This window comes from Marinobacterium zhoushanense (assembly GCF_014641945.1).
In the GTDB taxonomy this organism is placed as follows: Bacteria; Pseudomonadota; Gammaproteobacteria; order Pseudomonadales; family Balneatricaceae; genus Marinobacterium_D; species Marinobacterium_D zhoushanense.
On sequence record NZ_BMIJ01000002.1, the window covers coordinates 397,762 to 513,104 of the forward strand.

The following is a 115,343-nucleotide window of genomic DNA, read 5'->3' on the forward strand; positions in this document are numbered from 1 at the left end:
CACCTGCTCGGTGTCTTTGGGATCGATCTCACCGTGGAACTGTTTCAGACGCGGAATCAGCTGGTTGATCGCCTTGTATGTTGCCGAACTGTCTTCTGCCGGACCGGAGATGATCAGCGGTGTGCGCGCCTCGTCGATCAGGATGGAGTCGACCTCGTCGACGACCGCGTAGTTGAAATCACGCTGAACCTTGTCGCTGACGCTAAACGCCATATTGTCACGCAGGTAATCGAAACCGAATTCGTTGTTAGTGCCGTACGTGATGTCACACCCGTAAGCGGCACGTTTCTCCTCTGAACTCTGCCCGGACAGGATTACGCCGACCGTCAGACCCAATGCCTCATACAGTGGACGCATCCACTCGGCGTCGCGGCTGGCCAGGTAGTCGTTGACGGTCACCACATGAACGCCCTTGCTCTCCAACGCATTCAGGTAAACCGCCAGCGTTGCCACCAGGGTTTTACCCTCACCGGTGCGCATCTCCGCAACCTTGCCATCATGCAGTGCCATACCGCCGATCAGCTGCACGTCGAAATGACGCATGCCCATCACACGCTTGGACACTTCGCGCGTATTGGCGAACGCCTCCGGCAACAGGTGGTCGAGCGACTCACCCTCCTCAAGCCGTTTACGGAAACTGGCGGTCAGCGCCCTGAGCTCCTCGTCGGAGAGTTTTTCAAACTCCGGCTCCAGTGCGTTGATCTGCTTGACGATCCGTCCCATCCGTTTGAGTTCGCGATCGTTTTTACTTCCGAAAACTTTCTTGAGTAGTGATGTCAGCATAATTCGACTTTTAACCGGTTGAATGCAAAGCGGATCGGGCTCATCCCGAGCATGTCTGCATGACTGGATTAACGGCACATTCTACCTATATTGGGCCGGATAGTAGAATGCCAAGGTGTGAATAAAAAGTATGAGGGTACCGTACATCCTGTACATAAACGCAACGGGGCCGAACCTGAGTTCGACCCCGCTGGCTAATTACCGTTTCCACAGGCTAGTTACAGCCCGTCAAACCGCTGCGGCCGGGCGTTGATAGGAGATCGGCGACATCTCTTCGCTATCCTCGAAGGTGACAACCTCGTAGGCATCCTCCGTTTCGAGCAGTTGGCGCAACAGCATGTTGTTCAGGTAGTGGCCGGACTTGTAGCCATAAAACTCCCCGATCAGGCTCTTACCCAAAAGGTAGAGATCGCCGACCGCGTCAAGAATCTTGTGTTTGACAAACTCATCGCTGTAACGAAGACCTTCGTCATTGAGCACGCGGTAGTCGTCGACCACGATAGCATTGTCGAAGCTGCCGCCCAACGCCAGATTCTGCGAACGCAGATACTCCATATCCCGCATGAAGCCGAAGGTGCGCGCCCGGCTTACCTCTTTGACATAGGAGGAGCTGGAGAAGTCCAACGCCGCTTCCTGGTTACCGGTATTGAATGCCGGATGCGGATGGTTGAAATCGATCTTGAAGCCAACCTTGAAGCCGTTAAACGGCTTGAAGCAGGCCAGCTTGTCGTCGTTACTGACACGCACTTCGCGCTTGATCCGGATGAACTCTTTCGGCGCATCCAGCTCCTCGATCCCGGCGGACTGTATCAGGAAGACGAAGGGCGCAGCACTGCCGTCCATCACCGGCACCTCTTCCGAGCTCAGCTCCACCACCAGGTTGTCGATACCCAAGCCGGCTAGAGCGGACATCAGATGCTCGATTGTCGCTACCCGGACACCCTCTTTGGAGATATTGGTCGACAGCATGGTATCGACCACGTTCAGGGCGTACGCGGGAATCTCCACCACCGGATCCAGGTCGACGCGACGGAAACGGATGCCCGAATTGGCCGGCGCAGGTTTAAGGGTCATGAAAACCTTCTGCCCGGAGTGCAGGCCGATACCGGTCGCTTTAATGCTGTTTTTCAGGGTGCGTTGCTTGATCATCCGTCCTGCCGTGAAGTTGTCGGTCAAAATAACGGCCTATCCTATCAAAAATGTGATAGGCCAACCACAAGATAACCACCTGGAATGGACACCGCCGATCGACGGATAGCCTCATTCACTCGCACTCCCTCAACCTCTTATCCGCGATCAGTCGGCCTGGCGGCGCAGAAAGGTCGGGATATCCAGCAAACCGTAGTCGCTATCCTGACGTCCACCCTCTGTGCTTCGCTTCTCACCAGGCTTGTCCAACAGCGCCTCTTCGCGCTGACGGCGAAGAATTGTCGGCAGTTCGATCTGATCGAGATCCAGAGACCCGTCAGCTTTTCGGCCGCTGGGCGCTTTGGAGTGCACCACACGGAGTTCCTGCTCATGGTCCCGGTCCAACCCTGTGGCCACTACAGTGACCTTGATATCCTCGCCCAGTTCCGGGTCGATAACGGTACCGATGACGATAGTGGCATCTTCGGACGCATACTCCTCGACGATATTACCCACCTCGGTGAATTCGCCCAGGCTGAGATCCTCTCCGGCCGCGATATTGACCAGCACACCGCTGGCGCCCTTGAGGTCGATATCCTCGAGCAGCGGGCTGCGAATAGCCGCTTCGGCTGCTTCCTGAGCACGATTATCGCCACGCGCGATCGCCGTACCCATCATCGCCATACCCATCTCGGACATCACCGTGCGCACGTCGGCGAAGTCGACGTTGATCATGCCGGGACGGGTAATCAGGTCCGCAATGCCCTGTACCGCGCCCTTGAGCACATTGTTGGCGGCGCTGAACGCGTTGATCAGCGAGCAGTTCTTGCCCAGCACCTGCATCAGCTTCTCGTTCGGGATGATGATCAGCGAGTCCACGTGTTCGCGCAGCTCGCGGATCCCCTCTTCGGCGATCTTCATCCGCTTCTTACCTTCGAACGGGAACGGCTTGGTCACCACCGCCACGGTCAGAATGCCCAACTCGCGCGCAACCTCCGCCACTATCGGCGCCGCACCGGTACCGGTACCACCGCCCATGCCGGCAGTAATGAACACCATATCGGCACCGTTGAGCGTTTCCGCGATCCGCTCACGATCCTCCAGCGCGGCGGTGCGGCCCACCTCCGGATTGGCACCCGCGCCCAAGCCTTTGGTCAGGTCACCACCGATATGCAGCGAGGTTTGCGCCGACATGCGGTGCAACGCCTGGGCATCGGTGTTGGCACAGATGAACTCAACCCCTTCCACCAGGTTATTGACCATGTGCTGCACGGCGTTACCACCGCCGCCACCGACACCTACCACTTTGATCACAGCGTTCTGATGTACGTTTTCGATCAGTTCAAATTCCATGGTTATCCCCCTCAGCGCCTACGACTACCTTCCGGCGCATGACATCTGTTGCAAAATTTTAGAAATTGCCCTGTAACCAGGTCTTGATGCGGTGCAAAAAGCCCGGTCCTGTTGGTACTGTTCTCTTCACATCCGCCTCCCGTTGAATCAGTTCTGGCGCTGCCGGACCGTGATCTGCCCGGGCATAGTGCAGTAGCCCTATCCCCGTGGCGTAGATCGGGTTACCCAGCAGATCCTCCATTCCCCGCACCCCTTGAGGGCGGGCAAGTCGTACCGGCATATGGAAGATCTCCTCCGCCAGCTCGACCGCCCCCTCCATTTTCGAAGTACCGCCGGTCAACACGACACCCGCAGCCACCAGATCTTCAAAACCGGAGCGACGCAGTTCCGCCTGTACCAGGGTAAACAGCTCCTCGTAACGCGGCTCGACCACCTCGGCCAACGCCTGGCGTGACAGGTCGCGAGAGGGGCGATCACCTACGCTCGGCACCTTGATCGTCTCTTCAGCACGCGCCAGCTGGGCCAGTGCACAGGCGTATTTGATCTTCAACTGCTCAGCGTTGATCGTCGGTGTACGCAATGCCATGGCAATGTCGTTGGTGACCTGATCGCCTGCGACCGGTATTACCGCCGTATGTCGAATGGCGCCGCCGGTGAATACGGCGATATCGGTGGTGCCGCCACCGATATCGACCAGGCAGACCCCCAGATCTTTCTCGTCGTCGGTCAACACCGAGTAGCTCGACGCCAACTGCTCGAGCACCACAGCATCCACCTCCAGGCCGCAACGCCGGATGCACTTTTCGATGTTCTGCACCGCATTGATTGCGCAGCAGACCAGGTGCACCTTGGCCTCAAGACGGACCCCTGACATTCCCAAGGGTTCCCGAATCCCCTCCTGATGGTCGATCAAATACTCCTGCGGCAGGATGTGCAGGATCTTCTGATCCGCCGGGATCGCCACGGCGCGTGCCGCGTCGATCACCCGCTCCAGATCGTACTCCGACACCTCACGATCCTTGACCGCGACGATGCCGTGGGAGTTGTGGCTGCTGATATGGCTGCCGGCGATCCCAACGGTCACCGAATGGATCTTGCAGCCGGCCATCAACTCCGCCTCTTCGACCGCCCGTTGAATCGAGTGCACGGTCGACTCGATATTGACTACCACCCCGCGCTTGAGTCCGCGTGACGGATGGGATCCAACACCGACAATCTCGATCGCCCCGCTGTCGGTAATCTCACCAACCAGGCACACCACCTTCGATGTCCCGATATCCAGCGCGACAATCATGTTACTCTGGCCCATTAGCCCTCTATCCTGCATTTTCACTCTTCTCTACGGCGCGCCAACGTACGGCGACACCATTGGGATAACGTATATCAATCTGCTCTATCTCGGCCGCACGCGACGCCAGCGTCAGCCGGTAAACCGCGAGAAAACGCTTCAGTCGCGGTATCAACTGCTCCCGCCCTGCCACCACCCGAATACCGTTGTCCAGATCGATGGTCCAGGCACCGCGCGGTTCCAGTGTCAGTCCTGATAGTTTCAAACCATTGGCCGCGAACATTGGGGTCAGATCATGAAACTGCTCCATGATCCTCACCGTTTCATGCGCAGGTCCGCTCAGTTTCGGCAGGCTGACGTACTCGGGCTTGAGTTCAGGCCAGAAGATATCCCCCTGGTGGTTCAACAGCCCCTTATCGCCCCAGCGCGCCACCGGCACCTCCTCCACGACGTCGACCTGCAACGCGGGCGGCCACTGCCGACTTATCGTGGCATCATGCACCCAGGGCTCCCGGATGATCTGGTCACGCAAGCGTTGCAGATCCAGATCCAGCAGCGTGCTATCGATGCTGGCAGCCAGTCCCTGGGCAATCACCTGTTTATCCAGGTGTCGCACCGCACCGGCAATCCGGATCTCCGCTACCGGCTTATCCAGCCAGCGCCACAGATCACGGCCTGCCGAAGTCACGATACCGGCGAACACCACCAGCAATGTGAGCAGCACCAGCGGGCGCCAATACCAGTCGCCATCCTGCTGGTTGGGCTCCATCGCCGCTGCCCGTGCAGCACCGCGCACCGGCTCGACTTCGGCGAGCTCGGGTGTGCGGTTTCTCCACGGCAGCGTCATCAGCATTAGGTCTAACCTCCGCCTTGCTGTTCACTGCTATCGAGAGCAGCGTTATCGAGCCCGGCAGTGCGCAGAATCTCGACCACCAACTGCTCGAAGGAGATACCTGCCTCCCGTGCCGCCATCGGCACCAGGCTGTGATCGGTCATGCCGGGCGCGGTATTAACCTCCAGCAGTTGGAAGCAACCCCGATCATCCAGCATCACGTCCACCCGCCCCCAACCGCGGCAACCAACCATGGCAAACGCCTGCTCGATCAGGATTTTCAGCTCTGCCTCTTCGGCGCTGCTGAGCTGGGTATCGAACAGATAGCGGGTATCGTTCGCCTCGTACTTGGCATTGAAGTCGTAAAAATCATGCGGAGTTTCCAGTCGAATGATCGGTAACGCCCGGCCATCCAACACCCCTACGGTATATTCGGGACCGCTGATCCAACGCTCCGCCAACACCGCAGAATCGAAACGGCGCGCCTCCTCGACAGCGGCTTCGAGCTGGCTGCGATCGGTCACCTTTGCCATACCGATACTAGAGCCTTCATGGATCGGCTTGATCATGATCGGGAAGCCGAGTTGTTCACTGACCGCATCGAGGTCGACCTGCTCACCGATAACGGCAAACGCCGGGGTGGACAACCCACCGCCACACCAGAGTTGTTTGGTGCGCAGCTTGTCCATGCCCAGCGCGGAAGCGGCAACGCCGCTACCGGTATAGGGCTTGCCCATCATCTCGAGCACACCCTGAATGGTACCGTCCTCGCCACCGCGTCCATGCAGGATAAGAAAGGCACGATCAAACTGTACTGTCATCAGCTGTGTCAGCGGGTCCTGCCCCTCAGCGCCGAGGTCGATGCCGAAAGCGTCGACACCGGCGGCCAAAAGGCCTTTGAGCACCTCGGCACCACTCTTAAGTGACACCGAGCGCTCAGCCGACAGCCCGCCGTAGATCACGGCGACACGCCCCAAAGCCCGAGCCTCTGCCGCTTCTATTCTGTACTCAGACATTCTGGCCTCCACTACTGGTCAGATCCTGTTGCGCCAGATCGTGTGAGATCGCCGTCACGTTCCCGGCCCCCTGCGTCAGCAGCAGGTCGCCCGGCTTCAGCAGGTTGCGCAACGCATCGGCCAGCTCAGACGGGTTTTCGATAAACACCGGCTCCTTTCCACGCTGCCGGATACTGCGACAGAGGCTGCGGCTATCCGCGCCGGGGATCGCCGTTTCACCGGCTGAGTACACCTCCAGCATGACCAGCTGATCCACGCCCTGCAGCACCTGCACGAAATCCTCGTACAGATCGCGGGTACGGGTGTAGCGATGCGGCTGGTACACCATCACCAACCGGCGCCCCGGCCAGCCCTCACGCACCGCACGGATCACCGCCTGCACCTCACGGGGGTGGTGGCCGTAGTCATCCACCAGTGTCGCGCTGCCACCATCGACCGGCACTTCACCGAGCACCTGGAAACGACGCCCGACACCCTGAAAGCTCTCCAGTGCGCGGCAGATCGAGTGATCGTCGACCCCTTCGTCGGTGGCCACAGCTATCGCCGCCAGCGCGTTCAATATGTTGTGCCGACCCGGCATGTTCAGCGCCACCTGAAGATCGGCATGACCATCTGGACGGATGACACGGAAGCTGCTGCGGAACCCCTCCTGCTTGATATCGACGGCGCGAAAATCCGCCGATTCGTCAAAGCCGTAGGTCAGTACCGGCCGACTCAGCTCGGGCAACAGTTCGCACACCACCGGATCGTCGGTACACATCACGGCCAGTCCATAAAACGGCAGGTGGTGCAGGAAGCTGACGAAGGTCTGCTTCAGCTTGTTGAAATCGCCGTCATAGGTATCCATATGGTCGGCATCGATATTGGTCACGATGGCGACCATCGGCTGCAGGTGCAGGAAGGAGGCATCACTCTCGTCCGCCTCGGCCACCAGATAGCGACTGCCGCCGAGCTGGGCGTTGGTCCCGGCGCTGGTGAGGCGCCCACCGATAACGAAGGTGGGATCCTTGCCCGCCTCAGCCAGGATCGAGGCCACCAGACTGGTGGTGGTGGTCTTGCCATGCGTACCGGCAACGGCGATACCGTGGCGGTAGCGCATCAACTCCGCCAGCATCTCGGCACGCCGTACGACCGGCATACGCTGCTCGCGAGCGGACAGCACCTCGGGGTTGTCCTCTTTCACCGCAGTGGAGGTCACCACCACATCGGCCCCCTTGATGTTGTCCTCGGAGTGGCCGATAAACACCTGTGCGCCGAGGCTTTCCAGATGCGCCGTCACCGTCGATGCACGCATATCGGAACCGCTGATGCGATACCCCTGATTGAGCAGCACTTCGGCAATACCGCACATACCCACACCGCCGATACCAACAAAATGGATCTGGCGGATGCGTCGCATCTCCGGCACTTCATATACTTTGATCGCTGCGCTATCAGCTTTCACTTCATAACCTCCACACACACCCGCGCCACGCGTTCGCTGGCATCGGGTTGAGCCAGTGCACGTGCGGCCCTGGCCATAGTCAACAGTTTCTCGCGGTCGCCTAATTCCTTCAGCAGTTGCACCAGTTTGTCAGCATCCAGCTCAGACTGAGCGATACGCACCCCGGCCCCGGCTTCACTGAGGAATCCGGCGTTAGCCGTTTGATGGTCATCGATGGCGTGGGGAAGCGGCACCAGAACCGAAGCGACCCCGGCGATGGCTAATTCGCTCACCGTCAGCGCACCTGCACGACAGATCACCAGATCCGCCCAGCCATAGGCCTCATCCATATGTTCGATAAACGGCACGAGCCGACCTTCGACGCCAAGTGCGGCGTAATCCTTGACCACCTCATCGATATTGCGTTTCCCCGTTTGATGCCACACCTCGGGGCGCGCCGCGGCCGGCAACTTGGCGAGCGCTCTGGGCACCAGTTCGTTGATCGCTTTTGCCCCCAGGCTGCCGCCGACCACCAGCAGACGCAACGCCCCATCACGACCGGCAATACGTTGCTCGAGCGGCATCAACTGCAGAATCGGTCCACGCACCGGATTACCGACCACCTCGCCCCTGTCCTGCCCCTGGTACGCGCGCGGAAACGCCTGCAATACACGGCTGGCGAAACGCGCCAGAATACGATTCGTCGTACCGGCCACGGCATTTTGCTCATGAATGACCAGAGGGCAGCGCAGCATCCAGGCGACCAGACCGCCGGGACCCGAGGCAAAGCCGCCCATCCCCAATACGGCATCCGGCTTGACCCGACGCAGCACACCGAACGCCTGCCAGATTGCCAGCAGCAACCCGAACGGGGCCAGCAACTGCTTCATCAGCCCCTTGCCACGCACCCCCCGCACATCGATGCAGTGCAGACTGATACCGGCCCTGGGCACTACATCCGCTTCGATACCGGCGGCGGTACCCAGCCACTCCACCTCGACACCTTGAGCGCGCAGCGCGTCGGCGGTCGCCAATGCCGGGAACACATGCCCCCCGGTACCGCCAGCCATGATCAGTACACGACGAGGATCAGCCACTCTTCACCTCCCCGTTTTGTCCCGCTTTAGAACCCTTGCGGGTAGGCTTCGCCACCGGCAGCCCCAGACGCATCCGCTTAAGTTCGTAGTCGATACGCTGCACGATCGCGATCATGCCGCAGCACACCAGTAAACTACTGCCGCCGTAACTGAGCAGCGGCAACGTCAGCCCCTTGGTCGGCAGTGCCCCCACGTTGACGCCGATATTGATCATCGCCTGGCCGGCGATAATGAAGGCGAAGCCATAGCTGATGTAGGCCATAAAGAACTGTTTCTGCTTCTCCGCCTGCCGGCCGATCAGGAAGATCCGCGCCACCAGCAATGCATAGAGGGCACAGACGATCAACGCACCGAAGATGCCGAACTCCTCGGCCAGCACCGAATATACGAAGTCGGTATGCGCTTCAGGCAGATAAAATAGCTTCTGCACACTGTTGCCCAGCCCGGTGCCAAACCACTCGCCACGGCCAAAGGCGATCTGCGCCTGCGACAACTGGTAACCACTGCCGAACGGATCGGCCCAAGGGTCGGTGAAGCTCTTCAGACGCTCCATGCGATAAGACTGGGAGCCCGCCAATGCTCCAACCAGAGAACCCGCTACACCGACAAGGATGAAAAACTGCAGCGGCCGCATGCCGCCGAGGAAGATCATCCCCATCACTGTGCCCACCAATACCACAGTGGCACCGTAATCCGGCTCCATGATCAGCACGAACATATACAGCGCCAGCGGAAAGGCCGGCTTGATTACCCCCCACCAGCTGCTGCGCACCTCACTGAGCCGGCGTACGAGGTACCCGCCCATGAACAGCACCATGCACACCTTGGCAATCTCGGACGCCTGCAGGTTAACCGGCCCCAAACCGATCCAGCGGCGACTGCCGTTCACCTCACGCCCGATTCCCGGAATCAACACCAGAATCAGCAGCGCCAGGCCGATGAATAGCAGCGGCACGCTATATTTTTCCCACACATGAACCGGCACCCGTACAGCGATCAAGGCGCCAATCAGCGCCAGCAGCATAAAACTGCCATGACGGACGATAAAGAAACCGGCCGACCCAAAATCTTTAGCCGCCACGTCCATTGAGGCGGACGTGATCATGACAAAGCCGATCAGCACTAGAGCAACCGTGGAGAGCAGAAGCCAAGGGTCGAACGGCAGGATCCCTTTGGGTACTGCCGGCACTGTCGATGCGCCGACACGACTGATCAGCTGCTGCGGCAGGGCGGCAGTAAGTTTTACCTGAGGCAGGGATAGGTTCAGTCGCATCTCACCCCCTCCACCGCATCGACGAAGGCCTGCCCCCGTGCCGGGTAACCGGTGAACATATCGAAGCTCGCACAGGCCGGTGACAACAACACGATGTCGCCAGGCTGGCCCAGCTGCACGGCAAGCTCAACCGCCTGCACCATGTCGGCCGCAAAATGATGTTCGACGGTTTTAACCGCCTGAGCGATCTGCGGACCATCTCGGCCGATCAGAATCAGCGCGCGGCCATACTTGGCCAGTGGAGCACTCAGCTCATCGAAGCTCTGCCCCTTGCCTTCACCGCCCGCGATCAGCAGGATGCGCGCCTCGCCCTCCAGCGTCGCGCCAAGACCGTTCAACGCCGCCAGCGTGGCGCCCACGTTGGTGCCCTTGGAATCGTTGAACCAGCTCAATTCGCAACGATCGGCCACCCACTGGCAGCGATGCTCCAGACCACCAAAGCGCTTCAGCGCCTCCAGCATAGCGGGGATCGGCAGACCGACCGCTTCGCCCAGCGCCAGCGCAGCCAGCGCATTGGCCTGATTATGACTGCCACGGATCTTCATCTCGCGCGTATCGATCAGTGGTTCCAGCCCCCGCGCCAGCCAGACTGAACCCTGATGCTCTATCAGGCCAAACTGTTTCAGATCCGGCTTACCCAGCCCGAACTCGAGCTTTTTTACCCCTTGGGGCAGCAGCGGCCGGGTCAGCGCATCGTCACGGTTTTCCACCGCCACGGCACAGCCACGGTAGATGCGGTGCTTGGCCGCGTGGTAGCCCTGCATCGACTCATAACGATCAAGATGGTCGGGGCTGATATTGAGGACGGTCGCTGCGGCCGCGCGCAGATCGTTGGTGGTTTCCAGTTGGAAGCTTGAGAGTTCCAGTACATACAGCTCGGCTTGTTCATCGAGCAGATCCAGGACCGGTGTACCCAGGTTTCCACCCACCTGCACCCGCACACCGGCAGCCTTGGCCATCTCGCCGACCAGCGTGGTGACCGTACTCTTGGCATTGGAGCCGGTGATCGCCACGATCGGCGCCTTGGCCTCGGCGCAAAACAGATCGATATCGCCACTGAGACGCACGCCACTGGCAACCGCCTGCCGTATTGACGGATCCGACTGCGCCACGCCCGGGCTGAGGATGATCTCATTACATCGGCTCAGCAGATCCACATCCAGCGGCCCGCAGTACAGTGGCACATCCGGGAATTCGGCACGAAACGCCTCGGCAGACGGCGGCTCCGCTCGCGTATCGCAGACCACAAAGGGCAACCCGCGACGGGCCAGATAGCGCGCGCAAGCCTGTCCGGTCTTGCCCAGACCGATCACTACCCGGCTTTTGTCTGTCGCGATCAAACCCATCTCGATACTGCCTCTATTAACGAATCTTCAATGTCGCCAGGCCGATCAACACCAGCACCACGGTGATGATCCAGAAGCGCACGATGACACGTGGCTCCGGCCAGCCCTTCAGTTCAAAATGGTGGTGAATCGGCGCCATACGGAAGATACGGCGCCCGGTCAGCTTGAACGACGCCACCTGCAGGATGACCGACACCGTTTCCATGACGAAAACGCCGCCCATGATCACCAACACCAGCTCCTGACGCACGATCACCGCAACCACACCCAATGCTGCTCCCAGCGCCAGTGCACCGACATCACCCATGAACACCTGTGCTGGATAGGTGTTGAACCAGAGGAACCCCAGCCCGGCACCGACGATAGCGCCGCAGAAGATGATCAACTCACCGGCACCGGCCACATAGGGTATATTCAGGTAGTTGGCGAACTGCACGTGACCGCTCAGATAGGCGAATACCGCCAGCGCGCCACCAACCATCACCGTGGGCATGATCGCCAGACCATCCAGACCATCGGTCAGGTTTACCGCGTTCGAGCTGCCGACGATGACGAAATAGGTAAAGACGATGAAGCCCACCCCCAGTTGCAGCGAGAAATCCTTGACGAACGGCAGGATCAGTTCGGTTTCCACCGGGCTCTGAGCGGTAAAATAGAGTAGCGCCGCGGCACCGAAGCCGCCGATCGACTGCCAGAAATATTTCCAGCGCGCCGGCAGCCCACGGGGGTTCTTTTCCACCACCTTACGCCAATCGTCCACCCAGCCCACGGCACCGAAGATCAGCAGAACAGTGAGCGTGATCCAGACATAGCGGTTGCTCAGATCGCTCCAAAGCAGCGTACTGATGGCGATCGACAGGATAATCAACGCCCCGCCCATGGTCGGTGTGCCGGCCTTGCTCAGGTGGCTCTGCGGTCCGTCATCGCGTACCGCCTGGCCGATCTGCTTCGCCTTGAGCTGCGCGATCAGGCGCGGGCCAATAAACAGCGACAGGCCGAGCGCCGTCAATACACCCAAAATGCCGCGCAGTGTGATATAGCCGAACACGGCAAACCCACTGTAGAACTGCGACAGGAGCTCGGTCAGTAAAAGCAGCATGTGTCAGTGTTCCTCATTCTGCGGGGGCTGCCCGCTCTTCAGGGCGTTCACCGCCCTCTCCATACCTGCGCTGCGCGACCCCTTGGCAAGCAGGGTGCCGGCGCACAGATCCAGTTGCTTCAACGCGTCCATAAAGTCGGCAAAATCGACAAAGTGCCGGGCCATGCAGCCGCCATTGGCAGCGGCCAACGCTGTATGTCGCGACAGCGTACCCACAGTCATCAGCTGTTCCACGCCCCGTTCCGCGGCGTAGCGTCCGACCTCGGCATGCAGCTCAGACGCCTCATCCCCCAGCTCAGCCATATCGCCGAGCAGCAGCGTGTGCGGCCCGGGCTGCGAAACCAGTACATCGATGGCGGCCTTCACCGATCCCGGGTTGGCGTTATAGCTGTCGTCGATCAACAGCGCACCTTGTCCCAGCCTGTATGGATTAAGCCGGCCCGACACCGCCTGAAACCGCTCCAAGCCTTCGACCGCCTCGTCAAGGGCAAACCCCGCCGAGACCCAGGCGGCCGCAGCCGCGGCCGCATTGGCAATATTGTGTCGTCCCATGACACCGAGCTGCACCAGGGCTCGCTCTTTCCCATACACCAGTTCACAGCTCCAGGTGCCGGCGCCGGTCAAGGTCAGATTGGTGGCCTGAAGTTCAGCATCTCGCCCCTCGATAGAGAAGCGGCACACATTGCGGCCCAACTCATTCAGTTTTGCGATCCAGCGCTGTACATGTGGATCATCGGCGTTCACCACCCCGACGCCACCCTCGGCCAACCCCTCGAAAATTTCACCCTTCGCGGAAACGATATTTTCCAGGCTGCCGAACCCCTCCAGGTGAGCCCCCAGCGCATTGGTCAGCACCGCCACCTGCGGCATCGCCATTCTCGTGGTCCGCGCGATCTCGCCTACTGCACTCGCGCCCAGCTCTATGACCGCATACTGATGCTCGGGCGCCAGCTCGAGCAACGTCAGCGGCACGCCGATCTCGTTATTGAGATTGCCCCGCGTGGCCAGGGTCGCCCCCCTGGTTGCCAGCATCGAGGCCAGCATCTCTTTTACACTGGTCTTGCCGCTACTGCCGGTAACGGCAAACAACGGCCCGCTGAACCCGCGCCGGTTATGGCAACCCAGCGCGCCCAGTGCCTGTAAGGTGTCGGCGACAACCAACTGCGGCATCGCGTTATCGATCTCGTGATCGACCACAGCAGCCACAGCCCCCTTCCCAATGGCGTCGCCGACATAATCGTGGGCATCGAAACGTACTCCTCGCAGAGCCACGAATAGATCGCCCTTAGTCACATTTCGGGTATCGGTACAGACGCGAACACAGTGCGCGGCTTCATCCAGCGCAATCGCTCGTGCATCCAGCAGGCCGGCCAGCCGCTTCAGGTTGAAGTCAGCAATCATCCACCCGCTCCTTCACCCGAGGCGCGTACGGAGAGCGCACTGCGGACATGCTCCTGATCACTGAACGCCGAGCGCACACCGTTTACCTCTTGATAGGTTTCATGCCCTTTACCGGCTACGAGCACCATATCGCCTGGAGCGGCGTGCGCGACCGCAAACGCAATAGCCTGCGCCCGGTCCGGTTCGACATGAACCGCCCGCCCCTGTGGAATACCCTGCTGGATCATCTGAATAATGCTGTGTGGATTTTCGGAGCGCGGATTATCGCTGGTCAGCACGATTTCGTCAGCACCTGCTGCAGCAATTTGTCCCATAACCGCACGTTTGGCGTTATCCCGATCGCCGCCACAACCGAATACCGCCCATAAACGGCTACTGCCCTCCATGTGCGCCCGCGTCGCCTGAAGCGCCTTATCCAAAGCATCCGGGGTATGGGCGTAATCGACGATAACGGTTGGCATACCCGGAGCGCTCAGACGCTCCATCCGCCCGCACACCGGTTCCAGCTGCGCCAGCGCCGAGGCAATATTGCTCAACTCAAAGCCCAAGCCACCGAGTAGGGCCGCCACCAACAGCAGATTGGAAACATTGAACTCCCCCAGCAGAGGGGCGGTTACCAGCACCTCACCCCAGGGGGTATGCAACTCGAACATCAAGCCCTGCGCTCGCAGCGTCAGGTGCTCGACATACACCTGTACGCCGCTGTCGTGCAGCGAGAACCCGATACGCTCACCGCCCGCCGGACAGGGCTGGGCAAGCAGCACACGCCCCTCGGCATCGTCCGCGTTGAGAACCTGCAGCGGCGCGCCATAGTCGGTGAATAATCGCGCCTTGGCCTTGGCGTATGCCGCCATATCGCCATGGTAATCGAGATGATCGTGGGTAAGATTGGTGTAAGCCGCAGCGTCGAACTGCACACCGGCCACTCGCCCCTGATCCAACGCGTGACTGGACACCTCCATCACCACCGCCTGCGCCCCTTCGGCTCGCAGGCGCGCCAACTCAGCCTGCAGGCTGATCGGATCAGGCGTGGTATGCGTGGCCTCGCGCAAAAGCCCGGGAAAACCGTTACCCACGGTGCCGATCAAAGCAGCGCGCAGACCGCAGCTGTTAAGCGCCTGAGCCAGATAGTGCGCGCATGAGGTCTTGCCATTGGTGCCGGTAATCCCAATCACTCTCATCTCGCGACTTGGCTCGCCATAAAAGCGGCTTGCAGCATAACCTAACTGGGCATCAAGACCGGCGACCCGCAGTACGGGGATCGAAAACTGCTGTACCGCCTCCTCAGCCAATTCATGCTCGTCCACCACAGCGGCTACAGCACCCTGCAGTGCGGCCTGGCCGATATAATCCGCACCGCGATGCTGTACCCCCGAGCGCGCGAAGAACAGATCGCCCGCCTGCACTTTGCGGCTATCGATACAGAGTCCAGAAACGCGCAGAGCCGCAAGACGTTGCGGCACCTGGGGCAGAAGTTGACTGAGCTGCATTCCCGTGGCGGTCGTCATTTCATCACCACCTGTTGTTTATCAGATCCTGGCCAACTATCCGGCGGCACATTCAGCAGACGCAGAGCGTCCGCCGCCACCCGCGAAAACACTGGGGCGGCAACCTCACCGCCGTAATACTCCTGCCCCTTAGGGTTGTCGACCATCACCGCGATAACGATCCGGGGGTGAGAGGCAGGCGCAATCCCGGCAAAAACCGAGGTATAGCGATCCGATGCATAACCACCGCCGCTGGCCTTATGCGCAGTACCGGTCTTTCCCGCAACCCGGTAACCGGTAACCGCGGCCTGACGCCCCGTCCCTTTGGGTGTAATAACCGTTTCCATCATCGCCAACACTTGATTTGCCACCTGTTCCGGCATCACCCGCTTGGTTTCCGGCTTCTGGTCGCTGCCCACGCGAAGCAGAGAGATCGGCCGCTGCACGCCACCGGAGGCCAACGGCAGGTAAGAATGAGCCAGTTGCAAGGGGGTTACCGATAGACCATAACCGTAGGAGAGGGTCGCCCGCTCGACCGTTTGACGCTCGCTCAGGAAAGGCAGGGTGCCACTGCGCTCACCCGGAAAGCCGGTACCACTGACTTCACCCAAACCGATATTGTGCATCAGGTTGCGTATCGCATCCGGCGCCATATCCAGCGCCAGCCGTGTCACACCGACGTTACTGGACTTGGTGATGATGCCGGTCAGATCGAGCACGCCATAATTACGGTGATCGCGAATCGTCGCGTTGCGTACACGAATATACCCTGGGGAGGTATCCAGCTCGGTTTCCGGTGTATAGCGTCCGGTCATCAGTGCGGTCGCCACCGTCAACGGCTTCATCGTTGATCCGGGCTCGAAGATATCGGTCATAGCGCGGTTGCGTAGCGCCGAGGTGAGCAGGTTGCTGCGATCATTGGGGTTATACGAGGGCTGATTAACCATCGCCAGCACTTCACCGGTGCGCACGTCGAGCACCACCACCGACCCGGAATCCGCTTGATGGGTATTCACCGCATCCTTGAGCTCCCGGTAGGCCAGATACTGCAGCCGCAGATCGATGCTCAGCGCCAAGTCCTGACCGGGTTCGGCCGGCGCCAGCGAACGGATGTGCTTGATAGTGCGACCGGTTCTGTCCTTCATCACCAGTTTGCGACCCGGCTCGCCACGCAGCCCTTCGTTAAATGCCAGCTCAAGCCCCTCCTGCCCCTCGCCGTCAACGCTGGTGAAACCCACCAGATGTGTCGTCACCTCGGCTGCGGGGTAGTAGCGCTTGTACTCCTGATCCACATGGATGCCACTGATATCGAGCGCCGCTACACTTTCGGCGAGCTCGGGTGTTACCTGACGTTTCAAGTAAAGAAAGCGACGATCGCGGTCAGCATTCAGCTCACGCAGCAGATCCTCGCGCGACATATCGATCAACTGCGCCAACTGACGCATGCGCGGATTTTGCAGATCGACCAATTTCGGGTCGGCCCAGATCGTTGCAACCGGAGCACTGACCGCCAACGGCTCGCCATTGCGATCGGTGATCAGGCCTCGGTGGGCAGGCAACAGCATAGTGCGCAGTGTTCGGGCATCGCCCTGGCTACGCAGGAACGCCTGATCCTCGGTCGAGAGCGACAGCATCTTGGTTAGAATACCGCCGGCGATCAGCACCAACAGAGCGAACACCAGCCACAGCCGCCAACTGCGTGCTGCCATAGCCTGGACGCTCTGCTCGTCTTTGCTCTTCACTGTTGGGTTATCGCGACTCATTCCGTACGATCTCTATCCCTTCCGCTTCCGGGATCCTCATATCCAGCTTTTTCTCTGCCTGAGTTTCCACACGGTTGTTGGCACTCCAGGCACTCTCCTCTAGCAATAGCTGGCCCCACTCCACCTGCAACTCATCACCTTGCGAACTCAATATTTGATGCCGATTGAACAGATTCCGATATTCGTACGCTGAGTAGATCACCAGCAGCGCGGATACCAGCGCCAAGGCGATCATGATTGCCAGCACGCCAGCCGGCTTGATTAATTCAGCAACACCGAGCAGTTGCTCCGGAGCGGCACGCAGGGCAGTGACCTTATCCGAGGCTCCAGGTTCCTGAGCTGACCGAATAAACAGCGCTTTCACCCTCTCCAGCCGCTGCCGGAAAACCTTCATGCCGTTTTTACCGCCACTCGCATCACGGCACTGCGGGCTCGCGGATTCGCCTGGACCTCTGCCGCCGACGCTTTCACCGCTTTCCCCTCCGCTTTCAGGCGTTGCTGCAGCATCTCCTGGGTCACCGGAATCCCCGGTGGCAGATGCTCATCCCCCTTCACATGCTTGCGGATGAACCTTTTCACCAGGCGATCCTCAAGCGAATGGAAACTGATGACGACCAGGCGCCCACCCACAGCCAACACATTCAGTGATTGCTCAAGTACCTGCTCGATATCTTCCAACTCCCGGTTGATATGGATACGGATACCCTGAAACGCCCGGGTCGCCGGATGCTTCCCCTTCTCCCAGCGCGGATTGGCCTCGGAGATGATCGAGGCCAGTCGAGCTGTGCGAGTGATCGGTGACTCCTGTCTGGCGTTGACGATTGCCTTGGCCATGCGCCGGGAGAAACGCTCCTCGCCATAGGTAAACAGGACATCTGCGATCTCCCCTTCTCCGGCACGGTTTATCCAGTCGGCCGCACTCTCCCCGCGACTTGTATCCATCCGCATATCCAGCGGACCATCATTAAGGAAGCTAAAGCCGCGATCCGGGTCATCCAGCTGGGGAGAACTGACCCCCAGATCGAGCAGGATACCGGCCACCTGCTCGGACATACCGGCAGCCTCGACAAAGTGCTGAAGTTCGGAAAAGGAACCATGGCAAATCTGGAATCGCGGTTCATCGGCAAAGCATGTTTCAGCGTGACGGATCGCCGCCGGATCCTTATCGATCGCCATCAAACGCCCGGTATTGCTTAACCGGCTCAGGATGCGTTCGGAGTGCCCTCCACGACCGAAGGTACCGTCCACATAAAAGCCGTCTGGATCCGCCACAAGAGCGGAGACAGCCTCCTCCAGCAGCACCGTTGTATGGCTGAACTCTTGTGGCATGACGCCAGGCCCCTTCTTGTTTACAGTGAAAGTGTTTGCATATCCTCGGGAAGTACGGCACCCGCTTCGACATCCTGCAGATACTCGTCCCGAGTCGTATTCCAGAGTTCCTCGCTCCAGATTTCGAATTTCCGCCCCTGCCCCAGCAGCACGATACGCTTGTCCAACCCGGCATATTCGCGCAGCGGAGCCGGCATCAACAGGCGCCCGGCGCCATCCATATCGAGATCAGTAGCATGACCGATCAATAAGCGCTGAATGCGTCGTGCCGCCGGATTAAAACTGGGCAAGGCTTCTATCTTGGCCTGGATCTCGTCCCACTCCGGTTGTGGATAGAGCAGTAGACATTTGGATTCGGTATCGATGGTGGCCACCATCTTGCCGTCGCAATGCTCCGCAATCGACTCGCGATAGCGGGCCGGGATCGCCAGGCGCCCCTTGCTATCGAGGTTGATCGGATTGACTCCGCGGAACATGATCCCCATCGGGGCTCTCCAAAATTACCCACTTTTACCCACTTTAAACCACTATGCGACACTATAGGTAGGAAGACCAGCCAAATCAAGGCTGGTCACTTTGCTACGAACTCAGGCAAAGACCGATACTGAATCCATTTCATTTACCCAGACAGCAACATTGATAACGCGCCAAAAACCCACCAACCATCAGAACGAGAATTCAAGCCACTGGTCACCTAACGAGCAGTCGACATAAGGCGAAAAATGGACCAACCCGACAACCAACGAGAGCGACTCATCAGCTGTCCATCGACAACCTGGCTAGAAAAAACTGATACATGCGGAAACTTATAGGCCGCAGAACTCTCGAAAACTTTCATGCGCAACACTCAACCTATATCCGCGCCCATCATACCTGGGCCAAACATACCAACCCGACACGAAAAAGGAGCTGTCGAAACATGAAACCCGCACTTGCCCTGGCATTTGCTACCGCATTAACACTCGGTGGATGCACCCAACTGCAACTACTCAACGCCAACAAACCTACCCAGGACCTGGCACAGAAGGCCGATGCAGGCGACGTCGAATCGCAGTATCAAATGGGGCTGCATTTCACTGCCGGCGCCGACATCCAACAGAACTATGCACAGGGCCTGAGTTATTTCCGCAAAGCCGCAGCGAACGGACACACAGGAGCACAGTACATGCTCGGCATGGGCTATTACCTTGGACGCGGAACCGCACAAGACTATGCAGAAGCTCGCCAATGGCTCGAACTGGCCGCGGCAAAACACCACCGCGAAGCGATGCACTACCTCGGCGAGATTTACCTTAATGGCTATGGAACCCGGGCTGAACCTGCCTGGGGTATCCACTGGATAGGACAGTCCGCGGAGATGGGCTACTCCGAAGCGCAATACCTGCTCGGAACCAGCTATCTGACCGGGATAGGCAACACAAAAAACCGTAATCAAGGGTTGCGCTGGCTCAGCATCGCGGCTAACGGAGGCAGCCTGCGCGCCAAAGAGCTGCTCAAACAGATCGACCAACGACCAGCCACTAGCCGCTTCACCGCGATCACAAGAGAACTAAGCGCTCTGAACAAGCGCTACCGGATCCGCTACGCACAAACGCGACTGAATAGCCTGGGGTTTACCGCAGGACCAGCCGATGGCGTATGGGGAGAACAGACAGAGAACGCTTCCCTCCGGTTCATGAAACGCAGCGCCTCGCTTGACGAGCTGATCGAGACGCTGCGTTTGCAACCCGAGAAGCACTAGACTTCCCAGGACTCTGAAAGCTTAGCTTTCAGAGTCCGAGGTCAGATCCGCAACTTCATCTTGAACCGACGAAGTAATACCCAGCAGATCATTCACTTCGGCGACTACCTCAGGCGAAAGCGACTTGTTCGCCGCTTCTGCCAGCGCCGTTACCTCATTCTGCGCCTGCTCACCCAATGCCCCTTCAACCTCAGCCAGATCGGCAGCAGCTTCGTCGTAAGCGGTCTGAGCCGCAGCGATATCAGCTTCGGCATCGGTAACCGCAGTTTCAGCACCGGCCACTGCAGCCTCCGCGTCCGCTACCGCGGTCTCAGCACTGGCCACGGAGGCCTGGGCGTCATCCACCGCCGACTGCGCGTCATTGACAGCCGTCTGCGCACCCTCAACCTCTTCCGCTGTCGCGGTTTCATCCAGCGCAGCCTGAGCATCGAGCGCAGACTGCAGATCAGCCTCAGCCTGAGTTAGATCATCCTGAGCAGCCGTGAGATCAGCCTGAGCAACAGTGACATCTTCCTGAACAGTCGCCAGGCTCTGCTGAGCAGCGGCCAGCTCATCCTGCGCCAAGGCAAGATCCTCCTCTGCCGCCGCGGCAACTTCAGCCAAGGCATCAATTTCAGCTGCCAGATCGACGCCCGCTTGTACGGTGGCCTCATACGCGGCAATCAAGCCAACGCGTGAGTTGGGTGCGGCATGCGCGCGTGCGTTTGCAGATGCATGGGCGGCATTGAGCGCACCGAGCGAACTCGCCAGCGCCCCCCTGCTGTTACCCAAACCATGCGCACCTCCGGCTATATCGCCATCGCGACCATAGGCATTACCCTTTCCTTTACCTCCAGCGCCGGCACCACCAGCGCCGGCAGTGTCAGGGCCATGGCCACCGCCGTTTCCACCGCCGTTTCCACCGCCGTTTCCGCCGCCGTTTCCGCCGCCGTTTCCGCCGCCATTTCCGCCGCCGTTGCCGCCGCCATCACCGCCTTTAGCATGCGCTTGGCTTCCCAGATCAATCTGTGGCAATTGATCAACCAGCACAGGTGTAACGGCGAGTCCCATTATTGTTAAAACAGATACAGTTAGTTTTTTAATTCCCATCGGACACCTCCAGCTAAACGTCCGTTTGAAACTCTAGCAAAAATTGCTAGAGCTTGCAGTGGACAATCGAATAAACATGACGTTCAACAACTTTCAGACTTTCACCGAAGAAGAGCACGATAGACGCCGAAAATGACTTCAAATAGTTACAAAACAAAAGCCTTGCATACGAATGTTCTCGACATTAGCGGATAAGATACAAAGCGCATAAAAAGAACGCTCAGGTTTTTTACCGCGGCGAGAGCATGCCAATGAGCCTAGCTCTGGAATCCGTCTCCGAATTACATCAGAATCCCCCCTATCCTCCACCGACCGCATTCGGACACATGAAACTCGACATACTGCTCGCTCGCCAACCGATCTTCGATCGCGACCTGAAGGTGGTCGGATACGAACTACTGTACCGCAGCGCGCCCGACTTTACGCGCGCGGTACTCTCCTCAGCCGACACCTGCCGCGCCACCTGCGAGGTACTGCTCAACACCTATACCAGTGTCTTCGATTCCGGCAGCTATCGCCTGCTGCCGGCCTTTGTCAATTTTGGCGAACGCCTGTTACTCGACAACCAGCTCCCGTCACTGCCGCGGGAGCACCTGGTACTCGAGATCCTAGAAGACGTCCCCCCCTCTCCACCGGTGATTGCCCGCCTGAAAGCACTGCGCAAAGCCGGCTTCAAGCTCGCTCTGGATGACTTTGTCCTGAAACCGGGCTATGAACCCTTGTTGGAGCTGGCTCACATCGTCAAGCTGGACGTACGCCAGCTCGGCCCCCAACTGCTGGAGGAGCAGGTAGACAAGATCAAATCCTACCCCGCAACACTGCTGGCCGAAAAAGTGGAAACCACAGAGGAACTGGAGCTGTGCCGTGCACTCGGCTTCAAACTGTTCCAGGGCTTTTTCCTGAGCCGCCCACAATTGGTGTCCGGGCGCCAGCTGTCGTCAAACCGCCTGATACTGCTTGAACTGCTCGCCGCCTTGAATCAGGAAGAGGTCTCGGTAACGGTATTGGAGAAGGTGATCAATCAAGACCCGCAGCTGTGCGTTAAGATTCTGCGTTTGTTGAATTCGGCACAGTTCGCGCTGCGCAGAGAGGTTTCGAGCATAGCCGAAGCGATTACCCTGCTGGGACTGGAGGAGTTGCGCCGCTGGACACTGCTGATCAGCCTGACCACTCCACATAGCCATCAGCCACCGGAACTCTCGCGACAGATTCTGACCCGCGCCGCCATGTGCGAACAGCTCGCCATTGCCAGCGGCCTGGTGCGCCAGGACAGCGCCTTCATGGCAGGCCTGCTGTCCGGCCTGGACGCCCTTTTCGCCATGCCACTGGCCTCAATAGTGGAACATCTGCCACTGAATGATGCCTTGCGTCGATCGGTACTGTTCCGCGAAGGGGATCTGGGACTACTGATCAACGAAAGCCAAGCCTGCCTGGAAGCTCGCTGGGATCAACTATCCGGTAGATTCGACGACACCACGCTCAGCAACGCCGAGCAAGAAGCGCTCAACTGGGTACTGGAAGCCACCCAAGCAATTCGAGATTAATAACGGTAGATTCGCCCCCCTGAATACAATTTCAAGGGGACCAAAATAGCGAACCGAGGGGAGATGGGAGTCTGCCGGTAAGCCGGGTTTTGTCGTGGACAATCATTCATCTAGGACCTGCGTCACCACAGGTCTCAAGCAACCTACCCGGACCCGGCGCGGGCCACGCCTTAAGGGTCCCTATTTGGTCTTGCTCCGGGTGGGGTTTTCCATCGCCGTGGAGTGTTACCACCCACGCGGTGCGCTCTTACCGCACCATTTCAACCTTACCGGCACTCCGAAGAGTGCTTAGGCGGTATACTTTCTGTTGCACTTTCCGTCGGCTCGCGCCGCCCAGACGTTATCTGGCACCCTGCCCTATAGAGCCCGGACTTTCCTCCCCTGCGCGAACGCAGCAGCGATTGTCTGGCAGACTCCCGGCGCGCAGTATAGCGATGACCTCAAGGCAAGGCAATTAACCTCACTACTAGCCCCCCCCTTGACCGATCAGCGCCTGATAGAGCTTGCTCTTCTTCACCCCGGTAATCTTTTCCGCCAGCGCCGCCGCCTTTTTCGGTGGCAGCTCTTCGCCCAATAGCTGGAGAATTCGCCGCACCTCAGGATCGATTTCGACCGCCACCTTTTCGACAGCACCATGCACCAGCACAACGAACTCGCCCTTCTGCTGATTAGGATCGGCACTCATCCATTCGAGCAGTTCTTTCAACTCGCCGCCCCGGATGGTCTCGAATGTTTTGGTCAGCTCACGCGCTACTACCGCATAACGATCATCGCCAAAAACCGCTCCCATATCCTCCAGGCTGGCCAGGATACGGTGCGTCGACTCGTAAAACACCAATGTCGGCAGCTGATCTTTGAGCGCCTCGAGACGCTGCTTCCTAGCCCCGCTCTTCGGCGGCAGAAAGCCCTCGAACAGAAAACGATCTGAGGGCAGTCCCGAAGCGCTCAGCGCCGCGATAAAGGCGCAACTTCCCGGTACCGGCGACACCCGAAACCCCGCATCGCGCACAGCGCGCACCAGGAAAAAGCCCGGATCGGAGATCAGCGGCGTACCCGCGTCGGAAACCAGCGCGATCTGCTCGCCCTGCTGCAGATGCCTGATAACCAGATCCGCGCGTTGACGCTCGTTGTGATCATGCACTGAAATCATCGGGGCTTTAATGTTAAAGTGCGCGAGCAGGCGACCCGTGTGGCGAGTATCTTCCGCCGCGATGAGGTCGGCAACGGCGAGCACCTCCTGCGCTCGAGGTGAGAGATCGCCAAGATTGCCTATAGGGGTCGCCACTATATAAAGAACGGGTTCCGACATCTTTATCCATCCATACATCCGGGTGTCCGAGTATATGATGAATAGAACGAGACTGCCTCTGTGCATCCTGCTGATATCGCTTTTAAGCGCCTGTGCCACGCCGCCGGCCACGACGCGCGCGCCCGAACAGCGCTCTCAGGTAGAGCAACTGCTTGCCAGCGCTGACAGCGCGCCCGCCATCCAGGCCGCCGAGCTCCGCTTTAAGGCCGCACAGTTGCTGTTCCGTGCGGGCAAGGATGCGGAAGCTCGCGCTCTGCTCGACCGAATCGACACCCGCGTACTGCCTCCGGCACTGGCGTTCGACATCGCTCGCCTGAAAGCCACGCAGGCACTGGAACAGAACGAGGGCACCCGAGCTCTGCGCTACCTGGATCGTGCAATACTGCCGCCATCGCTACCCGCCCCTCAGCAAGCCGAACTCGGCGAGCTGCGCGCCCAGGCTTACGCGCAACAGCTGCAGCCAATCGCAGCGGCGCGCGAGCTAATTGCCAGCGCGTTGCTGCAGAGCGATCCTGAGCTGCGCCAGCAGCTCCACAACCAGATCTGGCAGATACTGCAGCAAACCCCGGACGAGGAGATCGCACAGGCAACCCAAGCCGCCGGCAACAACTATTACGAACAGGGCTGGTTCGAATTAGCCGCACAGATGCGGGGCGGGGTCGACATCTCGATGGGCGGCAGCGCACTTGTGCAGTGGCGAACCCTTTGGGAGTCACACCCAGCCTACAGCCAACCGCCCGAAGGCGTGGTGGGCAAAGCCCTTCCCCCTCTTGATGTACGTCGTGTCGGCCTGCTGCTGCCACTCAGCGGCAACCTCGCCGAGCCTGCCAGGGCGATCAGTGAAGGGTTCTTCGCCGCGATGATGGCCGGCAGCTCTCACAACCAGCGCCCAGAGGTAATTTCGATCGACAGTGGCGTCGTCGCCACGCCGGGCCAACTGGCGACAGTGATCACCAGCCAGCAGCTCGATCTGGTGATCGGGCCGTTATCTCGCGACTACGTAGCCCAGATCAGCCAGGCAGCCCCCTTGCCGGCACCGATATTGGCTCTAAACCAGGCCGACCGTGTCAGCTCTGGCGTCTACCATCTGGATCTGGCGTCCGAACAGGAGGCGATACTGGTGGCACAACGTGCCTGGCAGGAGGGCCACCATCGGGTCGCCGTCATTGTGCCCGATGCCCCCTGGGGACAGAGACTGGCGGAAACCTTTACCCAGGCGCTCAACACACTCGGCGGCACCGTATCCGCCCAGCTCAACTACAGGTCGGGCGAGGATCTATCAAGCCAGATCGGTAGCCTGTTGCTGACCGATCGCAGCCAAGCGCGGGCGCGCGAGGTCCGCCGGGTGATTGGAACCCGATTCGAGTTCGACGAAAACCCGCGCGACGATATCGATGCCATCTTGATGACCGCACTACCGCAGGATGCACGCCAGATAAAACCGATGCTGGCATTTCACTTTGCCGGCGACCTGCCGGTCTATGCCACTTCGCATCTCTACGAAGGCTCGGCCGACCCGGTTCGCGACGTGGACCTAAACGGCATCCGTTTTCTCGATCTACCCTGGACACTGCAGCCTGCCAGCCCTGCCCACGAAGTGTTGCGCTCATCCCGCACGGACGTGGATGGCCGGTTCGGCCGCCTCTACGCTCTGGGCGTTGATGCTTTCAACCTCTACCCCTTCCTGCCCGAACTCGGCAACAATCCCGGCGCCTTTATCGAAGGCGAAACCGGCAAGCTGATGCTATCACCTCAGCTTCGGGTCAACCGAGAGCTGCCCTGGGCGATGTTCAACAATGGTGTACCTGAGCTGCTGCCGCCGCTGGAGGCGCCGATGCCAACATTCGGCGATGGCCCGCCAACGCTGGCAGCACCACAAACCCCCTGACTGGAGAATGCGATGGATCGCAAGCAAACCGGCAAGGATGCCGAACAGAATGCAGAACGGTTTCTTAATCAACAGGGCCTGAGAACCCTGATTCGAAACGCCCACTGCCGAATGGGCGAGATCGATCTGGTCATGCTGGAGCAGGACACGATTGTGTTCGTCGAGGTGCGCAAGCGGCGCCATCGTCAGTATGGCGGCGCCGCCCAGTCAGTGGATTACCACAAACAGCGCAAGCTGATTCAGACCGCGCGTTACCTGATGCTGAGCCACCCGCAATGGGGCAGCCAGCCCTGCCGCTTCGACGTCGTCGCCTTCGAGGCAGAACAGGCCGATCAAGCGCCCACCTGGTACCGGGACGCCTTCCGACCATGAGCAACTCAAGTGCCAACGGGGCATCCGCCCCAGGGCACTGATCCGGGCCGCTAGTAACCTGCCGTTTATATCGGCAGGTTAAAATGAATGCGGTCCGGACTCGGCCGACTACACCCCAGTATGGTATAAAGACGCCTTTCGTCCCTGAACACCGGATATAACACTCAATGGAACTTGAAGACCGAATTGTCAGCCAGTTTCACAACTCGATGGAGATCAACGCTCAAACCATCGAGCATTACACGCCGCTGATCGCAGAAGCCGGTGAACTACTGCTGCAGTGCTTGGTCACAGAGAGCAAGATCCTGTGCGTTGGAAACGGCGGTGCCGGCGCCCTGTCGCAGCATTTCGCTGCGTTATTGCTGAGCCGTTTCAGGCACGAGCGACCGGGCCTGCCGGCTCTGGCACTTAATGCCGACAGCGCCGTAATGAGCGCCATCACTGAGGACAGCAGCTTCGCCGAGGTATATGCCAAACAGATTCGGGCCTTGGGCCAACCGGGCGATATCCTATTGGCGATCTCACCCGATGGCCGGGGCACCAGCCTGGTTCAAGCGATCCAGGCCGCTCATGACCGCGAGATGCAGGTGATTGCGCTCACCGGTGGTGATGGCGGCAACATGACCGCATTGCTGGCCAGGGATGAGATCGAGATATGCATCCCCAGCGATGACGAAGCCTTGGTTTACGACGCACAGCTGTTGGTACTGCACTGTTTATGCGATCTGATCGACCACCAACTGTTTGGAGCCTGAACGTGAAATTTTCTGCCATCCCCGTTGCACTCCTGCTCTCCGCCAGTCTGCTCAGCGGCTGTGCACAACTGGTCAGCGCCACCCGCGAAGAACCCATCTATGAGGATAAGGGCAATCGCACCCTGGGCAACTATATCGAAGACGAGATGATCGAAACCAAGGTACTGGTCAACATCAGCAAGGGTTCCACGCCGCTGGCACAGTCCCATGTCAATGTCACCAGTTTCAACGGCCAGGTACTCCTGACCGGCCAGGTACCGGATGAGCGTGTACGCCAGGAAGCGGAAAGGGTCACTCAGACCACCCGCGAGGTGACCAAGATACACAACGAGCTGGAGATCGCCGGCCCCACCTCCACCATCGTGCGCACCAACGATGTCTATCTGACCAGCCGCGTCAAGATTCAGCTGCTGGCCGACAAAAATGTCCCAGGTAGCCGGATCAAGGTAGTCACCGAAAACGGCGTGGTTTACCTGATGGGTCTGGTCAAGCGCAGCGAAGCGGAAACCGCCGTTGCGATCGTGCGCAGCGTCGCCGGCGTGCGCAAGATCGTCAAGGTGTTCGAGTACATCGACTAACCCTACTTCACCACGCGAAGAGAGGGACGACCACCTCCCGGGCCCGGCTCGGGAGGTTCCGGCTCTGGCTGTTCAGCTTTCGCCAGCGCCAGCAGATCGGCTCCCGGCTCCATACCAAAGCCCATGCCCATACCATTTTCCCGCGCATAGATAGCCAGTACGGCGGTTATCGGTACATACACGTTCATCGGCACCCCACCGAAGCGCGCATTGAAACTGACACCGGCATCATTCATATCCAGCTCCCGAACCGCCCCCAGCGCGATATTCAGGGTTATCTGCCCATCCTGAACATAGGCGTCAGGCACATTAACCCCTCTTACGCCGGCATCGACAACGATAAGCGGTGTAAGGTCGTTATCGCAAAGCCACTCATACAGGGCTCGCAACAGATAGGGCCGACTGGGCGTTACAGACATAAAAAAACTCCTATCGCCGCTTCTGCGCATTCATGCACCCGCGGCATGACCGTCATGGATGACAGGAATCCTGTCGTTGCAGGCGCAAACGACAGAGTCCGTACATCCTGCATATGAAAAAGGGACGGGGCAACAGCCCCATCCCTTTAGCAAGTTGCTGATCGCCTAGCGAATCAGTCACGCATTTCGCGCTCCGCCTCGGAGAGACTCTCCTGGAAGGATTCACGTTCGAACAAGCGCTTCATGTAGCCAATCAGGGGCTTGCACTGAGCCTCAGGCAACTCGACCCCCATCACCTGCAGACGCCAAAGCAGCGGCGCGATGCAGCAGTCGACCAGGCTGAACTCCTCGCTCATAAAGAACGGCTTCTCCGCGAAGATCGGCGATACGGCAACCAGGCTGTCGCGCAGCTCTTTGCGAGCATTCTCAATCTGCTCCGCGCTGGCCGTACCTGCAAGAATCAGATCAGCCTGCGCACACCAGTCGCGCTGGATGCGATGCATGAACAGACGACTCTCCGCCCGCGCCACAGGGTAAACCGGAAGCAGTGGCGGATGCGGGAAACGCTCGTCCAGATACTCCATCATCACGTTGGGTTCATACAACACCAGCTCCCGATCCAGCAGAGTCGGCAAGCTGTTGTAAGGATTAAGCGCTGCAACATCCTCAGGCAGCTCGCTCTCCTTGCAGTCAACAATATCGACTGCCACACCTTTCTCAGCCAGTACGATACGTACGCGGTGGCTGTAATGGTCATCACCATTCGAATAAAAGGTCATGGAAGAACGTTTAGCCACAACTCCCATCTACAAATCCCCATAAAAAAGTCAGATGTAGAAACAAAAAATCTACGCGGCCCTCACGGACCGCGTAGTTCTATTATTCACGAACACCCGAGTGTTTAGTGAACGTCTTTCCAGTACTCTTTCTTCAACGCGAAGGCGAATACGAACAGAATCACCAGGAAGATCAGAACATACGTACCAATCTTACCAGAGACCATCTTCGAGGGCTCGCCCATGTACGCCATGAAGTTAACAAGATCGTACACGTACTGATCGAATTCCTCTTCGCTCATTGAACCGCTCTTCGGCTCGATCGACATGCAACCGCCGATCTCCTCACCGGTCAGCGGATCGATCTTGCCATGCTCACTGTGCAACTCTGCAGGTGTACAGTGGTTAATCACAGTCCCCTGCAGATTTTCCAGCACGTTGGGCATACCAACATCCGGGAACACAGCGTTGTTCACACCCCAAGGCCGCGACTCATCCTTGTAAAAGCTGCGCAGGTAGGTGTAGACCCAATCCGGACCACGAAGACGCGCTTCCAGCGTAAGATCCGGCGGCGGGTTGCCGAACCATACCTTGGCTTCGGCAGCCGGCATGGCGTTGGTCATGTGTTCACCGATCTTCTTGTTTTCATCGAAGATCAGATACTGTTCAACCAGCTCATTCGGGATTTCGAGATCCGTTGCAGCACGCTCGAAACGCTGATACTGAGCTGTGTGACAGCCCAAGCAACGGTTAACGAAGTTCGCCATACCCCGCTGCAGGGATGCTTTATTGGTCAGATCCACTTCAAACGAATCCAATGGCACAGCCGCACCACCAGCCGCGCTGGCGGTTACCGGCGCCAGCACCATCATCAGAGCAATGAGATACTTTTTCATTAGCCTGTCACCCTCTCCGGAACCGGTTTTGTCTTTTCCATCCGTGTATAGAACGGCATCAGGATAAAGAATGCGAAGTAAAGAACGGTACAGATCTGAGACACCATGGTACGACCCGGCGTTGCAGGCAACGCACCCAAGACGCCCAGAATCACAAAGCTCACGGCAAACACCAACAGCCAGACCTTGCTCAGCCAACCTTTATAGCGCATGGATTTAACCGGGCTACGGTCGAGCCAGGGCAGTACGAACAGGATGGCAATTGCCGCCCCCATCACCACAACACCCCAGAACTTCGCATCGACACCGAACAGCGGGTAGGTCACGGCGCGCAGCATGGCGTAGAACGGCGTGAAATACCACACAGGCGCAATGTGATCCGGCGTTTTCAGCGCGTTAGCCGGTTCAAAGTTCGGTTTCTCCAGGAAGTAACCACCACCCTCAGGGAAGAAGAACACAACGGTGCAGAATACGAACAGGAAAACAACAACGCCAACGATATCCTTGACGGTGTAGTACGGGTGGAACGGGATACCGTCCAGCGGCACACCATTCTCATCCTTCTTCTCTTTGATTTCGATGCCGTCCGGGTTGTTGGACCCCACTTCGTGCAGCGCGATGATATGCAGCACTACCAGCGCCAGGATAACGATCGGCAGCGCGATAACGTGCAACGCAAAGAAACGGTTCAGGGTGATACCGGAGATCAGGAAGTCACCTCGAATCCACTGCTGCAAGTCCGGACCAATTACAGGAATAGCACCGAACAGGGATACGATTACCTGGGCACCCCAGTACGACATCTGACCCCAGGGCAGAAGGTAGCCCATGAAGGCTTCAGCCATCAGTGCCAGATAGATGGTCATACCGAAGATCCACACCAGCTCGCGTGGCTTACGGTAGGAACCGTACATCATGCCGCGGAACATATGCAGATAGACCACGACGAAGAATGCTGACGCGCCGGTAGAGTGCAGATAGCGCAGCAGCCAGCCGTACTCGACGTCACGCATAATGTATTCGACGGACGCGAACGCACCTTCGGCGCTCGGGTTGTAACTCATGGTGAGCCAGATACCGGTCAGAATCTGGTTAACCAGCACCAGCAACGCCAGCGAACCGAAGAAGTACCAGAAGTTGAAGTTCTTCGGGGCATAGTACTTGGAGAGATGATCTTCCCACATCGCGGTAGCGGGGAAGCGATCGTCGATCCAGCCCATCAAGCCGGGATTTCCTTTATTGCGATAGCCAGCCATTACACAGCCTCCTGATCGACACCAATAACGAGAGTGTTATCGTCTTCGTATTTGTGCGGCGGAATCACCAGGTTGGTCGGCGCAGGAACACCTTTGAATACGCGACCGGAAAGGTCGAATCGCGAGCCATGACAAGGACAGAAGAAGCCACCCAGCCATTCAGCCCCCAAATCCTCCGGAGCAATTTCCGGACGATAGGTCGGCGAGCAGCCCAGGTGAGTACAGATACCGACCATCACCGCGTATTCCGGGCGCAACGCGCGTGCCGGGGTATGCGGGATGTAATCCGGCTGCTGAGGCTTCTCCGAGTTCGGATCCGCTACCTTGTCGTTGAGTTTTTCCAGGTTAGCCAGGGCTTCCGGACCGCGACGAACGATCCACACCGGCTTACCACGCCACTCAGCGATCATCTGCTGCCCAGGCTCAAGCTTGCTGATATCCGCCTTCGCAGGTGCACCGGCGGCTTTTGCCTTGGCGCTCGGATTCCAGGAAGCCACGAACGGGACAGCGGCCCCAACGGCACCCACTGCCCCTACGGCAGACGTGGCACCAATCAGGAGCCGGCGCCGACCCTTATTCACGCCGTCATTGCTCATTAACTTCTTCTCCCCTCAATCGACGACCGCTTTCGCACACACACAAAAGACAAGCCGCCCTTCAGTCATGAAAACCACAAAACCGGATTTTTCAAATGGCGCAAATCTTAAAGAAATTACCCCACAGATACAAGGTAAAACCCCCAGACTAAGACCAATTACCGGTGTTTTAACAGCATGTTTCCAAATACAAAAAAGCCCGCAAACCACAAGGGTCGCGGGCTTTTTCGACAATCTTTTGCGCTGCAGCAAAAAAGCCGCAGGTAAAGATTAACGCTTGGAGAACTGAGGACGCTTACGCGCTTTGCGCAGACCGACCTTCTTACGCTCGACTTCACGCGCGTCACGGGTAACGTAACCCGCCTTGCGCAGAGCCGGACGCAGAGTCTCGTCGTACTCCATCAGTGCACGGGTGATACCGTGACGGATCGCACCAGCCTGACCGAAACCGCCGCCACCAGCGACAGTCACGTATACGTCGAATTTTTCTTTGGTCTCAGTCAGCTCCAGCGGCTGCATGACGATCATGCGCGCGGTTTCACGACCGAAGTAATCTTCGATGGTGCGCTGATTGATAGTGATCTTGCCAGTACCGGGACGCAGAAATACACGCGCGGTAGAGGTTTTGCGACGGCCAGTGCCGTAATACTGAGTAGTAGCCATTATTCGCCTTCCCCTTAGATATCCAGTTCTTTCGGCTGCTGAGCCTGATGCGGATGCTCGGCACCTGCGTACACTTTCAGCTTGGTGTACATGGCACGGCCAAGCGGGCCCTTCGGCAGCATACCCTTGACGGCGAGCTCGATGGTGCGCTCAGGGAAGGTCTGAACCATCTTGTTGAAGTTGGCTTCCTTCAGGCCACCCGGAAAACCGGAGTGACGGTAGTACATCTTGGCATTACGCTTGTTGCCGGTCACGTTTACCTTTTCGGCATTGACGACAACGATGTAATCACCGGTATCAACGTGCGGAGTGTATTCCGGCTTGTGCTTGCCACGCAGACGGCGGGCGATTTCAGTCGCCAGACGACCCAGGGTTTTACCCTCGGCGTCAACAACGTACCAGTCGCGTTTTACTTCGGCTGGCTTAGCGCTAACAGTTGTGCTCATTGTTTCTATACCTTGACCTTAAGCCTCGAACCCAGGCAATTCCGTGAGATTCGCCCACTTCAGCCAGAGTTCCGACTTACCTTATAGTTATTGGTTGCCACCGCCGATCACACCTAAGTGAGCTAACGACACCAACGTACACTATCCTCTACCCCTTGCAGAGGAGCGCGAATTATAGACAAGCACCTGGACAAAATCCAGCGCTTGTGACCGACAAAAATCACTTATCCAGCGCGATGCTCGCGCACCAGATAATCGTGTGATTGCATCTCCAGCAAACGACTCTGGGTACGCTGAATTTCGAACTCCAGCCGCCCTTCGCTATAGATCTCCGCTATCGGCACGGCAGCGGAGATAATCAGCTTGACCCCGCTGTCATAAAACTCGTCCACCATATTGATAAAACGACGGGCGGCATCGTCGTTGCTGCGCCCGAGTTGCGGCACGTTACTCAGTATTACCGCATGGAATATCTTGGCCAATTCGATGTAGTCGTTCTGGGAACGAGGCCCATTACAGAGGTCATTGAAATCGAACCAGACCACATCCTCACACATTCGGCGAGTCGCGATGCCTCGCCCGTTGACCTCCAGCACCTCGCGTTCAACCACCTCTTCCAGATCCGGCGCCAGCGCCTCGAAGCTGGTGTTAAGACTCAGATCGGCACTGCCGTCCAGCGGCCAGTGGTAGAGCTCAGCCTGTTCCAGCGTGCGCAGGCGGTAATCGATACCGCCATCCACATTGACCACCTCGGTATAGCGATTGATCAGGTCGATCGCCGGCAGGAACCGCGCGCGCTGCAAACCATCCTTGTACAAACCGTCCGGAACGATATTGGACGTTGCCACCAGTGCCACGCCATTGGCGAACAACTGCTCCATCAAGCCGCCAAGGATCATCGCATCGGTAATATCGGAGACGAAAAACTCGTCAAAACAGATGATCCTGGCCTCTTCCGCGTACTTGCGGCCGATCTCCACCAGCGGGTTCTTGGTTCCATCCAGCAGCCGCAACTCGTTGTGTACCCGCTGCATGAAACGGTGGAAGTGGGTGCGCATCTTGCGCTCGAATGGCAAGCTGTCGTAAAAAGTGTCCATCAGATAGGTTTTGCCACGGCCGACACCACCCCAAAAATAGAGTCCCTTCACCGGCTCGGCCTTTTCCCGGCGCAGTTTGCCACCGAGGCGCTGCATCAAACCGGGACGCGGCGCACGCTCAGCCGCAACCAAGTCGTCATACAGGCGCTGCAGATGCCCGACCGCCATCTCCTGGGTTACGTCATAGGAGAAGTCATCCCGTTGCAGGTCCTGTTTATAGCGCTCAAGCGGTGTCATCGCGACTCACATCCTCAGTACAAAATCTATCCAAAATTCGCCGCTGCGAACTTTACTGCTGTGCAACATTTTTATCAAACTCACTGTTCACCACCGCGACTAAAAGCCAACAATCGACACCAGCAAAGGCACGAGGAATGCGGTCACCAGGCCCGCCACCCCCATCGCCAGACCCGCAAATGCCCCTGCCATCCCGCTTAAGCCGAGCGCATACGCGGTGCCCAAGCCATGCGCTGAAAGCCCGAGGCAGAATCCTCGCGATACCTCATCCTCAATCTTCATCAACCTGAAGACCCGGGGCGCAATAACACAACCGATCATGCCGGTGATCAGCACCAGGCCCGCCGCCATGGAGGGGTAACCACCGATTTTTTCCACGATACCGATGGCAATCGGCGAGGTGACCGACTTGGGCACAAGGGTCAGAATCGTGCGAGTCTCGCCGCCCAGCAGCCAGGCGATACCCGCAGCGCTGACTACAGCCGTGAAAACGCCGCATAACGAGGCAATCAGGATCGGCAGCCACATTTTGCGCACCCGGTCAAAGTAATCGCACAAGGGGATCGCCAGCGCCACCGTCGCAGGTCCGAGCAGGAAATGGATAAACTGCGCACCTTCGAAATAGGTGTCATAGTCGGTACCGGTTGCGACCAGCAGGGAGATCAAAATCACCATCGAGATCAACACCGGCTGAAACAGCGCCAGGCCACCGAGTCGCTTGTTGAGCCAGCGACTGAACATGAATGCAGCCAGCGTCAGGACGATCCACAGCAGCGGGCGGGCAGAAAAGTAGACCCAGAACGAGGTCATAGCTCCTCCTTCGCGGAGAAGCGACGTGCCAGGCGCGACATCAACCACCCGGTCACGGCCATGGTGATCGCGGTACTGACCACCAGCGTTACTGCCAACATCACCCACTCCCGGGCCAGCAGTCCAAAATGATTCATCAAACCGACACCCGCGGGCACGAACAGCAGCGCCAGATGGCCCAGCAACCCATCGACGACCTTGCGCAGCGCTTCAGGCACTCGCCTTCCGGTCAACAACAGCAGCGATAACAGCAGCAGCATTCCGACCACAGGCCCCGGAACCGGCAACCCTAGAGCGACCACGAGCAACTCCCCGATCAATTGGCAACCGAGCAGTATCAACAGGCCCAGCAGCATCTTCACCTCCGCGCTTTCGCCACATATCCATTTTATTGACCGATAGCCATAGAGAAGCGATTTTTTTATCGCCACACCTCTTGGCACGACCAGAACGCCTCACTATAATGTGCCCCGCTGTTTCGACAAGAGGCGTTAGGCCAAAGTCGAGTGGCACGAAAGCCGCGGTTCCGCGCTTTCATCATGAGTCGGGGTGTAGCTCAGCCTGGTAGAGCACTGTCTTCGGGAGGCAGGGGTCGTAGGTTCAAATCCTGTCACCCCGACCATTTCTTTGTTAAGTCCCTTTGCCGACATCGTCGGCCTAGCCTAGACATCGTCGGGTTAGCTTAATAGCTCCTAGCGCCAATCCCGCACGTCAGCCCAGAATCAGGGTTTTCGGTCGTAATCGCGCGATTGCGCAGCGCACGAAATGCACGCCCGCATCTTGTTGACAGCCAAAGAAAAACCCTTATAATTCGCGCTCACTTGAACGGCAAGGACACCCGGTCCAACTACAAAGCTTTTCAAGTAATACCAGAAAGCTCCATGTCTGGAGCCGGTCGTCGGGGTGTAGCTCAGCCTGGTAGAGCACTGTCTTCGGGAGGCAGGGGTCGTAGGTTCAAATCCTGTCACCCCGACCATTTCTTGTTTCAGTTCGTCGCTGTTTCATCTCATCCGCTTCATCTCATCCATAGTCTCAAAGTTTCATCGTGCGCCATCTCTGGCGACAGCCCCCTTGCTGACTCCACACCGCACGTAAACAGCTCGTGGCGTACTCAACGCACCATTCTCAACAGTCCGCCTCGCTCTCGGCGCCAGCCAGCGTTCAGATCCGGCCGCTTAGTCACATAGGGCGACAACATCGCCTGCACCAGTGCGCCATATCCCGGCACTAACCGCACTTTATCGCCCACCGCATAAGCGCCGCGTACTGACGTCATATCCAGCACCAGATGATCGGATGAAGCGCCGATGATCTCGATGCCGGAGTCCTTCGCTTTCAAGGTGGCCAGATCGGTGTCCAACCGGCCCAGACTCAGAATCCCGCGGACCTGATCACCCAGATCCTCGAACACCGGCACATGGCCGAAGGCATCCAGCACAATCTCGCCGTCCGGCAGGGATGACTTGGTCTGCACTTCGATCAGCTCCGCCTCCAATTCGAACACGTCGGTGTGCAGACCGGGCAACGGCTCGTCGGTGAAGGGGTTGCGCCCCAGCAGCATCGAAAATCCGACCCGGATATGGTTGATCCCGGCGGGCAATCGCCCCTCCAGCAACAGCGGCAGGGTACCGGAGTTGCCTCCGGAGACGTACTGCAGCGGATAGCCGAGCTGGCGTTCGCTGGCTCGGGCCAGCTCGACCAGCTCGGTCAGTTTTTCCGGCGTGGTGCGGATACCGCCGAGACAGCCCAGATTGGTGCCGATACCAGCCACCTCGATCATCGGCAGCGCTTTGATGCGCTCGATCAGCTGCGGTAACTGCTGCGCCGCGACCCCTTCACGCCGATCGCCCAACTCGACCATCAACAGCACCCGGTGTTTGCGCCCCAGCCGATGCGCCGCCGCGTGCAGCGCGTGGATAGAGTCGTATTCGGAGTTCAGGCTGATCTCACACAGCCGCACCACCGCCTCCGCCTGAGACGGAGCCGGCAGACGCAACAGCATGGTCGCGGCGTCAATTCCGCCATGTGCCAGCTGTTCAAGGTTGTGCAACCGGGAGTCGGCCAGCATATCGCAATCGCCATCGAGCGCGGCGCGAGCGACATCGGTCCAGCCGCAGCCGGCCTTGACCACCGCCGCCAGCGTCACGCCCTGCTGCCGGCATAACGCTTTGATCCGGCGCACATTGTCGGTGAGCTTACGGGAGTCGAAATACAAAGACGCACTGCTGTTCATACTGCTGCAACCACTGGCTAAGGCAGGCCGTTCCGGCTTGCGAATAAACAGAGGTTAGCGAAGCGAAAAGCATTGATAAAAATGTTATTCTGAATCTCGAATATAGATTAAATCTATACATGATCTATCCACCCAATTACCCGATGAGCACTGGCCATGACCGACCCCTACAGCCCGCACAACCAGCTGGAGCGCTTTGCCACTCGTCTGGATTGGAACCTGCTGCGCACCTTCATCTTCATCGTGCAATCCCGCAGCATCAGCCGCGCCGCCGAGCGCCTTTACCTGCAGCAGCCCACGGTCAGCGCGGCACTGAAACGGCTGGAGGAGGCGCTCGGCCGACGCTTGATCGACCGTCGCCCCGGCCATTTCGAGCTGACCCCGGCAGGGCAGAAACTGTACGACGAGGCGCTGCAGGTCTACCGCCAGGTGTCACGTCTAAGCGAGCTGATCGACGCAGCGGACAGCGACACCAGCGGCCATGTGCGCATCCTCAGCATCAGCCAGGTCGGCTGCGAAGATTATGACCGTCTGCTGCAGCGCTTCTTTCGCCAGCATCCGCGGGTATCGCTGTCGATTGAGGTCGCAACCACGGCCGAAGTGGTCCGAGCGGTGGAGAACAGCACGGTAACACTGGGGATCTGCGATGCCGATGTGGCACCGCCACTGGCGAAGATTCTGCTCAGTACCGAGCAGTACGCGATCTACTGCGGCCGTTACCATCATCTGTTCGGGCGCCAGGGGCTGGCGTTGGAGGATCTGCGCGGCGAAGCCTATATCGGCTTCACCTCCGACGTGCTCGGCGGCGACTATATGGGACCGGTCACGGCGATGCGGGCACTGGCGTCGATTGGACAGCAGGTACGCGGCGCCTCCAGCAACGTGGAGGAGGTCAGTCGGATGATTCGAGCCGGTATCGGCATCGGCGCCCTGCCCGTCCACCTGGCACAGCCAAGCGTCGAGCAGGGCGAGTTATGGCAGTTGCCACCCTATACCGACCTGCCCCAGGTCGATATCCAGCTGATCTACAATCCGCAGTCACGCTTCAACGACGGCGAGCGCGCGCTGATCGAAGCGCTGGAGTCCGGGTTAAGATAGGCCTCAGAAGTTGGTGCTGAGGAACTGACGGAAACGCTCCGACTCCTGCTGCTGGAACAGTTTCTCCGGTGCCCCCTCCTCCTCCACCAGCCCCTTGTGCAGAAACATGACATGGGAGGAGACTTCGCGCGCAAACGCCATCTCGTGGGTCACCACGATCATCGTGCGCCCCTCCTCGGCCAGCTTGCGCATCACCAGCAGTACCTCACCAACCAGCTCCGGGTCCAGCGCCGAGGTCGGCTCGTCAAACAGCATCACGTCGGGCTCCATGGTCAGTGCCCGCGCAATCGCCGCGCGCTGTTGCTGACCGCCGGAGAGATGGGACGGATAGTGATCCGCGCGATCACTCAGGCCCACCTTGTTCAGGTAGTAGCGCGCCCGCTCCTCGACCTCCGCCTTTGGCTGTTTCAATACCCGCAGCGGACCGACCATGCAGTTTTCCAGCACCGTCATATGACTCCACAGATTGAACTGCTGGAACACCATGCCGAGACGGGCACGGATCCGCTCCACCAGCCTCTCGTCCTCCGGCACCGCCTCGCCCAGGCGGTTGTGTTTGATATGCACCTGCTGGCCATGCACGATCAGCTCACCGGCATCGGGCACTTCAAGCAGGTTCAGGCAGCGCAGAAAGGTGCTCTTGCCGGAGCCACTAGAGCCGAGGATGGCGGTAACATCATGCTGGTGCGAGGTCAGCGAGATCCCCTTCAGCACCTCCAGCTCGCCGAAAGACTTGTGGATATCGCGTGCGATCAGCGGTGCGTCAAGCACCTGGGAGGTGGCATTTTCTTTAACCTGAGTATTCATAGTCGTTATTCCGTCGGTGCGACAGCAACTGCCGGGGTGGATGAACGCTGGACTGCTCGCCGCCGCAGATGCGGGTTCAGGCGATCCTCCAGCCGACGCCATACCCGAACGATCAGCATCGTGATCACCAGGTAGAGCAGCGCCGCCCACAGATAGATCGAGAAATCGAAGGTCTTGGCGAAGATGGTCCGGGTCTGGCCCATCAGATCGAACAGGGTCACCACGCTGGCGATGGCACTGCCCTTGAGCAGCAGGATCACCTCGTTACCCAGCGCCGGAAAGGCGATGCGGTACGCGTGGGGCAGCACGATCAGCCGGTAGCGCAGCCAGGTCGACATGCCATAGGCCTTGGCGGCCTCGATCTCGCCCCGGGGCACGCCCTGGATACCGCCACGCAACAGCTCGGCCTGATAGGCCGTGGTGTTGAGCGCGAAAGTGATCAGCGCACAGTAGAACGGGTCGCGGAACAGCCACCAGAGGTTCAGCACCTGCAGTTCGTGGCGATACTGGCCGGCGCCGTAATAGATCAGGAACAGCTGCGCCAACATCGGCGTACCGCGGAAGAAGGAGATATAGACCCGCACCGGCAGTGACAGCCAGCGCCGATCCGAGCTGCGTGCCACAGACATCGGCATGGCACAAAACGCGCCGATCAACAGCGCCAGGCCGGACAGCTTGATCGTCAGCCAGCTGCCCTCGAGCAGCAGATGGCCATATTGCAGAACAGTATCGAACGACATCTTCAAGCCCTCCTGATACCGCGATTAGCCCGCGCTTCCAGCTGAGCCAGCACCACTTCAGAGAGGATGCTGAGCAGCCAGTAGGCGGCGCAGGCAAGCAAAAAGAAGGTGAACGGCTTTTTGGTCGCCCCGACGGCGATATTGGTCATGCGTAGCAGATCGTTCAGCGCGATGATCGACACCAGCGCCGTATCCTTGAGCAGATTGACCCAGAGGTTGCCGAGACCCGGCAGCGCGAAGCGCCAGATCTGCGGTAGCTTGATAAAACGGAACAGGTCCCAGCGACTGAGGCCGATAGCCTGTCCGGCCTCGATCTGGCCCCGGTCCAGCGCCTGAAAGGCGCCGCGCAGCACCTCGCCGGAGAACGCGCCGAACACCACGCTGAGCGCGATAACGCCGGCAATGAACGGACTCAACTCGACAAACCCCGCCTCGGCGTCGATCCAGCGCCAGACGCCGTTCAGCAGCATGGCGATACCGTTATAGACCAGGAAAAGCGTCAGCAGCTCGGGGATACCGCGTGCCGCTGTGGTATAGCCGCGGCCGATACGGCGCAGCCAGGGATGAGACGACAGCGACGCCCCGGCCACGGCGAAACCGATCAGCAGCCCGAGCGGCAGCGTGGTGATAGCCAGTTGGATCGTCACCAACAGGCCGGATAGCAACTCGTCACCCCAGCCATCGGAGCCGAAGGCGAGTAAGGATAGATTGTCCATAGGAACCTCGTCAGTGTCAGCCGACACTGGATTCAGTGGCTAGAGGGCGTGGAATTACGAGTGGGAGGATGGGCCAACGGTGCGTCATCGCGGCACCTGTGGGCGTTGGTTGAAATAGTCATCGGGCGAGTCCTCAGTTGGCGCTATTGTTATCGGTATTCGGGCGGTGTCAGCCACCGCCCGTTCAACCGGGAATCGACGGTTTATTTCATGTCGTAGATGTTGATCGGGAAATACTTGGCATTGATCGCCTTGTAGGTGCCATCGGAGACAATCTCGGCCAGCGCAGCGTTGAGTTTGTCGCGCAGCTCATCGTCCTCCTGCCGCACCGCCATACCGGTACCCTCACCGGCATACTGGGGATCGGTGATCGGGTTGCCGACCAGCTGGCAGCAGGTGCCGTCCTCGCTGTTGGTCACCCAGTCCAGCATCGGGAACAGGTCGCTGACCTGCAGGTCGAGACGACCGTTGATCAGGTCAAGGTTAACCTCGTCCTGGGTCCGGTACAGGCGCACGTCCGAATCGGGGTAGTTGGCCTGCAGGAATTCGGCCTGGGTGGAGGCGCTCAACGCGCCCAGCGACATATCTTCCAGAGCCTTAGGGCTCAGATCGGGATACTTGCGATCCGCCGCGCCGACGAACGTCAGTGCGGCCTTGTAGTAGGGATCGGTAAAGTCGACCTGCTTCCTGCGTTCTTCGGTGATCGACATCGATGCCAGGATCACATCGTACTTGCCGGACAGCAGCGCCGGAATCATGCCATCCCAGTCCTGGGATACGAAGCTGCACTTCGCGTTCATCTTTTCGCACAGCGCCTTACCGATGTCGATATCGAAACCGACCAGCTCGCCATCGGTATTGAAATAGTTGAACGGAGGGTAGGCGCCTTCACTGCCGATGCGAATCGTCGTCCAGTCTTTGGCCCATACCGGACTCGCCATCAGGCCGACCAGGGTCAGCGCACCACAGAGCAACTTTGAACTCTTCATCTACTCAATCCTCAGCTTTTAATTCTTCTGTCGGCCATTACGGGTGACTGCGAGAGGTAAACCTGCTCGCTGTGCAGGCATGAAAAACCTGACGGACACACCCGAGTCATTGCACCTTAACAGAATCATCGCTGAGGCTTTTTCACCCACCGGACATGGTTTTTCGATAGCGCGACCGGCCTGACCAAAAGCCCAAAGATGGTGCTCGGACGCACAAAATAGCTCAAATAATCAAATAGTTATGAAATTCAATGGCAGAATTAATGCTCGGAGGAGCGCCCATACCGGGGCTGAAGTTCTGGTGATTCGCCAGCCGGACGCGCATTGCGCCGCTCCTGCCGTGGCGTCAGCCCGAAGTGGCCGCGATAAGCGGTACTGAAATAGGAGGCACTGGAGAATCCGCACATCAAGCCGACCTGCAGGATCGGCCGGTCGTCGGTGCGCAACAGCGTACGCGCCCGCTCCAGCCGGAGTTCGAGGTAGTACTGCGACGGCACCGTCTGCAGGTGCTGCTTGAACAGGCGCTCCAGGTGGCGCCGCGACACACCGACATGATAAGCCAGGTCGTCGGTCGTCAACGGCTCCTCGATATTGGCCTCCATCAGCGTCACCGCCTCGATCAGGTTCGGCTGCTGGGTACCGATGCGCACCTTCAGCGGCACGCGCTGCGCCTCATCGCTGAGCCTGATCCGCTCGCAGACGAACTGCTCCGACAAGCGGGACGCCAGCCCCAGGCCGTGATCGCGACCGATCAGAAACAGCATCATGTCCATCGCTGCAGTACCGCCACCGCAGGTATAACGGTCACGATCGGTTTCGAACAGATTACCGGTGGCCTGGACCCGCGGAAACGCCTCTTTCAGCGCCGCCATATCCAGCCAATGGATGGTTGCACGATAACCATCGAGCAAACCGGCCCGCGCCAACAGATAAGCGCCGGTACCGATACCGCCCAGCGTGCGGATGGTGCGTGACCAGCGCTTAAGCCAGAGCGTCAGTTGCTCCTGGCCGTTGCTCGACAACTGCGCCGGTCCACAAACGAAGAGCGTATCGAGCGCCGGCACCTGCTCCACCTGGGTCTCGACACGCACCTCGACGCCACAGCTGCTCGCCACCAGCTCCTCGCCGGCTCCGATCAGCACCGCCTCATACAGGGTCTCGCCAGATAGACTGTTGGCAGTGCGCAGCGCCTCCACAGCGCAGGAAAATCCGGTCAACGAAAAGCCCTGCATCAGCACGAAGCCGAAGCGCTGAGTCTTGCTGTTAGCCGCTGCGTTATTCAATACCGTAACCAGTGTCTATATATGCTTATAAGAATAGCTGCGCATGATACAGCCGGCGCCGATAAAAGCAGCGCCTGCCGACGCGCTATGGCAGCAGGGTGAAATTAGGCGTCGCCTAAACACAATTTACCCGCTGTCGACGATACTGGGCTTTACGGATAATGGATTAAGTCCCTTAGGCCGACCAACCAAGATGACGACAATAACAATGACTACCTCACCGACAGCTCAGAAAAAACCGAAAGCGACGGGCTCGACACCGGGCATCGATGCGATGATCGATGCTCAGCACGCCCCCGAACAGGCGCGGCAATGGCATCGCTTGTTCAAGGAGATCTACCGTCATCAGCTTGTACAACGCCCACTCCCCCCCGAAGATCAATACGGCGCACTGCGCTCGGCCTGGCAGCTGTTTGAACAGCACCGCGCAGAGCAGATAGAACTGCGCGTCTATAACCCGCAGCGCGGCAGCGACGGCTGGCAGTGCGAGCACAGCGTCATTGAGCTGGTGATGGACGATCAGCCCTTTATCGTCGCCAGTTGCCTGACCGAACTCGCCCGCCAGGGGATCCGAGTACACCACCAGGCCTACCCGATGATGGATGTGCGGCGCGATGCCGAGGGCCGCCTCCTCGATCTCTACCCTGATGATACGACCGGTACAATCCGGGAAACCCTGGTACGTTTCGAGATCGACCGGCAGCCGGATACTGAGGCGCTGGACACACTGAGGCAGTCGCTGCTGCACGTGCTCAACGATGTGCACGCCACAGTGTGCGACTGGAAACCGATGATGCTGCGTCTCGAGGAGGCCGCCACCGAGTGCGAACAGGCCGGCGATGCCGATGCCGAAATCGTGACCTTCCTGCGCTGGCTGGCCGATGACAACTTCCTGTTTATCGGCTACCGCTACTACGAAATTGCCACCGACAGCCGTGGCGATCTCCAACTGCACTACCGTGATGGTTCCGGCCTGGGCTGTTTCCGCGACCCGATCACCGAAAGCCAGCGTCTGATCCAGCTCGATGCGACACAGAGCGCGCTGCTGCGCTCACCGGAGCGGCTGGTACTGACCCGCTCCACCACCCGTTCCACGGTGCAGCAAGGCCGCTACCTCGACTATATCGGCGTTAAGCACAAAGACACCGAGGGACGACTGATCGGCGAATCGCGCTTCTTCGGTCTCTATTCCAGCAAGGCCTACGATGCCCCGCTGACCCATATCCCGTTGATCCGCACCAACATCCGTCGCCTGCTGGAAAGTTCCGAGCTGCCCAGCAACAGTCACGCCTACAAAGCCTTGCGCCACCTGCTGTTTACCTACCCACGCGACGAGATGCTGCAAACTCGCTACGAGGAACTGAAGGAGATCATCTACGGCATGCTCGATTGTGTCGAGCGCCGCAGTCTGGGCCTGTTCCTGCGCACCGACGCCCATGGTCGCTACATCCGGGCGCTGATGCTGATTCCGCGCGACCAGTACCACACCCAACTGCGCCAGAAGACTGAGCAGATCCTGATGCAGGCACTGAATGGCCACAGCGCCGAATTCAGCGTCCGCCTGACCGAGGATCCGTTGGCGCTGATCGAGTTCTGCATCTATAGCCACAACGCGCTGCAGGTCCAATACAACCGTGAAGCGCTGCAGCAGCAGATCATCGATGCCGCCGAGAGCTGGCACGACCGCCTGCACCAGCAACTGCTGGAGCAGCTCAGTGAGGTTCAGGCCAACGCGCTGTTCGCCCGCTACGCCCAGCGCCTGCCCCTGGCGTACCGCGATGCAACGCCACCGGCCACTGCGGTCGAGGACCTGGCACAACTGGCGAGCCTGGGCGTGGACAACAGCCTGACCACCCGCCTGGCCCCCCTGGCCGCCGGGCACTTGAGCTTGAGGGTACTCGGCTGTGGCGGCGACATGACCCTATCCGATGTGTTGCCGATCCTGGAACACCTCGGCGTCAGCGTACTCAGTGCAACCCCCTACCAGCTCAGCCCAGAGAAGGGGCAGCTGCCCGGCTGGATCATCGACTTCCAGCTCGCCTGTGATCCACAGCTGGACCTGGAGCCACAGGCGGTGCGCGAGCAGTTCCAGCAGAGCTTTATCCGCACCTACAACGGCGAACTCGAGGATGATCGTTTCCACCAACTGGTGCTGCGTGCCGGACTCAGCTATCGCGATATCACCCTGCTTCGCGCGGTCAGCAAATACCTCCAGCAGCTGGGCGTCCCCTTCAGCCAGCACTACATCGAGCAAGCGCTGTCACGCAATCCGCAGCTGACCCGCCAACTGTGCGAGCTGTTCGCGATACGTTTTGCGCCCGACTTCGACGGTGATCGCCAGGCCAGCGAAGAGCGGCTCAGCCAGGCCATGCTGATTGCATTGGACGCGGTGGAAAACCTGGATGAGGACCGTATCCTGCGTCACTACCTCAGTGTCATCCAGGCGATGCTGCGCACCAACTGCTACCAGCGTATCGACGGCCGTGAAAAGGGCTACCTGTCGTTCAAACTCAACACCCGCGCCTTGAGCTTCGCCCCGGAACCGCGCCCGGCGTTCGAAATTTTCGTCTACGCGCCCTGGGTCGAGGGCGTACACCTGCGCGCCGGTCCCGTGGCCCGCGGCGGTCTGCGCTGGTCCGACCGACGGGAAGATTTCCGCACCGAGGTACTCGGGCTGGTCAAGGCGCAGATGGTCAAGAACGCAGTCATCGTACCGGTTGGGGCCAAGGGTGGGTTTGTCGCCAAACAGCTGCCTGAGGGCGGCGATCGCCAGGCGATCCAGAACGAGGTGATCCACTGCTACGAAACCTTCATCCGCGGCCTGCTCGATATCACCGACAACCGAATCGGCGACGAGATCGTGACACCCGACCTGGTGGTTCGCCACGACGCTCCCGATCCCTATCTGGTGGTCGCGGCCGACAAGGGTACCGCCACCTTCTCCGACATCGCCAACCGCATCAGCGGCGAATACGGTTTCTGGCTCGGCGATGCCTTCGCCTCCGGCGGCAGCAACGGCTACGACCACAAGAAGATGGGGATCACTGCACGTGGCGCCTGGGAGTCGGTCAAGCGCCTGTTCCGCGAACAAAATGTGGACTGCCAGAACCAGGACTTCACCGCCATCGGCATCGGCGACATGGCCGGCGACGTATTCGGCAACGGCATGCTGCTGTCGAAGCATATCCGCCTGGTCGCGGCGTTCAACCACCAGCACATCTTTATCGACCCGAACCCGGACGCCGCCAGCAGCTGGCAGGAGCGCAAGCGCCTGTTCGACCTGCCCCGCTCCAGCTGGGAGGACTATGATCTCAGCCTGATCTCGCACGGTGGCGGACTGTATAAGCGCAGCGCCAAGCGGATCGAACTGAGCCCCGAAGCCCGTGCTGCACTCGGCACCGAACAGACCCGTTTTACGCCGAACGAGCTGATCAGAGTCATCCTGCAGGCGCCGGTGGACCTGCTCTGGAACGGCGGCATCGGCACCTACGTCAAAGCCAGCGGCGAAACTCACGACCAGGTCGGCGATCGCAGCAACGACGCCCTGCGTGTCGACGCCAGCGAACTGCGTGTGAAACTGATCGGCGAGGGTGGCAACCTGGGTCTGACCCAGCGCGCCCGCATCGAATACGCCCGTGCTGGCGGTCGCATCAATACCGATGCCATCGACAACTCCGGCGGCGTCGACTCCTCCGACCACGAGGTCAACCTGAAGATCCTGCTCAACCAGCCACTGGCCGACGGCAGCCTCGATCAGGCCGCCCGCAACAGCCTGCTCGAGAGCATGACCGACGATGTCGCCCGGCTGGTGCTGCGCCACAACTACGGCCAGAGCCAGATCCTCAGCCTGGACGAGCGCCAGTCACCAAGTCGGATCAACGACCACCGCCGCCTGATCCAGCTGCTGGAGAAAGAGGGTCGGCTGAACCGTGAACTGGAGCAACTTCCCGGTGACGACGCGCTCGACCTGCTGTCCCGCGAAGGCCAGGGGCTCAGCCGGCCTGAGATCGCGGTGTTGCTCGCCCACAGCAAGCTATGGCTGTGCGACCGGTTGATCGCGGAGGGGCTGGCCGAGGATGAAAGCCTGGCCAAACAGTTGCCAGAGTACTTCCCGGAAGCGATCCGCCAGCGCTACACTGACGCGCTCGCGCACCACCCGCTGCGCGCCGAACTGCTGGCCACCCATCTGACCAACAGGCTGTGCAACCGCATGGGCGAGACGTTCGTCAGCTACCTGCAGTCGGAGACCAACTGCCGTGCCATCGATGCGGTACACGCGTTCGAAACCAGCAATCGGATTTTCGATATCGACAATCTGTGGACCCAGCTTGAGGCACTCGAGTACAGGATTCCGGACGACCTGTTCCGCGATCAGCTCAGCACCATCCAGGATCTGCTGGAACGCACCGCGCTCTGGCTAGCGCGTCAGCCGCGTCATGAGCTGAGCGATCAGGAGCAGGTGGACGCGTTTGCGACCGAGATCAGTCGACTGATCGAGCATCTGCCGGAGCTACTCGACACCGAGGAGCTGGAACAGCAGCAGCTGCTGCGCGACCGACTGGCCGCTGCCGGTACACCTGCAGCCCTCGCCGCCCGCCTGGCCACCCTGGGCTACCAGTATCCGCTGCTGGCGGTCGCGCGGTTGTCGCGCAATCGTGGCGAGAGCAGCCCGGTTACCGCTGCGCTGCATTTCGCGCTGGAGCAACGGCTGCAGCTAAAGGCCCTGCGCCACCGCATCGCCGCCCTGCCCGAGCGTGATCTCTGGCAGCGCAAGGCCCGCGCCGCGCTGGCCCGTGAGGTGGACGACTACCAGCTGCAGCTGTGCCACTGGATACTGGATACAACCGCAGCCGACGCCGAGCCTGGGCAGCGGCTGGACCAGTGGCAGCAAGGGGTAGCACAACAACTGAACAACCTGGAGCAGATCCTCAGCGAGGTCCGCGTTAACGAATCACCCGATCTGGCCATGCTATCCGTTGCCGTGCGCAAACTGGGCAGCCTGCAGCCGCTTTAATAACGGAGATACCCTATGACTCAACACACTGTCAGCCGTGCCACCTTCGACGACGTCATGGTGCCTAACTACAATCCGCCCAGCATCATCCCGGTACGCGGTGAGGGCTCCCGTCTATGGGATCAGGAGGGACGTGAGTATATCGACTTTGCCGGCGGCATCGCGGTCAACGTCCTCGGCCACCACCACCCGGCGTTGGTCAAGGCATTGAAGGAGCAGGCCGACAAGGTGTGGCACCTGAGTAACGTGTTCACCAACGAGCCGGCGCTGCAGCTGGCGCAGATGCTGACCGAGCGCACCTTTGCCGACCGCGTGTTCTTCTGCAACTCCGGCGCCGAAGCCAACGAGGCCGCGTTCAAGCTGGTGCGCAAGTACGCCCATGACCACTTTAGCCCGGACAAGCACGAGATCATCGCCTTCAACCAGGCATTCCACGGTCGCACCCTGTTCACCGTATCGGTGGGCGGTCAGGCCAAGTACCGTGAAGGATTCGAGCCGGTGCCCGGTGGTATCACCCATGTACCGTACAACGACATCGAGGCGCTGCGCGCCGCGATCTCCGAGCGTACCTGCGCCGTGGTGATGGAGCCGATCCAGGGTGAGGGCGGCGTCATCCCGGCCAACCCTGACTTCGCCCGCGCCGTGCGCGAGCTATGCGATCAGCATCAGGCGTTGCTGGTGTTCGACGAGGTACAGACCGGCGTCGGCCGCACTGGCAATCTGTACGCCTACGAAGAGCTGGGCGTCACGCCGGATATCCTGACCAGTGCCAAGGCGCTCGGTGGCGGCTTCCCAATCGGCGCCATGCTCACCCGCAGTGAGATCGCCGCCAGCTTCTCCTTCGGTACCCACGGCACCACCTACGGCGGCAACCCGCTCGGCTGCGCAGTCGCCAAGGCAGTGCTGGAAGTGGTCGATACACCGGAGGTACTCAGCGGCGTCAAGCGCAAGCAGCAGCTGTTCGTCGACCGCCTGCAGGCGATCAATGCCCGTTACCACTGTTTCAATGAGGTTCGCAGCGCCGGCCTGCTGATCGGTGCCGAGCTGAGCGAGCCGTGGCAGGGCCAGGCGGCGAAATTCCTCGCCGCCGCACGTGAGCTGGGCCTGATGATGCTGATCGCCGGCCCCAACGTGCTGCGCATGACACCCTCGCTGATCATCCCGGACGAGGATATTCATGTCGGCATGGACCTGCTCGAGCAGGCAGTCGCCACCGTACTGGAAGTGGAACAGGCCGGCTGAACCTGACCCTCCCTCAGGGGCGCCGCGACGACGGCGCCTTTTTCCTTTTACACCAGGCACTAAACCCAAAGCCCAGTTGCAATCTCGCGCCGGGCTCTCCCTGTCCAATACCGAAAAAGTATTGGTACCGGACATCCTGCATACCCCGCGCCTGCGCATCCCTGCGCTCTCGGGGTAGCGTACATCCTGTACATAAATTTCTGGTCGCCTCAGTGACAGTTCTGACCTGTCCGTGTGGCGCACATTCAACAATAATTAACGCTACAACAGGAATAACTAGGAGTGCCCGATGACTGCCGATCGCCGCTACGCCCCCTGGCTCGAATGGCTGGACAGCCAGCACGAGGTCATGCTGGCGCGCACGCTGGAGCTGGCGGAGATCAACTCCGGCAGCCTCAATGCCGAGGGCGTCAACCGGGTACGTGCCGCGCTGCAACGCTACACCGAAGTCCTCGGTGGCGAAGCCGAGGTTCTGCCGGTGGCACCCTTTGCCCTGGTCGACGAGCAGGGGCAAACCCGTCATATCCCACTGGGTGACGCCCTGCGCATCCGCAAACGGCCTGAGGCGCCGTTGCAGCTGTTCCTGTGCGGCCACATGGATACCGTATTCCCCATTGACCACGAATTTCAAACCGTGCGCTGGCTCGATGACAATACCCTGAACGGCCCCGGCGTCGCCGACCTCAAGGGCGGCCTGATGGTGATGCTGAAGGCGCTGGAGGCGCTGGAGCGCAGCCCCTATGCCGAGAAGATCGGATGGGAGATCCTGTTCAACCCGGACGAAGAGATCGGCTCGCCAGGCTCGGCGCCGTTGATCGCCGATGCCGCCAACCGCTGCCACCTGGGTCTGATCTACGAGCCCTGCATGCCGGACGGCAACCTGGCCGGCGCCCGCAAGGGCAGCGGCAACTTCAGTGTCGTGGTCAAGGGACGCGCCGCCCACGCCGGCCGCGAGCACCACCGGGGCCGCAACGCGGTGCGCGCACTGTGCGACTTCATCGCGGCGCTGGATGACCTCAACGGTCAGCGCGACGGCGTCACCGTCAATCCCGGCTTCATCCACGGCGGCGGCGCCGTCAACGTGGTGCCTGACACCGCCATGGCACGCTTCAACATCCGCATCGAACGGCCGGAAGATGAGACCTGGTGCCTGGCCAAGCTGAACAGCCTGTGTACCGCCATCAACACCCGCGAGGGGATCAACCTGACCTTGCATGGTGGTTTCGGTCGCAGACCCAAGCTGCTGTCGAGGGCCAACCAGGCACTGTTCGAACTGGCCCGCGACTGTGGTGCCCAGCTTGGCATGGCGCTGGAGTGGAAACCCACTGGCGGTTGCTGTGACGGCAACAATCTGGCCGCTGCCGGTGTACCGAATATCGATACTCTGGGCGTCCAGGGCGGCAAGATCCACAGCGCTGACGAGTATATGCTGGTCAGCAGTCTGACCGAACGCGCCAAGCTGAGTGCACTGATTCTGATGCGTCTAGCCTGTGGCGAGCTGGACCTGTCCTTGCTTACTGAAGGGAAAACACACCAATGCTGATTATCCGTCCCGTCGACTTTCCGGACCTGCCGGCACTGGAGCAGCTTGCGATTCAGTCGCGCGGCAGCACCACCACCCTGCCCGCCAACCGCGAATACCTGGGCCAACTGATCGCCCAGACGCAGGCATCGCTGGAAAAGAAGGTCAGCCTGCCCGGCAATGAGTCCTACCACTTCGTACTTGAGGAGAGCGACAGCGGACGCATACTCGGTATCAGCGGCATCGAGGCGAGCATCGGGCTCGACTCACCCTTCTACAGCTACCGCATCGACGAGGTGGTGCACGCCTCGCGCGAACTGCAGATCCACAACCGCATCCCGTCACTGCACCTGTGCCACGACTACAACGGCACCAGCCGGCTCTGTACCCGTTACCTGTCAGCGGAGGCGGACTCACCGGCCAACGCCCACTTGCTGTCACGGGCACGGATGCTGTTCATTGCCGAATACCCCAAACGCTTTGCCCGCCGCACCGTGGTCGAGCTGCAGGGCATGGTCGATGCCGAGGGCAAGTCGCCGTTCTGGGAGTGCCTCGGCCGCCACTTCTTCGGCATGGACATGTCCCAGGCCGACTACCTGACCGGCATCAACCGCAAAACCTTCATCGCCGAATTGATGCCGCACTACCCGGTCTATGTACCGTTATTGAGCGAAGCGGCACGCAACGCCATTGCCCAACCGCGCCCCGATATCGAGCCGGTGATGGACCTGCTCGAAGATGAGGGCTTCGAATTTCGCGGCTATGTCGACATCTTCGATGCCGGGCCTACGCTGGAGGCGCGTACCGACGACATCCGTTCGGTCTGGCAGAGCCAGCTCCGCACCCTGAAAGTATCCGCACAGCCGACCGACAGCGAGCAGTGGTTGCTGCTGAGCAACAACGCCCTGTCCGGGTTCCGCGCCCTCCTCGTACAGGCCGATGCCGAACAGCCCGAGATCAAGCCGGAGGTAGCCGAGCTGCTGCAGCTCAAGGATGGCGACCCGGTCAGGGTACTGCCACTGGCCGCCGACGATCTGCTGCAGTAGCGAAGCACCGACGCAATAAGAGGTATTGAAACGATGATGATTATTCGACCGGTGCACCAGGATGACTGGGCCGCGCTGCGGGAGCTGGCACGCAAAACCGGCCCCGGCTTCACCTCCATGCAGGACGATGACAGCCATGTCCGCAGCATGATTGAAGCGGGCACCAGCGCCTTTTCCAATCCACCGGAAAACCGCGATGCCTACTACCTGTTCGTGATGGAGGACAGCACCAGCGGTCAGGTTGTGGGTACCTGTGCCATCCACGGCGCCGTGGGCATGAAAGATGTCTGGTACAGCTACCGTCTCGGTACGCTGGTGCAGGCATCCCGCGAACTGGGCGTCTACCGCAAGCTCAACACCCTGACCATCAGCAATGACCAGACCGGCTTCAGCGAACTCTGCACCCTGTTCCTCGACCCCGAGTACCGGCGCAGCCTGAACGGCCACCTGCTGTCTAAATGCCGCTTCCTGTTCATGGCCGAGTTTCCACACCTGTTCAGCGACACGCTGATCGCCGAAATGCGCGGTTACTCCGATGACAACGGCGTGTCGCCGTTCTGGGAGGGACTGGGACGCCAGTTCTTCTCTATCGATTTTACCCAGGCCGACCAGCTCTCCACCCGTAACAAGGTGTTTATCGCCGAGTTGATGCCCAAGCACACCATCTACACCAACCTGCTGCCGCAGTCGGCGCAGGACGCGATCGGCCGGACCCAGGAAGCGACCAAACCGGCGCGCCGCCTGCTCGAAAGCGAGGGGATGCGCTACAACAACTACGTCGATATCTTCGACGCCGGTCCGATGCTGGAAGCGCCGGTGCAGGATATACGCGCTATCCGCGACAGCCTCTATTTCAAAGCCCGGGTCGAGGACCAGGTCGACGATCAGGAGCAGCCTTTCCTGATCAGCAACACCCTGCTTGACGGGTTCCGCTGCTGTACCAGCAAAGCGGTAACGCTGCGCCACAGCATCGCCACCCTGAATAGCGAAACCGCCGCCGCACTGAACATCCGCAGTGGCGATACCGTCCGTATCGTTCCGCTGTTTGCCGAGAGGAGAGCCTGAACCATGACCGATTCCCTGTTTATCAACGGCCAGTGGCTAGCCGGTAACGGCGCGCCCATCACCTCCCACAGCCCCTGCAGCGCTGAAACAATCTGGTCAGCCGGCAGTGCCGACGCGGCTCAGGTAGAGCTGGCGGTGCGTGCCGCACGTGGTGCCTTCGAGGCCTGGTCCGACCTCAGTTTCGATGAGCGTGCCGCCTACTGCCGCCGCTTCGCCGAGCTGTTACAGGCGCGCAAGGAGCTGCTGGCCGACGCCATCGGCCGCGAAACCGGCAAACCGCTGTGGGAGAGCCGTACCGAAGTGGCGGCGATGATCGGCAAGATCGAGATCTCGATCCGTGCCTACCAGGAGCGCACCGGTAGCCGCGAAGGTGAGGCCGCCGGCGCCCGCGCGGTGTTGCGCCACCGGCCGCACGGTGTCGTCGCCGTGTTCGGCCCCTACAACTTCCCCGGCCATCTGCCCAATGGCCATATCGTACCGGCGCTGCTGGCGGGTAACTGCGTGGTATTCAAACCCAGCGAGCTGACCCCGATGGTGGCGGAACTGACTCTGCGCTGCTGGGAAACCGCCGGCCTTCCGGCGGGGGTGCTGAACCTGGTGCAGGGTGAGAAAGAGACCGGAATCGCCCTTGCCGGTCACCCCGGCATCGACGGCCTGTTCTTCACCGGCAGTTCGCAAACCGGCGAGCTGCTGCACCGCCAGTTCGGCGGTCATCCCGGCAAGATTCTGGCGCTGGAGATGGGCGGCAACAACCCGCTAATTGTCGGCGAGATCAGCGACATCCGCGCTGCCGTGCACGAAACCATCCAGTCCGCCTATATCAGCGCCGGTCAGCGCTGCACCTGTGCGCGCCGCCTGCTGGTACCCGCAGGCGAGAGTGGTGACCGCTTCGTCGCAGCGCTGGTCAACGCGGTGAAGGAGATACGCGTCGGTCGCTACGACGCCGAGCCGCAGCCGTTCATGGGTAGTCTGGTCAGCGAGACCGCCGCAGACCGCATACTGGCCGCCCGCGATCACCTGTTGGCGCTCGGCGCCCAGGAACTGGTGCCGCTGAACAAGCTCGAACCCGGCACCGCCCTGCTGTCACCGGGTCTGATCGATGTCAGCGCGATCAGCGAACTGCCGGACGAGGAGTACTTCGGTCCGCTGCTGCAGCTGATCCGCTACCGGGATTTCGATCAGGCGATCGCGCAGGCCAACAACACCCGTTTCGGCCTCTCCGCCGGCCTGCTCAGCGACAGCCGGGAACAGTATGAACGCTTCGTGCGCCGTATCCGCGCCGGCATCGTCAACTGGAACAAGCAGCTCACCGGAGCCAGCAGCGCTGCGCCGTTCGGCGGCATCGGCGCCAGCGGTAACCACCGCGCCAGCGCCTACTACGCCGCGGACTACTGCGCCTACCCGGTTGCCGGACTGGAGCTGGACCAGGTCCAGCTGCCGGAAACCCTGTCGCCGGGACTTGAGCTCTGAATACCGCGCTACGCATGAGCACCGCATAACGGCCGGCCGGCGTGCCCTGTGCACGCCCCGGCAACAGGAGAGAACAGAGATGAACGCATTTGAGGCAAATTTCGACGGTCTGGTTGGCCCGACCCACAACTACAGCGGTCTGTCATTCGGCAACATCGCCTCCGACCGCAACCAGGCCAAGCCGTCCAACCCGAAGCAGGCGGCACTGCAGGGGCTGACCAAGATGAAGGCGCTGCACGACTTAGGGCTTATCCAGGGCGTACTGGCGCCGCAGGAGCGTCCCGACGTGCAGACCCTGCGCCGGCTGGGTTTCTCCGGCTCCGACTCGTCAGTGCTGTTCCAGGCCGCCCAGTATGCCCCGCGCGTACTCTCTGCCTGCTGCTCCGCGTCGAGCATGTGGACCGCCAACGCCGCCACGGTATCGCCCAGCGCCGATACCCTCGACAGCCGCGTGCATTTTACCCCGGCCAACCTGACCAACAAGTTCCATCGCTCGATCGAGCATGAAACCACCGGCCGCATCCTGCGTGCCACCTTTCCCAACGAAAGGCACTTCCGCCACCACTGCGCGCTGCCCGGCGTCGAGCACTTCGGCGACGAAGGCGCCGCCAACCATACCCGCTTCTGCCATGAGTATGGCCAGCGCGGCGTGGAGTTTTTCGTCTTCGGCCGCTACGCCTTTGACAGCAGCAAACCAGCACCGCAGAAGTTTCCCGCCCGCCACACTTATGAGGCCTCCCAGGCGATCGCCCGCAAGCACCAACTGAGCGCCCGGGATGTGGTCTACGCACAGCAGAATCCGGACGTTATCGATCAGGGTGTGTTCCATAACGACGTCATCGCCGTGGGTAATCGGGAGCTGCTGTTCTGCCACCAGGAAGCCTTCCTCGATCAGGAGGAGGTTAAACGCCAGCTGACCCGCGCCATGCAGGACCAGTTCCGCGTCATCGAGGTCCCGACCGCCCAGGTCTCGGTACAGGATGCGGTGCGCTCCTACCTGTTCAACAGCCAGCTATTGTCGCTGCCCGATGGCCGCACCATGCTGGTGATCCCGGAGGAGTGCCGGCAGACACCGGCGGTATGGAACTATCTGCAGGATCTGGTCGCCAGCGGCACCGGCATCGACGAGCTGAAGATCTTCGACCTTAAGCAGAGCATGAGCAATGGCGGCGGTCCGGCTTGCCTGCGCCTGCGCGTGGTACTGAACGACGAGGAGCGCGCCGCGGTCAATCCGCACACGCTGATCAACGAGGAGCTGTACGCCAAACTGACCGCCTGGGTGAACAAGCACTACCGTGATCGTCTGGAGGAGCGTGACCTGGCCGATCCCAAGCTGCTGATGGAATCCCGTTTCGCCCTCGACGAGCTGACCCAGATCCTGAACCTCGGCTCTATCTACCCCTTCCAGCGTTAACCCGATCCGGGGCCAGGGACAGGCCTGGATCAACCCAACTCTCCACTCCTGCTGTTAGCCGACAGCCATTAAAAAAGGCTCCCGAAGGAGCCTTTCTTTTTACCCGTCGATCCCCTGATCAGAGCACCAGACGACGGATATCGCTGAGCAGGCCGTTGAGGTCGGTCAGGAAGCGACCGGCATCACCGCCGTTGATCGCACGGTGGTCATAGGAGAGGCACAGCGGCAGCATCTGACGCGGTTCGAACTCCTTGCCGTTCCAGCGCGGCTTGATATCCGCTTTGGACACACCGAGGATCGCCACTTCCGGGGCGTTGACGATCGGCGTAAAGCCGGTGCCGCCGATACCGCCGAGGCTGGAGATGGTGAAGCAGGCACCCTGCATCTCGTTCGGCTTCAGCTTGCGATCCTTGGCCTTGCCGGCCAGTTCGATCGCTTCCTTCGACAGCTCGTAGATGCTCTTCTTGTCGGCATCCTTGATCACCGGCACCATCAGGCCGTTCGGCGTATCCACGGCAAGACCGATGTTCACATATTTCTTGTAGACAATATGCTCGCCATCGGCGTGCAGGGAGGCATTGAACTTCTGATGACGGCTCAGCGCGATCGCGGCGGCCTTGATCAGGAACGGCAGCGGAGTCAGCTTGACGCCGGACTTGGCCGCTTCGTCCTTCATCTCCTTGCGGAACGCTTCCAGCTCGGTGATATCCGCTTCGTCGAACTGGGTCACGTGCGGAATGTTCAGCCAGCAGCGTGACATGTTGTCGCGGGTGACCTTGTCGATCTTGCTCAGCTTGACCATCTCGATCTCGCCGAACTTGCTGAAGTCGACCGCCGGAATCGGCGGGATGCCGGAACCACCGCTGACGCCTGCTGCTGCCGGTGCACCCTGCTCCAGTTGTTTCAGCGCGCTCTTGACGTAGTTCTGTACATCTTCCTTGACGATACGGCCTTTCCGGCCGCTGCCGCTGACCTTGGTCAGGTCGACGCCGAACTCGCGTGCCAGGGCACGCACGGCGGGACCTGCGTAAACCGAGCGGTTTTTCTTGTCCAGCGCGGCGAGATCGCCGGCAGAGATCGCTTTACCTGCCGCCGGTGCCGCAGCGGGCGCGGCAGGTGCAGGAGCAGCAGACGCAGCAGGCGCAGGCGCCGCAGCTGACGGAGCCGCAGCTGCAGGTGCAGAGCCCGCCACTTCAAGTTCGAGCAGCAGGTCACCTTCGTTGACCTTGTCACCCTCTTTGATCTTCATCGACTTGACCACGCCACCCTTGGGTGCCGGTACTTCCATCGAGGCCTTGTCGGTCTCCAGTGTGATCAGGCTGTCGCCCTCGGCGATAGTATCGCCATCCTTGACCAACACTTCGATGACGTCGACATCGCTCGCGCCGCTCAGATCGGGGATCAGCACCTGTTCGATACCGCCAGATGCGGCCGGAGCGGCAGGTGCCGCCGCCGGGGCAGGTGCTTCAGCAGCCGGTGCCGCTGCGGCAGTCGCCGGAGCCGCACCGCCAGACACTTCGAGTTCGAGCAGCAGGTCGCCTTCGTTGACCTTGTCGCCCTCGTTGATCTTCAACGACTTGACGACACCGCCCTTGGGTGCCGGTACTTCCATCGACGCCTTGTCGGTCTCCAGCGTGATCAGGCTGTCGCCCTCGGCGATGGTGTCGCCCACCTTGACCAACACTTCGATGACATCCACATCGCTGGCACCGCTCAGATCGGGGATCAGTACCTGCTCGATGCTGCTTGCTGCCGGCGCCGCGGCGGGCGCCGGTGCCGCAGCCGGTGCAGGCGCTGCTTCCTCAGCCGGAGCCGGCTCTGCGGCCGGTGCAGCTTCTGCCGCACCCGCCGCTTCCAGTTCGACAATGGCATCACCTTCGCTGCAGGTACCGCCTTCGCTGACCAGAATGTTTTTCACTACGCCCGCAGCGGTCGACGGCACATCCATCGACGCCTTGTCGGTCTCCAGCGTGATCAGGCTGTCGCCCTCGGCCACGGTATCGCCAACCTTGACGCAGATCTCGATGATATCGACGCCTTCATGACCGCCGATATCCGGTACTGTAATAGTTGTTATGCTCACAATACTGTCCTCTCGCTAACCTTCAGATGTTCAGTGCCGGATCAAACGGTCCAGGGGGCCGGTTTTTCCGGGTTAAGATTGAACTTCTGCATCGCCTTGGCAACGACGGAAGGCTCGATCTTGCCCTCCTCCTGCAGCGCTTTCAGCGCCGCTATACAGACGTAGTAGCGGTTAACTTCAAAGAACTCACGCAGTTTGGTGCGGGTATCGGAACGGCCGAAACCGTCGGTACCCAGCACCTTGTAGCGGCGCGGGATGTACTCACGCAGCTGATCGGCATACAGACGCATGTAGTCGGTCGATGCGATGACCGGACCCTCATGCCCCTTCAGCGCCTGCTCGAGATAGGACTCGCGCGGCTGATCTTCCGGGTGCAGCATGTTCCAGCGGTACACCTCCTGGGCATCGCGGCGAAGCTCGTTGATCGACGTGGTGCTCCAGACATCCGCCTCGACACCGAACTCGTCACGCAGCAGCGTGGCCGCTTCGCGTACTTCGCGCAGGATAGAACCACACCCGAACAGCTGAACCTTGAGATCGGCTTTGCCGCCCTCTTCCAGCAGGTACATGCCCTTGACGATGCCCTCTTCGGCACCCTGCGGCATCTCCGGATGCTGGTAGTTCTCGTTCAGCGAGGTGATGTAGTAGAACTTGTTCTCCTGATCCTTGTACATCCGCTTCAGGCCGTCCTGCACGATCACCGCCACTTCGTAGCCGTAGGTCGGGTCGTAGCTGACGCAGTTCGGGATCATCTGCGCCATCAGGTGGCTGTGACCATCCTGGTGCTGCAGACCTTCGCCGTTCAACGTGGTACGACCTGAGGTCGCGCCGATCAGGAAGCCACGCGCCTGCATATCGCCGGCAGCCCAGCACAGGTCCATGACGCGCTGGAAGCCGAACATGGAGTAGAAGATGTAGAACGGCACCATGGTGCAGTTGTTGTTGGCGTAGGAGGTGGCACAGGCCAACCAGGCCGACATGGCGCCCGCCTCGTTGATCCCCTCTTCCAGGATCTGACCAGTCTTCGACTCTTTGTAGAACATGATCTGGTCGGAGTCATGCGGAACGTAGCGCTGGCCGGCGGATGAGTAGATACCGAGCTGACGGAACATACCCTCCATACCGAAGGTGCGCGCTTCATCCGGCACAATCGGCACGACACGGTCGCCCATGTTCTTGTCTTTCACCAGTGCGCTGAGCACGCGGTTCAACGCCATCTGCGTCGACAGCGTACGCTCACCGGAGGATTTCAGCTGACCGGAGAAAGCTTCCAGATCCGGTGTTTCCAGCTTCTCGAACTCCACGCGGCGTGCCGGGTAAAAACCACCGAGCTTCTGTCGACGCTCGAGCATGTACTTCATCTCCGGGGAATCCGGAGCCGGACGGTAGTAGGGAACGTCCTTCAGCTGCTCATCGGTCAGCGGGATGTTGAAGCGGTCGCGGAACGACTTCAGGTCGTCCATCGCCACCTTCTTCAGCGAGTGGGTGTCGTTCTTGGCCTGGCCGGACTGACCGGTACCGTAACCTTTTACGGTCTGCGCCAGAATGACGGTCGGCTGGCCCTTGTTATTCATCGCCTGATGGTAGGCCGCATACACCTTGTACGGGTCGTGGCCACCACGGTTCAGGTTCATGATCTCGTCATCGGACATATCCTTGACCATCTCGGCCAGTTCCGGATACTTGCCGAAGAAGTGCTCACGGGTGTAAGCGCCGCCGTTGGCCTTGTAGTTCTGCAGTTCGCCGTCGCACACTTCGTTCATGCGCTTGACCAGCAGCCCCTTGGTGTCCTTCTCGAACAGCGGATCCCAGTGACGGCCCCACAGACACTTGATCACGTTCCAGCCGGCGCCGCGGAAGATCCCTTCCAGCTCCTGCACGATCTTGCCGTTACCGCGAACCGGACCGTCCAGACGCTGCAGGTTACAGTTGATCACGAAGACCAGGTTTTCGAGTTGCTCACGGCCGGCCAGGGAGATCGCACCCAGGGTTTCCGGCTCATCACACTCGCCATCGCCGAGGAACGCCCATACCTTGCGTTCGCCACGTTTGACCAGATCACGTGCAGACAGATAACGCATCACGTGAGCCTGGTAGATCGCCTGGATCGGGCCCAGCCCCATGGAAACGGTCGGGAACTGCCAGAAGTCCGGCATCAGCCAGGGGTGGGGGTAGGAGGAGAGACCATTACCGTCCACTTCGCGACGGAAATTATCCAGCTGCTCTTCGGTCAGACGCCCTTCAAGATAGGCGCGGGCGTAGATACCCGGTGAAATATGCCCCTGGAAGAACACCATATCCGACTCGCGGTCGCCTTCCGGGCCGTGGAAAAAGTAGTTGAAACCGATGTCGTATAGCGTCGCCGATGAGGAGAAGCTGGAGATGTGACCACCCAGACCCTCGTCGTTGTCGTTGGCGCGCATAACCATCGCCATCGCGTTCCAGCGGATGAATGAGCGGATACGACGCTCCATGAACAGATCACCCGGCATGCGCACCTCTTCGCGAGGGGCAATGGTGTTCACATAGGGTGTGTTCAGAGTGGCAGCACCACCGACGCCGATTTCGGTGGCTTTGGTGCCAAGCTTGGTAAGCAGGTAGCGCGCACGCTCGTTACCGTCGTTTTTGGCGACTGATTCGAGCGCTTCCATCCATTCACGGGTTTCGATTGGATCGATATCGTCAATCATCTCGTCTAGCACTGTGCTTTCTCCGATTCCTGTAGCCGTCTTATTTGTTTGCATGGAAGAACGAGCTCTACTCCGGCTTGTGGCCAGAGCATCCGTTTCCCGGTTGTGCCCCTGTCAATACAGTACTTGAGGTGTTGCACTGCAACATCCGACGGGTCACTTATTATGTGTAAAGATACTACACATTATGTTTCAAACAGTCTACAAAGCGCCCCTGCAGTCCATATTGTTATCAAACAATACAAGGATCCTGTAATTTTTATACAAACCGTTAACGTGATAGGTCCGAACGGCGCAACGACCTCTCCAGTCGGGTGTTTTCCCGCCCCTGTTCTAGTAGAGCCTCTTCAACATAGACCAGATGATCGTGTGCTGCCTTGCGCGCACGCTCCGGATCGCCATCGCAGATCGCATCCATCAACACCTGGTGCTGCTCATGTATCTTCTTCCGGTAATCCACCTTGGGATAGATATTCTGCAGGTTGTCGCCGATGTGCTGCTGCAGCAGACGAAACAGCGCTCGCATCATATGCAACAGCACCATGTTATGGGTTGCAGCCGCAATCGACAGATGAAAGTCCACATCCGCCGCCACCTCCTTTTCGAACTCCTTGGTGGCATGGTATCCCTCCAGGGTCCGGTAGCATTTCCGAATCGCCTCACGGTCGGCCGAAGTACTGCGTAATGCGGCATAGTAGGCGGTCACCCCCTCCAGGGCATGGCGAAACTCCAGTAGGTCGTATTGCGCCTCGGGATGGGTTCTAAACAGCTCCAGCAGCGGGTCCGAAAAGGAGCCGCCCAGATCCTCCGAGACATAGGTTCCCCCTCCCTGACGGCTGACCAACAACCCTTTGGCAGCCAGCTTCTGCATCGCTTCACGCAGCGAAGGCCGAGATACCTCGAACTCCTTAGCCAACTCCCGCTCCGGCGGCAGCTTCTGCCCCGGTTTCAGCGTGCCCTCAAGGATCATTGCCTCCAACTGCCCCATGATCACATCCGACAGCTTCGGCGGTTTAACCCTTTGATATGCCATATAAATCCTCAACCAGAAGACTTTGGTAAGACCATTAATCCTAGCGCGTTCCCACTCCCAGAACCAGCCTATCAAATCCCATAAGAATAATACTGAAATAATTGGTATGACCAATATTGCGGAACACTCATTACATAATCACCACCAGAAGCGCCCAAAACAAGAGCATAAATCGGCACCAAAAATCTATTGACAGCCTTTGTGCAAAAAAAATACAGTAGCCACACGACATAAGGTCAATTGGTATTACCAATTAATCAAGTCGGTATCCATGGCGTCTCCACCCCGTGACGCTATGCCGATCATCCCGAACGCTAGATAACAACAACGAACCCAAGGGTGTGTCATGAAGAAATTTGCCAAAACCGTGCTCTCCACCGCCGTCCTCACCGGGGCCGCGCTCTCTCTGTCCGCTCCCGCCACCGCTGGCGACAAACTTCTGCTGAAGACGCCGGTGGCGTTCGGCACTCACCTGCCCGCGCTGGGTTCTCCGATCAAGTGGGTTTCCGAACAGCTGCAGGTGATGTCGGACGGCGACATCAAGATGAAGATCTACGAGCCGGGCAAGCTGGTCAGTCCGCAGGAGATCCTGGATGCCGTTTCCTCCGGCAAGGTCAACTCCGGTTACTCCACCGCCGGCTACTGGCAGGGCAAGCTGCCGGCCGCTGCTCTGTTCTCCGCCGTACCCTTCGGCCCGGAAGCGGGCGAATACATGGCCTGGATGTACTACGGCAACGGCCTGAACCTGTATCAGGAGATGTACGACAACGGCGGGTACAACGTTAAAGTTATCCCCTGCGCCATCATCTCTCCGGAAACCTCCGGCTGGTTCTCCAAGCCGATCGAAAAGCCGGAAGATCTGCAGGGCCTGAACATGCGCTTCTTCGGCCTGGGCGCCTCCGTCATGGAGAAGCTGGGCGTAGGCACGGTGCAAATGCCGGGTGGCGAGATCTTCGGCGCGCTGGAGAAGGGCGCCATCGACGCCACCGAATTCTCCCAGCCGGCGATCGATCAACGTCTGGGGCTGCACAAGATCGTCAAGTACAACTACTTCCCGGGCTGGCATCAGCAGGCCACCGTGTTCGAACTGCTGGTCAACAAGGACACCTGGAAAGAGATGAGCGAGAGCAAACAGGCGATCGTCGAGAACACCTGCAAGGCTTCGATGACCAACGCCATCGCCGAGGGCGAGGCGATGCAGTTCCCGGTGATGGAACAGGCCAAGCAGAACGGCGTCGAGATTCGTTACTGGAACCAGACCATGCTGGATACCTTCAAGACCAAATGGGACGAAGTGGTAGAGGAAAAAACCGCAGCCGATCCGTTCTTCAAGAAGGTGTGGGATGACATGAGCACCTTCCGCCAGGGTTACGACCTGTGGGAAGCCAACGCCTTCCTGCCGCGCGTGCAGAAGGACTGATCTACATACGCTATGCCTCTACGGCGGTCCGCCGACGCGGACCGCCTCTCCTCGCCCTTTTCGGGCGACCTCAACGATCGATTGAATTAACAGGGTAGGGTCTTCCGGTGACTGAACAAGAAAAGCTGCCGCCAGTACCGCTGGCCGACGGCATCGACCGGCTAATAAATCGGATCGGACTCGGCGTGGCCTGGGTCTATGTTCTGCTGGTATTGGTAATTATTCTGCAGGTGGTGCTGCGCAAGGGGTTCGCCCACGGCCTGATCGCGCTGGAGGAGCTGCAGTGGCATCTTTACGCGGTCGGCGTCATGTTCGGCTTGAGTTATGCACAGGTCACCAACTCGCATGTCCGTGTCGACCTGTTCTACACCCGCTTCTCAACCACAACCAAACGTGTGATCGAGGTGTTAGGCATCCTGCTGCTGGTGATGCCGTTCCTTGTCATCACCTTCCTGCACAGCCTTGATTTCGTCGCTGACTCCTGGCGCATCAATGAACACTCCTCCGCCCCATCCGGCCTGCCCTGGCGCTGGCTGATCAAGAGTTCCATACCGCTCACCCTGGCACTGCTGGGGCTGGCGATGATCTCGCGCCTGATTCGCGAGCTGACGCTACTGGCACGGGGGGAGTAAGCGATGGATATCAACGAGATTCTGGTTATCGCGATGTTCCTGACGTTCATCGCGCTGCTGTTCACCGGCATTCCCGTGGCCTGGGTGCTGGGCGGCACCGGCGTGCTGTTCGCCGGCATCGGTTACCTGGCCGACCTTCATCTGGACACCATCACCGGACTGGACTACACCACCCTCGGTCTGGTGGTGAACCGGCTGTGGAAGATCATGGACAACTGGATCCTGGTCGCGCTGCCGATGTTCATCTTCATGGGCATCATGCTGGACAAGTCCGGCGTCGCCGAGCGTCTGATGCAGTCGATGCAGGAGCTGTTCGGCCGGGTACGCGGCGGGCTGGCGGTCACCGTCACCGCCATCGGTATCATCCTCGCTGCGTCCACCGGCATCATCGGCGCATCCGTGGTGCTGCTGGCGGTGATGTCGTTGTCCACGATGACCAAGCAGGGCTACTCGATGCCGCTGGCGCTGGGCACCATCGCATCCGCCGGTACCCTCGGCATCCTGATCCCGCCCTCGATCATGCTGGTGATCATGGCCGACCAGTTGGGGCTGTCGGTCGGCGATCTGTTCATGGGCGCGGTGATGCCGGGTCTGATGCTGGGCGCGATGTATATCATCTACATCCTGATCACCGGCTGGCTGAAGCCGGGAGCGGCCCCCGCACCCGAGGACGCCAAGCCGGTTACGCCGGCCGCGTTCCTCAACGTGATGAAGGCAGTACTGCCGACCCTGCTGCTGATCTTCGTCGTGCTGGGCTCGATCTTCGCCGGCATCGCCACACCGACCGAAGCCTCCGGCGTCGGCGCCTTCGGCGCCACGCTGCTCGCGATGTACAACAGGAAGTTCAGCTTCCGGGTACTAAAGGAGGTGATGTCCGGCACGATGAACACCACCGCCTACATCTTCGCGATCTTCATCGGCGCCACCTGTTTTGCGCTGGTGCTGCGCGAACTGGGCGGCGACGAGTTGATCGAATCGTTCCTGACCGGACTGCCGTTCGGCCCCTACGGCATCATTTTCTTTATCCTCGGCGTGATCTTCCTGCTCGGTTTCTTCCTTGACTGGATCGAGATCACGCTGATCATCCTGCCACTGCTGGCACCGGTGATCTCGGCGCTGGGATTGGATATCGACGGCTATGGCGTGGTCGACAATCCGGAGCTGGTCTGGTTCGTGATGTTGGTGGCGATGGCGTTGCAGACCTCGTTCCTGACGCCGCCGGTAGGCTTTGCGCTATTCTACCTGAAGGGGGTATGTCCGCCGGACGTCAAGCTGACCGATATCTACAAGGGGGTCATTCCGTTCATCCTGTTGCAGTTGCTGGCGCTGCTGGTGCTGATCTTCCTCCCGCAACTGGTGCTCTGGCTACCGGCCAACGCCTACGGGTGATCGCCCGCCGTAACAGGATAGACCCAGGTTTTACCCGGCGAGGCATTCACCTCGCCGGTTGCAGTTTCCGCCCGCAATTTGGAGCGGCCAAAGTCAATGAGGTTAGTTACGCACATGATACCGGCATACCAGGCCTTTTATGATCAGCTCCGGACCTTCATTCCCGAATCGCGACTGATCCACGATCCGTTACGCACCCTGGCCTATGGCACCGATGCCAGCTTCTACCGACTTATCCCGCAACTGGTGGTTCGCGCGGAGAGCGAGGAGGAGGTGGTCGGCATTGTCCAACTGGCCGATCAGCAGAAGGTCCCGATCACCTTCCGCGCCGCCGGTACCAGCCTGTCCGGACAGGCGATCACCGATTCGGTCCTGATCACGTTGGGCGATGGCTGGGCAGGTCACCATATCCTGGACAATGCCGAGCGCATCCGTCTGCAGCCCGGCGTCATCGGCGCCCAGGCCAACCGCTACCTGGCGCCATTTCAGCGCAAGATCGGCCCGGACCCGGCGTCGATCAACACGGCCAAGATCGGCGGCATCGCTGCCAATAATGCCAGCGGCATGTGCTGCGGTACCGCACACAACAGCTACCAAACCCTGGATTCGATGCGCATGATCCTGGCCGACGGCAGCTTGCTCGACACCGGTGACGACGCGAGCATCGAGGCGTTTCGTAAGAGTCATGGCGGCCTGCTCGACGCACTGGATGCCCTGGCGCGACTCACCCGTGCCAACCAGCCCCTGGCCGACCGCATTGCGCACAAATACCGACTAAAGAACACCACCGGCTATGCACTCAATGCGCTGATCGACTACGAGGACCCGATCGATATTTTGCAGCATCTGATGATCGGCTCAGAAGGCACCCTCGGCTTTATCTCCGAGATCACTTACCGCACCGTGCCCGAGCACCCGCACAAGGCCTCGGCGCTGGTGTTCTTCGACCGGCTGCACACCGCCTGCGAAGCGGTGGCGCTGCTCAAGCCGGAGCCGGTGGCCGCGGTCGAGCTGATCGATCGTGCCGGCTTGCGGGCGATCGAGCAAAAACCGGGGATGCCCGACTTTATCCGAGAGCTGCCGAAGGATTCCGCGGCATTGCTGATCGAAACCCGCGCCGCCGATGCCGATACGCTGGCCCACCAGGTCGAGCGTGTCACCGCCACCATTGCAGTGCTGCCGACCACGCGCCCGATCGAATTCACGTCGGACCCCGCGATTTGCGCCCGCTACTGGGCGATCCGCAAGGGGCTGTTCCCGGCGGTGGGTGCGGTGCGCAATACCGGCACCACGGTGATCATCGAGGATATCGCGGTACCGGTGCCGCAATTGGCCGCAGCGGTCGATGATCTACATCGAATCTTCGAGCGCTGGGGCTATCATGAGGCGCTGATCTTCGGCCATGCGCTGGAAGGCAACCTGCACTTCGTGTTTACCCAGTCGTTCGATACGCCCGAGGAGATCGAGCGCTACTCCAAACTGATGGACGACGTGTCCAACCTGATCGTCGGTCGCTACGATGGCTCGCTGAAGGCCGAGCACGGTACCGGTCGCAACATGGCTCCCTACGTCGAACTGGAGTGGGGAGAGGAAGCCTATGCGCTGATGTGGGAGTTGAAGCTACTGCTCGACCCGCAGCAGATTCTGAACCCCGGCGTGATCCTGAACCGAGACGAGAACATACATCTGAGCAACCTGAAGCCGATGCCCGCCGCCGACCCGCTGGTCGACACCTGTATCGAGTGCGGCTTCTGCGAGCCCACCTGCCCCTCCCGGGCGCTGACGCTGACACCACGCCAGCGCATCGTGATCTGGCGCGAAATCGCCCGCCTGGAGCGCAGCTGTGAGGATCCGGAGCGACTGCATCGATTGCGCAAGGATTACCGCTATCAGGGTGACGAAACCTGCGCCGCCTGCGGCCTCTGCTCGACCACCTGTCCGGTCGGCATCAACACCGGTGACCTGACTCGCTCCATTCGACATGATCGCAACTCGCGCCATCAGGGCACCGCTAACTGGATAGCCCGCCACTACGCCGGAGTCGGCAGCGTCAGCCGTATCGCGCTCAATCTTGCTGACGGCATGCACGGTCTGCTCGGCAGCAATGCCATGACCAAACTGACCTCAGGGGCACGCAAGCTGTCGGGCAACAGGGTACAGCAGTGGACACCCGCCATGCCTACCGGGGCACCGGCACTCAAGCCCCTGGACCTGCCGCACGGCGAACCGAGCGCAGACAGCACACGCCCCAAGGTGGTCTATCTGCCCAGCTGCGCTAGTCGGGTGATGGGGCCGCAACGTGGCAGCGACTCAAGCCCCCTGATCGAAGTCACCCACTCACTGCTGAACAAGGCGGGCTACCAGGTGATCTACCCGGAAAATATCGAAGCACTCTGCTGCGGCATGCCGTTCCAGTCGAAAGGGCTGTTCGACACCGCAGACATGAAATCGCTGGAGCTGAACAAAGAGTTGCTGCGCATCACTGAACAGGGACAGATTCCGGTCTATTCTGATACCAGTCCCTGTACTCTGAGACTGAAAGAGAAGATTGACCCGGTCATCGAGCTCTATGACAGCATCGAGTTCCTTGACCGGTTCGTGGTGGAGAAGCTGAACCTGATTCCGATCAGTGAACCGATCGCGCTGCACCTGACCTGCAGTGCAACCCGACTGGGCCAGTCCGACGCGCTCAAGCGTATCGCGTCGAGTTGCGCCACGGAAGTGGTGGTACCGGACGACATCGGCTGCTGCGGCTTTGCCGGCGACAAGGGGTTCAGCACACCGGAACTCAATGCCAGCGCCCTGAGAACACTCAAAGACAGCATTGGTCACTGCAGCGGGGGATTCTCCAGCAGCCGCACCTGCGAAATCGGATTGAGTCTGCACAGTGGCATAGAGTACAGATCTATCGTATACCTGCTGGAGCGATGCGCCAGCCACCCGAAACCAGTTACAGCCGGCATAGATCAGCCGCATAGCTGATCGGCACAGAAGGAGAGCACCATGGCACTGCCAGAGATCAAAACCATTCTTTACACCAGCTCACTGGGCGCCCACACCCGTCCCGTTTTCCGGCACGCGGTGCAACTGGCGCATAACCTTGGCGCCAGGATCATCATGCTGCACGTGGTGGAACCGGTGGGCGAAATGGGACGCGCACTGATCCACAGCTACCTGCCGGACGATGTAATCAAGAAGATGCACGATGAAGGGATCAGCCGCGTGCTAGAACAGATGAAGGAGCGGCTGGAAACATTCAGGGACGAGGAGCTGAAGGCACTGGGCCGCGACTTCGACTTTGAGATCGAACCGGTGGTCGCCGAAGGCCAGCACTCCGAAACCATCCTGCGTCAGGCGGAGAAACTGGGAGTCGATCTGATCGTCATGGGCCAGGAAAACACCTTCGGCCATCACAGCCCCACTACCCATCACGTGGTGCGACAGGCTAAGATTCCGGTCTTTGTCGTGCCAACCGGCAAGCAATACCTGTAATTCACACAACGTCCTGCCGGCCAACGCCGAGGGCGTTCCGGCCGCAGGGGCGATCAGCCCCTGCGCTAAGGACTTCCAATGGATGCTACATCTCTCCAGCTCGCAGAGCGGATCTTCCAAACGGTCATCCCACTGGTCGCGATCGTCGGACTCGGCTATATCTACGCCCGTCGCGCGCATACCGATATGTCGGTGGCCAACCGCATCAATATGGATCTGTTCTGTCCAGCGCTGATCTTTTCCGTCATGTCGGCAAAATCGTTCGACCTGGTCGCCCACATCGATCTGGCCATAGGTGCGCTTCTGGTCGTGCTCGGGTCCGGGCTGCTGGTATGGCCACTCTGCCGTCTGATCGGCGTTGCACCGAAGACCTTCGTTCCGCCGATGATGTTCAACAACAGCGGTAACCTGGGCATCCCACTGATCGTACTCGCCTTCGGCGAATATGCCCTGCCTGCTGCGGTGGTGATGTTTCTGGTGGAAAACCTGCTGCACTTCACCGTTGGCGTCTACATCATAAACCACCGCACACACCCGATGACGCTGGTACGCAACCCGATGATCCTGGCAACAGGAGCTGGATTGGTCTGGAGCCTGTTTGAATTGCCGTTGCCGATGATCGTACAAACCCCGATCGACATGCTCGGCAAGATTGCGATTCCGTTGATGCTGTTCTCACTGGGCGTACGTATGACCAGCATCGATTTCAGCAACTGGAAACCGGGTCTGTGGGGATCCTTCATCGCACCGTTGAGCGGATTATTGATCGCCGTACCCGCCACCTGGTTTCTGGGGCTCGATCAACAGCAGACCGCCTACCTGATACTTTTCGGCGCCCTGCCGCCGGCGGTGCTGAACTATATGGTATCCGAGCGTTACAACCAGGAGCCTCACCAGGTCGCTTCCATCGTGCTGATCAGCAATATGGCGAGCCTGGCCATCATCCCGCTGACCCTGGCCTTTATCCTGTAACAAAAAGGGCCGGGGTCATTCGACCGCCGGCCCGCGCAACCCGTCACTACTCGCTTGCGGCAGCCGTTTCCAGCTGGATCTGGTCACGGTTTTTTTCCAACGTGGACGAGCCGATCCCCTTTACCTCGGTTAGCTGTTCTACACTGGTGAACGGCCCCTTCTGCTCCCGATAGGCAACGATCGCCTGAGCCTTCGCTGGACCGACGCCATTGAGGGCTGCGGCGATCTGATCGGCACTGGCAGTATTGATGTTAACGGGAGAGGCGAAGCTCAATGGGGAAATACAGGCAAGACTCAGCGCGAGCGTCTTGAAGAAAGTACGCATGACGAACTCCTTTTCTTTAAATTTGATTCGACTTCAATCAGTCTGCTGACCATTCCGTGATCAGCAGATCGACTATATCGCGGGTCGGAGAGCTTGCCAACCGTTAACCGGCGTTTTGCGCCGCCCGCACTTCAGCCAGTATGCCGGCTGCAGCAGCGGCAGGATCCTGCGCCTGAGTAATTGGACGCCCCACCACCAGGTAGCTCGCACCAGCCGCGATCGCATCGGCGGGGGTCAGGATCCTGCGTTGATCTCCCGCCACGGCGCTCGCCGGTCTGATACCGGGCGTAACCAGGCTGAAGGATTCGCCGATCTCCGCGCGTAACGCCTTCGCCTCCTGTGCCGAGCAGACGACACCATCCAGCCCGCAATCTTGCGTCAAGCGTGCCAGACGCAGCACCTGCTCCAACGGATCGATATCCAGGCCGATCTCGGCAAGATCTGCCCGCTCCATGCTGGTCAACACGGTCACCGCGATAAGCTGGGTGGAGGCTCCCGTCACCTGTGCCAACTCTTCGCGGGCGGTTTCCATCATCCGTCGACCACCGCTGGCGTGGACGTTGACCATCCACACACCCAGCTCGGCGGCAGCGCGAACAGCCTTGGCCGTGGTATTGGGGATATCGTGGAATTTAAGGTCCAGAAACAGCTCGAATCCCAGTCCCTGCAGCGCTTCAACGATGGCAGGACCCGCTCTGGTAAACAGCTCTTTACCCACCTTGACCCGGCACAGCTGCGGATCCAGTCGACGCGCCATCTCCAGTGCACTGTTCTGATCGGGATAATCCAACGCCACGATAACCGGCTTATCAATACTCATTAGGCACTCTCGTTCAGCTTGAGACAGTTGCAATATTCTAGTTCGCGCATCCTGACCAGCTCAGGATGCGCGAACAAGCGGAGTTTACAGAAATTAGATGAGCTTTCGAGCACAATTTCAACGCCGCCGGGGCGAGTGAAGCAGTGGGGTGGCAGGTACCTCACTCCCCTTCCAGCCCCTGGATGGGCCTGGTGCTATCCCACTCTCGACAGGATGGGCAGTGCCAATGCAGGGTGCGCCCGGAGAAGCCGCAGCGTACACACTGGTAGATAGGTTTGCTCTGTTCCAGCTGACCGGTCAGCCCCCTTAACACACTGAGACTTTCCCGAGCGCTGTTCGCCCCATACTCCAAATGCAGGTCGATCAAGCGATTGAATCCGCGCACGGAGGGGCGATTTTTAAGTTCATCGGTAATAAACAATCCCGCCGCGACCACACCGTCCCGTTCACGAATCAGCTCTGCCCGGGCCAGCAGAACGGTCGTCGATGGCGCGTGTACCATACAGCTTTCGAGATAACTCTCAAACTCCCGCAAACGCCCTGTTTCATGGTAGCAGTGCTGCAGCAAGGCTATGGTTTCCGAGACCAGCAGCGGCTCTTGCTCCCTGACTCGGCGTAACGCTTTAATGGCGTCATTCCAGGCTTGCCGCTCCATCGCCATACGTGCCATCAACAGCGTCGCCCTGACCACTCTGGGATTAAGGCTCAGGGCTTCACGGAGGGAGGCCTCAGCCTCCCGCCAATGGCGCCTGGTCAAGCTTAGCTCCGCCAACTCACAGCAATACTGCGCCAACGCCGGTGCAATCGTTGCGCGTTCATTGGCGTCCAACTGACGGCCAGCTTCCAGCGCATCTCGCCACTCACCCTCCTTTTCATAGAGCTTGATCAGCAGCTTGAGCGCCTGGGCCCGCAGTTGCGGACCCGGATTGTCGCGAATAATCTCATGCAGCAGGTTTTCCGCACGATCCAGCAAACCGATGGCTTCGTAATCGCGCGCCAACGCCATCTGAATACGAATAAAATCCTGGTGGGAGAGCCCAGGGCGCGCCAGCAATGTCTGGTGTACACGGATGGCACGATCCACTTCCCCCTTGCGCCGCAGCAGGCGAGCCAGCGCGAGATGGGCCGGGATGGTATCCGAGTTGATCTCCAGGGCCCGGATAAAGCTCTCGATCGCCTCATCCGGGCGGTCGCTCATCAGATGATCGAGGCCCTGGAAGTAATCGCGACTCAGGTCTGAGCCGGAAAGGTGGTTAGGATAGCGCTCGCTGGGCTGAGCATATTGCCAGCGCCCAAGCGCCCAGCCTATTGCTATGGCCGCTACCAGTAGCAGCAGAAGTAATGGATCCAGCCCCATCTCAGGCTGGTTCTTTCAGCGCCGTGGTTCGCAGTCGTTCGATCTCCTGTCGACTGCTGTCTACCTTGCGATTAGCGCGGCGCAGACGTGCTTTCAGAGCCAGGATGGTCAGGGTACTCAATAACACGCCACAGATACCCCCGGCCACGAAGGCGAGGATCAACCAGAGCGACAGCGTAGCCTCCGGCAACTGCACGAAAACCAGATCGATCGCGACGGGGGTCGTGTTGTGCACGGTAAATAGGATACCCACCGCGATGATCACCAGACCAACCAGAGTCGCCAGCAGGGTTTTAAGCCAGTTCAACGTTGTTCACCTCTATTCATCAACCAGCCAATCAGGCCTCTCCTTCGAGGCTCTGATTCACCTGATCACGCAACTCCTTGCCCGGCTTGAAGTGCGGTACGTACTTCGCCGGCAGCGGTACTGATTCTCCGGTTTTGGGATTACGGCCGATGCGTGGAGCGCGGTAGTGCAGTGAGAAACTGCCAAAACCGCGTATTTCAATTCGATCACCGTCAGACAGGGCTTCGGTCATGTGGTCCAGCATGGTTTTGACCGCAAGTTCGACATCCTTGACTGACAACTGAGGATGGGCGTCTATAAGGTGCTCAATCAGTTCAGATTTTGTCATTTCAGCTCCTTACCGGGTTGCAGGCCTTGGTCGGCCGGCCCCGAGGCCGGCTGACCTTAGAGCCTGATCAGGAATCACGTTTGTCCATTTGAGCCTTGATCAGATCGCCGATGGTAGTCGGCCCGGTATCGTCGACCTGCTCCTGAACCGACTTCAGCGCCTCCTTATGCTCCCGCATCTCGACCTGCTTGACCGACAGATTAATCACGCGGTTGCGCCTGTCGACGCTAAGGATTGCCGCTTCGACCTCGCTACCGACACTGAGTTCGCTGGTCAGATCTTCGATACGATCACGTGACAATTCCGATACTTTCAGAATACCGTCTACCCCTTCAACCAGGTTCAAGGTGGCCTGGCGAGGTGTTACTTCAGTAACCTGCCCGGTCACCACACTCCCCTTGGGATGAGCATCGGCAAAGGCGATGAACGGGTCAGAGTTGAGCTGTTTGATACCCAGCGCGATACGTTCGCGTTCTGGATCGATCGACAACACCTGAGTATCGACCTCCTGCCCCTTGGTGTATCGCTTCACGGCCTCTTCGCCGGCTTCATCCCAGGACAGATCGGACAGGTGAACCAGACCGTCGATGCCACCCTCGAGACCAACGAACACGCCGAAATCGGTGATCGACCGGATAGCACCGCTGATGGTATCGCCTTTCTTGTAGCGGGAAGAGAACGCCTGCCACGGGTTCTGCTGACACTGTTTCATACCCAGGGAGATTCGGCGGCGCTGCTGGTCAATGTCGAGGATCATCACCTCGACCTCCTCACCAATCTGCACCACCTTGGAGGGATGGATATTCTTGTTGGTCCAATCCATCTCGGATACGTGCACCAGCCCCTCGATACCCTCGGCGATCTCAGCAAAGCAGCCGTAATCGGTCAGGTTGGTGACGCGCGCGTTAACCTTGTCCCCGACCTTATATTCCTTGGTGAGCTGGGTCCAGGGATCGTCCTGCAACTGCTTGAGACCGAGCGATACGCGGCTGCGCTCGCGATCATACTTGAGCACCTTGACGTCGATCTCATCACCGATCTTCAGCACTTCACTCGGGTGCTTGACCCGCTTCCAGGCGATATCGGTGATGTGCAACAGGCCGTCGATTCCGCCCAGATCGATAAACGCACCGTAGTCGGTCAGGTTCTTGACGATACCCTTGAGGACAACGCCCTCTTCCATCTTCTCGAGCAGCTTTTCACGTTCTTCGCTGTAGGCGGCTTCAAGCACGGCGCGGCGGGATACGACGATGTTGTTGCTGCGGGCATCGAGTTTGACCAGCTTGAACTCAAGCTCCTGCCCTTCAAGATGGGAGGTGTCGCGAAGTGGACGGATATCGACCAGCGATCCGGGCAGGAAGGCGTTGATGCCGTTGACGTCGACGGTGAGGCCGCCGCGTACCTTGCCGGTGATATGACCGGTAACCGTCTCTTCCGCGGCGTAAGCCTTTTCAAGCACTGCCCAAGCCTCAGCGCGCTTGGCTTTCTCACGCGAGAGCTGGGTCGACCCAAATCCATCCTCGAGTGTTTCGAGCGCAACTTTGACCTCGTCTCCGACCTTGAGCGTGACTTCGCCACGCTCATCGCGGAACTGATCCAGCGGAATTACGCCCTCGGACTTCAGACCAGCATTGACGATGACGAAATCGTTGTCGATCGCAACCACCGTGCCGGTGACGATCGAACCCGGCGCCATGTCCAGATCCTTCAGGCTCTCCTCAAAAAGATCGGCAAAACTCTCGCTCATTACACTCGGTCCTCAAAATGGAGCCGCGTCAGCGCAGCCCTCTGTGTCTTGCTTCGTCCAGCACCGCCAGCAGAACCTCGTCTATCGTCATCTTGGTGGTATCAAGAGTTATTGCATCTGGCGCCGGTTTCAGAGGCGCGACCGCGCGATTCATATCGCGATCATCACGGGCTCTGATATCGTCCAATATCACTTCAAGGCTAGCACCCAGTCCCTTGCTAATCAACTGGTTATAACGACGTCTTGCGCGCTCTTCAGCGCTGGCATCCAGATAGATTTTCAGCGTCGCCTCCGGGAACACAACCGTGCCCATATCCCGTCCGTCGGCAACCAGTCCCGGCAACTGGGCAAAATCACGCTGCCGGCTCAGCAGAGCCTCGCGTACCGGCCCTTGCGCAGCCACCACCGAGGCGTCGTTACCCATCTCCTCTGTACGGATTGCAAGCGTTACCTCCTCGCCCTCCAGAATGATCTGCACCTCATCATCCCCGGCAGCTGCGACGAACTGCACATCCAGATGCCCCGCTAGTACCACCAGCGCCTCGGTATCATCCAGCCCGACACCATGGTGACGGGCCGCCAGTGCGGTGAGTCGGTAAAGCGCCCCACTATCAAGCAGATGCCAGCCCAGCTTTTGCGCCAACAGCCTGCAAATAGTGCCCTTACCCGATCCGCTGGGACCATCCACAGCCACAACGGGGATCTGTTGTTCACGGCGGGACATCAGCCCTCCTCCTTATACAGTGCAATTCCTATACGCCTGGCCTGATCGACAAACTCAGGGCAAAACAGTGCGACCGAGGCGCACTGTTCAATATCGAGCTCTTCACTCGCAAGGTGACCTGCTACGGCCAGCGCCATTGCAACACGAGGATCACCTCCGCTGCTCACCCGTCCACCATGCAATTGACCGCCTTTGACGATCAGACGACTCGCCTCCAACCGCAGATCAATACCCAACTGCTGCAGCGCGTCACTCATCAGATTCAATCGCCTGTTAGTGGCAAACGCACCTTCGACATGGGCATCAAGGGTGGTTACTCCTTCCGCGCAGGCGGCCGCGACCAGCAGCGCCGGACACTCGTCCAGAGCCAGCGACTGCCATTCGGCCGGTATCTCTATGCCTTTCAATACGGCAGCGCGTACACGGATATCGGCCACCGGCTCCGCGCAATCATCGCGGACATTGAGCAGTTCGATCTCGGCGCCCATCTGCTGCAGTATGCTCAGCAGTCCAATACGGGTCGGATTGATGCCCACATGCTCCAGCAGCAACTCAGCACCGGGGGTCAACGACGCGGCCACGATAAAAAACGCAGCCGCAGACAGGTCGCCGGGCACCCGCAACCGGGTCGCAGTGAGCCGGGCACCCGGTACCATCTGTAACTGACCGGCCTGCTCCCGCAACTCACACCCGAAACGGCTGAGCATTCGCTCGGTATGGTCACGCGTGGGTTTCACCTGTTCGATGACGGTTTGTGATTGAGTATAGAGTCCGGCTAGAAGTAGCGCCGACTTCACCTGAGCGCTCGCAACCCTCAGTACCTTACCGGCCCCCGCCAGCGACTCAACCGGCGTGATTTTCAATGGCGGACAGCCCCCTGCAGCGGTTTCGATCTGTGCGCCCATCTGACGCAGAGGCTCGACCAGCGCGGACATCGATACCTGACTGAGGGCTTCATCACCATAAAGCTCCGTTGCAAAGGGTTGTGCAGCCAACACACCGCACAACAGGCGCATCGACGTACCCGACGAGCCCAGATAGATGGGGCCAACGGGGGGTTGCAAGCCGTGTAGACCGACCCCGTACACCCTAACCAACCCTTGGTGCGGCCCCTCGATCACGACACCCAGATCACGGAAAGCTTGCAGCGTTGCCAGGCTATCCTCGCCCTCGAGGAAGCCTTCGATATCGGTCACGCCTTCGGCCAGTGCCGCCAGCATGACCGCCCGATGAGAGATCGATCGATCGCCGGGCAGATCCGCTTGCCCCTTGATACCGCTACCGGGACGGACGCGAAAGGTTACAGGGTGATTGTGTAAATCCGGTGAATAGGCGGAACGTGCCAAAATGCGGGAAAAGTGTTCGCGTGCAGATTTGGCACGGGTAAAGATTCCCAGCAGGGACTGGCTATCGCCACGTGCTATGGCTTCGCGCAGTTTCGCCACGCCTTCGGTAAAACGGTCGATCTGCGTCAGCAACTGATCCCGGTTGGCAAAACAGATATCATGCCACATGCTCGGATCGCTGGCCGCGATGCGGGTAAAGTCGCGAAAGCCGCCAGCCGCGTAGCGGAAAATATCGGTGTTCTCCGCCTCATGCGCCAGGGTATCGACCAGCGAGAAAGCCAGCAGATGCGGCAGGTGACTGGTCGCCGCCAGCACCTCATCGTGACGCTTGACCTCCATCTGCAGCACTTCCGACCCGACCCCCTGCCACAACCGGGCGATCGCCAGGGTCGCACCGGGGTCGGACTCCGGCAGCGGTGTCAGTATCAGCTTGCGACGTACGAACAGCTCTTCGTCGGAGGCCCCGACACCGCTCTTCTCGGTACCGGCGATTGGATGACCGGGGACGAAACCCGGCGGCATCGGATCAAATAACCTGCGTGCGGCGTCAACCAGATTCCCCTTGGTACTGCCGACATCGGTAATCAGCGTTTGCGGCCGCAGCCAGGGTTTGATCTCTGACAGCACTTGCTCCATGACTTTGACCGGCACGGCCAGCACGATCAGATCGGCACCGCTTACCGCCGCCTCGAGATCATCGGCGATGCGGTCGATCACCCCCAGCGACAAGCCCAGCTCGCACTCACCGCGATTGCGATCGTAGCCGAGCACTTCATCAACCAGACTTCGAGCCCGGAGCGCCCGCGCAAAAGAACCACCGATCAGCCCCAGCCCGATGACCAGCACCCGGCGGGTAGAAAACCTCAGCACGACAACACCCTCGCCAGCGCCTCCAGAAAGCGACTGTTCTCCCGCTCAGTCCCGACCGTGACCCGTAGATGCCTGGGCATGGCATAGGGTTGCAGTGGACGCACGATCACCCCTTGTCGCAACAATGCTTCGAACACAGGCTGCGCCTCGCGTTTCAGCTCGAGTGTGACGAAGTTGCCTTGAGACGCGAGAAACTCCAAACCCAGACGTTCAAGCCCCTCCGACAGTTGCCGCCGGCCGCGACGGTTGTTTTCCAACGTTCGCTGCAAGTAGTCATGATCCTCGAGTGCCGCACTGGCCGCAGCCAACGCGGCAGCGTTGACGTTAAAAGGCTCCCGGATGCGGTTCATCAGATCCGAAATCTGGCCATTGGCCACCGCAAAGCCAACCCTCAGCCCGGCCAGGCCGAACGCCTTGGAGAAGGTACGGGTCACGATCAGATTAGGATAATCGTCGACCAGCTCAAGACCGTTGGGCAATCCCGCTTGCGGATCCACATACTCCGTATACGCCTCGTCGAGCACCACGATAACGCGCTCGGGCACCGAATCGAGAAACGCCCGCAGTTCGGCTTCGCTGAACGATGTTCCGGTCGGGTTGTTCGGATTGGCCAAGTAGATCAGGCGCGTACGCTCGCTGACTGCCGTGGCCATCGCATGCAGGTCATGCCCATAATCTCGCGCCGGCACCTCGACCGCCTGCGCCTGGCAGGCCTTTGCCGCGATGGAATAGGCCACAAACGCGTACTGGGAGTAGATCACCTCATCGCCAGGGCGTACAAAGGCACGCGCCGCCAGATTCAGCAGCTCGTTGGAGCCGTTACCCAGCGTCAACCGGTCACTGCTGATGCCATAAGCCTTGTGCAGCGCTGCCTTGAGCTCGAAACCGGCACCGTCGGGATAGCGTTCGAGCCTGGACAGAGACGCGGTGGCAGCAGCCAGCGCCAGCGGACTGGGACCAAGAGGGTTTTCGTTGCTGGCCAGGCTAACGATATCGGTCAGCCCCAGCTCCCGCTCCAACTCTCCGGCGGGCTTGCCCGGACGGTAGGGGCTGAGAGTGGCGATGCTCGGCACCGCCAGTGAGTAAAAGTCGATCGACATGGCGTCGCTCCGTAGGCCCGGGCTCAGAGCACCGCTTTCGGGTAAGACCCGAGAAGCTTAAGCTCAACGGAGCCAGACTCAAGTTCTGCCAACACCTGTTGCACTGCCTCCTCCTCGCTATGCCCCTCAAAATCCAGGTAGAACAGCATGTCCCACTGCGACTGGGGGGCGGCACGGCTTTCAACGCGTGTCAGGCTGATATTACGTTTCCGGAAAGGGTCCAGCAGCTCATACAGCACGCCCGGACGATCATGTACCATCAACAGGATCGAGGTTTTATCCTGTCCGCTCGGGCCCACGACCTGGCGACCGATGACGAGATAGCGGGTGGTATTGTCGGGCTGATCCTCGATATTGGACTGCACGACCTGCAGCTGGAACAGGTCGACCGCGATATCGCCGCCGATCGCCGCCGCTTCCCCTTTGGCTTCCTGCACTTTTCGCGCAGCCTCGGCATTGGAGCTGACCGCGATCCGCTCCACATCCGGACAATGGGCGTCCAGCCAGGTATGACATTGATTCAGCGCGAAGGGGTGGGCATAGATCACCTTCACCCCGTCGAGCGATGCTCCCCCCCGCATCAGCACATGCTGGTGCGTGCGCAGCTCCACCTCGCCACAGATGCTGACGTTGAACCGGCTGAACAGGTCCAAGGTGTGGCTGATCATGCCATCGGCAGCGTTCTCGATCGGCACCACGCCGTAGTTGGCATGCCCCGACTCCACATCGCGGAATACCGCTTCGAGACTGTCGACCGAAGCGCATCGGACCGAGTGGCCAAAATGCTTCAGCGCCGCCTGCTGGGTGAAGGTCGCTTCCGGTCCGAGGAATACCACTCCCAGCGGCTGCTCCAGTGCCAGGCAGACCGACATAATCTCGCGAAACAGGCGCGCTACCTCCTGATCCGGCAGCGGCCCCTCGTTGCGCGCCATGACCCGCCTCAGTACCTGGGCCTCGCGCTCGGGCCGATAGAACACGGCGTCCTGATTGTCATAGCGGGACTTGATCTCCGCCACTTCCTGGGCGCAGCGGGCACGCTCATTCAGCAGGCGATGGATCTCGCGGTCGACCTGGTCGATACGGTCGCGTACGACCTTGAGCGCCTGCTCCTGCTTTTGCTGTTGATCGCTCATCGCTCTCTCCACTACTTCCAGCGCTTAGCCGGCCGTGCGCTCGAACTCCTGCATAAAGGCGACCAGTGCTTCGACAGATTCCTCGGACACGGCGTTGTAAATACTGGCGCGCATACCGCCTACCGAACGATGTCCCTTGAGATTGAGCAATCCAGCCGCTTCCGCGCGCTCCAGGAACAGTTTATCCAATGCGCTGTCTGCCAGTGTGAACGGCACGTTCATGATCGAACGGTTGGCCGGCGCGATCGGGTTGGCGTAGAAGTCGGAACCGTCGATGGCGCCATACAGGCGCTCAGCCTTGCGTGCGTTGATCCTGGCAATCCCCTCGACGCCGCCCTGCTCCTTCAGCCACTTGAACACCAGACCGGTCATGTACCAGGCGAAGGTCGGCGGCGTATTGTTCATCGAATCGGCCGCCGCGTGCACCTGGTAGTCAAACATGGTCGGCGTACCGGCCAGGGTATTACCGATCAGATCGTCTCGCACGATGACCACGGTCAAACCCGCCGGGCCGATATTTTTCTGCGCACCGGCATAGATCAAACCGTAGCGGCTGACATCAATGGGGCGCGCCAGGATGTCGGAGGACATATCGACCACCAGCGGCACCTCACCGGTTTCCGGCACGTAATCGAACTCCAGACCGCCGATGGTTTCGTTGCTGGTGTAGTGTACATAGGCAGCGGCGGGGTTCAGTTTCAGCTCCGCCTGGGCGGGTACCCGGGTGTAGTGCTCGTCCTTGCTGCTGGCCACCAGCCCAACCTGGGTGTAGCGTGAGGCCTCCTCGATCGCCTTACCCGACCAGATACCGGTATCGATATAATCGGCTGCCGCCGCCCCGCGGAGCAGGTTCATCGGCACCATGCCGAACTGGCTGGTCGCGCCACCCTGCAGGAACAGCACCTTGTAGTTGGCAGGTATGTCGAGCAGGTCACGCAGATCCTGTTCCGCCGTTTCCGCCACCGAAACGAACTCCTGACTGCGGTGGCTCATCTCCATGATGGAGAGCCCCTTGCCATGCCAATCGAGCATCTCTTCCTGAGCCCGGGCGAGAACAGACTGCGGCAGCGCGGCGGGGCCGGCACTGAAGTTATGTTTGCGTGTCATCGTGTTGTATTAACTCCAGAAAAGAAACGCGGCGCCGGGGCTCAAGCCCCGGAGACTCATACCTTAACCTTTCGCACGTAGCTGAACCGGCATCACTCTTGCGGTTCATCACCAACGATATCGTCATCCGCTTCGTCAGCAGGCGCTGTGCTATCGACCTCATCCTGCTCGGAATCGGCGTCAACCAGTTCGCCCTCCTCTTCGTCCGGCTCCTCAATTCGAGCCAGACCGGAGAGCTTCTCATCCTCGGACAGACGGATCAGCGTCACACCCTGGGTATTGCGTCCCAGCATCGAGATCTCATCGGCACGGGTGCGCACCAGCGTACCGCGATCGCTGATCAGCATGACGTCGTCGCCCTCCAGCACCTGCACCGCACCGGCCAGTTCGCCGTTACGATCGGTGCACTGCATCGCGATCACGCCCTGGCCTCCACGGCCGCGCAGCGGGAAGTCCTCGATGGCCGACTGCTTGCCATAACCCTTGACCGAAGCGGTCAGCACGCGACCACCCTCGCGCGGGATGATCAGCGCAATCACTGCCGCACCCTTGTCAAGCTTCACGCCGCGTACACCGCGCGCAGTACGGCCCATGGCACGCACGTCATTCTCGTTGAATCGGATAGCCTTGCCGGCGCTGGTAACCAGCATCACGTCGTCGTTGCCGCTGGTGATCGAGGCGCCGATCAGGCGGTCGCCATCAACGATCTCCAGTGCGATAAGGCCGGTGCTGCGCGGACGGGAAAACGCCTCCAGCGGGGTTTTCTTCACCGTGCCGTTGGCCGTGGCCAGGAAGATGAAGCGCTCGGCATCGAACTCCTTCACCGGCAGGATCGCGCTGATCCGTTCATCCTCGGCCAGCGGCAGTATATTGACCACCGGACGGCCACGCGAGGTGCGGCTGGCCGGCGGAATCTCGTAGACCTTGCGCCAGTACACCTTGCCATGGTTGGTGAAGCAGAGGATGGTGTCATGGGTATTGGCGATCAGCAGGTGCTCGATGAAATCCTCATCCTTCATCGCCGTCGCTGACTTGCCCTTGCCACCGCGACGCTGCGCCTGATAGGCACTGATCGGCTGAGTCTTGGCATAACCACCGTGGGAGATGGTCACCACCATATCCTCCTCGGTGATCAGGTCGGCCACGGTCAGATCCTGCATCGAGGCCTGAATCTCGGTACGGCGCTCATCGGCATACTCGGCGATGATCGCGTCGAGTTCTTCGCGGATTACCTCCATCAGGCGCTCGTAGGAGCCCAGAATCTCCAGCAGCTCGGCGATCTTCTCGATCAGCTCGCGATACTCGCCCAGCAGTTTTTCATGCTCGAGACCGGTCAGGCGATGCAGACGCAGATCAAGGATCGCCTGGGCCTGTACCGGCGACAGGTGGTAATGTCCGTCACGCAGGCCGTACTGGGGCTCCAGATCATCCGGACGGCAGGCATCTTCGCCGGCACGCTCGAGCATATCCAGCACCGAGCCGGGTGCCCAGGGGGTGTCGATCAGGCGCTCTTTCGCATCGGCCGGTGTCGGCGAGGTTTTGATCAGCTCAATCACCGGATCGATATTGGCCAGCGCCACCGCCAGACCTTCCAGCACATGTCCACGTTCGCGCGCCTTGCGCAGCTCGTATACGGTACGCCGGGTCACCACTTCGCGACGGTGGCGGATAAAGCACTCCAGCGTGCTCTTGAGATCAAGGATCTTCGGCTGGCCGTCGACCAGCGCCACCATGTTGATACCGAACACGCTCTGCAACGCGGTCTGGGCAAAAAGGTTGTTGATCACCACCTCGGGTACTTCGCCGCGACGCAGTTCGATCACGATGCGCATACCGTCCTTGTCGGACTCGTCGCGCAGCTCGCTGATACCCTCGATCTTCTTCTCTTTGACCAGCTCGGCGATCTTCTCGATCAGACGCGCCTTGTTCAGCTGATAGGGGATCTCGGTGATCACCAGCATCGGGCGACCGTTCTTCGGGTGCTCTTCGATATGGTGTTTGGCACGCACGTAGATGCGACCGCGCCCGGTGCGGTACGCCTGCAGGATACCGGCACGGCCGTTGATAATGCCGCCGGTAGGGAAGTCGGGACCGGGGATGAACTCCATCAGTTCATCGACGCTCAGCTCCGGATTCTCGATCAGCGCGATACAGCCACGCACCACCTCGCCCAGGTTGTGCGGCGGAATATTGGTCGCCATACCCACGGCGATACCGGCGGAGCCGTTGACCAGCAGGTTCGGCACCCGGGTCGGCAGAACGGCGGGAATTCGCTCGGTGCCGTCGTAGTTGTCGACGTAGTCAACCGTTTCCTTGTCAAGATCGGCCAGCAGCTCATGCGAAATCTTGGCCATGCGGATCTCGGTGTAACGCATCGCCGCAGCCGAGTCACCATCCACCGAACCGAAGTTACCCTGACCATCGACCAGCATGTAGCGCATGGAGAAATCCTGCGCCATACGGACAATGGTGTCATACACCGCACTATCACCATGCGGGTGGTATTTACCGATTACATCACCGACCACACGGGCCGATTTCTTATATGGCTTGTTCCAGTCGTTGTTCAGCTCATTCATCGCGAAGAGCACGCGACGGTGTACCGGCTTGAGGCCGTCACGCACATCGGGCAGAGCTCGACCGACAATTACACTCATGGCGTAATCGAGGTAGGACTGTTTCAGCTCATCTTCGATATTGACTGGCAGAACTTCTTTGGCTAGATCACCCATTCGCTCAGCTTTCCTTGGTTCCTAAGGCTTGCAGCGCCTGAAGCGCAATTTTAAAACCGCCGGATTATATCACAGAGAAGGATGCAGGTACGCCAAGGAAACCGGTATTAAATCAACTCTCGGTTCGCGGCGTTATCGACACTTAATGCCATCCACACGGAATGCTAGAATGCGCCCATAAACTTACCTAGGCACTGGGACACCGATGAGCCAGAACCAGACACAGAACATAGACCCGGCGGAAATCGCAAAATTCGAGGAGCTGGCCAGCCGCTGGTGGGACAGGGAAAGTGAGTTCAAGCCCCTGCACGACATCAACCCCCTGCGCGTCGGCTTTATCGATCGCATTGCACCACTGGCCGGTAAAAGGGTGCTGGATGTGGGCTGCGGCGGAGGCATACTGTCGGAATCGATGGCCCAACGAGGCGCCGAGGTCACGGGCATCGACATGGGCGAAGCCCCGCTGAAGGTCGCCAAACTGCACGGCCTTGAAAGTGGAGTAAGCGTTCGCTACCGCCAGGTCACTGTGGAACAGCTGGCGGAAGAGGAGCCAGAGTCGTTCGACATCATCACCTGCATGGAGATGCTTGAGCATGTTCCCGACCCGGCCTCAATCATTGCCGCCTGTGCGCGACTGGCACGACCCGGCGGACAGCTATTCTTTTCAACGCTCAATCGCAATCCGAAGAGCTACATGTTCGCCATTGTCGGCGCCGAGCGGGTGTTGAAGCTCGTCCCCAACGGCACTCACGACTTCAACAAGTTCATCCGCCCGTCCGAGCTTGGTCAATGGCTGCGCTCAAGCGGGCTGCAGATCCGTGAGATGACCGGCCTGGTCTACAATCCACTGACCAAGATCTACCGCCTCGACCCTGAGGATGTCAGCGTCAACTATATGGTCGCCACGACCCGGAACACAGACTGATGGCGAGATACCGTGGCGTACTGTTCGATCTCGACGGTACGCTGCTCGATACCGCACTCGATTTCTACTGGGTGGCGGACAAGATGCGCATCGCTCGCGGACTTGGCCCGGTTGAGCGCGACAGCTTCCGCCAGTGTGTGTCAGATGGAGCGCGAGCGATGGTCGGCAACGCTTTTTCCCTGCCGCTCGATACTGCTGAGATCGAACCTCTGCTCGAGGAGTTCCTTGACCTCTACGCCCAACACATGATGGTCGAAAGCCGGTTATTCGAGGGCATCGACAGGCTACTCGACTGGCTCGACGGTCAACAGATCAAGTGGGGCATCGTCACCAACAAACCCGAACGTTTCAGCCGCGTCATAATCAACCAGCTCGGCCTATCCACCCGCTGCAGCAGCCTGATCTGCCCGGAACAGGTGAGCAAGCGCAAGCCGGATCCAGAATCACTGCTGCTGGCTGGCCAAGAGATAGGCTGTGCACCAGATGAAACACTCTATATAGGTGACCATCAGCGCGACATCGAGGCCGGACGTCGCGCCGGCATGATCACCATCGCCTGCCAATACGGCTATATCCACGATCGGGACGACCCCGAACTGTGGCACAGCGATCACCTGGTACGGGATACGCGCGAGCTCGACACACTGCTAAAATGCCTTTACGGCGATATCGATACCGCTGCCTACTGAAGAAGGAATTCAGATCACCATGTTCAGCTATAACGCTCCCGAAGGCCTGCTCAACGATCGCATTATTCTGGTCACCGGCGCCGGCGACGGTATCGGACGCGCCGCCGCCCACGCCTATGCCGCTCACGGTGCCACCGTAATACTGCTTGGCCGTACGCTGGAAAAGCTGGAACGGGTTTACGATGAACTGGAGGCTGCCGGATATCCGCAACCCGCCATCGCTCCGCTGAATCTGGAAACCGCCGTTGAGCATGACTATATCGAACTGGCAAACCAGCTGGAGGAGACCTTCGGCCGGCTCGACGGCATACTGCACAATGCCGGCCTGCTGGGTGTTTTGACCTCTATCGAGAATTATGACCCCATCATCTGGCAACAGGTGATGCAGGTGAACGTCAACGCCCCCTTCCTGCTGACCCAGACCCTGCTGCCGCTCCTTCATCGATCACAGGACGCCTCAATCATCTTCACCTCATCCGGTGTCGGGCGCAAAGGGCGAGCCCACTGGGGCGCTTACGCTGTATCGAAATTTGCCACTGAAGGGATGACCCAGGTACTGGCCGATGAACTGGAGAATATCTCGCAGGTGCGCATAAACTGCATCAACCCCGGCGCCACCCGAACCGCCATGCGCGCCTTCGCCTATCCGGCCGAGATGCCGGAGAAAAACCCGACCCCGGAGCAGATCATGCCGCTCTACCTCTATCTGATGGGCCCGGACAGCGCGCAGGTGAACGGCCAGTCTCTCGACGCCCAGGGCGACGGCCACGCCTGAAACCCGGCCACAAAATAAAAAACGCTGCAATATGCAGCGTTTTTTAATCCTTTCGTCCCGGGAACGCAGCTCAACTATCAACTGCGTCGTGTATTACGCCGCCCTACCGAGCGCCCCCTGGGTTTGGAGGCACGCTTTTCCGGTGCATTTCGCGCAGGCGTCTCTGCACTTTGGCGGGCACGCTGTCGACCGTAACGGCGCTTTTCATCGACAACCTCCTCCCTCGTCTTAGCCCTGGCTTTAACCCGCGGCAGCTCCAATTCATCACTGAGCACGTCGATCTCTTTGCTACCCAACTCACGCCAGGTGCCGACCTTGACGTCGCTCGGCAGAAAGACCGGTCCAAAGCGCACACGCTTGAGACGATTCACCTGAAGCCCCTGCGACTCCCAAAGGCGCCTTACCTCACGGTTACGCCCCTCCATGACCACACAGTGATACCACTTGTTGGCACCTTCGCCATCGAAGTAACGCACATCGCTAAAATGCGCCATGCCATCCTCAAGCAGCACTCCCTGCTTAAGGCGCTCCAACATCTCGTCATCAACATTACCCAATACGCGCACCGCATATTCCCGGTCAATATTCGCCGACGGATGCATCATACGGTTCGCCAACTCGCCATCGGTGGTAAACAGCAGCAAACCGGTCGTGTTTATATCCAGGCGCCCGATTACGATCCAGCGTCCCTGCTTCAGCGGCGGCAGATTATCAAATACCGTCGGCCGCCCCTCGGGATCATGCCGTGTACACACCTCACCAACCGGCTTATTGTATATAAGCACCCGCCTTGTACTCTCAGACGAAAAAACCAGCTGAGCCGGACGCCCATCCAGCGAGACCTGGTCGCCCTCTTTTACCCGGTCACCCAACTTGGCCGGCTCGCCATTGAGGCTAACCCGACCCTCTTCAATAAAACGCTCCATCTCACGACGTGAGCCAAAACCGGAGCGCGCCAATACTTTTTGCAGTTTTTCATCGTGCATTTGACGTCGCCTCAAACTATTCAATTACGTCGACTGCTTCCCTGCTTCGACGGTTTTCCCAAAGCTAAAATACAAAAAAGCTCTTCAGCAATAAAGCTGAAGAGCCTTATGTATACCAACTCTACAGTCGATATCAGCCAACCGTCGGAAGCTGGTCTTTGGTGAGACCCTTCTCTTCCATATACTGAGCAAATACGACCGGCGTACGACCACGACCGGACCAATGATGTTCTTCACCATCGACTTCAATTACGTACTTGGCTTTTACACTCTTACGCGGCGCGCTGTCCACCTGAGTTGCCAGCTCGTCAAGCGCGATGCCTGCTTCCATCATCTGTTTGCGGATCGCTTCAATTGCTTCAACCTTGGCGGCTTCAGCCTGCGCTTTGGCAGCTTCTTCTTCCCGGCGCTCTTCGAGGATATCAGCCAGATCAGACATCACCTTTTCGATATCAGCAACACCCAGTTCCTGAGTCTGCTTGCGCAAGGAGTTTTTACGAGTGAGTGTTTTAATGAAATCAGACATATTATGCTCTTCGCCAATCAGGTTGTTTAATATCTGCAATTATCGTTAATAAATTTCCGTTTGCAAGTTCAAACACCAAACTCAGCGCAATAAAAGCCCATTATTATAAATCACTCGAAACTCGAAACCTCACCTGCTCCCTTTCGCACCACTTCCGGCGCTTCATTTAACAGGCTGATAACGCTCGTTGCCTCCATTCCGCAATAACCGCCATCGATTACAAGGTCAACCTGATGCTGCAGCATATCTCTAATTTCGTAAGGGTCAGTCAACGGGATATCCTCGCCAGGCAAAATCAGCGAGGTACTCATAATTGGCTCACCCAAGGCTTCCGTCAGCGCCAGTGCGATCTGATTATCAGGAATACGTATCCCTATCGTACGCCTTTTGGCATGCAGCAGCCGCCGGGGCACCTCGCTGGTTGCATTTAATATAAAGGTATAGGCTCCTGGGGTATGGGCCTTGATTGTACGGTAGGCCTGGTTATCAACCCTGGCATAAGTGGATATTTCCGCAAGATCACGACACACCAGAGTAAAATTGTGTTTATCATCCAGCTGACGTATCCGCTTTATCCGCTCCATCGCTTTTTTATCACCCAGGTGACAACCAAGCGCATAAGCGGAATCGGTTGGATACACAATCACCCCACCCTGGCGAATAATCTCTACAGCCTGCTGAATCAGCCTAACCTGCGGGGTTTCCGGATGGATCTGAAAAAACTGACTCACCTGTGTCTCCTGATTAATTTCCGTCATTTATACCGCCCCAACTCCCAGACTACTAAGCGATGGCCACAGCGTCATACCACCACTGCTCGGCACAGTCCGGTAACAGAGGCCTTAACAGGTGTGTCGATGCATGAAAGGGCGGGAAACAACCCAGCGCGGTCCAACGCTGCTCGGGCGAATGGAAATCACTGCCGGCTGAAACCAACAGTGTCTTTCTTTGCGCCAACAGCAACAGGTCACGCAAATGGTTGGGCGTCACGCCGGGATAACTGACCTCTATCCCATCCCCGCCGGCAGCCAGCAGGTCGTCAACCAAAGCCCTTAAGCGCGTGAAGGTAAAATTGTACTTAGTGGGATGCGCAATTACCGCGTATCCTCCAGCCTGCTTGACCAGGCTCACAGCATCCTCAAGCGCCGGCCAACTCGCTCTCACATCGCCGATTTTGCCCTGACCAAGCCAGCTATCGAATGCCTGCTGAGCTGAAGCAACCAGTCTGCGCGCCACCATCGCCTGTGCGAAGTGAGGCCGCCCTATCTGCCCCTGCCCAGCAATCAATTGCGCATCCGCCAGCAGATCCGGGAAACCTTTCTTGACCAGCTTGCGGGCGATTGCCTCGGCGCGCTCACGGCGCAGCGAGTTGAGCTGTTCCATATATTCGCCGAACCCTGCGAAGTCGGGATCGATTCCCAAGCCGAGCAGGTGGATGACACGCCCCTCCCATAGACAGGTCAGTTCCACCCCGTCGACAAAGCGCATACCATCCAGTTCGGACGCGGCCCTGCGGGCAGGCGACAAGCCCGCCAGCGTATCGTGATCGGTAAGCGCCAGACAGCGAACACCCGCAGCATAAGCCGCGCGCACCAGCGCCTCGGGCTCAAGCGACCCGTCCGAAGCGTTACTGTGGGTGTGCAGATCGTAACCAGCCAACTGTTTCACTCTATTCAGGGGACCTTTATACTGTGACCAAACTCGAATTGCTCTGGATGTTATGAAAATCTTACTCGATTTCCTGCCTGTTATCGTCTTTTTTGTGGTGTACAAGATAACCGGCGACATCATACTCGCGACCGGCATCTTGATTCCGGCTACGCTCGCGCAAATGGCATACACCTGGTTCAAAACGCACCGCATCGAAAAAATGCAGCTGGTAACGCTGGTCCTGGTGATACTGCTGGGCGGCGCCACCATACTGTTCAGAGACAAAACCTTCATTCAATGGAAACCCACAATTGTTAACTGGCTATTTGGCATCGCCTGCCTTGGCAGCCACTTTATTGGCGGCAAAACGTTGATCCAAAGGTTAATGGAGAGCAGTATCGAACTGGGTCAGGAAACCTGGCGCCGACTTAATATCGGCTGGATACTGTTTTTTTCGCTAACCGGCATCGTTAACCTGCTGGTCGCCTACGGATTCAGCGAGGAGGTGTGGGTAAACTTCAAACTGTTCGGGATCCTTGGCATGACGCTTATTTTTATCCTTGGACAGGGTATTTATATCTCGAGGCACCTCCCGCCGCAGAACAAACCCGAGTAAAATTGACGGAACGGACAGATGTATTACGCTATTATTGCTGAAGATGTAGAGAATTCGCTTGCGAAGAGGCTCGCGGCACGACCCGATCACCTGGCCAGACTGGAGTCGTTGAAACAACAGGGGCGCCTCTTCGCCGCAGGACCTTTACCGGCGATCGATAGTGAAGACCCGGGACCCGCTGGCTTTACCGGCAGTCTGGTAATTGCAGAGTTTGATTCGCTGGAGGATGCAACGCGCTGGGCAGAAGCCGACCCTTATGTACAAGCTGGCGTGTACAAGGGCGTGACTGTGAAGCCCTACAAGAAAGTACTGCCTTAACGGATATTTTTTGGCATCCTGACATCTATAGATAATCCTTAAGATTAATCGGATGTTAAGGAAAAATTAGCTTTAATGGTCTATATGTAGTAGACAAATTCTCACTACGGTCACAAGGATATGATGATGAAGAAGATCGCGATTGCAGCAGGACTCGCTCTGGCCATGGGCGCCTCCCTGGCTCAGGCTCATGATGAAAACAAGGGTTACGTCGGCAACAGCTCCGGCGTTATCTGGCGCACCAGCACTGGTGATTGCTGGCACAATAGCCTGTGGACAAAAGATATGGCCGTTGTTGGCTGTGACGGCATGATGGCCGCCGCCGAAGAGCCGATGATGGAAGAGAAGCCGGCCGAGCCGATGTACACCATGATGGCTGACACCAAGAAGTTCGCGCTTTACTTTGACTTCGACAGCACCGCGGTAGGCGATACCTCCAACATCGTTAACTATATCGGCACCCTGTCCAGCCTGAAGGCGGTCAAACTGGTTGGCCACGCCGACCCGATCGGTAGCGAAGCATACAACGAACAGCTATCCAAGCGTCGCGCGGAAGCGGTTGCCGCCAAGCTGGCCGATGCCGGAGTCGACTCCAGCAAGATGGAAATTGGCTACCTGGGTGAATCTTCACCGATCGCCAACTGCAGCGGCCGTGGCGCCGAGCTGATCGCTTGCCTGCGTCCGGACCGTCGCGTAGACGTCGAAATCAGCGGCGAGAAACGCGTAGCTAAGTAATAGCCTCAGCCATCGCGTTCTGAAATAAAGCCGGCATTGCCGGCTTTATTTTTGCCCAAAAAAACAGGCGCCCGACGGCGCCTGTTTTTTTCTCTTCTATTCTAGCCGATACGCACTCGCGCGTTGCGGAACATCCGCATCCAGGCACCATCCTCCTGCCACTCATCCGGAGCCCAGGAGTTCTGAATGGTGCGGAATACACGCTCAGGGTGCGGCATCATGATCGTTACCCGACCATCAGGTGTGGTGATACCGGTAATACCGTTGGGCGTACCGTTCGGGTTGGCCGGGTAAAGCGCGGCACGCTGACCACGGTTATCCACAAAGCGCAGGGCGATGGTCCCTGCACTCTCCAACTGTGCAAGATGCCCGGCATCCCGGAACTCAGCCCGCCCCTCACCGTGCGCCACTGCGATCGGCATCCGAGATCCAGCCATACCCTCCAGGAAGATCGACGGTGACGACTGCACTTCGACCATCGCCACTCGCGCTTCGAACTGTTCCGACTGGTTACGCACGAAGTGTGGCCAAAGCTCAGCACCCGGAATCAACTCATGCAGGTTGGACAGCATCTGACAGCCGTTACAGACCCCCAATGCAATGCTATCGGCGCGCTCGAAGAACTGGGCAAACTGATCACGGGCACGGGCATTGAACAGGATCGACTTGGCCCAGCCTTCACCCGCTCCCAGCACGTCACCGTAGGAGAAACCGCCACAGGCAACCAAGCCCTTAAACTGGTCCAATGTCACCCGGCCACTGAGGATATCACTCATGTGTACGTCGACCGATGCAAAACCCGCCCGGTCAAAGGCTGCCGCCATTTCGATCTGGCCGTTTACGCCCTGCTCGCGCAGCACCGCAATGCGCGGGCGCTCGCCCTTGGCGATATAAGGGGCAGCCACATCGTCATTGATGTCGAAACGCAGTTCAGCATGCAGGCCGGGATCTTCCTTATCCAGCAGCGCGTCGAACTCCTGCTGCGCGCACTCGGAGTTATCGCGCAGCGACTGAATCCGGTATGAGGTTTCCGCCCACCAGCGCTGCAACTGTACGCGACTGTTGGAGTACACCTCCTCCTCATCAAAGAAGATATTGAACTGGCCGTCCGGGTTCAGCGTGCCGATCACTTTGGCGATCTCGCCGATGCCGGCCGCGTTCAACTCGGTCAGCACCTGTTCGGTATCCTCACGACGCACCTGGACAACAGCGCCCAGCTCTTCGGCAAACAGTGCGGCGACCAGCTCACTGCTATCCGCCGCTAGCAGATCCAGACTCAGATCCACCCCGGTACGGCCGGCGAATGCCATCTCCGCCACGGTCGCCAGCAGACCACCATCGGCGCGGTCATGGTACGCCAGCAGCAGACCCTGGCTGTTCAGCTCCTGCACCGCGGCAAAGAAGGTCGCCAGCAGCTCAGCATCATCCACATCCGGGACCTGACGACCGACCTGGTTGTACACCTGCGCCAGAGCCGACAGACCCAAGCGGTTCTGGCCGCTGCCCAGATCCAACAGAATCAGATCGGTTTCACCCTTGTCGGTGCGCAGCTCAGGGGTCAGCACCTTACGTGCATCGGTGACCGGCGCAAAACCGGAAATGATCAGCGACAGTGGCGCGGTGACGCTCTTCTGCTCGTCACCATCCTGCCATACCGTACGCATGGACATGGAATCCTTACCCACCGGGATGGTGATGCCCAACTGCGGACAGAGCTCCATACCCACCGCCTTGACGGTGTCGTACAATTTCTCGTCTTCACCCGGATGACCGGCAGCACACATCCAGTTGGCCGACAGTTTGATATCGGCGATATCGGCGATCGGCGCCCCGGCCAGGTTGGTCAAGGTCTCGCCAATCGCCATACGTCCGGACGCCGGGGCGTCGACCAGTGCCAACGGAGTACGCTCGCCCATCGCCATCGCCTCACCGGCGTAGCTGTCATAGCCGATGGTGGTTACGGCACAGTCGGCAACCGGCACCTGCCAGGGCCCGACCATCTGGTCACGCGCCACCTGACCGGTGATCGTACGGTCACCGATGGTAATCAGGAAGCTCTTCGAAGCAACCGCCGGCAGCTTGAGCACACGCTCGATCGCCTCATCCATCTCGATGCCGCTGGCGTCGAAATCGGCCACTTCATAGCTGGAACGGTTTACCGAGCGATGCATCTTCGGCGGCTTGCCGAACAGCACACTCATCGGCAGGTCCACCGGTTTGTTGTCGAAATGGGTATCACCCAGGGTCAGGTGGTGATCTTCGGTCGCCTCACCGACCACCGCGTACGGGCAGCGCTCACGCTCGCAGATCGCTTCGAAGCGCGCCAGATCCTCCGGTTTCACCGCGAGTACGTAACGCTCCTGGGCTTCGTTGCACCAGATCTCCAGCGGCGACATACCGGGCTCATCGTTGTTGACGTTGCGCAACGCGAAATCACCGCCACGACCACCATCCTTGACCAGTTCCGGGAAAGCGTTGGACAGACCGCCGGCACCCACATCATGGATAAACGCGATCGGGTTGATATCGCCCAGCTGCCAGCACTGGTCGATCACTTCCTGGCAGCGACGCTCCAGTTCAGGGTTACCACGCTGCACGGAGGCAAAATCCAGGTCGGCGGAGGAGCTGCCGGAGGACATGGAGGACGCCGCACCGCCACCGAGGCCGATCAGCATCGCCGGTCCACCCAAGCAGATCAACTTGGCACCAACGGTGATCTCGCCCTTCTCGACATGGTCGGCGCGGATATTGCCCATGCCGCCGGCGATCATGATCGGCTTGTGGTAACCGCGCACCTCCTCACCAGCGGCGCCATTGACTCGCTGCTCGAAGGTCCGGAAATAGCCGGTCAGATTGGGCCGGCCGAACTCGTTGTTAAATGCCGCACCGCCGATCGGCCCCTCGATCATGATGTTCAGCGGTGACACGATGCGCTCCGGTTTGCCGTAGCCGGACTCCCAGGGCTGTTCGAAACCGGGGATCTTCAGATCGGACACGGTGAAGCCGGTAAGACCCGCCTTCGGCTTGGCACCGCGACCGGTGGCACCCTCGTCGCGAATCTCACCGCCGGAGCCTGTGGCCGCACCGGAGAAGGGTGCGATGGCGGTCGGATGGTTATGGGTCTCCACCTTCATCAGTATGTGGATATCCTCATTGGAGTAACCATACTCGTGGGTCTGCGGATCGGGGTAGAAACGTCCCGCACGGTGGCCGACCATGACCGCCGCGTTATCCTTGTAGGCGGACAGTACGTTCTCGCCGCCCTGCTGATAGGTGTTACGGATCATCCCGAACAGGGATTTTTCCTGCGCCTCGCCGTCGATATCCCAAGACGCATTGAAGATCTTGTGGCGACAATGCTCGGAGTTGGCCTGGGCGAACATCATCAGCTCGACATCGTTCGGGTTGCGACCCAGCTCGGTAAAGCTCTGCACCAGGTAATCGATCTCATCCTCCGCCAGCGCCAGACCCAGCTCGGTATTGGCACGGACCAGTGCCTCACGACCGCCGCCGAGGATATCAACGCTGGACAGCGGTTTCGGCTGCTCATGACGGAACAGCGCCGCCGCTTCATCGATGTCGCCCAGCACCGCTTCGACCATACGATCATGCAGCAACGCACACACCGCTGCCCGCTGCTCTGCGTTTAATGCGACCCCAGTCTGCAGGTAGTATGCGACCCCGCGCTCAAGGCGGAGAACCTTCTGCAAGCCGCAGTTGTGGGCGATATCGGTGGCCTTGCTCGACCAGGGTGAGATGGTGCCAGGACGTGGCACGACCAGGTAGAGTTCACCTTTTGGCTCCTCGGTACTGGCATTGGGACCATATCGCAGGATACGATCAAGCACCTGCTGCTCCTGCTCGTCCAGATCTGCTGACAGGTCGGCAAAGTGAACGTATTCAGCGTACACACCGGTGACACCGCTCAGGCTGCAGCCCAGCGAAGAGAGAAGTTTGTCATGGCGGAAAGCTGAGAGAGCGGGTGCTCCACGCAGTACGAGCATGTTAGTTTCGAGCCTCTTGATATACCTGACTCTCGATTTGAAGAGCCGGGCGTTGACAGCGGGAAAGTTGAGGCGGAATTTTACCCGATCAGGGACAAGGGAACCAGAAAAGCAGAACGATGTTTGTACTCCGGCAAAAACCATACTTCCGTGAGCTGGTCTACTTCTGGGGCCTGACCGTCATTGCTTTTCTGCTTACGCTGATCAGCATCAACACCCCAACCCAGATCGAAGCGATCAAGGAGCGCGGCGCTCTGCGCGTAGCCACGCGCAACACGCCGATGACCTACTATATCGACAAGGGCAAACCGGCCGGTTTCGAGTTTGAGCTTGCCAGTGCTTTTGCCGACCACCTCGGCGTACGCCTGGAGCTGATCCTGCCCACCACCTTTGCCGACCTGTTTGCCAGCGTACGTGAACGCAACGCCCATATTGCGGCTGCCAACCTGACCGTCTCCGAGAATCGCCAGAAGCAGTTTGTATTCGGCCCCAGCTACCGTGAGAGCGCCCCCACGGTGATCTACCGTATCCGCCAGGGCCAGCCCCAGCCGCGAACTATCGAGGATCTTTACAACAGCAAGATCCTGGTACTGGCAGGTTCCGCCCAGGCCGAATTGCTGGCGCGATTGAAGCACGACCATCCGCAACTCGAATGGGAGGAGTCGGACAGCGATGCCGCCACCGACCTGCTCGATCAGGTGCACGACAGCAGCGTGGACTATACGGTGATGGACTCCACCGTCTTCGATGCACAAAGATCGTTTTATCCTGGCCTGAACAAAGGGTTTGAACTGGAGCCCCCTCAACCCATCGCCTGGATGCTGGCAAAACATTACGACGGCACACTGAAGCACGAACTGGACAAGTTCTTTGCGCTTCCGGAGACCCAGGAGCTGATCAAGAACCTTGAGGAGCGTTACTTCTCACGTCAGAACAAACTCAACTTTTTCGACACCAGCGAGTTCCGCAAGGCTTTGGAGGAGCGCTACCCGCCGCTGGAGCAGTACTTCATGCTTGCGGCCCAGGAGAGCGGCATCGACCATCTGCTGCTGGCAGCCATCGCCTACCAGGAATCCCACTGGCGCCAGGATGCGGTATCACCGACCGGGGTCAAGGGAATCATGATGCTGACCGAAGGTGCCGCCACCGAAGTCGGCGTTGCTGACCGCACCGACCCCCGCCAAAGCATCCTCGGCGGCGCCCAGTATCTGGTGCGCGTTCGCGCCAAAATTCCCGACCGCATCACCGAACCGGACCATACCTGGTTCGCCCTGGCCGGCTACAACATCGGCTTTGGCCATCTGGAGGACGCCCGCATCCTGACCCAGCGCGGCGGCAAGAACCCCGACCGCTGGCAGGATGTACGCGAGTTCCTCCCCCTGCTCGCCAACGAGAAATACTATTCCAAGCTACGCTACGGCTACGCCCGCGGCTATGAGCCGGTGGCCTATGTCGCCAATATCCGCAAATATATGGAGATGTTGCGCTGGGAAGCGCAGGTTACCCAGGCGCGCCTGAAGCATGGCGAAAACGGGCAGAGCGAAGCGAGCGCTGGAGAAGCCGACACCGGTCCAGAGAAGGAACCCCCAGCCTCATCATCGGTGAACGAGATTTCACCCACCCTGTGATTCAGACGCGGATCGCCCTTGCTCCCGCTGTCGCCTTTTCTGCTCGCGGCGTTCGGCAAAGAAGGCACTGATCCGCGCACTGCAGCGCTGCGCCAACACCCCACCCTGCCATAACACGCGATGATTCACCCAATCAGCGTCGAACAGCGCAGAGCGACTGCACACCGCCCCCGCCTTGGGCTCGATAGCGCCGAACACCACGCGCTTGATACGCGCATGCACGATAGCCCCGGCGCACATGGAGCAGGGCTCGATGGTCACATAGAGCTCGGCATCGACCAGACGGTAGTTTTGCAGTCGCTGCGCAGCGTCCCGTAACGCCATGATCTCGGCGTGCGCGGTAGGATCACAGCCGCTGATCGGATGGTTCCAGCCACGGCCAATAATCTCGCCGTCACGCACCACCACCGCACCCACCGGCACCTCACCCAACTCGGCCGCGCGCTCGGCCAGCGCCAGCGCCTCCTGCATCCAGCGCTCATCCTCTGCCGAGTGCTCGATCTGATCAGCCAAAACCCAGTCTCCGAATAACACACATGAAAAAGCCCGCTCATGCGGGCTTTAACTATAACCGAAAAGCGCTTATTCCCACTCGATGGTAGCCGGCGGTTTGCTCGACACATCATAGGTGACGCGGGACACCTGAGCGATCTCGTTGATGATACGGCTGGACACGGTTTCCAGCAGTTCATACGGCAGGTGCGCCCAGCGCGCGGTCATGAAGTCGATGGTTTCGACGGCACGCAACGCAATGACATACTCGTAGCGACGACCATCGCCGACGACACCGACCGACTTCACCGGCAGGAATACCGCGAACGCCTGGCTGGTCTTGTGGTACCAGTCGGCATTGTGCAGCTCCTCGATGAAGATCGCGTCCGCCTCTCGCAGTATCTCGGCGTACTCCTTCTTCACTTCGCCAAGGATACGCACTCCCAGACCCGGACCCGGGAAGGGGTGGCGATAGACCATATCGTAGGGCAGGCCCAGCTCCAGACCGATCTTGCGCACCTCATCCTTGAACAGCTCGCGCAGCGGTTCAACCAGCTCGAACTTCATATCGTCCGGCAGACCGCCCACGTTGTGGTGCGACTTGATCACATGCGCCTTGCCGGTCTTGGCAGCGGCGGACTCGATCACGTCCGGGTAGATGGTACCCTGCGCCAGGAAGCGGCACTCGGTCAGACGGCCCGCCTCGTAGTCGAACACCTCGATAAAGGTGTTGCCGATGATCTTGCGCTTCGCTTCCGGATCGCTGACCCCTTCCAGACGACCGAGGAACTGATCTTCGGCATCGGAGCGGATCACGTTCACGCCCATGTTGCGGGCGAACATATCCATCACCTGCTCGCCTTCACGCTTGCGCAGCAGGCCGTTGTCGACGAATACGCAGGTCAGGCGGTCGCCGATCGCCTTGTGCAGCAGCGCCGCCACGACCGAGGAGTCGACACCTCCGGACAGGCCGAGCAACACCTTTTCATCGCCAACCTGGGCGCGCACCTTGTCGATCAGATCGTTGATGATGTTCGCTGCAGTCCAGAGCTTTTCAGCGCCGGCGATTTCGCAGACGAAACGCTCCAGAATCCGCATGCCCTGCTTGGTGTGAGTCACCTCAGGATGGAACTGAACGCCGTACAGGTTGCGCTTGGGATCACACATGGCAGCGATCGGCGCGGACTCGGTGGCGGCAATGATATGGAAACCTTCCGGCAGCTCCACCACCTTGTCGCCGTGACTCATCCACACATCCAGCGACAGGGAGCCATTGTTGGCGATGTGGTCTTCGATCCCTTCCAGCATACGGCTCGGGCTGTCCGCCAGACGCACGCGCGCGTACCCGAACTCGCGCTTGTCGGAGCTGGACACCTTGCCGCCAAGCTGCTCCGCCATGGTCTGCATACCGTAGCAGATACCCAGTACCGGTATCCCCATGTCGAATACACATTTCGGTGCACGGGGCGAATCCAACTCGGTAACCGACTCCGGACCACCCGCCAGGATAATCCCCTTCGGTGCAAACTCGCGGATCTCCTCTTCGGTCATATCGAAGGGATGAATCTCCGAGTAAACACCGATTTCACGTACACGGCGCGCGATCAGCTGGGTGTACTGCGATCCGAAATCAAGAATCAGGATACGTTGTGCATGAATATCTTTGGTCATCTCTCGTGACTCCACCGAAACCCGGGGGCTCCAAAGCGACAGAAACGAAAAGTGGGGCGGCACCCGCCCCACTTCTGTCCATATCTCAGTTTAGCGATCAGCCGATTCGATAGTTCGGCGCTTCTTTGGTAATGCTCACATCGTGTACGTGGCTCTCGCTCATACCGGCGCTGGTGATACGCACAAACTTGGGCTTGGTACGCATCTCGTCAACCGTGGCGGAACCGGTATAGCCCATGGAGGCGCGCAGACCACCCATCAACTGGTGTACAACGCCGCTCATCGGGCCCTTGCAGGGCACGCGACCCTCGATACCTTCCGGCACCAGCTTGTCGACACCTGCCTTGGCGTCCTGGAAGTACCGATCGGAGGAGCCGGTGGTACCGGACATGGCACCGAGCGACCCCATACCGCGGTAAGACTTGAACGCGCGACCTTGGAACAGCTCGACCTCGCCCGGTGCTTCGTCGGTACCGGCCAGCATGGAGCCGACCATCACCGCAGCGGCACCGGCGGCGATCGCCTTGGCCAAGTCACCGGAGAAACGGATGCCGCCATCGGCAATAACCGGCACACCACGCTCTTTCAGCGCTTCGGCCACATTGGCCACGGCGCTGATCTGCGGCACGCCGATACCGGCCACGATACGGGTAGTACAGATTGAACCTGGACCGATACCGACCTTGACACCGTCAGCACCGGCGTCCGCCAATGCGATAGCGGCTTCCGCCGTGGCGATATTGCCGCCGACCACCTGCACTTGGGGGAAATTCTGCTTGACCCAGGCCACGCGGTCGATCACGCCCTTAGAGTGGCCATGGGCGGTATCGACCACGATCAGGTCAACACCAGCCGCAACCAGTGCCCGCACACGATCTTCGGTTTCGACACCGGTACCCACCGCTGCACCGACGATCAGACGCCCCTTGTCGTCCTTCGCCGCGTTGGGGTAGGCCTGCGCCTTGTTCATATCCTTGACGGTGACCATGCCGCGCAGAGCGAACCTGTCGTCCACCAGCAGAATCTTTTCGATGCGGTGCTTGCGCAGCAACTCGCTGATGACGGAAATCTCTTCGCCTTCGCGGGCGGTAACCAGCTTCTCTTTCGGGGTCATGATGGTGCTGACCCGGGCATCGAGATCGCTTTCGAAGCGCACGTCACGACTGGTCACGATACCGACCAGCTCCTCGCCGTCCACCACCGGAAAACCGGAGAAGCCATACTGCTGCGCCAGCTCAAGAATCTCGCGCACAGTGGTATCCGACGTACAGGTCACCGGATCGGTGACGATGCCGGACTCGAACTTTTTGACCTTACGTACCTGAGTCGCCTGCTCCTCGGGGGTCAGGTTCTTGTGGATGATCCCGATACCGCCTTCCTGGGCCATCGCAATCGCCAGACGGGCCTCAGTTACCGTATCCATCGCTGCAGATACCAGAGGGATGTTCAGCTCTATCCCTTTGGTCAGTCGGCTCTTTAGAGAAACATTCTTAGGCAGGACTTCGGAGTAACCAGGCACCAGCAAGACATCATCAAAAGTGAGTGCTTCCTCAACGATTCGCAACATTCTCAGCCAGCCTGTATTGAAATAAAAAGTTCAGTAAAAAATGAAACGAGCAATTCTACAGAAATACCCGCCCAAGCTCAATTTACATCTCCGTTATGACAGAGAAAATCTTCCCGCAGGGCTCTCTGCCATCTTACGCTCAATCCACGGTAGAATGGCGCCATGATTATGCAGCCCACAGCCAATCGCGCGCTCAGCGTCAGCGCCCTGAACCGGCAGGTCAAATCCCTGCTCGAACACTCATTTTTGTCGATCCAGGTGATCGGTGAAATCAGCAACTTTGCCCGCCCCTCCTCCGGCCACTGGTATTTCACGTTGAAGGATGCCAAGGCCCAGGTACGCTGCGCCATGTTCCGCAACAGCAACCAGAGAACCGGCTTCGTACCACGAGAAGGCGATGAGGTTCTCGTAACCGCCCGCGTCAGCCTCTACGAGGGGCGTGGCGATTATCAGCTGATCTGCGAGAGGATGGAAAAAAGCGGGCTCGGCCAGTTACAACAGGCATTCGACGCACTGAAGGCAAAGCTCGATAAGGAGGGACTGTTCGACAGCGCGCGCAAGCGTCCGCTGCCGCTGCACCCGAAGCACCTTGGTGTCGTCACCTCGCCCAGCGGCGCCGCGATCCACGATATCCTGACCGTGCTCAAGCGCCGCTTTCCGGGTCTGCCGGTCACACTCTACCCCACTGCAGTGCAGGGTCAGGAGGCGGCAAGCCAGATCGTCTCTGCCATTGATCTGGCCAACCGCCATGGCCAGTGCGATGTGCTGATCGTCGGCCGCGGCGGCGGTTCGCTGGAAGATCTCTGGCCCTTCAATGAGGAGATCGTGGCCCGCGCCATCGCCGCCTCGGCCATTCCCGTCGTATCGGCCGTGGGTCACGAGGTGGATATCTCGATCAGCGACCTGGTCGCCGACCAACGCGCCGCCACCCCGTCGGCGGCCGCCGAACTGCTCAGCCCCGACCGGCACGCACTGGTGCTGAGACTGAATCAGCTGCGGCGGCGACTGGAGTCCCGTATCGGCTGGCAGTTGGAGCGAAAACGCCATCAACTGCTGGCCGCCCGGCAGCGCCTGCGCCATCCAGGAGAACGGGTGCGCGAGCATATGCAGGCGTTGGATCGGCTGGAGATCCGGCTCCAGCGCGCCGCACTCAGGCTGCTGGAACAACGCCGCAGTCGCTTGACCGATTTGAACGCTCGGCTGCAGCGGGTAACGCCGGCACGGCTACTCGATCAGTACCGCCACCAGCTCCAGCAACTGCAGCTACTGCTGCCCCGACTGATGCAGCGGCATCTGGAGCGCAACCGGCTGCGCTTGGCACAGCAGAGCGGCAAGTTACAATCGGTCAGCCCACTGGCAACCCTCGAGCGTGGTTACTCGATTTTGTTGAACCCAGCGGGCCAGGCAGTGTCTTCAGCAGAGCAGGTCAGTCCAGGGGAACGTCTTAAAGCGAGGCTCCACAAGGGTCGCCTGACCTGCACCGTGGACAGTATCGAACCGGGAGAGTGAGGATGAGAGCGTGCAACTGGCTGATCGCAGCCCTTTTACTACCGACCATGGCGCTGGCGATGCCCAAGGAGGCCCGGATACCGGGCGGTGTCGCACTTATCCCGCTGACCGGTATCGACAGCGAACAGGCACCGGAGGTCCGCTATGGCAAGAATCGTGTCATGGTAGTACCCGGCGATAGCAGCGGCTGGGTTGCCGTGGTCGGCATCCCGCTGGATGCAAAGGCAGACGAGACTCAACAGCTTACCCTGGACCAGGGCGGCTACAGCTTTCGTATCGACGACAAGCAGTATGAGAGCCAGCACCTGACGGTGAAGAACAAACGCTATGTCGAACCCGACCCCGAGGATGTCAAACGCTGGCGCCGCGAATCGGCAGAGATGGCGGCTGCATTCACGCATTGGTCTGCTCCGCCCCAGCCGACGACCGGCTTCACGCTGCCTGCCAAGGGCCCGTTCAGCAGCCCCTTTGGTTTACGCCGTTTCTTCAACGAACAGCCACGCAAGCCGCACAGCGGACTGGACATCGCAGCCCCGGAGGGCGCACCGATAAGCGCACCGGCTCCGGGCACGGTTGTGGCGGTCGGCAACTATTTTTTCAACGGCAACACGGTCATCGTCGACCATGGCTATGGCCTGACCACGATGTACTGCCATATGAGCCATATCGATGTTGCCCTCGGCGACAAGCTCGATCTCGGTGACCCGATCGGCAAGGTTGGCGCAACCGGCCGGGTAACCGGTCCCCATCTGCACTGGAGCGTCAGTCTGAACAACGTGCGGGTCGACCCGCTGCTGTTCGTTGACGGGCAATGACCGCCCCTCTGTGGTAGTCTCTAGCGCCTCAATTTTGAAACACGGACAATGCAATATGAGTGACCTGATCCTGGAAACAATCGAGCAGCGTGCCAGCTACGGCATCGGCCGTCAGATGGGCGACCAACTGGCCCAGAACGGTTTCGACGGCGTCGATATCGAAGCCGCCGCCGCCGGCCTTAGGGACGCCTTCAACGGCGAAGCACTGCGTGTGAGCGCCGAAGATCTGACTGCGGCGTTCAACGAGCTGAACAACCGTCTGCGCGAAAAGCAGGAGCAGGAAGCGAAGGTAGCGATGCAGGCCGGCATCGATTTCCTCGCCGAGAATGCCAAGCGCGACGGTATCGTTACGCTGGAATCCGGCCTGCAGTACGAGGTGGTTGAAGCAGGTGACGAAGCCTCGGCGAAGCCGGAGCGCAGCAGTAAAGTGCGCGTGCACTATCACGGTACCTTTGCCGACGGTCGCGTGTTCGACAGCTCCTATCAGCGCGGCACCCCGGCCGAATTCCCGGTCGGTGGTGTTATCGCCGGCTGGACCGAAGCGCTGCAACTGATGCATGTCGGCGCCAAGTGGAAGCTGTATATCCCCTACCAGCTGGCGTACGGTGCCCAGGGTTCGCCGGGCGGCATTCCGCCCTACTCCACCCTGGTGTTCGATGTCGAGCTGATCGACATCCTCTGATCCAAACGGGAGAGGCCTGCCTCTCCCTTTTATGTACAGGATGTACGCTCCCCCGCGGGCGCATGGAGGCGCAGGAGCGGGGTAGGCCCTTTCGCCTGGAGCATTCAACATGGAACTGCACTACCACCGCACCGGGTCCGGCCCGACACTGATCATTCTGCACGGTTTGTTCGGCACCTGGGAGAACTGGGGTTTCCAGGTAAAAAAGCTGAGCGAGAAGTTCGACATCATCGCCGCCGACCTGCGCAATCACGGCAGCTCACCCCACGATGACAGCATCAGTTATCACCTGATGGCGGAGGATGTGATCGCACTGATGGATCGACTGGGGGTAGAAAGCGCGTCAATTCTAGGCCACTCCATGGGTGGCAAGGTGGCGATGCAGCTGGCGCTGGACCATCCTCAGCGGGTGAACAAGCTGATCGTCGCCGATATCGCACCGGTTCACTACCCACCACACCACAGCGATGTGTTCGCCGGCCTGCTTAGTGTCGACCTCGATGCGATCGGTTCACGCGCTGCCGCCGACAGCCAACTGGCCGAGCACATCGATTCCACCGGCGTGCGGGCGTTTCTGCTCAAGAACCTGCAGCGTACCGGTGATGGCGGCTTCGCCTGGAAGATGAACCTGGAGGCATTGCACCGCGAGTATCAACAGATCGCGGCGGCACCGGCAGAGGGGGAATACGAGGGGCCGGTCCTGTTTATCAAGGGCGGAGATTCCGATTACCTGCTGCCCGAGCACGCAGACGCGATCAAAAGCCGCTTTCCCAATGCGGGATACAAGGTCATCGACGGGGTGGGACACTGGCTACATGCCGAGAAGCCGGCTGCGTTTAACCGCCTGGTGGAGCGCTTCCTCGACGATCAGGCCTGAGCGTCGATAAAAGAACCGGCCAGGTACTGTATATCCAGCGCTCCGGACTGGACGAATTTCTGGTTGATCTCCGCCAACCGCTGCTGCAGCTGCGCCATCTCCTGCTGGTATTCCGCCAGCTGCTCGGCACGCTGCTCACGTTCGCGCTGCTGTTCCTCGAAGGCCGCCCGGCGCTCCTCACTCTCAGCCAACCGCTGCTCATAGGCACCGATCGTCGACGCCTCATCCTCAGCTGGCACCCCAGCCGGTGGCGCCGATAGCGATACCAGGGTATCGGACTGGCCAAAATCTTCAGGCGGCGAACCCTCCGCCTGACGCACTGGGCTCTCCTGCTCAACAGCGCCCCTGTTTTCAGCCAATACTGCGGGTTGCTCGCCCTCCTCCGTCTCTTCATTGCCAGCCTCGCCGGCTTGAGTGGCAAGCTCAACCTGAGCCTCGCTGATCAGCGCCCTGGCGGCAGCGGCAACCTTCAGGTCCTGGCCAGAGGGATCCACCGGAGCCAGTGCCGCACGCAGGATAACCTGCGCCTTATCCAGATCTGCTTCCGGATCGCCGCTGCTCACGGGCGCGGCGATACTGACCTCTCCGCCAATCGCGTACTGCTTGCCATCCGGGCCGCGTTGATAGGTGAAGCTGGCGCTTCCCGCCAAACCTCCGCCGGCGGACTGATGAGCCCGCTCATGCGCACGCACCTCACGATCACGGGCCTCGAGTTTATCGATCTCCTGCTGGTCGATATCGGAGCTGCGCTGACTGCCGCTGACACGCTGCTCACCACGCAGGCCGGAGCTTGCGCCATCGTTTACCGATGACCGGGAGTCTGAGGGTTGGGTGCCGGCGCCGACTGCAGGAAGCGCAGCCCTCTGTGCGCGGGTGCGCTCATCGAGGTTAGCCGCCTCCGCCCCCCGGTTGCCCGGAGTCAGCGTTGTGTAGGCTGTATTGGCTGCTGATATCGCCGAGATCATCGCGCTTTCCCGAACCAACCTTTAATACGATCGTGAGTACGATCATGCATCGTCTGTTGATGAAGGCGGCTTCAGGCCCGTGTGTCGATAATGAGGCCCAGCGCTTCGCTCGGTTCTTCCACCACCTTGGTTTTGGCCCCGGCTTCATTGGGGTTCACCGTGGTTTCCTGGAGCTGGGCATCGACCCGGCTACCTGAGGCCAGTTCTGGCTCCTGCGGCTGTCCACTGCCTTGCAGATCACTGGCGGCGCGCTGCACACCATCGACGCTTCGATTGGCCTGATAAAGTGCCGCGCTTTGGGAGAGGATTCCATTGATCATCGTTCACCCTTCAACACGTTGACAATTTCTCGAGCAGTATAGCGCCTTCAGCAGAATTTGTTCACTTTTTGGACAGGCCTAATAGCTGAAGATCGAGGTGGGCGGCGGCCTCAGCCGCTGTAGCGCTATCCAGATGTGGCACTGTGCCCAGCAACGGCGCCCGCAGCGCGGCTCGAATGGTATCGATGTTCTCCTGCAACACTGGCATATCCGGGTCCATAACATTTGCCACCCAGCCTGCCAGGGTCAGACCGTCGCGAGAGATCGCTTCAGCAGTGAGCAGGGCATGACTGATACAGCCAAGCTTCATGCCCACCACCATGATCACCGGGATCTGTAACTGCTGCGGTACGCGCGCCAGGGTTTCGGAAGGATTAAGCGGTACCCGCCAGCCACCCGCGCCTTCGATCAACACGAAGTCGGCCGGCTGCATCAGTGCGCCGCGACAAAACGCCACCAGGCGGTCGGCACTGAGGCGGCGATTCTCACGCTGCGCCGCGATATGGGGCGCTATCGGCTCAACCAGTGCAACCGGATTGACCTGGTCATAGCCGAGCTTCACACTGGCGGTTTGCTGCAGCTGCAAGGCATCGGCGTTTCTGAGTCCCTCGGCGGTCTCCTCACAACCCGCGGCCACCGGTTTCAGGCCGATGGTACGCAGCCCCATATCATTGGCTTTGTGCAACAAGCCGGAAGCGACCAGGGTTTTCCCGGCATCGGTATCGGTGCCGGTAACAAAGTAGATCTGTTTCACGCTGAATCCTTCATCCACGCCAGATAGTAGACTTCATAGCTTGCCGGCAAAGCGCCACTGTCCAGGCGCATCCCGTCATAGGCGCGCGATAGTGTCCTCAATCTGGAGATACCGGACAAGCCCTGCTGTTGGCGGGGGTTTACGTTATGCGCACCCAGCGCCTTGAGCTCATGCATCAGCTCTCCGAGCTGATCATATTCCAGCACCCGCTGCTCAATGCTTTCATCCAGCGACACCAGTCCCGCCGCCGCAGCTCTGAGTTCAGACAGCGGGCAGAACTCATTGACATGGCAATCGTCATCGACCTGGGCCCAGGCTTGCTTCAGCTCCGCCAGGGTTCCTGGCCCCAGTGTGGCGATCAACATCCACCCACCCGGTTTCAGCACCCGACGCAGCTCGGCAAACAGGCAGGCGGGTTGCTCACACCACTGGATGGCAAGACTGGAGTAGATCAGATCGACGCTGTTATCGGCCAGGGGCAGGGCTTCGGCATCGCCGCAAACATGGTGGTGCGAGGTCAGTGAATGGCGGGAACGCGCATAGCCGAGCATTCCCTCGGCCAGGTCGAGGCTGAGCAGCAGCGCTTGCGGGTAACGCTGGCGCAAGCTGGTGGACGCATAACCGGTTCCGCTACCGAGATCGAGCACCACTTCAGGCGTTGCATCCGGCAGCCTGGCCAGCAGCGAATCGGCGACGCTGCGCTGCAGCCCGGCAACACTGTCGTAGGTCGGTGCCGCGCGACTGAACGACTGGGCCACCAGGCGTTTGTCTCGCACTACCGCGTTCATAATCTGCTCCCGGCGATAAAGTCGTCCAGGTCCTCAATAAAACGCGCCGGCTCCGTAATGAAGGGCAGGTGTGCGGCGGTCGCGTAGCGGCGAATCACTGCATCGGCACGCAAGCTGCCGATATGCTCGGCCATCTCGATAGGTACCAACGGGTCCTGCTCGCCCAGCATCAACATCAGTGGGTGTGACACATGCGCTAGCAGCGGGCGCAGGTCTTCTGCCAGCAGGGCCAGTGTCGCCACCAACCCCTGCTCATCCGCGGCGCTGGCCGCAATCACCTGTTTGAGCAAGCGCAACTCCTGGCGGGCGCTGGTGCTGCCTTGGGTTTGCAGCATGGCAAAGCGGCTAAGTGTTTTTGCGCCATTATCCCCGAGACCGGAAGCAAAGGCGTCGAAGGTCTCTTCAGCCATGGCACAGGGCCAGTCGTCACGCTGCACGAAACAGGGTGTGGCAGCGGTCAGCACCAACTGACTCACCCGCTCCGGCGCCCGATTGGCCACTGCCAGCGCCAGCGCACCACCCAGCGACCAGCCGAGCCACACGGCCCGCTCCGGCGCACCGTCAAGCAGCATCTCGGCCACGGAGTCGATGCTGGTGCACTCCAGTGTCGGCGACTGCCCCAACCCCGGAATATCGATCAGGGTCAGGCGATAGTGCGACGCCAGCGGTTCGATCAACGGTTGCCAGATCGCACTGGAGAGGCCCCAGCCGTGCAGCAAGACCAGATCAGGGCCCGCACCATAGTGCTCGGTATGCAGGCTCATGACCGAGCACCTTGCGACGTAGCACCTTGGGATATAGCACCATGAGACAGGGCCCCTCGCGCCTGGTTCAGCGCCTCGAGCAGACGGTTGACCTGCTCCTCGGAGTGCGTGGCGGTCAGGGTCACGCGCAGACGGGAGCTGCCGACAGGGACCGTCGGCGGCCGGATCGCTGTGACATAGATGCCCTGCTGTTCCAGGGCCTGACTGATGCCCAGGGCCTGGTCGGCCTCACCGATCACAATGGGCTGGATCGGCGTCGGCGAGTCCATCAGTTCGAAGCCAAGCTCAGCCGCTCCGCGGCGGAACTGGGCAATCAGTTGGTTCAGCTTGTCCCGACGCCAACTCTCTTCCCTCACCAGCTTGAGACTGGCCAGTGTGGCCCAGGCCACCGCCGGCGGCATACTGGTGGTGTAGATATAACTGCGCGCGAACTGGATCAGCGTTTCGATCAGGGTCTCGCTACCGGCAACGAAGGCCCCAGCGGTACCGAACGCCTTGCCCAGCGTCCCCATCAACACCGGCACCTCATCGATCCCGAGGCCGAAATGCTCAACACAGCCGCCGCCCTGCTGACCCAGGCAGCCAAAGCCATGGGCATCGTCAACCATCAGCCAACCGCCGGCTTCACGGGTCGCGGCACTTAGACCGGGCAGGTCGGCGATATCGCCATCCATGCTGAATACACCATCGGTGACCACCAGCTTGCGCCGGGCATCGGTCCTGCCCAGCCGCTGTGTGAGGCTGTCGACATCGTTGTGTAGATAACGCTGGAAACGGGCACCGCTGAGCAGTCCGCCATCAAGTAGCGAGGCGTGGTTGAGGCGGTCCTCGAACACCGCATCCTGCTTGTCCAGAAGCGCATTGATGGAGCCCATATTGGCCATGTAGCCGGTGGAGAACAGCAGCGCACGGGGCCGCCCGGTCCACTCGGCCAGCGCTTCCTCCAGTGCATGATGCGCAGTGGTGTGACCCATCACCAGGTGAGAGGCGCCGCCGCCGACGCCGAAACGTTCGACGCCTTCGATCATCGCCCGTTGCAACGCGGGATGATTGGCCAGCCCCAGGTAATCGTTGGAGCAGAAAGCCAGGCCGGCTACGCCGTCCACGACCACCTCCGGCCCCTGTGGCGACTGCAGCAGCCGCCGGCGACGATAGAGATGGGCCGAGCGGCGCTCCTCCAGTGCGGCTTCAAGCTGATCGAATGACATCGGCCGGCCTCAGTTGGCCGCTTCGTAGAACAGTGCGCTGTCCTGCTGCGCCTGCAGATCGCGCGAGATCGCCTGCGCCTGCTCCGCATCGGAGGCTTCGATGCGCTGCTCCATGTTGATACCCAAACGCTTGAACAGCTGAATATCGCGATGGGTCTCCGGATTAGGTGTGGTCAGCAGGCATTCACCGTAGAAAACGGAGTTGGCACCGGCAAAAAACGCCATCGCCTGCAGCTCATCCGACATCTGCTCGCGACCTGCAGACAGGCGCACGTGTGACTTGGGCATCATGATACGCGCCACCGCGATATTGCGGATAAACTCCAGCGGGTCCAGATCCTCCACGTTTTCCAGTGGTGTACCCTCGACCTTGACCAGCATATTGATCGGTACCGACTCCGGCTGCTGCGGCAGGTTGGCCAGTTGGCGCAGCAATCCGATGCGGTCCCTGGCGGTTTCACCCATACCCAGAATACCGCCGCTGCAGATCTTCATGCCGGCACCGCGCACGTGGCCCAGGGTATCCAGACGATCCTGATAGGTGCGTGTGGTGATGATCTTGTCGTAGAACTCCGGCGAGGTGTCCAGGTTGTGGTTGTAGTAGTCCAGTCCGGCCTCGGCCAGCTGTTGCGCCTGATTCTCCTTAAGCATACCCAGCGTCATGCAGGTCTCCAGGCCCATCTCCTTGACCCCCTTAACCATCTCCAACACGTAGGGCATATCGCGCTCGGTCGGGTGCTTCCACGCCGCGCCCATGCAGAAACGGGTGGAGCCGGCGTCCTTGGCCTGGCGCGCCTTGGCCAGTACCGCCTCGACCTCCATCAGCCGCTGCTTTTCCAATCCGGTGTCATAGTGCGCGCTCTGCGGACAGTATTTACAGTCTTCGGGGCAGGAACCGGTCTTGATCGACAAGAGCGTACTGACCTGCACCTGATTGGGATCGAAATGCTGGCGGTGGACGCTCTGGGCACGAAACAGCAGGTCGTTGAAAGGCAGCTCGAACAGGGCCCTTACCTCATTTTCGGTCCAGTCATGACGTACATCGTTATTGGTTTGCATTGAGTCCGGCTCCCGTTCAGCATATCCGTAATTCTGATCCTGCGGCACGCGCCGGCCCGATCAGAGATAATGGGGGTCAATCATAAACTGACAGAGGGAACTGTCAACTTATGAAAAACATCAAGAGTTACTACAGGTTATTTTTTAACCAATCATGTTATCTCTGCCAGACCGCCAGAGCCGATACCTTGGGTCTGTGCGAAGCCTGCCATGCCGACCTACCCTGGCTGATCGGCGCCTGCCGCCGCTGTGCCGAACCCATGCCCACAGGACTTGCCGGCAGTTCGCTCTGTGCCCGCTGCCAACGACAAGCGCCAGCGTTCGATATCACCCACGCCGCTTTTCTTTATGCCTTTCCGATCAGCCAATTGATCCCGGCGATCAAATATCTGCGTCGCCCGGAGGCCCTGGGCTGGCTCAGCCTGATATTTGCACAGCTGCTGCGTGACCGCATCGAACAGCCACCCAAGATGCTGCTGCCCGTCCCCATGCATCCCTGGCGCACCACGTTGCGCGGTTTCAATCAGGCCGAGTTGATCGCTGCACAGCTCGGTCGGCACCTGGGAATTCCGGTACGCAGCGAGCTGCTGCGCAAGCGCCGCACCACCCTGCAGCAAGCACGGCTGAACAGAGCGTCTCGCGGTACCAATCTGGCCGGCAGCTTCAAACTGCTGCAGCCGGTGCCCGAGCATGTGGCGGTCGTCGACGACGTAATGACCACCGGCAGTACTGCCGAGGAGCTGGCCCGGCTGCTGAAAATGGCCGGCGCCAGACGGGTGGAGATCTGGGTGCTGGCGCGCACGCCGTCAAAGGGCTGATGCAGTCTTGACCGAGCTTGGTTAGACTTCACCGCGTACACTTTTGTCATCGGAGCGGCAATGACCCTGGATATGCTGGGCCAACTGATTGGCGGTATCGGCCTGTTCCTGCTCGGCATGCAGCTGATGACCATCGGCCTCAAGCAGGCTGCCGGTCGATCGCTGAAACGAGCCCTGGTAGCGGCAACCAAATCGAAACTGCGTGGACTGCTCTCCGGAACACTGATCACCGCTGCGGTGCAATCCTCCAGCGCGGTCACCGTCGCCACCCTGGGCTTCGTCAACGCCGGCCTGTTGACCCTGGGACAATCGATTGCCGTTATCTACGGTTGCAACATCGGCACCACAATGACCGGCTGGCTGGTGGCGCTGATCGGCTTCAAGATCAAGATCAGCGCCTTCGCGCTGCCGATGATCGGCGCCGGCATGGTGGCACGCACCGTCAGCAAGAACGGTCGTCTGGGCCACGTTGGTACCGCTCTGGCCGGCTTCGGTCTGTTTTTTATCGGCCTGGATTTTCTGCGCAGCAGCTTCGATGGCATCTCGGAGCAGGTTCCGCTGAACGAGATCGGCAACAGCCCGCTGGCGCTGACGCTGTTTGTGCTGGCCGGCTTCGTCCTCACCTTCCTGATGCAGGCCTCGGCAGCGGTCATGGCGATCGCGCTGTCGCTGGTGCATACCGGATCGATCACTCTGTCGGCTGCGGCGGCGCTGGTGATCGGTGCCAATGTCGGCACCACCACCACCGCTCTGCTCGCGTCGATCGGCGCAACCCCGAGCGCAAAACGGATCTCCGCCGCCCATGTGCTGTTCAACCTGCTCACCGGCGCGGTGGGCCTGCTATTTCTGATACTGCTGGCGGGCTGGCTCGACCACCTGGACCCTCAACGCTTCGACCTGGTGTCGCTGCTGGCGCTGTACCATACCCTGTTCAACCTGACCGGCGTGGCAATGATCTGGCCGCTGACCGACCGCATGGAAACTTTTTTGCTGAAGCGCTTCCGCAGCCAGGAAGAGGATGAGGCGCAGCCTCATTTCTTGGACGCCAACATCCTGACCACTCCCTCTCTGGCGGTCGAGGCGCTGAACCGGGAGCTGGCCCGGGTTAGCCAGCACTGCTCGCGCATGGTCCGGGAGGCGATCAGCGCCGAAACGCCCAATCAAGCCAGACTGGAAGCCCAGGCACAGGGGATCTATCAACTGGTCGGCAAGATCAGCGAGTTCAACCAGGAGCTGGCACGGCAGAATCTCAGTATGGAGATCAGCGAGACGCTGCCGATTTCGCTCAGGGTTGCCCGCTATTACAGCGAGATGGCGCGCCTCTCCGCCCATATGCCCGAGTACCACGCGGTATTCGAACAGCTGCAGCAAAGCGGCATGCGCAAACAGCTGTTCCTGTTCCAACAGGCGGTGATCCGCCTGGTCGATCTGGCCGAGGTCAATGAAGAGAGCAGCACCCAGGGCTACCAGAGCCACCAGTTGATGCGCGACGTGCATCAACTTTATCAACAACTGAAAGAGAGCCTGCTGAAGGAGACCGTGATGGGCCATATTGGGGCGGAGGAGAGCATGGCGCTACTGGATGCCTGCAGCCAGCTGCAGCGCCTCGCCGAACAGGCGGAGAAGGCCTCCAGCCACTGGAGCAGCACGCTGCCGATCATGCATCGTGACCCACTGGTAGAGGAGCCGGCCAAAGGATGATTACCGACCCCCTGTTCTACGTGGCCGCGATTCCGGCGATTCTGATCGTCGGCATCTCCAAAGGCGGTTTCGGCGGCGGCTTGGGCATGGTCGCCGTGCCTCTTATGGCACTGGTGATCAGTCCGATACAGGCCGCTGCGATAATGCTGCCGATCCTCTGCCTGATGGATCTGGCGGCGATGTGGAGCTTCCGCGGCAAGTTCGACCGCTCCCTGCTGAAGGTGCTGATTCCGGCGGCCCTGATCGGTATCCTGATCGGCGCACTGAGCTTCCGCTACCTGAGCGAGCAGCACCTGAAGTTCATCATCGGCGGTATTGCGGTGCTGTTCACGTTGAACTACTGGCTGCGCCCGGGCAGCAATACGCCTCGTCAGCCCAGCACCCTGCGCGGCGGTTTCTGGGGCATATTGACCGGCTTTACCAGTTTCAGCGTGCATGCCGGAGGGCCGCCACTGAACATCTACCTGCTGCCACTGCGGCTGGAAAAGAGCATCTTTATCGGCACCACCATCATCATGTTCGCGGCGATCAACTATCTGAAACTGATCCCCTACGCACTGCTTGGACAGTTCGATAGCGCCAACCTGTCGACCTCGGCAATCCTTGCCCTGCTGGCCCCCATTGGCGTACGCCTGGGCTACTGGATGCACCACCGTATCAATCAGACCTGGTTCTATCGTATCTGCTTTGGTTTCCTGTTCCTGACCGGCACCAAACTGCTCTACGATGCCTTTACCGGATGACAACGATGCACAACCCCATCAACATGACACCGATCGGCATTATCCACAGTGCCTTCAATGAAAAGTTCGGCATTCCAAGACAGCCCGGACTGGCCGAGTCGCTCAGCGCCACCATCGAACTCTACCCCGAGTTCGGTTCTCCCGAGGCGGTACGGGGACTTGAGGAGGCCAGCCATATCTGGCTGATCTTCCTGTTCAGCGCCACCGCCGACCAGGGCTGGAAACCGACCGTACGCCCGCCACGTTTGGGTGGTAACAAGCGGCTGGGCGTGTTCGCCTCCCGCTCCCCTTTCCGCCCCAATCCGATCGGGCTATCGCCGGTGGAACTGATCGCGATCCGCCAGCAGGGCAACAGGGTATTGCTGGAGGTGCGCGGCGCCGACCTGCTCGACGGCACTCCGATCCTCGACATAAAACCCTACCTGCCCTACTCCGACGCGCTGCCCGAGGCCCGCTTCACCCTGGCCGAGAAGATTGAAACCCTGGACCTGCCGATCAACTGGGCGTCCGAGGCCCATGAAGCCCTGGCCAGATTCAGCCGGCAGCTAAATCAGCCGCTGGAACAGCAGATCGCCGATGTACTGCGCTGCGACCCGCGCCCGGCCTACCAGCGCGATCCCGAGCGGATCTACGGCATCACCCTGCACGGATTGAACATCCGTTTTCGCATCACCGAACAGACGATCGAGGTGCTGGAACTTAACGCCTGAGTCTTGCGGTCAAAACTTTTATCGCTTACCCCCTGTGCTAGACTCGCGCACCGAGCCGTGAAACTCGTTGAACCCAAACAACAGGTAGCAGCATGCCGCTAACGTCCGAACAACTCGCCTTCGATCAACAGCATATCTGGCACCCCTACTCCTCGATGATCAATCCGCCGCCGATGGTGCCGGTGGAATCGGCCTCCGGCGTGCGGATCAGGCTCAGCGACGGGCGCGAGCTGATCGACGGCATGGCCTCCTGGTGGTCGGTAATCCACGGTTATAACCACCCCAGCCTCAATGCCGCCGCACACGCCCAGATCGACCGGGTCGCCCACGTCATGTTCGGCGGCCTGACCCACGAGCCGGCCATCGAGCTGAGCCGCAAGCTGGTGCAGATGACGCCGGCGGGGCTGGACCGCGTGTTTCTGGCCGATTCCGGCTCGGTAGCCGTAGAGGTCGCGATGAAGATGGCGATCCAGTACTGGCACGCCCGAGGCAAGCCGGGCAAACACAAGCTGGTGGCGCTGCAAAACGGCTATCATGGCGACACTTTCGGCGCCATGTCGGTGTGCGATCCGGTCACCGGCATGCATGAGCTGTTCAGTGGCGTACTGGCCCAGCAGGTCCATATCCCGCGCCCGGCCACCCGCTTTGGCCAGCCGCTGATCGACGGCGATTGCGATGCGCTAGAGCAGACGCTGCGCGAGCATGGCGACGAGATTGCAGCGCTGATTGTCGAGCCGATCGTGCAGGGCGCCGGCGGCATGTACTTCTACTCACCGGAGTGGCTGAAACAGGCCCGTATCCTCTGTGATCGCTACGAGGTACTGCTGATCGCGGACGAGATCGCCACCGGCTTTGGCCGTAGCGGCAAGCTGTTTGCCTGCGAGCACGCCGGTATCAGCCCGGACATCCTCTGCCTGGGCAAGGCGCTGACCGGTGGCTACATGACCCTGTCCGCCACCCTGACCACCGCCCATATCGGCGAGACGATCTCCGCCGGGGGCGCCGGCTGCTTCATGCACGGCCCCACCTTCATGGGCAATCCGTTGGCCTGCGCGGTCGCCAACGCCAGCCTGACGCTGCTGCAGGAGCAGGACTGGCAAGCCGAGGTCAGCCGCATCGAAACCCGGCTAACGGCCAGCCTGTCACCCGCTGCCAGCCTGAGCGGCGTTGCCGATGTCCGCGTACTGGGTGCTATCGGAGTGATCGAACTGCATGAAGCGGTCTCGCTGGCCAGCGTGCAACCACTGTTTGTCGAACAGGGGATCTGGGTCAGACCGTTCGGCAAACTGGTCTACGTGATGCCGCCCTACGTGATGAGCAATGCGGATCTCGACACCCTGTGCAGCGGAATCATTCAGGTTCTGAACGCCCTGGAAGGCTGATTTCAGGGCTGCCAGGGCTCGTCGTTTTGCGCTAGTCTATTCGCAGTGAGTGTGTTTTTTTACAGGAGAGATGCATGGCGCGCATTCGTATCGACATGCCGGAGAACTATCTGTTCAGCACCGAGATCCCGGTGCGCATCAGCGATATCAACTACGGTGGCCACCTGGGCAATGACGCCGTCTTGGCGATGTTGCACGAAGCACGAATCCGTTTCCTGCGTCACTACCACTATACCGAGATGGATATCGAGGGCGTAGGTCTGGTGATGTCCGATTCGGCCATCGTCTACAAGGCGGAAGGGTTTTACGGCGACAGCATCCAGGTTGACG

The 115,343-nt window shown here is 59.7% G+C and carries 104 protein-coding genes, 2 tRNA genes and 1 other RNA gene (2 of these 107 only partly in view); 40 read left to right on the forward strand and 67 right to left on the reverse strand.

The genetic code is table 11. From position 1 onward, the window contains the following. From secA to mraZ, 17 genes are all read right to left on the reverse strand, one after another. On the reverse strand, positions 1–783 hold the beginning of the coding sequence (gene secA / locus IEX40_RS06030) for a preprotein translocase subunit SecA (protein WP_188746289.1). The gene continues 1,974 nt to the left of window position 1, outside the view; 783 of the gene's 2,757 nt are visible here — the first part of the coding sequence; its start codon is at positions 781–783; its stop codon lies off the left edge, out of view. 228 nt (positions 784–1,011) lie between these two features. Next, positions 1,012–1,932 (reverse strand): UDP-3-O-acyl-N-acetylglucosamine deacetylase, encoded by a 921-nt coding sequence (gene lpxC, locus IEX40_RS06035; RefSeq protein ID WP_188746291.1) that lies wholly within the window; start codon positions 1,930–1,932, stop codon positions 1,012–1,014. Between the two features lie 147 nt (positions 1,933–2,079). After that, positions 2,080–3,264: a cell division protein FtsZ gene (gene ftsZ / locus IEX40_RS06040; protein ID WP_188746292.1), complete on the reverse strand. Its 1,185-nt coding sequence runs from the start codon at positions 3,262–3,264 to the stop codon at positions 2,080–2,082. A 58-nt stretch (positions 3,265–3,322) separates the two neighbouring features. Beyond that, a complete protein-coding gene (gene ftsA, locus IEX40_RS06045; RefSeq protein ID WP_188746294.1) occupies positions 3,323–4,573 on the reverse strand; it encodes a cell division protein FtsA in 1,251 nt (416 codons plus the stop codon). Positions 4,574–4,580: 7 nt separating this feature from the next. After that, positions 4,581–5,405: a cell division protein FtsQ/DivIB gene (locus tag IEX40_RS06050; RefSeq protein WP_229680617.1), complete on the reverse strand. Its 825-nt coding sequence runs from the start codon at positions 5,403–5,405 to the stop codon at positions 4,581–4,583. A gap of 5 nt (positions 5,406–5,410) precedes the next feature. Next, a complete protein-coding gene (locus IEX40_RS06055; protein ID WP_188746296.1) occupies positions 5,411–6,400 on the reverse strand; it encodes a D-alanine--D-alanine ligase in 990 nt (329 codons plus the stop codon). After that, positions 6,393–7,799 (reverse strand): UDP-N-acetylmuramate--L-alanine ligase, encoded by a 1,407-nt coding sequence (murC, locus tag IEX40_RS06060; protein WP_229680631.1) that lies wholly within the window; start codon positions 7,797–7,799, stop codon positions 6,393–6,395. Before murC ends, IEX40_RS06055 begins: the two co-directional genes overlap by 8 nt. 41 nt (positions 7,800–7,840) lie before the next feature. Then, a complete protein-coding gene (gene murG, locus IEX40_RS06065) occupies positions 7,841–8,920 on the reverse strand; it encodes an undecaprenyldiphospho-muramoylpentapeptide beta-N-acetylglucosaminyltransferase (RefSeq protein WP_268235766.1) in 1,080 nt (359 codons plus the stop codon). Then, positions 8,913–10,193 carry a putative lipid II flippase FtsW gene (ftsW, locus tag IEX40_RS06070; protein WP_188746300.1) on the reverse strand — a complete coding sequence of 427 codons (1,281 nt, stop codon included), beginning with the start codon at positions 10,191–10,193 and terminating at the stop codon, positions 8,913–8,915. The genes murG and ftsW overlap by 8 nt, the downstream gene beginning before the upstream one ends. Continuing rightward, positions 10,184–11,539, reverse strand: coding sequence for a UDP-N-acetylmuramoyl-L-alanine--D-glutamate ligase (gene murD, locus IEX40_RS06075; RefSeq protein WP_188746302.1), 1,356 nt, complete (start codon positions 11,537–11,539; stop codon positions 10,184–10,186). The genes ftsW and murD overlap by 10 nt, the downstream gene beginning before the upstream one ends. Positions 11,540–11,555: 16 nt before the next feature. Then, complete coding sequence (gene mraY / locus IEX40_RS06080; protein WP_188746304.1) at positions 11,556–12,638, reverse strand: phospho-N-acetylmuramoyl-pentapeptide-transferase; 1,083 nt, start codon at positions 12,636–12,638, stop codon at positions 11,556–11,558. Positions 12,639–12,641: 3 nt separating this feature from the next. After that, the gene (locus IEX40_RS06085) at positions 12,642–14,039 is read right to left on the reverse strand and encodes a UDP-N-acetylmuramoyl-tripeptide--D-alanyl-D-alanine ligase (RefSeq protein ID WP_188746306.1); all 1,398 of its coding nucleotides are present in this window, start codon (positions 14,037–14,039) and stop codon (positions 12,642–12,644) included. Beyond that, positions 14,036–15,547 carry a UDP-N-acetylmuramoyl-L-alanyl-D-glutamate--2,6-diaminopimelate ligase gene (locus IEX40_RS06090; RefSeq protein ID WP_229680618.1) on the reverse strand — a complete coding sequence of 504 codons (1,512 nt, stop codon included), beginning with the start codon at positions 15,545–15,547 and terminating at the stop codon, positions 14,036–14,038. Before IEX40_RS06090 ends, IEX40_RS06085 begins: the two co-directional genes overlap by 4 nt. Next, the gene (locus IEX40_RS06095) at positions 15,544–17,289 is read right to left on the reverse strand and encodes a peptidoglycan D,D-transpeptidase FtsI family protein (RefSeq protein WP_188746308.1); all 1,746 of its coding nucleotides are present in this window, start codon (positions 17,287–17,289) and stop codon (positions 15,544–15,546) included. The genes IEX40_RS06090 and IEX40_RS06095 overlap by 4 nt, the downstream gene beginning before the upstream one ends. Then, on the reverse strand, positions 17,276–17,683 hold the full coding sequence (gene ftsL, locus IEX40_RS06100; protein ID WP_188746310.1) for a cell division protein FtsL: 408 nt from the start codon (positions 17,681–17,683) through the stop codon (positions 17,276–17,278). The genes IEX40_RS06095 and ftsL overlap by 14 nt, the downstream gene beginning before the upstream one ends. After that, entirely contained in the window at positions 17,680–18,618 is a 939-nt protein-coding gene (rsmH, locus tag IEX40_RS06105; RefSeq protein ID WP_188746312.1) for a 16S rRNA (cytosine(1402)-N(4))-methyltransferase RsmH, read from the reverse strand. The genes ftsL and rsmH overlap by 4 nt, the downstream gene beginning before the upstream one ends. A 20-nt stretch (positions 18,619–18,638) precedes the next feature. Further along, positions 18,639–19,094 carry a division/cell wall cluster transcriptional repressor MraZ gene (mraZ, locus tag IEX40_RS06110; protein ID WP_188746688.1) on the reverse strand — a complete coding sequence of 152 codons (456 nt, stop codon included), beginning with the start codon at positions 19,092–19,094 and terminating at the stop codon, positions 18,639–18,641. A gap of 443 nt (positions 19,095–19,537) precedes the next feature. On the opposite strand from mraZ, the gene IEX40_RS06115 reads away from it, so the two are divergent. Beyond that, entirely contained in the window at positions 19,538–20,359 is an 822-nt protein-coding gene (locus IEX40_RS06115) for an SEL1-like repeat protein (protein WP_188746314.1), read from the forward strand. Positions 20,360–20,380: 21 nt separating this feature from the next. Here the strand turns inward: IEX40_RS06115 and IEX40_RS06120 are convergent, their stop codons facing one another. Together IEX40_RS06120 and IEX40_RS06125 are read right to left on the reverse strand one after the other, a co-directional pair. After that, positions 20,381–21,130 (reverse strand): hypothetical protein, encoded by a 750-nt coding sequence (locus tag IEX40_RS06120; protein ID WP_188746716.1) that lies wholly within the window; start codon positions 21,128–21,130, stop codon positions 20,381–20,383. Positions 21,131–21,147: 17 nt separating this feature from the next. After that, complete coding sequence (locus IEX40_RS06125) at positions 21,148–21,342, reverse strand: hypothetical protein (protein WP_229680619.1); 195 nt, start codon at positions 21,340–21,342, stop codon at positions 21,148–21,150. A gap of 432 nt (positions 21,343–21,774) precedes the next feature. On the opposite strand from IEX40_RS06125, the gene IEX40_RS06130 reads away from it, so the two are divergent. Next, positions 21,775–22,992, forward strand: a complete 1,218-nt coding sequence (locus IEX40_RS06130; protein ID WP_188746316.1) for an EAL and HDOD domain-containing protein — start codon at positions 21,775–21,777, stop codon at positions 22,990–22,992. Between the two features lie 62 nt (positions 22,993–23,054). Here the strand turns inward: IEX40_RS06130 and rnpB are convergent. Next, positions 23,055–23,409, reverse strand: an RNA gene (rnpB, locus tag IEX40_RS06135) — RNase P RNA component class A. A 49-nt stretch (positions 23,410–23,458) separates the two neighbouring features. Then, positions 23,459–24,301, reverse strand: a complete 843-nt coding sequence (rsmI, locus tag IEX40_RS06140; RefSeq protein WP_188746319.1) for a 16S rRNA (cytidine(1402)-2'-O)-methyltransferase — start codon at positions 24,299–24,301, stop codon at positions 23,459–23,461. A 34-nt stretch (positions 24,302–24,335) separates the two neighbouring features. Here rsmI and IEX40_RS06145 point away from each other — a divergent pair, with 34 nt between their 5' ends. The 4 genes from IEX40_RS06145 (at position 24,336) to IEX40_RS06160 (ending at position 27,894) form a co-directional block, all read left to right on the forward strand. After that, positions 24,336–26,189 (forward strand): penicillin-binding protein activator, encoded by a 1,854-nt coding sequence (locus IEX40_RS06145; RefSeq protein WP_188746320.1) that lies wholly within the window; start codon positions 24,336–24,338, stop codon positions 26,187–26,189. A 12-nt stretch (positions 26,190–26,201) separates the two neighbouring features. Continuing rightward, positions 26,202–26,561 carry a YraN family protein gene (locus IEX40_RS06150; protein ID WP_188746322.1) on the forward strand — a complete coding sequence of 120 codons (360 nt, stop codon included), beginning with the start codon at positions 26,202–26,204 and terminating at the stop codon, positions 26,559–26,561. Positions 26,562–26,728: 167 nt separating this feature from the next. Beyond that, positions 26,729–27,316 (forward strand): SIS domain-containing protein, encoded by a 588-nt coding sequence (locus IEX40_RS06155; protein WP_188746325.1) that lies wholly within the window; start codon positions 26,729–26,731, stop codon positions 27,314–27,316. Positions 27,317–27,318: 2 nt separating this feature from the next. Then, entirely contained in the window at positions 27,319–27,894 is a 576-nt protein-coding gene (locus IEX40_RS06160) for a BON domain-containing protein (RefSeq protein ID WP_229680620.1), read from the forward strand. Positions 27,895–27,896: 2 nt separating this feature from the next. Here IEX40_RS06160 and IEX40_RS06165 read toward each other — a convergent pair whose 3' ends face one another. The 5 genes from IEX40_RS06165 to petA all read right to left on the reverse strand — a co-directional run bounded on the left by IEX40_RS06165 (position 27,897) and on the right by petA (position 31,837). Beyond that, positions 27,897–28,313, reverse strand: coding sequence for a ClpXP protease specificity-enhancing factor (locus IEX40_RS06165; RefSeq protein WP_188746329.1), 417 nt, complete (start codon positions 28,311–28,313; stop codon positions 27,897–27,899). A 173-nt stretch (positions 28,314–28,486) separates the two neighbouring features. After that, positions 28,487–29,119, reverse strand: coding sequence for a glutathione S-transferase N-terminal domain-containing protein (locus IEX40_RS06170; RefSeq protein ID WP_188746331.1), 633 nt, complete (start codon positions 29,117–29,119; stop codon positions 28,487–28,489). A gap of 95 nt (positions 29,120–29,214) precedes the next feature. After that, on the reverse strand, positions 29,215–29,985 hold the full coding sequence (locus IEX40_RS06175; RefSeq protein ID WP_188746332.1) for a cytochrome c1: 771 nt from the start codon (positions 29,983–29,985) through the stop codon (positions 29,215–29,217). Next, entirely contained in the window at positions 29,985–31,241 is a 1,257-nt protein-coding gene (locus IEX40_RS06180; protein ID WP_188746334.1) for a cytochrome b, read from the reverse strand. Before IEX40_RS06180 ends, IEX40_RS06175 begins: the two co-directional genes overlap by 1 nt. Continuing rightward, a complete protein-coding gene (gene petA / locus IEX40_RS06185; protein ID WP_188746337.1) occupies positions 31,241–31,837 on the reverse strand; it encodes a ubiquinol-cytochrome c reductase iron-sulfur subunit in 597 nt (198 codons plus the stop codon). The genes IEX40_RS06180 and petA overlap by 1 nt, the downstream gene beginning before the upstream one ends. Positions 31,838–31,904: 67 nt before the next feature. Between petA and IEX40_RS06190 the strand changes: the two genes are divergently transcribed. Then, a complete protein-coding gene (locus IEX40_RS06190) occupies positions 31,905–32,111 on the forward strand; it encodes a hypothetical protein (protein WP_188746338.1) in 207 nt (68 codons plus the stop codon). On the opposite strand, the gene rpsI is transcribed toward IEX40_RS06190, so the two are convergent. The 5 genes from rpsI to IEX40_RS06215 form a co-directional block, all read right to left on the reverse strand. Beyond that, complete coding sequence (gene rpsI / locus IEX40_RS06195; RefSeq protein WP_188746340.1) at positions 32,108–32,500, reverse strand: 30S ribosomal protein S9; 393 nt, start codon at positions 32,498–32,500, stop codon at positions 32,108–32,110. The genes IEX40_RS06190 and rpsI overlap by 4 nt on opposite strands. A gap of 14 nt (positions 32,501–32,514) precedes the next feature. After that, entirely contained in the window at positions 32,515–32,946 is a 432-nt protein-coding gene (rplM, locus tag IEX40_RS06200; protein WP_036182857.1) for a 50S ribosomal protein L13, read from the reverse strand. Between the two features lie 224 nt (positions 32,947–33,170). Then, positions 33,171–34,280, reverse strand: coding sequence for a cell division protein ZapE (gene zapE / locus IEX40_RS06205; RefSeq protein ID WP_188746342.1), 1,110 nt, complete (start codon positions 34,278–34,280; stop codon positions 33,171–33,173). A 99-nt stretch (positions 34,281–34,379) separates the two neighbouring features. After that, positions 34,380–35,090 (reverse strand): LrgB family protein, encoded by a 711-nt coding sequence (locus IEX40_RS06210; protein WP_188746344.1) that lies wholly within the window; start codon positions 35,088–35,090, stop codon positions 34,380–34,382. Then, entirely contained in the window at positions 35,087–35,446 is a 360-nt protein-coding gene (locus IEX40_RS06215; protein ID WP_188746346.1) for a CidA/LrgA family protein, read from the reverse strand. Before IEX40_RS06215 ends, IEX40_RS06210 begins: the two co-directional genes overlap by 4 nt. Positions 35,447–35,635: 189 nt before the next feature. Here IEX40_RS06215 and IEX40_RS06220 point away from each other — a divergent pair. Together IEX40_RS06220 and IEX40_RS06225 are read left to right on the forward strand one after the other, a co-directional pair. Further along, positions 35,636–35,712, forward strand: a tRNA-Pro gene (locus tag IEX40_RS06220). Positions 35,713–35,989: 277 nt separating this feature from the next. Then, positions 35,990–36,066: transfer RNA gene (locus tag IEX40_RS06225), tRNA-Pro, on the forward strand. 135 nt (positions 36,067–36,201) lie between these two features. Here the strand turns inward: IEX40_RS06225 and IEX40_RS06230 are convergent. Further along, positions 36,202–37,323 (reverse strand): alanine/ornithine racemase family PLP-dependent enzyme, encoded by a 1,122-nt coding sequence (locus IEX40_RS06230; RefSeq protein ID WP_188746348.1) that lies wholly within the window; start codon positions 37,321–37,323, stop codon positions 36,202–36,204. 156 nt (positions 37,324–37,479) lie between these two features. Here IEX40_RS06230 and IEX40_RS06235 point away from each other — a divergent pair, with 156 nt between their 5' ends. After that, positions 37,480–38,421, forward strand: coding sequence for a LysR family transcriptional regulator (locus IEX40_RS06235; RefSeq protein ID WP_188746350.1), 942 nt, complete (start codon positions 37,480–37,482; stop codon positions 38,419–38,421). A 3-nt stretch (positions 38,422–38,424) separates the two neighbouring features. On the opposite strand, the gene IEX40_RS06240 is transcribed toward IEX40_RS06235, so the two are convergent. The 5 genes from IEX40_RS06240 to IEX40_RS06260 form a co-directional block, all read right to left on the reverse strand. Next, a complete protein-coding gene (locus IEX40_RS06240; protein WP_188746352.1) occupies positions 38,425–39,228 on the reverse strand; it encodes an ABC transporter ATP-binding protein in 804 nt (267 codons plus the stop codon). A gap of 5 nt (positions 39,229–39,233) precedes the next feature. Further along, positions 39,234–39,968 (reverse strand): ABC transporter permease, encoded by a 735-nt coding sequence (locus IEX40_RS06245; protein ID WP_188746353.1) that lies wholly within the window; start codon positions 39,966–39,968, stop codon positions 39,234–39,236. Positions 39,969–39,970: 2 nt separating this feature from the next. Further along, positions 39,971–40,684, reverse strand: a complete 714-nt coding sequence (locus IEX40_RS06250; RefSeq protein ID WP_188746355.1) for an ABC transporter permease — start codon at positions 40,682–40,684, stop codon at positions 39,971–39,973. A gap of 203 nt (positions 40,685–40,887) precedes the next feature. Next, positions 40,888–41,673, reverse strand: coding sequence for an ABC transporter substrate-binding protein (locus IEX40_RS06255; protein WP_188746357.1), 786 nt, complete (start codon positions 41,671–41,673; stop codon positions 40,888–40,890). Positions 41,674–41,933: 260 nt separating this feature from the next. Then, on the reverse strand, positions 41,934–42,956 hold the full coding sequence (locus IEX40_RS06260; RefSeq protein WP_308421592.1) for a GlxA family transcriptional regulator: 1,023 nt from the start codon (positions 42,954–42,956) through the stop codon (positions 41,934–41,936). 208 nt (positions 42,957–43,164) lie between these two features. Between IEX40_RS06260 and IEX40_RS06265 the strand changes: the two genes are divergently transcribed. The 7 genes from IEX40_RS06265 (at position 43,165) to astB (ending at position 55,729) form a co-directional block, all read left to right on the forward strand. Then, entirely contained in the window at positions 43,165–47,970 is a 4,806-nt protein-coding gene (locus tag IEX40_RS06265) for an NAD-glutamate dehydrogenase (RefSeq protein WP_188746359.1), read from the forward strand. Positions 47,971–47,985: 15 nt separating this feature from the next. Further along, a complete protein-coding gene (locus IEX40_RS06270) occupies positions 47,986–49,212 on the forward strand; it encodes an aspartate aminotransferase family protein (protein ID WP_188746361.1) in 1,227 nt (408 codons plus the stop codon). A 289-nt stretch (positions 49,213–49,501) separates the two neighbouring features. Continuing rightward, positions 49,502–50,755: a hydrolase gene (locus IEX40_RS06275; protein WP_188746363.1), complete on the forward strand. Its 1,254-nt coding sequence runs from the start codon at positions 49,502–49,504 to the stop codon at positions 50,753–50,755. Beyond that, complete coding sequence (gene astA / locus IEX40_RS06280; protein WP_188746364.1) at positions 50,749–51,780, forward strand: arginine N-succinyltransferase; 1,032 nt, start codon at positions 50,749–50,751, stop codon at positions 51,778–51,780. Before IEX40_RS06275 ends, astA (IEX40_RS06280) begins: the two co-directional genes overlap by 7 nt. A gap of 33 nt (positions 51,781–51,813) precedes the next feature. After that, positions 51,814–52,845, forward strand: coding sequence for an arginine N-succinyltransferase (gene astA, locus IEX40_RS06285; protein ID WP_188746367.1), 1,032 nt, complete (start codon positions 51,814–51,816; stop codon positions 52,843–52,845). 3 nt (positions 52,846–52,848) lie between these two features. Continuing rightward, positions 52,849–54,315, forward strand: coding sequence for a succinylglutamate-semialdehyde dehydrogenase (astD, locus tag IEX40_RS06290; RefSeq protein WP_188746369.1), 1,467 nt, complete (start codon positions 52,849–52,851; stop codon positions 54,313–54,315). 79 nt (positions 54,316–54,394) lie between these two features. Next, complete coding sequence (gene astB, locus IEX40_RS06295; protein WP_188746371.1) at positions 54,395–55,729, forward strand: N-succinylarginine dihydrolase; 1,335 nt, start codon at positions 54,395–54,397, stop codon at positions 55,727–55,729. Between the two features lie 118 nt (positions 55,730–55,847). Here the strand turns inward: astB and aceF are convergent, their stop codons facing one another. The 3 genes from aceF to pdhR all read right to left on the reverse strand — a co-directional run bounded on the left by aceF (position 55,848) and on the right by pdhR (position 61,535). After that, entirely contained in the window at positions 55,848–57,812 is a 1,965-nt protein-coding gene (gene aceF / locus IEX40_RS06300) for a dihydrolipoyllysine-residue acetyltransferase (RefSeq protein WP_188746373.1), read from the reverse strand. 41 nt (positions 57,813–57,853) lie between these two features. After that, positions 57,854–60,502, reverse strand: coding sequence for a pyruvate dehydrogenase (acetyl-transferring), homodimeric type (aceE, locus tag IEX40_RS06305; protein ID WP_188746692.1), 2,649 nt, complete (start codon positions 60,500–60,502; stop codon positions 57,854–57,856). A 271-nt stretch (positions 60,503–60,773) separates the two neighbouring features. Next, the gene (pdhR, locus tag IEX40_RS06310) at positions 60,774–61,535 is read right to left on the reverse strand and encodes a pyruvate dehydrogenase complex transcriptional repressor PdhR (protein ID WP_188746375.1); all 762 of its coding nucleotides are present in this window, start codon (positions 61,533–61,535) and stop codon (positions 60,774–60,776) included. Between the two features lie 346 nt (positions 61,536–61,881). Between pdhR and IEX40_RS06315 the strand changes: the two genes are divergently transcribed. The 6 genes from IEX40_RS06315 to IEX40_RS06340 all read left to right on the forward strand — a co-directional run bounded on the left by IEX40_RS06315 (position 61,882) and on the right by IEX40_RS06340 (position 69,440). Continuing rightward, positions 61,882–62,955 (forward strand): TRAP transporter substrate-binding protein, encoded by a 1,074-nt coding sequence (locus tag IEX40_RS06315; protein ID WP_188746377.1) that lies wholly within the window; start codon positions 61,882–61,884, stop codon positions 62,953–62,955. A 107-nt stretch (positions 62,956–63,062) separates the two neighbouring features. Then, on the forward strand, positions 63,063–63,587 hold the full coding sequence (locus tag IEX40_RS06320) for a TRAP transporter small permease subunit (RefSeq protein ID WP_188746379.1): 525 nt from the start codon (positions 63,063–63,065) through the stop codon (positions 63,585–63,587). Between the two features lie 3 nt (positions 63,588–63,590). Next, positions 63,591–64,976 carry a TRAP transporter large permease gene (locus tag IEX40_RS06325; RefSeq protein ID WP_188746381.1) on the forward strand — a complete coding sequence of 462 codons (1,386 nt, stop codon included), beginning with the start codon at positions 63,591–63,593 and terminating at the stop codon, positions 64,974–64,976. Between the two features lie 114 nt (positions 64,977–65,090). Beyond that, entirely contained in the window at positions 65,091–67,958 is a 2,868-nt protein-coding gene (locus tag IEX40_RS06330; RefSeq protein ID WP_188746383.1) for an FAD-binding and (Fe-S)-binding domain-containing protein, read from the forward strand. 21 nt (positions 67,959–67,979) lie between these two features. After that, on the forward strand, positions 67,980–68,468 hold the full coding sequence (locus IEX40_RS06335) for a universal stress protein (RefSeq protein ID WP_188746385.1): 489 nt from the start codon (positions 67,980–67,982) through the stop codon (positions 68,466–68,468). A 78-nt stretch (positions 68,469–68,546) separates the two neighbouring features. After that, positions 68,547–69,440 carry an AEC family transporter gene (locus tag IEX40_RS06340; protein WP_188746387.1) on the forward strand — a complete coding sequence of 298 codons (894 nt, stop codon included), beginning with the start codon at positions 68,547–68,549 and terminating at the stop codon, positions 69,438–69,440. Positions 69,441–69,486: 46 nt separating this feature from the next. Here the strand turns inward: IEX40_RS06340 and IEX40_RS06345 are convergent, their stop codons facing one another. The 12 genes from IEX40_RS06345 to gyrA form a co-directional block, all read right to left on the reverse strand. Further along, positions 69,487–69,765, reverse strand: coding sequence for a ComEA family DNA-binding protein (locus IEX40_RS06345; RefSeq protein ID WP_188746389.1), 279 nt, complete (start codon positions 69,763–69,765; stop codon positions 69,487–69,489). Between the two features lie 103 nt (positions 69,766–69,868). Then, positions 69,869–70,585: an orotidine-5'-phosphate decarboxylase gene (gene pyrF, locus IEX40_RS06350; protein WP_188746391.1), complete on the reverse strand. Its 717-nt coding sequence runs from the start codon at positions 70,583–70,585 to the stop codon at positions 69,869–69,871. Between the two features lie 160 nt (positions 70,586–70,745). Continuing rightward, positions 70,746–71,942, reverse strand: a complete 1,197-nt coding sequence (gene lapB, locus IEX40_RS06355; RefSeq protein WP_188746393.1) for a lipopolysaccharide assembly protein LapB — start codon at positions 71,940–71,942, stop codon at positions 70,746–70,748. A 1-nt stretch (position 71,943) separates the two neighbouring features. Beyond that, complete coding sequence (locus IEX40_RS06360; RefSeq protein WP_188746395.1) at positions 71,944–72,249, reverse strand: lipopolysaccharide assembly protein LapA domain-containing protein; 306 nt, start codon at positions 72,247–72,249, stop codon at positions 71,944–71,946. 31 nt (positions 72,250–72,280) lie between these two features. Next, positions 72,281–72,577, reverse strand: a complete 297-nt coding sequence (locus IEX40_RS06365; RefSeq protein ID WP_188746397.1) for an integration host factor subunit beta — start codon at positions 72,575–72,577, stop codon at positions 72,281–72,283. A 67-nt stretch (positions 72,578–72,644) separates the two neighbouring features. After that, positions 72,645–74,324: a 30S ribosomal protein S1 gene (gene rpsA, locus IEX40_RS06370; RefSeq protein ID WP_188746399.1), complete on the reverse strand. Its 1,680-nt coding sequence runs from the start codon at positions 74,322–74,324 to the stop codon at positions 72,645–72,647. 28 nt (positions 74,325–74,352) lie between these two features. Beyond that, positions 74,353–75,048: a (d)CMP kinase gene (gene cmk / locus IEX40_RS06375; RefSeq protein ID WP_188746401.1), complete on the reverse strand. Its 696-nt coding sequence runs from the start codon at positions 75,046–75,048 to the stop codon at positions 74,353–74,355. Next, on the reverse strand, positions 75,048–77,264 hold the full coding sequence (locus IEX40_RS06380) for a bifunctional prephenate dehydrogenase/3-phosphoshikimate 1-carboxyvinyltransferase (protein WP_308421593.1): 2,217 nt from the start codon (positions 77,262–77,264) through the stop codon (positions 75,048–75,050). The genes cmk and IEX40_RS06380 overlap by 1 nt, the downstream gene beginning before the upstream one ends. Next, positions 77,258–78,364 carry a histidinol-phosphate transaminase gene (gene hisC / locus IEX40_RS06385; protein ID WP_188746403.1) on the reverse strand — a complete coding sequence of 369 codons (1,107 nt, stop codon included), beginning with the start codon at positions 78,362–78,364 and terminating at the stop codon, positions 77,258–77,260. Before hisC ends, IEX40_RS06380 begins: the two co-directional genes overlap by 7 nt. A 23-nt stretch (positions 78,365–78,387) precedes the next feature. Beyond that, positions 78,388–79,497 carry a prephenate dehydratase gene (gene pheA, locus IEX40_RS06390; RefSeq protein ID WP_188746405.1) on the reverse strand — a complete coding sequence of 370 codons (1,110 nt, stop codon included), beginning with the start codon at positions 79,495–79,497 and terminating at the stop codon, positions 78,388–78,390. A 24-nt stretch (positions 79,498–79,521) separates the two neighbouring features. Beyond that, positions 79,522–80,604, reverse strand: coding sequence for a 3-phosphoserine/phosphohydroxythreonine transaminase (serC, locus tag IEX40_RS06395; protein ID WP_188746407.1), 1,083 nt, complete (start codon positions 80,602–80,604; stop codon positions 79,522–79,524). A 92-nt stretch (positions 80,605–80,696) separates the two neighbouring features. Then, entirely contained in the window at positions 80,697–83,336 is a 2,640-nt protein-coding gene (gene gyrA / locus IEX40_RS06400) for a DNA gyrase subunit A (RefSeq protein WP_188746409.1), read from the reverse strand. A 205-nt stretch (positions 83,337–83,541) separates the two neighbouring features. Between gyrA and ubiG the strand changes: the two genes are divergently transcribed. The 3 genes from ubiG to IEX40_RS06415 are packed head-to-tail and all read left to right on the forward strand — an operon-like array spanning position 83,542 to position 85,725. Next, positions 83,542–84,261, forward strand: coding sequence for a bifunctional 2-polyprenyl-6-hydroxyphenol methylase/3-demethylubiquinol 3-O-methyltransferase UbiG (gene ubiG, locus IEX40_RS06405; RefSeq protein ID WP_188746410.1), 720 nt, complete (start codon positions 83,542–83,544; stop codon positions 84,259–84,261). Next, positions 84,261–84,950, forward strand: a complete 690-nt coding sequence (locus IEX40_RS06410) for an HAD family hydrolase (protein ID WP_188746412.1) — start codon at positions 84,261–84,263, stop codon at positions 84,948–84,950. The genes ubiG and IEX40_RS06410 overlap by 1 nt, the downstream gene beginning before the upstream one ends. Before the next feature lie 19 nt (positions 84,951–84,969). Continuing rightward, positions 84,970–85,725, forward strand: coding sequence for a YciK family oxidoreductase (locus tag IEX40_RS06415; RefSeq protein ID WP_188746414.1), 756 nt, complete (start codon positions 84,970–84,972; stop codon positions 85,723–85,725). A gap of 77 nt (positions 85,726–85,802) precedes the next feature. Here IEX40_RS06415 and rluB read toward each other — a convergent pair whose 3' ends face one another. The 4 genes from rluB to IEX40_RS06435 all read right to left on the reverse strand — a co-directional run bounded on the left by rluB (position 85,803) and on the right by IEX40_RS06435 (position 88,905). Further along, the gene (gene rluB / locus IEX40_RS06420; protein WP_188746416.1) at positions 85,803–86,711 is read right to left on the reverse strand and encodes a 23S rRNA pseudouridine(2605) synthase RluB; all 909 of its coding nucleotides are present in this window, start codon (positions 86,709–86,711) and stop codon (positions 85,803–85,805) included. A 133-nt stretch (positions 86,712–86,844) separates the two neighbouring features. Next, positions 86,845–87,237, reverse strand: a complete 393-nt coding sequence (locus IEX40_RS06425) for an H-NS histone family protein (RefSeq protein WP_188746419.1) — start codon at positions 87,235–87,237, stop codon at positions 86,845–86,847. 110 nt (positions 87,238–87,347) lie between these two features. Continuing rightward, positions 87,348–87,968, reverse strand: coding sequence for an L-threonylcarbamoyladenylate synthase (locus IEX40_RS06430; protein WP_188746697.1), 621 nt, complete (start codon positions 87,966–87,968; stop codon positions 87,348–87,350). 52 nt (positions 87,969–88,020) lie between these two features. Then, positions 88,021–88,905 carry a PHP domain-containing protein gene (locus IEX40_RS06435; RefSeq protein WP_229680621.1) on the reverse strand — a complete coding sequence of 295 codons (885 nt, stop codon included), beginning with the start codon at positions 88,903–88,905 and terminating at the stop codon, positions 88,021–88,023. 52 nt (positions 88,906–88,957) lie between these two features. Between IEX40_RS06435 and IEX40_RS06440 the strand changes: the two genes are divergently transcribed. From IEX40_RS06440 to IEX40_RS06450, 3 genes are all read left to right on the forward strand, one after another. Continuing rightward, entirely contained in the window at positions 88,958–89,503 is a 546-nt protein-coding gene (locus tag IEX40_RS06440) for a septation protein A (protein WP_188746423.1), read from the forward strand. A gap of 18 nt (positions 89,504–89,521) precedes the next feature. Further along, positions 89,522–89,821, forward strand: a complete 300-nt coding sequence (locus IEX40_RS06445; RefSeq protein WP_188746425.1) for a YciI family protein — start codon at positions 89,522–89,524, stop codon at positions 89,819–89,821. A gap of 126 nt (positions 89,822–89,947) precedes the next feature. Then, positions 89,948–90,556 (forward strand): OmpA family protein, encoded by a 609-nt coding sequence (locus tag IEX40_RS06450; RefSeq protein WP_188746426.1) that lies wholly within the window; start codon positions 89,948–89,950, stop codon positions 90,554–90,556. A 101-nt stretch (positions 90,557–90,657) separates the two neighbouring features. On the opposite strand, the gene purL is transcribed toward IEX40_RS06450, so the two are convergent. Then, a complete protein-coding gene (purL, locus tag IEX40_RS06455; protein ID WP_188746429.1) occupies positions 90,658–94,560 on the reverse strand; it encodes a phosphoribosylformylglycinamidine synthase in 3,903 nt (1,300 codons plus the stop codon). A gap of 119 nt (positions 94,561–94,679) precedes the next feature. On the opposite strand from purL, the gene mltF reads away from it, so the two are divergent. After that, the gene (gene mltF, locus IEX40_RS06460; protein WP_188746430.1) at positions 94,680–96,188 is read left to right on the forward strand and encodes a membrane-bound lytic murein transglycosylase MltF; all 1,509 of its coding nucleotides are present in this window, start codon (positions 94,680–94,682) and stop codon (positions 96,186–96,188) included. On the opposite strand, the gene tadA is transcribed toward mltF, so the two are convergent. The 3 genes from tadA to guaB form a co-directional block, all read right to left on the reverse strand. Further along, a complete protein-coding gene (tadA, locus tag IEX40_RS06465) occupies positions 96,174–96,701 on the reverse strand; it encodes a tRNA adenosine(34) deaminase TadA (RefSeq protein ID WP_268235767.1) in 528 nt (175 codons plus the stop codon). The two genes, mltF and tadA, sit on opposite strands and share 15 nt — an antisense overlap. A 69-nt stretch (positions 96,702–96,770) precedes the next feature. Next, positions 96,771–98,351 carry a glutamine-hydrolyzing GMP synthase gene (guaA, locus tag IEX40_RS06470; protein ID WP_188746432.1) on the reverse strand — a complete coding sequence of 527 codons (1,581 nt, stop codon included), beginning with the start codon at positions 98,349–98,351 and terminating at the stop codon, positions 96,771–96,773. A 97-nt stretch (positions 98,352–98,448) separates the two neighbouring features. Further along, positions 98,449–99,918 (reverse strand): IMP dehydrogenase, encoded by a 1,470-nt coding sequence (gene guaB / locus IEX40_RS06475; protein ID WP_188746434.1) that lies wholly within the window; start codon positions 99,916–99,918, stop codon positions 98,449–98,451. A 168-nt stretch (positions 99,919–100,086) separates the two neighbouring features. On the opposite strand from guaB, the gene xseA reads away from it, so the two are divergent. From xseA to IEX40_RS06495, 4 genes are all read left to right on the forward strand, one after another. Further along, the gene (xseA, locus tag IEX40_RS06480; protein WP_188746435.1) at positions 100,087–101,427 is read left to right on the forward strand and encodes an exodeoxyribonuclease VII large subunit; all 1,341 of its coding nucleotides are present in this window, start codon (positions 100,087–100,089) and stop codon (positions 101,425–101,427) included. Between the two features lie 2 nt (positions 101,428–101,429). Then, a complete protein-coding gene (locus IEX40_RS06485) occupies positions 101,430–102,242 on the forward strand; it encodes a M23 family metallopeptidase (RefSeq protein WP_188746437.1) in 813 nt (270 codons plus the stop codon). A gap of 55 nt (positions 102,243–102,297) precedes the next feature. After that, positions 102,298–102,924, forward strand: a complete 627-nt coding sequence (bamJ, locus tag IEX40_RS06490) for a BamJ family beta-barrel-assembly machinery protein (RefSeq protein ID WP_188746439.1) — start codon at positions 102,298–102,300, stop codon at positions 102,922–102,924. Positions 102,925–103,033: 109 nt separating this feature from the next. Beyond that, on the forward strand, positions 103,034–103,801 hold the full coding sequence (locus IEX40_RS06495) for an alpha/beta fold hydrolase (protein WP_188746442.1): 768 nt from the start codon (positions 103,034–103,036) through the stop codon (positions 103,799–103,801). Here the strand turns inward: IEX40_RS06495 and IEX40_RS06500 are convergent. The 7 genes from IEX40_RS06500 to bioB form a co-directional block, all read right to left on the reverse strand. Continuing rightward, positions 103,792–104,766, reverse strand: a complete 975-nt coding sequence (locus IEX40_RS06500) for a putative metalloprotease CJM1_0395 family protein (protein ID WP_188746444.1) — start codon at positions 104,764–104,766, stop codon at positions 103,792–103,794. The two genes, IEX40_RS06495 and IEX40_RS06500, sit on opposite strands and share 10 nt — an antisense overlap. A 71-nt stretch (positions 104,767–104,837) precedes the next feature. Then, positions 104,838–105,086 carry a hypothetical protein gene (locus IEX40_RS06505; protein ID WP_188746447.1) on the reverse strand — a complete coding sequence of 83 codons (249 nt, stop codon included), beginning with the start codon at positions 105,084–105,086 and terminating at the stop codon, positions 104,838–104,840. Positions 105,087–105,147: 61 nt separating this feature from the next. Then, a complete protein-coding gene (gene bioD, locus IEX40_RS06510) occupies positions 105,148–105,840 on the reverse strand; it encodes a dethiobiotin synthase (RefSeq protein WP_188746449.1) in 693 nt (230 codons plus the stop codon). Continuing rightward, on the reverse strand, positions 105,837–106,628 hold the full coding sequence (bioC, locus tag IEX40_RS06515; RefSeq protein WP_188746451.1) for a malonyl-ACP O-methyltransferase BioC: 792 nt from the start codon (positions 106,626–106,628) through the stop codon (positions 105,837–105,839). Before bioC ends, bioD begins: the two co-directional genes overlap by 4 nt. Beyond that, positions 106,625–107,392, reverse strand: a complete 768-nt coding sequence (gene bioH, locus IEX40_RS06520; RefSeq protein WP_188746453.1) for a pimeloyl-ACP methyl ester esterase BioH — start codon at positions 107,390–107,392, stop codon at positions 106,625–106,627. The genes bioC and bioH overlap by 4 nt, the downstream gene beginning before the upstream one ends. Further along, a complete protein-coding gene (bioF, locus tag IEX40_RS06525; RefSeq protein WP_188746455.1) occupies positions 107,389–108,600 on the reverse strand; it encodes an 8-amino-7-oxononanoate synthase in 1,212 nt (403 codons plus the stop codon). Before bioF ends, bioH begins: the two co-directional genes overlap by 4 nt. Before the next feature lie 9 nt (positions 108,601–108,609). Further along, complete coding sequence (bioB, locus tag IEX40_RS06530; protein ID WP_188746456.1) at positions 108,610–109,659, reverse strand: biotin synthase BioB; 1,050 nt, start codon at positions 109,657–109,659, stop codon at positions 108,610–108,612. Between the two features lie 110 nt (positions 109,660–109,769). On the opposite strand from bioB, the gene IEX40_RS06535 reads away from it, so the two are divergent. The 6 genes from IEX40_RS06535 to IEX40_RS06560 form a co-directional block, all read left to right on the forward strand. Further along, positions 109,770–110,477: a ComF family protein gene (locus IEX40_RS06535; RefSeq protein WP_188746458.1), complete on the forward strand. Its 708-nt coding sequence runs from the start codon at positions 109,770–109,772 to the stop codon at positions 110,475–110,477. A gap of 60 nt (positions 110,478–110,537) precedes the next feature. Continuing rightward, complete coding sequence (locus IEX40_RS06540; RefSeq protein ID WP_188746460.1) at positions 110,538–112,178, forward strand: Na/Pi cotransporter family protein; 1,641 nt, start codon at positions 110,538–110,540, stop codon at positions 112,176–112,178. After that, positions 112,175–112,921: a sulfite exporter TauE/SafE family protein gene (locus IEX40_RS06545; protein ID WP_188746462.1), complete on the forward strand. Its 747-nt coding sequence runs from the start codon at positions 112,175–112,177 to the stop codon at positions 112,919–112,921. Before IEX40_RS06540 ends, IEX40_RS06545 begins: the two co-directional genes overlap by 4 nt. 5 nt (positions 112,922–112,926) lie before the next feature. Beyond that, the gene (tsaA, locus tag IEX40_RS06550; protein ID WP_229680622.1) at positions 112,927–113,631 is read left to right on the forward strand and encodes a tRNA (N6-threonylcarbamoyladenosine(37)-N6)-methyltransferase TrmO; all 705 of its coding nucleotides are present in this window, start codon (positions 112,927–112,929) and stop codon (positions 113,629–113,631) included. A 92-nt stretch (positions 113,632–113,723) separates the two neighbouring features. Continuing rightward, a complete protein-coding gene (gene bioA, locus IEX40_RS06555; RefSeq protein ID WP_188746464.1) occupies positions 113,724–115,013 on the forward strand; it encodes an adenosylmethionine--8-amino-7-oxononanoate transaminase in 1,290 nt (429 codons plus the stop codon). Between the two features lie 74 nt (positions 115,014–115,087). Next, on the forward strand, positions 115,088–115,343 hold the 5' portion of the coding sequence (locus tag IEX40_RS06560; RefSeq protein ID WP_188746466.1) for an acyl-CoA thioesterase. 182 nt of this gene lie beyond the right edge of the window; only the first 256 of its 438 coding nucleotides appear in the window; its start codon is at positions 115,088–115,090; its stop codon lies beyond the right edge, outside the window.

Excerpts from the sequence above, each read along its gene's own strand:
- astD (WP_188746369.1), top strand. The coding sequence starts at position 52,849 with ATGACCGATTCCCTGTTTATCAACGGCCAGTGGCTAGCCGGTAACGGC.
- IEX40_RS06505 (WP_188746447.1), bottom strand. The coding sequence starts at position 105,086 with ATGATCAATGGAATCCTCTCCCAAAGCGCGGCACTTTATCAGGCCAAT.
- bioA (WP_188746464.1), top strand. The coding sequence starts at position 113,724 with ATGCCGCTAACGTCCGAACAACTCGCCTTCGATCAACAGCATATCTGG.
- guaB (WP_188746434.1), bottom strand. The coding sequence starts at position 99,918 with ATGTTGCGAATCGTTGAGGAAGCACTCACTTTTGATGATGTCTTGCTG.
- murC (WP_229680631.1), bottom strand. The coding sequence starts at position 7,799 with ATGCGACGCATCCGCCAGATCCATTTTGTTGGTATCGGCGGTGTGGGT.
- ftsL (WP_188746310.1), bottom strand. The coding sequence starts at position 17,683 with ATGAAGGTTTTCCGGCAGCGGCTGGAGAGGGTGAAAGCGCTGTTTATT.
- murD (WP_188746302.1), bottom strand. The coding sequence starts at position 11,539 with ATGGGTTTGATCGCGACAGACAAAAGCCGGGTAGTGATCGGTCTGGGC.
- IEX40_RS06410 (WP_188746412.1), top strand. The coding sequence starts at position 84,261 with ATGGCGAGATACCGTGGCGTACTGTTCGATCTCGACGGTACGCTGCTC.
- IEX40_RS06050 (WP_229680617.1), bottom strand. The coding sequence starts at position 5,405 with ATGCTGATGACGCTGCCGTGGAGAAACCGCACACCCGAGCTCGCCGAA.
- IEX40_RS06245 (WP_188746353.1), bottom strand. The coding sequence starts at position 39,968 with ATGTCGTTCGATACTGTTCTGCAATATGGCCATCTGCTGCTCGAGGGC.
- IEX40_RS06335 (WP_188746385.1), top strand. The coding sequence starts at position 67,980 with ATGGCACTGCCAGAGATCAAAACCATTCTTTACACCAGCTCACTGGGC.
- IEX40_RS06090 (WP_229680618.1), bottom strand. The coding sequence starts at position 15,547 with ATGACGACCGCCACGGGAATGCAGCTCAGTCAACTTCTGCCCCAGGTG.
- IEX40_RS06415 (WP_188746414.1), top strand. The coding sequence starts at position 84,970 with ATGTTCAGCTATAACGCTCCCGAAGGCCTGCTCAACGATCGCATTATT.
- IEX40_RS06175 (WP_188746332.1), bottom strand. The coding sequence starts at position 29,985 with ATGAAAAAGTATCTCATTGCTCTGATGATGGTGCTGGCGCCGGTAACC.
- IEX40_RS06165 (WP_188746329.1), bottom strand. The coding sequence starts at position 28,313 with ATGTCTGTAACGCCCAGTCGGCCCTATCTGTTGCGAGCCCTGTATGAG.
- mraZ (WP_188746688.1), bottom strand. The coding sequence starts at position 19,094 with ATGTTCCGCGGAGTCAATCCGATCAACCTCGATAGCAAGGGGCGCCTG.
- IEX40_RS06170 (WP_188746331.1), bottom strand. The coding sequence starts at position 29,119 with ATGGGAGTTGTGGCTAAACGTTCTTCCATGACCTTTTATTCGAATGGT.
- IEX40_RS06130 (WP_188746316.1), top strand. The coding sequence starts at position 21,775 with ATGAAACTCGACATACTGCTCGCTCGCCAACCGATCTTCGATCGCGAC.
- ubiG (WP_188746410.1), top strand. The coding sequence starts at position 83,542 with ATGAGCCAGAACCAGACACAGAACATAGACCCGGCGGAAATCGCAAAA.
- rsmI (WP_188746319.1), bottom strand. The coding sequence starts at position 24,301 with ATGTCGGAACCCGTTCTTTATATAGTGGCGACCCCTATAGGCAATCTT.
- cmk (WP_188746401.1), bottom strand. The coding sequence starts at position 75,048 with ATGTCCCGCCGTGAACAACAGATCCCCGTTGTGGCTGTGGATGGTCCC.
- hisC (WP_188746403.1), bottom strand. The coding sequence starts at position 78,364 with ATGTCGATCGACTTTTACTCACTGGCGGTGCCGAGCATCGCCACTCTC.
- IEX40_RS06085 (WP_188746306.1), bottom strand. The coding sequence starts at position 14,039 with ATGATTGCTGACTTCAACCTGAAGCGGCTGGCCGGCCTGCTGGATGCA.
- mltF (WP_188746430.1), top strand. The coding sequence starts at position 94,680 with ATGTTTGTACTCCGGCAAAAACCATACTTCCGTGAGCTGGTCTACTTC.
- rsmH (WP_188746312.1), bottom strand. The coding sequence starts at position 18,618 with ATGCCACAAGAGTTCAGCCATACAACGGTGCTGCTGGAGGAGGCTGTC.
- IEX40_RS06445 (WP_188746425.1), top strand. The coding sequence starts at position 89,522 with ATGTATTACGCTATTATTGCTGAAGATGTAGAGAATTCGCTTGCGAAG.
- tsaA (WP_229680622.1), top strand. The coding sequence starts at position 112,927 with ATGCACAACCCCATCAACATGACACCGATCGGCATTATCCACAGTGCC.
- rplM (WP_036182857.1), bottom strand. The coding sequence starts at position 32,946 with ATGAGCACAACTGTTAGCGCTAAGCCAGCCGAAGTAAAACGCGACTGG.
- IEX40_RS06210 (WP_188746344.1), bottom strand. The coding sequence starts at position 35,090 with ATGACCTCGTTCTGGGTCTACTTTTCTGCCCGCCCGCTGCTGTGGATC.
- purL (WP_188746429.1), bottom strand. The coding sequence starts at position 94,560 with ATGCTCGTACTGCGTGGAGCACCCGCTCTCTCAGCTTTCCGCCATGAC.
- IEX40_RS06115 (WP_188746314.1), top strand. The coding sequence starts at position 19,538 with ATGAAACCCGCACTTGCCCTGGCATTTGCTACCGCATTAACACTCGGT.
- serC (WP_188746407.1), bottom strand. The coding sequence starts at position 80,604 with ATGACACGCAAACATAACTTCAGTGCCGGCCCCGCCGCGCTGCCGCAG.
- IEX40_RS06255 (WP_188746357.1), bottom strand. The coding sequence starts at position 41,673 with ATGAAGAGTTCAAAGTTGCTCTGTGGTGCGCTGACCCTGGTCGGCCTG.
- IEX40_RS06240 (WP_188746352.1), bottom strand. The coding sequence starts at position 39,228 with ATGAATACTCAGGTTAAAGAAAATGCCACCTCCCAGGTGCTTGACGCA.
- bioB (WP_188746456.1), bottom strand. The coding sequence starts at position 109,659 with ATGCAAACCAATAACGATGTACGTCATGACTGGACCGAAAATGAGGTA.
- IEX40_RS06540 (WP_188746460.1), top strand. The coding sequence starts at position 110,538 with ATGACCCTGGATATGCTGGGCCAACTGATTGGCGGTATCGGCCTGTTC.
- pyrF (WP_188746391.1), bottom strand. The coding sequence starts at position 70,585 with ATGAGTATTGATAAGCCGGTTATCGTGGCGTTGGATTATCCCGATCAG.
- IEX40_RS06485 (WP_188746437.1), top strand. The coding sequence starts at position 101,430 with ATGAGAGCGTGCAACTGGCTGATCGCAGCCCTTTTACTACCGACCATG.
- IEX40_RS06325 (WP_188746381.1), top strand. The coding sequence starts at position 63,591 with ATGGATATCAACGAGATTCTGGTTATCGCGATGTTCCTGACGTTCATC.
- IEX40_RS06235 (WP_188746350.1), top strand. The coding sequence starts at position 37,480 with ATGACCGACCCCTACAGCCCGCACAACCAGCTGGAGCGCTTTGCCACT.
- petA (WP_188746337.1), bottom strand. The coding sequence starts at position 31,837 with ATGAGCAATGACGGCGTGAATAAGGGTCGGCGCCGGCTCCTGATTGGT.
- astA (WP_188746364.1), top strand. The coding sequence starts at position 50,749 with ATGCTGATTATCCGTCCCGTCGACTTTCCGGACCTGCCGGCACTGGAG.
- IEX40_RS06145 (WP_188746320.1), top strand. The coding sequence starts at position 24,336 with ATGATGAATAGAACGAGACTGCCTCTGTGCATCCTGCTGATATCGCTT.
- IEX40_RS06230 (WP_188746348.1), bottom strand. The coding sequence starts at position 37,323 with ATGAACAGCAGTGCGTCTTTGTATTTCGACTCCCGTAAGCTCACCGAC.
- rpsA (WP_188746399.1), bottom strand. The coding sequence starts at position 74,324 with ATGAGCGAGAGTTTTGCCGATCTTTTTGAGGAGAGCCTGAAGGATCTG.
- xseA (WP_188746435.1), top strand. The coding sequence starts at position 100,087 with ATGCAGCCCACAGCCAATCGCGCGCTCAGCGTCAGCGCCCTGAACCGG.
- pdhR (WP_188746375.1), bottom strand. The coding sequence starts at position 61,535 with ATGGCATATCAAAGGGTTAAACCGCCGAAGCTGTCGGATGTGATCATG.
- aceE (WP_188746692.1), bottom strand. The coding sequence starts at position 60,502 with ATGATTGACGATATCGATCCAATCGAAACCCGTGAATGGATGGAAGCG.
- IEX40_RS06215 (WP_188746346.1), bottom strand. The coding sequence starts at position 35,446 with ATGCTGCTGGGCCTGTTGATACTGCTCGGTTGCCAATTGATCGGGGAG.
- IEX40_RS06440 (WP_188746423.1), top strand. The coding sequence starts at position 88,958 with ATGAAAATCTTACTCGATTTCCTGCCTGTTATCGTCTTTTTTGTGGTG.
- IEX40_RS06545 (WP_188746462.1), top strand. The coding sequence starts at position 112,175 with ATGATTACCGACCCCCTGTTCTACGTGGCCGCGATTCCGGCGATTCTG.
- IEX40_RS06055 (WP_188746296.1), bottom strand. The coding sequence starts at position 6,400 with ATGTCTGAGTACAGAATAGAAGCGGCAGAGGCTCGGGCTTTGGGGCGT.
- IEX40_RS06265 (WP_188746359.1), top strand. The coding sequence starts at position 43,165 with ATGACTACCTCACCGACAGCTCAGAAAAAACCGAAAGCGACGGGCTCG.
- pheA (WP_188746405.1), bottom strand. The coding sequence starts at position 79,497 with ATGAGCGATCAACAGCAAAAGCAGGAGCAGGCGCTCAAGGTCGTACGC.
- IEX40_RS06270 (WP_188746361.1), top strand. The coding sequence starts at position 47,986 with ATGACTCAACACACTGTCAGCCGTGCCACCTTCGACGACGTCATGGTG.
- astA (WP_188746367.1), top strand. The coding sequence starts at position 51,814 with ATGATGATTATTCGACCGGTGCACCAGGATGACTGGGCCGCGCTGCGG.
- gyrA (WP_188746409.1), bottom strand. The coding sequence starts at position 83,336 with ATGGGTGATCTAGCCAAAGAAGTTCTGCCAGTCAATATCGAAGATGAG.
- zapE (WP_188746342.1), bottom strand. The coding sequence starts at position 34,280 with ATGACACCGCTTGAGCGCTATAAACAGGACCTGCAACGGGATGACTTC.
- lapB (WP_188746393.1), bottom strand. The coding sequence starts at position 71,942 with ATGGGGCTGGATCCATTACTTCTGCTGCTACTGGTAGCGGCCATAGCA.
- IEX40_RS06365 (WP_188746397.1), bottom strand. The coding sequence starts at position 72,577 with ATGACAAAATCTGAACTGATTGAGCACCTTATAGACGCCCATCCTCAG.
- mraY (WP_188746304.1), bottom strand. The coding sequence starts at position 12,638 with ATGCTGCTTTTACTGACCGAGCTCCTGTCGCAGTTCTACAGTGGGTTT.
- bioF (WP_188746455.1), bottom strand. The coding sequence starts at position 108,600 with ATGTCATTCGATCAGCTTGAAGCCGCACTGGAGGAGCGCCGCTCGGCC.
- IEX40_RS06315 (WP_188746377.1), top strand. The coding sequence starts at position 61,882 with ATGAAGAAATTTGCCAAAACCGTGCTCTCCACCGCCGTCCTCACCGGG.
- ftsZ (WP_188746292.1), bottom strand. The coding sequence starts at position 3,264 with ATGGAATTTGAACTGATCGAAAACGTACATCAGAACGCTGTGATCAAA.
- IEX40_RS06155 (WP_188746325.1), top strand. The coding sequence starts at position 26,729 with ATGGAACTTGAAGACCGAATTGTCAGCCAGTTTCACAACTCGATGGAG.
- IEX40_RS06495 (WP_188746442.1), top strand. The coding sequence starts at position 103,034 with ATGGAACTGCACTACCACCGCACCGGGTCCGGCCCGACACTGATCATT.
- IEX40_RS06275 (WP_188746363.1), top strand. The coding sequence starts at position 49,502 with ATGACTGCCGATCGCCGCTACGCCCCCTGGCTCGAATGGCTGGACAGC.
- IEX40_RS06250 (WP_188746355.1), bottom strand. The coding sequence starts at position 40,684 with ATGGACAATCTATCCTTACTCGCCTTCGGCTCCGATGGCTGGGGTGAC.
- IEX40_RS06150 (WP_188746322.1), top strand. The coding sequence starts at position 26,202 with ATGGATCGCAAGCAAACCGGCAAGGATGCCGAACAGAATGCAGAACGG.
- IEX40_RS06450 (WP_188746426.1), top strand. The coding sequence starts at position 89,948 with ATGAAGAAGATCGCGATTGCAGCAGGACTCGCTCTGGCCATGGGCGCC.
- guaA (WP_188746432.1), bottom strand. The coding sequence starts at position 98,351 with ATGACCAAAGATATTCATGCACAACGTATCCTGATTCTTGATTTCGGA.
- astB (WP_188746371.1), top strand. The coding sequence starts at position 54,395 with ATGAACGCATTTGAGGCAAATTTCGACGGTCTGGTTGGCCCGACCCAC.
- lpxC (WP_188746291.1), bottom strand. The coding sequence starts at position 1,932 with ATGATCAAGCAACGCACCCTGAAAAACAGCATTAAAGCGACCGGTATC.
- ftsA (WP_188746294.1), bottom strand. The coding sequence starts at position 4,573 with ATGGGCCAGAGTAACATGATTGTCGCGCTGGATATCGGGACATCGAAG.
- IEX40_RS06425 (WP_188746419.1), bottom strand. The coding sequence starts at position 87,237 with ATGTCTGATTTCATTAAAACACTCACTCGTAAAAACTCCTTGCGCAAG.
- IEX40_RS06500 (WP_188746444.1), bottom strand. The coding sequence starts at position 104,766 with ATGATCTCGGCGATATCAGCAGCCAATACAGCCTACACAACGCTGACT.
- IEX40_RS06180 (WP_188746334.1), bottom strand. The coding sequence starts at position 31,241 with ATGGCTGGCTATCGCAATAAAGGAAATCCCGGCTTGATGGGCTGGATC.
- IEX40_RS06095 (WP_188746308.1), bottom strand. The coding sequence starts at position 17,289 with ATGAGTCGCGATAACCCAACAGTGAAGAGCAAAGACGAGCAGAGCGTC.
- bioH (WP_188746453.1), bottom strand. The coding sequence starts at position 107,392 with ATGAGCCTGCATACCGAGCACTATGGTGCGGGCCCTGATCTGGTCTTG.
- bamJ (WP_188746439.1), top strand. The coding sequence starts at position 102,298 with ATGAGTGACCTGATCCTGGAAACAATCGAGCAGCGTGCCAGCTACGGC.
- bioC (WP_188746451.1), bottom strand. The coding sequence starts at position 106,628 with ATGAACGCGGTAGTGCGAGACAAACGCCTGGTGGCCCAGTCGTTCAGT.
- rpsI (WP_188746340.1), bottom strand. The coding sequence starts at position 32,500 with ATGGCTACTACTCAGTATTACGGCACTGGCCGTCGCAAAACCTCTACC.
- IEX40_RS06340 (WP_188746387.1), top strand. The coding sequence starts at position 68,547 with ATGGATGCTACATCTCTCCAGCTCGCAGAGCGGATCTTCCAAACGGTC.
- IEX40_RS06345 (WP_188746389.1), bottom strand. The coding sequence starts at position 69,765 with ATGCGTACTTTCTTCAAGACGCTCGCGCTGAGTCTTGCCTGTATTTCC.
- IEX40_RS06125 (WP_229680619.1), bottom strand. The coding sequence starts at position 21,342 with ATGCTAAAGGCGGTGATGGCGGCGGCAACGGCGGCGGAAATGGCGGCG.
- IEX40_RS06535 (WP_188746458.1), top strand. The coding sequence starts at position 109,770 with ATGAAAAACATCAAGAGTTACTACAGGTTATTTTTTAACCAATCATGT.
- ftsW (WP_188746300.1), bottom strand. The coding sequence starts at position 10,193 with ATGCGACTGAACCTATCCCTGCCTCAGGTAAAACTTACTGCCGCCCTG.
- rluB (WP_188746416.1), bottom strand. The coding sequence starts at position 86,711 with ATGCACGATGAAAAACTGCAAAAAGTATTGGCGCGCTCCGGTTTTGGC.
- IEX40_RS06330 (WP_188746383.1), top strand. The coding sequence starts at position 65,091 with ATGATACCGGCATACCAGGCCTTTTATGATCAGCTCCGGACCTTCATT.
- IEX40_RS06190 (WP_188746338.1), top strand. The coding sequence starts at position 31,905 with ATGAAAACCACAAAACCGGATTTTTCAAATGGCGCAAATCTTAAAGAA.